Here is an 85989-nt window from a genome sequence, read left to right on the forward strand (position 1 = left end):
AAAAAAAGAGCAAAGAGGAACACAGCCGACGATCCCGACTGTGTTCCCGCTTTGCTCTCTAACTCAAAAGCGGTTTGACCAAATCAATTCAAATTATTATAGCACAGAGTCAGGCAGCAGCGCAAGTCCCTAATGAGAGTCTCTCGAAGAGTCAGACGGTGCGGCTGATCATGCCCCGAAAATAACAGAGATGATATTCTGACCATAATATGCGTCGGCGATGCCGGCGGAACTGACCAATGTCCACGACAACAACACTGCATTGATCGCTGCGCCAAGCCACACGCTGCGTGTCATTAGGTACATTTTGCGTGCGATGTAAACGGTGAGAGGCACGAACAGCAACATGGAGTAAGACAAGGTAAAGTCGCTGATGGCTGCTCCGGTCCAGTTGACAAACCACATCACATAACAGAACAGGCACAAGGCCCAGACACCCAGCGAGTTAACGATTACGGTAACAGCCATTTCTTTCTTGCCGTTAAACACATCGTTGGCACCATAATTGACTGCCACACCAAGAATAACATAGAGTGCCAAAAATACTACAAAGTAAGGCAGAGCGACCAGCCAGTGTTCGGCTTTCATTTCGGCAAACATAGTTTGCCAGAAGCGGAAGTCCTGATTGAACAGCTGTTCGATGGCGTTGAGCAGGGCATTGGCAAACACAAGATAGATCAGCGCCATCAAAATGGTTTTCAAGATAACAGAGAGTTTACCGGTGACATGAAGGACTTTCAAACCAAATTCGCCAGTAGCTTTTTTGTTCAGGAGAACTTTGATCGCCAGCAGCCCGGCGGCGCAGACGGCAAGCCATACTACAAACCAGAAAGCGATGGCGCTGGTGCTTACCAAAGTGAAAATTGCGGGAAGCTTAAGACCAAAGGGATTTGCCCAAGTGGGGCCGCCGCTGTTGGCCTGATAAAGCGAAATGATGGTGACGACCACCGTCGCAGCTGCAAATACCCAATACATTGCCTTGCTCTTTTGGGTGGTGACGGAAGATGGCGTTGCCTCAAACGTGCAGGGAGCAAAGAAACGGGTGCGAAGCAGCAGGCTGACCAGCGGGAACATAAGACCGAGCATGCAAAGCATGGCGACAAAGTTACACAGAGCCCGGAAGAACCACACGGCGTTATCGGCGGCAATGGGGTGAGTGGCGGGATCTTTGAGCTCGCCATTGTTGAAGAGGAAGGCTTCCTGCAGGATGCGCACAGCGTCTGCTGTGGACGCACTGGAGAAGTATTGCTTGGAATGCGACTCAGGATTGAAGCAAACCAAACGGGCTTCCCGGCTGGCAAAAGCGTCTGCAAGCCCCGGATTATCCATGGCGCTAATCTGCCCCAAAGTGCCCAGCTCGGCATACTCTGTGCCGTCACAGCTAACAGAATACCACGTTTCCATTTTCTTAAAGGGTTCGCCAAGAATGGAAGTGGTACCATCGGCGCTCCACATGGAGCCTGCGCCCAGCGAGTCGTACATGCCGGCGATGTATGTAATGTTGACTTGGCATTCACGCGGAACTTCATGCCCAGCCACACTCACGGTGGAAGGTGCAGGACCGGATGTTGCGCCGGTGAGGATCAACGTGTTCAGGCGGGTGTCGTACTCCTGCTGAATCTGATTGCGTAAAGTCTGGTAGTGGGCCAGTTGCTCTGCGGTCAGGCGCTCCTGGGCCAATTGATCCGCATTCTGCGCGATCTCTTCCGCAGTGAAGCTTTGCTGGAAAGTATCAGCCAGCATATTGATGAGCCGGTCATTCAGCGTGTAATAACCGCAATCCAGAACGGCTGCTGTGCTGCTGCGGCCGCTGCCGAAAGAGTGACCAAGCATGGCGATTCGGGTGGGATCTACATAATTCAGCGTTCGAACAAACTCTAGTGCATCGATCAGTCCGTGGGGACTGGTGCCAAAGGCAAAAATTTCCGCGCCAGCCCCGCCGTCGTCGCTTACCGGCTGCTCACTCAAGCCCATACCGTAAGCGTTCACATTCAGAACGATGAATCCGCGCCGAGACAACTCTTCTGCGAATCCGCGCATTACATTTTTGGTCGCGCCTCGACCATGGGCAAGAATTACGCAGGGAAGCTTGTCCGCGTCGGAAGTGCCGGCAGGAATATACTGATCAATATCAAGCTCAGCGCCACGGGAATCAATTTTGAGCTTGGATACTTTAACTTGACCAAAATCAGAAGAAATAACAGCGGCCAAGAAATTGAACAGGAAAACGCCGCAAAGAAGTAAAGCCAGAAGGCGCAGCGCACCTGTTGTTGTTTTTAAAGAAAACGGGTTTTCGCGCTTGGTTTGATTTGACATGTGATATCCTCCTCCTTTTTACCAATGAGCTTTACGTGCTTGAGCAATCGTTTTTCCGCGGATCAAAACCATTGCATATTTATGCTCTGAAAATGGAAAAAGCGTAAGGGCAAGAAATCTTGCTCTTACGCTCACTTCCAAAACTCTGGAGCATATCCGTTAGTTTTATGCTACCACACAAAAGTATATTGCGTCAATAAAAAACAAAAAATTCACAAAGAATTAAAAACGTTTATTCAAAACATAAAAAACGGCGGCGTGAGTTTGTCGAAAAAGACGGTTTTTAACCTTGGTACTTTACTTTTGGTGCGCATCCTGCCATAATAAATCATGTCCAATGAGTAACGAGCGGGGCGAACGGGGTTCGTCCCGCTTTCTTTGTAAGATGTTTATTTTTTATCAATCTTGAGGGGTAACAGGGGGAAGCAAGGAATGGAACTCGATAACACCCAGACGAAAAAACGCCGCATGCTGGACTGCCCGGTCATCGCCGCGGTGAAGGACGAAGCGGGCCTTGCCGCGGCGCTGGAAAGCGAGTGCGAGGTGGTGTTTCTGCTGTTCGGCTCGGTGGTGAACGTCGCCGAGCTGGTGGGCCGGGTGCGGGCGGCGGGCAAGCTGGCCATCGTGCACATCGACCTTCTGGACGGGTTGAGCCAGCGGGAGGTGGCGGTGGACGGCCTCACCCGCATGTGCGCGCCGGACGGTGTCATCTCCACCCGGCCGGCCCTGGTGCGCCGGGCGCGGCACCTGGGCCTCATCACGGTGCAGAGGGCCTTTATTCTGGACTCGCTGGCCCTGTCCAACCTGCCGGCGCAGCTTTCGGTGGGCAAGCCGGACTTCATCGAAATTTTGCCGGGCATCATGCCCCGGGTCATCACCGAGATCACCCAGTCCACCGCCACGCCGGTGATCGCCGGCGGCCTCATTAAATATAAGGACGAGGTCATCGCCGCCATGCGGGCAGGGGCGGCGGCGGTGTCCACCACCTGCCCGGCGGTTTGGGAAATGTGAGACGAAGCCCGGCGGGCGCGGGCCCGGCGGAGAGCAGATAAAAAGGAGGCGCCACGCCGTGAAAAAGTATGTGATCGCCCTGGACCAGGGCACCACCAGCAGCCGCTGCATCCTCTTCGACGACCACCAGAACATCGTGCAGCTGGCCCAGAAGGAATTCACCCAGCATTACCCCAAACCCGGCTGGGTGGAGCACGACCCCATGGAAATTTACTCCAGCCAGTACGGCGTGCTGATGGAGGTGCTGGCCCAGAGCGGGGTGGACGTGCGGGAAATCGCCGGCATCGGCATCACCAACCAGCGTGAGACCGCCATCGTCTGGGACAAGGACACCGGCCGCCCGGTCTACAACGCCATCGTGTGGCAGTGCCGGCGCACCGCCGCTTTGTGCGAAACGCTCAAGGAGGACGCAGAGTTCACCGCCTATGTGAAAGAGCACACCGGCCTTTTGGTGGACGCCTACTTCTCCGCCACGAAAATCCAGTGGATTTTGGAAAACGTGCCCGGCGCGCGGGAAAAGGCCGAGGCGGGCAAGCTGCTTTTCGGCACCGTGGACACCTGGCTCATCTGGAAGCTCACCGGCGGCAAGGTGCATGTGACCGACTACACCAACGCCAGCCGCACCATGCTCTATAACATCAAGGACCTGTGCTGGGACGAGGCCATCTGCAAGAGGCTGGGCATCCCCATGAATATGCTGCCCCAGGTGAAAAGCTGCAGCGAGGTCTACGGCCATGTGAACATCCAGGGGGTGGAGGTGCCCATCGCGGGCATCGCCGGCGACCAGCAGGCCGCCCTCTTCGGCCAGACCTGCTTTGAGCCGGGCGAGGCGAAAAACACCTACGGTACCGGCTGCTTCCTTTTGATGAACACCGGCGAGCGGATGTACCAGAGCAAGAACGGCCTGCTCACCACCATCGCCGTGGGCCGGGAGGGCAAGGTGCAGTACGCCCTGGAGGGCAGCGTGTTCGTGGGCGGCGCTGTCATCCAGTGGCTGCGGGATGAGCTTCACCTCATCACCGAGGCGTCGGACACCGAGTACTTCGCCAACAAGGTGAAGGATTCGGCCGGCGTTTATGTGGTGCCCGCCTTCACCGGGCTGGGCGCGCCCCACTGGGACATGTACGCCCGGGGCGCCATTCTGGGCCTGACCCGGGGCGCGGGGCGCAACCACATCATCCGGGCCAGCCTGGAGTCCATCGCCTACCAGACCGCCGACGTGCTGTGGGCCATGGAGCAGGACACCGGCATCCAGCTGCGGGAGCTGCGGGTGGACGGCGGCGCCTCCGCCAACAACTATCTGATGCAGTTCCAGGCGGACATTGTGTCCCGCACCATCCGCCGGCCCATGATCCGGGAGACCACCGCCCTGGGCGCGGCCTATCTGGCGGGCCTGGCCACCGGTGTGTGGTCCAGCCTGGACGACATCCGCCGCCAGTGGACGCTGGATAAGCTCTACGAGCCCGCCATGGACGAGGAAAAGCGGCAAAAGCTGGTGGCCGGCTGGCACAAAGCCGTGCGCCGCGCCAAGGACTGGATGGAGGACTGAACCCATACATACCTCACCGCCCCGGCGGCCCCTTTCGGGCTGCCGGGGATTTTTTTTGCATAGCGGGCGGTTTTTGGGGAACACTGACACCATACCGCGCAAAACGCGAAAAAAGGAGAGAAAACGCTATGCCTATGACCAAGAAGGAACAGAGCCTTTTGAAAGACCTGCAGAACGAGGAAAAGCTGTGCGCCGAGAAGTACGCCAAAGCCGCCGAGGCCGCCTGCGACCCGGCCCTCAAGACCATGCTGGGCCAGATCGCCAAGGCGGAACAGAACCACTACGACGCCGTGACCGACATGCTGGCGGGCAAGGTGCCCGCCCCGGCGTCGACCCAGCCCAAGGCGGCGAAGGAGCAGACGCCGCCCCGCTCCACCGCCACCCGCGCGGGCAAAAAGCAGGACGCCTACCTTCTGGCGGACCTGCTGGCCACCGAGAAGTACGTGGCAGCGGTGTACAACACCTCTGTGTTCGAGTTCTGCGACGAGAAGAGCCGCCAGGTGCTCAGCGGCATCCAGCAGCAGGAGCAGCACCACGGCAAGCAGATCGCGGATTATATGCAGGCCAACGGCATGTACCGCTGACCCTGAAAGAAAAAGGCTCCGCCGACCGCGGCGGAGCCTTTTTGCGCGCGTGCGGGGCCTATGCAAACGGCAGAACATCTGATATACTTATTATATTACAAAACGAAAGCGCCCGGCGTTGCGGCCTGCGGGCGCGAGGAGGAGAGAACATGGAACTGATGGCGGGCATGGCTCCGATGGCGACCCCGATCCCGGAAGGGGTGACGAACGCCGACCCGATGTTTTTCAGCACGCTCTATGAGCAGCTCCACGAGGGCCTGGTGACTCTGGTGAACCTGTCGGTGGTGCTGCTGGAGTTCATCGGCGTGGGCGTCATCGTTGTGGCGGCGCTGCAGGGCATTCTGAACTATATCCGCCGTGACCCCCTGACCCGCCTCAAGCTGGCCAAGGGCATGGCCATGGGCCTGGAATTCAAGCTGGGCAGCGAGATTTTGCGCACGGTTGTGGTGCGTGAGTTCACCGAGATCGGGCTGGTGGCCGCCATCATCGTGCTGCGGGCGGCGCTGACCTTCCTCATCCACTGGGAGATCAAGACCGAGGAATCCCAGATGGAGCAGGAGCTGGAGCGGCGGCAGGCGGAGATCCAGGACATCACCGAAGAGGCCGAGGAAAAACGGGCCCAGCAGGAAAAATAAAAAAATTCGTCCCTCTGCATTGACGCGGAGGGACGAATCTGTTATAATAGCGAAAGTGCCCTTCTGGGATACGGGCGCCAGCCTTTTCCCGAACATAGCGGGATGTAGCGCAGTTCGGTGGGCGAAGCCGAGCGCCGCCGGTGGCGGATGAAGCGAGGCGGAGCCCTTGACGCGCAACAGAGCGGGCCAGCCGCCCTTCGGTGCGGCGCAGCACGCGACAATTGCGCTAAGGGAGCTGCGGCCCTCTTTATCAGTGCTTTTGGGCCCGATGGGCCTTAAAGATAGACAAAAGACGGGATGTAGCGCAGTTCGGTAGCGCGCCTGCTTTGGGAGCAGGATGCCGCAGGTTCAAATCCTGTCATCCCGACCATGTGCGGCTTTAGCTCATCTGGTAGAGCGCCACCTTGCCAAGGTGGAGGTAGCGAGTTCGAGCCTCGTAAGCCGCTCCATTTTTTTGCCTCTGTAGCTCAGTTGGTAGAGCAGGGGACTGAAAATCCCCGTGTCATTGGTTCGATTCCGATCGGAGGCACCACCGCGTCGGAGCAAAGTTCGCTTTGCTCCGACGCTTTTTTGCAAAAAAGCGTCATCCGCCCGCTCCCTTGCTCCTCCTTCTCCCCGCGAAACTTTGCTTCGCAAATTTCCGCGGGGGCCCCGGCCGCCCCAGGGGGCGGCCACGAGCGGCATATCGCTTGCGGCGACTTTTTTTGCAAAAAGTCACCGGCGCGCTCACTCCGCTGCGGCTCCTTTTCCCCGCGAAATTTTGCTTCGCAAATTTTCGCGGGGGCTCCGGCTTAAATCGTCACAACGGGCGAAGGGTGTCGTTCCTTTTTTGCCCCGCATCCTCTATGATGGTATCAGCAGCTGCGAAACCACATCACAGAGGAGAAACCTAAAATGAATACCGACAAAATCTTTGCAGAAGCCATTGCCAACGAGTACGCGCCCAAAGACACCTCCAAAGTCGTCGCCCTGCGCAAGCTGGACCGCCGGGCCAAAGCCCCGGCCAACATCTTCGCCTACGGCTTCGGCCTTTTGATGACCCTGGTCCTGGGGGTGGGCATGTGCCTGTCCATGCAGGTGATCGGAAACGGCGGCGTTCTGATGACGGGGGCGGGCATCGTCCTGGGCGTTTCGGGCATCATGGGTGTGGGCCTCAACTATCCCATCTACAAAAAGCTCCTGCGCTCGGGCAAGGAAAAATATGCCTTTGAGATCATGCAGCTGGCCCGGGAGATCAGCGAAGCAGGGGAGTGACCGCGGGGAGGGCGGCAGGATGAACAAGTCCGAGAGCAAATATTTCAACACCGCCGTGCGGATGGACGAGGCGCTCATCGCGCTGTTGGAGGAGAAGGACCTGGAGTATATCACGGTGAAGGAGATATGCCGCCGGGCGGGAGTGAACCGCTCCACCTTCTATCTGCACTATGAGACCATCGCCGACCTGGTGAACGAGACCATGGAAACGATCAACCGGCGCTTTGAGTTCTACTTCCCCCGCCGGGGCGAAGAGGTCCTGGGCGATCTGGACCGCCGGAAACGGGAAGAACTGGTGCTGGTCACCCGGGAGTATCTTTTGCCCTACCTGCGCTTTATCCGCGACAACAAAAAGGTCTACCGGGCGGCCTTCCGCGCCCCCGCCAGCATGCAGGTGGACGCCCGCTACGGGGAACTGAAACAGCACATCCTCGGCCCCATCCTGGAGCGGTTCGAGATCCCGGCCGCCCACCGCCCCTATTACATAGTTTACTATGTGGAGGGCATCGCCGCCATCATCAAGGAGTGGCTGCGGCGGGACTGCGAAGACGATGTGGAAATGGTCGCCGGCATCATCGAAGCCTGCGTGCGGCCCAAAGACGGCGTCCATGAGAAGTGACGGCCGGGCCGCGCGCCTGCTGCGGGCCTGGTGGGAAGACTACGCCCTCCGCACCCTGCTCAGCGCCGGCGCATCCTCCGTGTGTACGGCGCTCTTCGCGGCGTACAACGGGTATCTGGGGATACGCTGCGGCTCGGTCTGGCACAAGAGCATCGCCGGATTCTATCTTCTGCTTACGGCGGTGCGGGGCAGCATCCTGCTGGCGGAACTGCGCACGGTCAATTTCATCGACGCGCTGGTGGCGGTGCTGACGCTGCAGAACACCCTCATCATGGTGGAGCGCACGGCGACGGACGGCAACGGGATGCTGCCGGTCTCCGCTGCCTCCAGCGGAGCGATCTGGGCCGCGATCGTGGCCATCACCCTGCGTATGCTGAGAAAGGGCCTTGAACAGACAAAGCCGTGACCCAAAAGAACGAATGTGCCGCCCTCCGGGCGGCCTTTTTTGTTCTGCGGGCAAACTCCCGCCCGAATTATCTTGACGAACGGCCCCGGCGGGCTTACACTGATAAAAGACCCAAATCATCACGCCGCAGCCAGCGGCGGAGAAAAGGAGTAAATGCGCAATGAACAATCGTGAAAAGAACTTCGACACCATCGTGGCTCTGTGCAAGAGCCGGGGCTTTGTGTTCGCCGGCAGCGAGATCTACGGCGGCCTTGCCAACAGCTGGGACTACGGCCCCCTGGGCGTGGAGTTCAAGAACAACGTGAAAAAGGCGTGGCTGAAGAAATTCGTGCAGGAGAGCCCCACCAATGTGGGCCTGGACGCCGCCATCATCATGAACCCCCAGACCTGGGTGACCACCGGCCATGTGGCGGGCTTCTCCGACCCCCTGCTGGACTGCAAGAGCTGCAAGGCCCGTCACCGTGCGGACAAGCTGGTGGAGGACGCTCACCCCGAGGTGAACGCCGACGCCATGAGCCAGGAAGAGCTGGACGCCTTCATCGCCGAGCATGAGGACGTGGTGTGCCCGGTGTGCGGCAAGCACGACTTCACCCCCATCCGCAAGTTCAACCTGATGTTCAAGACCGCCATCGGCGTGACCGAGGACTCCTCCTCCACCTGCTACCTGCGGCCCGAGACCGCCCAGGGCATCTTTGTGAACTTTGCCAACATCCAGCGCACCACCCGCCGCAAGCTGCCCTTCGGCGTGTGCCAGGTGGGCAAGGCCTTCCGCAACGAGATCACCCCGGGCAACTTCACCTTCCGCACCCGCGAGTTCGAGCAGATGGAGTGCGAGTTCTTCTGCAAGCCCGGCACCGACCTGGAGTGGTTCGCCTACTGGAAGGACTACTGCAAGAACTGGCTGCTGAGCCTGGGCATCAAGGAGGAGAACCTCCGCCTGCGTGACCATGACCCCGCTGAGCTGGCCTTCTACTCCCGCGCCACCACCGACATCGAGTACGCCTTCCCGTTCACCGAGTGGGGCGAACTGTGGGGCATTGCCGACCGCACCGACTACGACCTGGGCCGCCATCAGGAGGCCAGCGGCAAGAGCCTGGAGTACTTCGACCCCGAGACCAACGAGCACTACATCCCCTACGTCATCGAGCCCAGCCTGGGCGCCGACCGTGTGGCCCTGGCCTTCCTGTGCGAGGCCTATGACGAGGAGGTCGTGGACGAAGCCAAGAACGACAAGCGCGTTGTGCTGCGCCTGCATCCGGCGCTGGCGCCCTACAAGGCGGCGGTGCTGCCCCTGAGCAAGAAGCTGGGCGAGCAGGCCCGGCCCATCTGGCAGGAGCTGGCCAAGTACTTCATGGTGGACTACGACGAGACCGGCTCCATCGGCAAGCGCTACCGCCGCCAGGACGAGATCGGCACCCCGCTGTGCGTCACCGTGGACTTCGACACCTTCGGCGACGGCGAGAAGGCCGGCGACGGCTGCGTGACCATCCGCGACCGTGACACCATGGAGCAGGTGCGTCTGCCCATCGACCAGGTCAAGGCCTACATCGAGAAGAAGATCGAGTTTTAAGGCCCTTTAGCCCTGAGATCGGACGGGGCCCGCCGGTTGCGGCGGGCCCCGTTTTCGGTGAGACGAGGAGAGAGAATGAACGTTATCCGGCAAATACTCATTTTGTTTGGCATCTGCCTTGGGGCCACGGTGGTCAGCGGCCTTTTGCCCTTCACCCTGCCGGCCAGCGTGCTGGCCATCCTGCTGCTGGCGGGCCTTCTGGGCGTCGGCCTTGTGAAGGAGGGCTCGGTGGCCGGCCTGTGCGACTTTTTGCAGAAGAACCTCACCTTCCTGTTCCTGCCCGCGGGGGTGGGCCTGCTGGAACATCTCGACCTGCTGGCTTCCAGCGGTCTTGCCCTGGCGGCCGTGTGCATGGTCAGCGGCTTTTTCACCTTCGGCGCCGCCGCCCTCACCGTGCGGCTGGTGCAGCGCATCCAAAAAGGAGGCCGCAATGAAGGAACTGATCTGTAACAACGCCGTGTTCGGCATCGCCCTCTGCGCCCTCACCTGGCAGGCGGGCCTCTGGGTGGCGGCCAAAGCAAAGCATCCGCTGGTCCACCCGCTGGTGGTGGCCATCGCCCTGGCAGTGGCGGTGCTGTCCGCCTTTCAGATCCCGCTGGAGTGGTTCCGGGAAGGCGCAAACTACCTGGAGATGCTGCTGTTGCCCGCCACCGCGGCCCTGGGCCTTGCGGTCTGGCGGCAGCGGCAGGTGCTGAAAGAAAACTTCTGGCCGGTGGTGCTGGGCTGCGCCGCCGGCGCGCTGGCCAACGCCCTTGTGGCTGCGGGGCTGTGCCGCCTGCTGGCGCTGGACGCCTCCCTCACCGACAGCGTCCTGCCCCACAGCGTCACCACCCCCATCGCCATCGCCCTCAGCGAGGCGGGGGGCGGCGTGCCCGCCGTCACCACCCTCTGCGTGCTCTTCACCGGCATCGTGGGCGCGGCCTTCGCGCCGCTGCTGGTCAAGCTCTTCCGGCTGGAGGAGCACCCGGTGGCCGCGGGCGTGGCCATCGGCAGCGCCAGCCACGCCATCGGCACCGGCCGGGCCATGGAGATGGGCCAGGTGCAGGGCGCCATGAGCAGCGTTGCCATCGGTGTGGCGGGCATATTGACCACCCTGCTGTCGCTGGTGTGGTGAACCGCTTTTTCGCCCATACTGAACACATTGCCTCCCGCCAGCGGCGGGGGAAAGGAGATAGGATATGGACAAGAACCTGATGAAAAAGTACGCCGAATTCATCGTGAAGGTGGGGGTGAACGTGAACCCCGGCCAGACCCTCATCATCCAGAGCCCGGTGGAGGCGGCTTTCTTTGCCCGGGCCTGCGCTGAGGCCGCCTTTGCCGCCGGTGCGGCGGACGTGGTGGTGAAGTACTCCGACGAGCAGCTCACCCGCATCCGCATGGACAAGGCCAGCGAAAAGACCCTTTGCGACGTGAAGCCCCATGTGCTGCGCAGCTATCTGGACTATGTGGAGAGCGAGGGCGGCGCCTGCGTGCTGAACATCCACGCCGACGACCCCGAGGCGCTGGCGGGCCTGGACGCGGGCAAGCTGAACCGGGTCAGCCTGGCCCGGCGCGCCGCCCTGGAGCCCTGGCGCAACTACACCATGAACGACCTCATCCAGTGGTGCGTGGTGGCCATCCCCAGCCCCGCCTGGGCCACCGTGGTGTTCCCCGGCATGGAGGCAGAAGCCGCGGTGGAAAAACTGTGGCAGCTGATTTTTGAGGTCTGCCGCATCGACGCGGACTCCGACCCCGTGGCCGTCTGGAAGGAGCACACCGCCCGCATGACCGCCAACCGGGACAAGCTGAACGCTTTGAACCTGGAGAGCATCCACATGACCAGCGCGGGCGGCACCGACCTGGTGGTGGGCCTGGCCGACGACCACACCTGGGAGGGCGCGGCCAGCGTTGCGGCGAGCGGCATCCCCTTCATCCCCAACATCCCCACCGAAGAGGTGTTCACCGCGCCCCACCGCCTGCATGTGGACGGCGTTGTGAAGGGCACCAAGCCCTACGTTTACAACGGCCAGCTCATCGAGGGCTTCTCGGTGACCTTCAAGGACGGCAAGGTGGTGGCCCACTCTGCCGAAAAGAACGACGAGCTGCTGGCCCAGCTGCTGGAAAGCGACGAGGGCGCGGCCCGCATCGGCGAAATTGCCCTGGTGCCCGCCTCCAGCCCCATCAACCGCAGCGGCGTTCTGTTCTACAACACCCTCTTTGACGAGAACGCCGCCTGCCACATCGCCTTCGGCGCGGGCTACCCCGGCACCGTCAAGGGCGGCAACACCATGAGCAAGGAGGAGCTGCTGGCTTTGGGCGTGAACGACTCCGCCATCCACGAGGACGTGATGGTGGGCTCCGCCGACATGACCATCACCGGCCTGTGCAAGGACGGCCGCACCGTGACCATTTTTGAGAACGGCGAGTGGGCGCTGTGAGCCCAAAGGGCCCAAAACCCGCAAAAAGAGGGCAAAACCGCGCCGCCAAAGGCTTGCAAAAACCAAAACCGCGTGGTATAATGCCAAGGTAAGAATGTTTAACTGGAGAGTGAGCCGCAAGGCTCGCTCTCTTTGCATGTTTGGGAGGTTATGCCATGGCGAAAGGAAACGGCGGCAAAAACACGGTGCGCGCGGTGGAACAGCTGGTGCGTCCGGTGGTGGAGGGCATGGGCCTGCGCTTGTGGGACGTGCGCTTTGAAAAGGAGGGGCCGGACTGGTTCCTGCGCATCTTCATCGACCGGGACACCCCGCTGGACACCGACACCTGCGAAGCGGTGAGCCGGGCCATCGACCCGGTGATCGACGCCGCCGACCCCATCGACCAGAGCTACTATATGGAAGTGGGCAGCCCCGGCCTCGGCCGCCGGCTCACCCGGCCGGAGCACTTCGGGCCTTATGTGGGCCAGAAAATCGCCGCCCGGCTCATCCGCCCGAACGCGGACGGCGCGCGGGAGGTGGAGGGCACGCTGCTGGCCTTTGCCGACGGCCTCGTCACGCTGGAAGGCCCTGCCGGCCCCGTCACCTTCGCCCTCGCGGACGCAAGCTTTGTGAAGCTTTGCGACGACGAGGACCTGTTCTGATCCCGGCGCGTTTCGCGCCTTTCAAAATTCTACGGCCCAAAGCGCGGCCGGTCAAAATTGGAGGAAACAGAAAAAATGAACGCAGAGTTTTTTGAGGCCCTGAATATGCTTGGCAAGGAGCGGGGCCTCTCCCCCGAATACCTGATCGAGAAAATCAAGGCAGCCATCGTCATCGCCGTCAAGAAGGACTACGAGGTGGAGGACGAGAACGTTCTGGTGGAGATCGACCCGCTGAACGGCCGCTTCACCGTCAACCTGGTGCAGGACGTGGTGGAAGAGGTGGAGAACCCCCACACCCAGCTGAGCCTGGAGCAGGCCCACGCCATCCGCAAGACCTACCAGGTGGGCCAGCGCGTGGTGACCCCCCTCAAGACCAAGGAGTTCGGCCGCATCGCCGCCCAGACCGCCAAGCACGTCATCCGTCAGGGCATCCGCGAGGCCGAGCGCAGCCAGCTGTACAGCGAGATGCAGTCCAAGGCCCACGAGATCGTCACCGCCCAGGTGGTTCGCATCGACGGCGAAAAGGGCATCGTTGTGCTGGATATGGGCAAGGGCGAGGCGGTGCTGCCCCGCTCCGAGCAGGTGCCCGGCGAGGAGTTCTACGAGGGCCAGCATGTGCAGGTCTACGTCAAGGACGTGCTGGTCACCGAGCGCGGCCCCCGCATCATCATCAGCCGCACCAGCGAGCAGCTGGTCAAGCGGATGTTCGAGATGGAAGTGCCCGAAATTTTTGACGGCACCGTGGAAATTCGCGCCATCAGCCGCGAGGCCGGCGTGCGCACCAAGATGGCCGTCTGGTCCAAGGACGAGAACGTGGACCCGGTGGGCGCCTGCATCGGCGCCCACGGCGCCCGGGTCAACCAGATCGTGGAGCAGCTGCACGGCGAGAAGATCGACGTGGTGCGCTGGAGCGAGGACATCACCGAGTTCATCGGCGCGGCCCTCAGCCCCGCCAAGGTGCTGAAGGTCGAAATTCTGGAGGGCGAGCGCAAGGCCTGCCAGGTCACCGTGCCCGACCATCAGCTGAGCCTGGCCATCGGCAACAAGGGCCAGAACGCCCGCCTGTGCGCCCGGCTCACCGGCTACAACATCGACATCCGCCCCGAGAGCGGCTACTACGGCGAGGACACCGAGGACTGAACCCCTCTTTGCCGTTCATACTATAAAAGAAAGGAAGCTGCCCCGTGCAACAACGAAAGATCCCGCTGCGCCGCTGCACCGGCTGCAACGAGCAGAAGCCGAAAAAAGAGCTGGTGCGGGTGGTGCGCAGCCCCCAGGGCGAGATCGCCCTGGACCGTGTGGGCAAGATGCCCGGCCGGGGCGCCTACCTGTGCCCCAGCGCCCAGTGCCTGGCCAAGGCACGCAAGGCCAAGCGCCTGGAGCGGGCGCTTGAGGCCCAGATCCCGCCCGAGGTCTACGAGCGGATCGAACAGGAGATAGAAGGAGCCCAAAGTGGAAACGAATAATCAAAAACTGTTTTCTGCCCTGTCGCTGTGCAAAAAAGCGGGCAGGCTGGTGCTGGGCTTCGACGCCGTGATGGACAGCGTGTACCGGGGCAAAGCCCATCTGGTGCTGCTGGCCAGCGATGTGAGCGAAGGCACCGCCAAGCGGGTGCGCCGGAACTGCGAAGACCTGGCCCCCTGCCTGCAGATGCCCCTCGCCCAGGCGGACCTGTGCGCCGTCACCTGGAAAAAGGTGGGCGTTTACGCCGTGACCGACGAGCAGCTGGCCGTTTTGTGCCGCCGCAGCCTCGAGCAGAACAAGGAGGACAACGCATGATCATTAAATATAAAGTGAGCGAGGTCGCCAAAGACCTGAACAAACCCGCCAAGCAGATCATCGACACCCTGGCCGACCTGGGCGGCGAGCCCAAGAAGGTGGGCGCCAATCTGGACGAGGCGGAGCTGAACTACCTCTTCGAGCGCATGACCCAGGAGAACGCCGAGGCGGATCTGTCTGCCTATCTGGACAGCGCCCCGAAGCCCAAGCCCAAGGAGAGCGAGATTCTCAAGAAGGCCGATGGCACCGTGGTGGAGATGCCCCGGCCCAGGCACAAGGCGGAGAAAAAGCCCGAGACCGCGGCCCCCGCGCCCAAGCGGGAGGTAGTGACCAAGGTGGTGGACACCCGCACCGTGGACGTGAACCTGGACAAGTTCAACGAGAAGTACACCGAGCTGGCGGGCACCAAGAACGTGGAGAACCGCCGCAAGCCCACCCCCGCCGGCAACAAGCAGAAATTCACCAACAACAAGAACCGCGGCCGTCAGCCCTTCCAGAAGAAGCGGGAGACCGAGGCCGAGCGCCTGCAGCGCATCCAGCTGGAGAAGGCCCGCAAGGCCCAGCTGAAGGTGCAGATCCCCGACGAGATCACCGTGGGCGAGCTGGCCAGCCGTCTGAAGCAGACCGCCAGCAACGTCATCAAGAAGCTGATGGGTCTGGGCGTGATGGCCTCCGTCAGCGAAGTGGTGGACTTCGACACCGCCGCCATCGTGGCCGAGGAGTTCGGCGCCAAGGTGGAAAAAGAGGTGCATGTCACCATCGAGGAGCGCCTGTTCGAGGTGGAAGAGGACAACGCCGCCGATCTGGTGGAGCGTCCCCCCGTCGTGGTGGTCATGGGCCACGTTGACCACGGCAAGACCTCCATTCTGGACGCCATCCGCAAGACCCATGTGACCGCGGGCGAGGCCGGCGGCATCACCCAGCACATCGGCGCCTACCAGGTGGTGGCCGGCGGCAAGCCCATCACCTTCCTGGACACCCCGGGCCACGAGGCCTTCACCAGCATGCGTGCCCGCGGCGCCAACATGACCGACATCGCCGTTCTGGTGGTGGCTGCCGACGACGGCATCATGCCCCAGACCGTTGAGTCCATCAACCACGCCAAGGCCGCCCAGGTCTCGGTGATCGTTGCCATCAACAAGATGGATAAGCCCACCGCCAACCCCGACCGGGTCATGGAGCAGCTCACCCAGTACGAGCTGGTTCCCGAGCAGTGGGGCGGCGACGTCATCTGCGTGCCCGTCTCCGCCCTCACCGGCGCGGGCATCCCGGACCTTTTGGAGAACATCAACCTGGTGGCCGAAGTGCGCGAGCTGAAGGCCAATCCCAACCGCCGCGCCAAGGGCGCCGTGGTGGAGGCCCGGCTGGACAAGGGCCAGGGCCCCGTGGCCACCATTCTGGTGCAGAACGGCACCCTGCACAAGGGCGACTGCATCATCGCCGGCACCGCCGTGGGCCGTGTGCGCACCATGAAGAACGACAAGGGCCAGTTCATCGAGACCGCCGGCCCCTCCACCCCCGTGGAGATCACCGGCCTCACCGAAGTGCCCGCCGCGGGCGATCTGTTCGACGCGGTTGCGGACGAGAAGCTGGCCCGCGAGCTGGCCGACAAGCGCGCCGCCGAGGCCAAGGAGCGCCAGTTCAGCACCTACCAGAAGGTCACCCTGGATAACCTGTTCAGCCAGATCGCTGAGGGCGAGCGCAAGGAGCTGGACATCATCGTCAAGGCGGACGTGCAGGGCAGCGCCGAGGCCGTGAAGCAGAGCCTGGAGAAGATCAGCAACGACGAGGTGCGGGTGAAGGTCATCCACACCGGCGTGGGCGCTGTGAACAAGTCCGACGTGATGCTGGCCACCGCTTCCGGCGCCATCATCATCGGCTTCAACGTGCGCCCCGACCCCGTGGCCAAGGAAGAGGCCGCCCAGGCCGAGGTGGAGATGCGCATGTACCGCGTCATCTACGACGCCATCAACGACGTCACCGACGCCATGAAGGGCATGCTGGCCCCCAAGATCCGCGAGGTGGAGCAGGGCCGTCTGGAAGTGCGTCAGGTCTACAAGATCAGCAGCGTGGGCCAGGTGGCCGGCAGCTACGTGCTGGAGGGCAAGATCACCCGCTCCAGCAAGATCCGCGTTGTGCGCGACGGCATCGTCGTCACCGAGGACGAGATCGCCAGCCTGCGCCGCTTCAAGGACGACGTTAAGGAAGTGGCCCAGGGCTACGAGTGCGGCGTCACGCTGGAGAAGTTCTCCGACATCAAAGAGGGCGATATCTTCGAGGCGTTCATCCTGGAAGAGTATCGGGACTAATGAGGTGACACCATGCCCAATCCGAAGAATCAGGGCCGTCTGGCCCAGGATATGAAGCGGGAGCTGATCGGCATCGTGGGTCAGATGAAGGACCCCCGCCTTGCCGAGGGCCTGCTCACCATCACCCGGCTGGACGTCACCCAGGACCTGGACCAGGCCCGGGTGTTCGTCAGCGTGCTGGGCAACGAGGAGGCCGCGAAACAGGCCGTGACGGCGCTCAACCGCGCCGCCGGCCATGTGCGCACCGAGATTTCCCGCCGTATGCACATCCGCAAGGCGCCCCGCTTCGTGTTCCTGCGGGACGACGGCGCGGCCTATGCCGCCCACATCAACGAGCTGCTGGCCGGCCTTCACAAAGAGGAGGAAGGCTGAACGGCCCCGCCGTGCAGCGGCAAAACAAGGAGTAATCATGAGTGAGATTCTGGAATTGCTGAGCCTGATCAGCCGCCTGCTCCATGCGGAGAACGTGCTGATCCTGTGCCACAAAAATCCCGACGGAGACACGGTGGGTTCTTCCGCGGCGCTGTATCACGCTCTGAAGAGCCTGGGCAAAAACGCGGCGCTGCTGTGCTCCGACCCCATCCCCGCCCGCTATTCCTATATGCAGGCGGAGCAGTTCACCGGCCAGTTCGAGCCGGGCTACATCGTTGCGGTGGATGTTGCGGGCATCCAGCTGTTCGGCGACGGCGTGCGGCCCTACTCCGACCGGGTGGATCTTTGCATCGATCACCACGGTTCCAACAGCGGCTACGCCGACGCCATGTATCTGGACGCCTCCGCCGCCGCCACCGCCGAGATCATCTACCAGCTTCTGGAGGCCATGCAGGTGACCATCACCCCGGTCATCGCCGACTGCCTCTACACCGGCCTTTCCACCGACACCGGCTGCTTCCTCTTCGGCAACACCACCGCCCACACCCACAAGGTGGCGGCGGCGCTGATGGAAGCGGGCGCCCGGGTGGAGGAGCTGAACGCTCTCCTGTTCGAGAGCAAGTCCAAGGGGCGCATCGCCATCGAGCGCACCGCCCTGGAAAACCTGGAGTACTACTTCGACGAGCAGTGCGCCCTCATCTCCATGACGCGGGAGCAGATCGCGGCCTCCGGCGTCTCGGTGGAGGATCTGGAAGGCGTCACCGGCCTGCCCCGCAAGATCGAGGGCGTGCGGGTGGGCGTCACCCTGCGGCAGAACCCCTCCGGCAGCTATAAGGTGAGCATCCGCACCGTCAAGGGCGTGGACGCCTGCTCCATTGCGAAACGGCTGGGCGGCGGCGGCCACGAGCAGGCCGCCGGCTGCGAGCTGGAAGGCAACCTGGAGAACGCCAAGGCCGCCGTGCTGGCCGAGGTGGAAAAAGAGCTGGCCCGCTGCGCCGAGAGCGCCGGGGAGGACGAATGAGCCCCCTGTGCGGCATCCTGCCGGTGGACAAGCCCGCCGGCTGGACCAGCTTTGACGTCATCGCGAAACTCCGCGGCGTGCTGGCCACCCGCAAACTGGGCCATTCCGGCACCCTGGACCCCATGGCCACCGGCGTGCTGCCGGTGTTCGTGGGCATGGCCGCTAAGGCGGTGGACCTGCAGCCGAACCACGACAAGGCCTACCGGGCCGAGGTGCGCTTCGGCCTCGCCACCGACACCGGCGACGTCACCGGCACGCCGGTGGCAACGGGGGAGAACCTCCCCGACGCGGCGGCGGTGGAAAAAGCGCTGGCGGCTTTTGTGGGCCCCCAGATGCAGACCCCGCCTATGTATTCGGCGGTGAAGATCGGCGGCGTGCCCCTCTACAAGCTGGCCCGTCAGGGCAAAACGGTGGAGCGGGCGGCCCGGCCCGTCACCTTCTACCGGCTGGAGCTGGTGGAGCAGACCGCTGCCGACCGCTTTGTCATCGACATCGAGTGCAGCAAAGGCACCTATGTGCGCACCCTGGTGGAAGACCTGGGCGTGGCGCTGGGCTGCCCGGCGTGCCTCGCGGCGCTGCGGCGCACCCGTGCGGGCGTGTTCACCCTGGAGGGCTGCGTCACCCTGGAGACAATCCAGGCGGCGAAGGAAGCGGGCGAGCTGGAAAAGCTGCTGCTGGGGGTGGACACGGTGTTCACCCACCTGCCCGCCGCCCGGGTGAGCGAAAAGGAGACCGCCCGCCTGCTCAACGGCGCCCCGGTGCGCCGGGAAGACCTGGCCGAGGGCCGCTGGCGGCTCTACGCCGACGAGGCTTTCCTGGGCCTGGGCGAAACGAAGGACGGCACCCTGCGCGCCGAAAAACTGTTTGTGGAAAGGGCGTGAAACGCCTTGCAGATCTACCATCGGCTCACGGCCCTGCCGCCCGACGCCTTGGGGCGGGGCAGCGCGGTGGCCCTGGGCTTTTTTGACGGGGTGCACATCGGGCACCGGGCGGTCATCTCCGCCGCGGTGGACTGCGCCCGCGCCGAAGGGCTGGAGGCCGCGGTGTTCACCTTCAGCCTGCCCGCCGGTCACACCATGAAGGGCGGCCGGCTCATCACCGACGAGGAAAAGCACTTCCAGATCGGTCAGCTGGGGGCGGACCACTTCTTTGAGCCCCCCTTCGAAGAATTCTGTGACCTGTCGCCCGAGGCCTTCGTCACCGACGTGCTGGCCGGGCTTTACAACGCAAAGGCCGTCTTCTGCGGCGACAACTTCACCTTCGGCAAAAAGGCCGCCGGCAACGTGCAGGTGCTGCGCGCCCTCTGCGCCCCTCTGGGCATCCGGGTGGAAGTGGTGCCCATGGCCCTTTATAAAGGCGAGACGGTCAGCGCCACCCGCATCCGCGCCGCCCTGGCGGCGGGGGAGTTGGAGGAGGCCGCCGCCATGCTGGGCCGGCCCTACTCCATCGACTTTGAGGTGCGCCACGGCAAGGGCCTGGGCCATACCCTGGGCATGCCCACCATCAACCAGGTCTACCCGGCGGGCTTTCAGCTGCCGAAGCTGGGGGTCTATGTGAGCCGGGTACAGCTGGACGAACACTGGCTGCCCTCCGTCACGGGCCTGGGCAGCCGCCCCACCGTGAACGACGACGCCAGCAGCATCACCTGCGAGACCTTCATCCCGGATTTTGACGGCCAGCTCTACGGCCAAAAGGTCACGGTGGAACTGCTGGACTACATATCCGAAAGCCACCGCTTTGAAAACACCGATCAGCTTCGGGCCGCCGTGATGGCCTGGGCCGACGAGGCCCGGCGCTGGTTTGCCCAAAAGGACCGGCAGACGCCGCCGTATGCGGAGGAATGAGCAATGGAATGCAACCTGATTGACGATCTGGAGCGCACCGCCCGGCGGCTGGGGCAGAAAACGGCACTCACCGAAAACGGCGAAAACGCATGCACCTATGAGGCGCTGCGCCAGACCGCCCGCCGGGCGGGCACGGCGTTGGCGCGCGCCGGCGTAAGCGGACGCACGGTGCTGGTGGCGGCGGAGCGCAGCGTGCAGACGGTGCAGGCAATGTTTTCCGTGCTCTATGCGGGCGCGGCCTATGTGCCGCTGGACATCTCCGGCCCCACGGCCCGCCTTGCGGACATCTGCGCTGCGCTGGAGCAGCCGCCGGTGATCTGCACCCGCAGCCAGCTGGAGCGCTGCGACGCGCTGACCCGGCTGTGCAGCCGGGTGCTGATCTGGGAAGAGCTGACCGGGCAGCCGGAGGACGCTCTTCTTCTGGAAGAACTGCGGAAGAACACCGCCCCGGACCAGACGATGTGCGTGCTTTTCACCTCCGGCTCCACCGGTGTGCCCAAAGGGGTGGTCAAGACCCACCGGGCGATGGACCGGTTCGAGACGGCCTTCGTGGAGCAGTTCAGTCTGGGCGAAGATGATTGCTGGGGCAATCAGTCGCCTTTTTATTTTGATGCGTCCGCCAAGGAGCTGTATTCGGCCATCCGCACCGGTGCCACACTGCACATTCTGCCCACCGGCCTGTTCTCGCAGCCGCTGGCGCTGATGCGCAGGCTGGACGAGCTGGGGATCGACACCATCTCCTGGGTGCCGTCGGCGCTGTGCATCATCACCCGCATGGACACCTTTTCCGCCTATGTGCCCAAAGGCCTCAAGCGGGTGTTTTTTGTGGGCGAGGTCTTCCCGGTGGAGCATTTCCGCCAGTGGCAGGCCGCTCTGCCCGGCACCGTTTTCACCAATCTTTACGGCCCCACCGAAACGGCGGGCATCGCGTGCTGGTGCACGCTGCCGCCCGCGTTCGCAGGGGATACGCTGCCCATCGGCGGGCCGCTGAAGGGCGTGACAGTGGAGCTGCACGCCCCGGACGGCGGGCTGGTGGAACAGCCGGAGGCGCAGGGGGAGATATGGCTGGGCGGCCCGACGCTGGCCCGGGAATATCTGAACGACCCGGAGCGCACCGCGGCCGCGTTTGTGGAGCGGGAGGGCCGGCGCTTTTACCGCACCGGCGATTTTGCCCGCCGGGACGGCGAGGGCCGGCTGGTCTTCTGCAGCCGCGCCGACCATCAGATCAAACATATGGGCCACCGCATCGAGCTGGGTGAGATCGAGGCCCGGGCCGGCAGATGCGCCGGCGTGGACCGCTGCTGCTGTGTCTACGACGCGCCCCGCCAGCGGCTGGTGCTTTTCTATCAGGGAAGCGCCCCGATGAAGGAGCTGTATGTGGAGCTTCGGCGGGAACTGCCCCGCTATATGGTGCCGGCCCGGCTGGTGCCCTGCGACGCGCTGCCCTGCAACGCAAACGGAAAACTGGACCGCACCGCCATGCAGCGGCGGGCGGCAGACATGTGAAAGGAAGGAAAACAATGCTGAGAGACGAGATCAAGGAGATCCTGGAAGATCTGCGCCCCGATCTGGATGCGGAGACCGAAAAAGACCTGATCGATGCCGGCACGCTGGACTCGCTGGACATCATTTCTCTGGTCAGCGAGCTCAATGATTCCTTCGACATCCACATCTCGGTGGAGGATCTTGTGCCGGACAATCTGAACACGCTGGATGCAATGGTTCAGCTGGTGGAGCGCCACCAGCAGGACGACTGACCGGTGAGGGCCCAGAGTCATGCTGTTTACCTCCTTCCGGTTCGCCCTGTTCTTTGCGGCGGTGTTCGCGGGGTACTGCCTGCTCCCTGAGCGCCGCCGCTGGCAGTGGCTTCTGGCGGCCAACATCGTTTTTTATTGCATTGGAAGCTGGCGTCTCGCCGGCTGGCTGTGCATGAGCATCGTCACCGTGTGGGGCGGGGCTCTGGCGCTGCAAAAGCTGGAAACGGCCGCCGCGGCGCAGATGAACGGGCTGGACCGCGCTGCCAAAAAGGCGGTGCGCGCCGCCTCTGCGCGGCGCAAAAAAGCGGTGGTGGCCGCGGTGCTGGTGCTGAATTTCGGCGCGCTGGCAATGATGAAGTACGCGGCGTGGACGGCTTCCCTGCTGCGGGCGCTGAGCGGCGGCAGTTTCAGCTGGTCGCTGGCCATGCCGCTGGGCGTCAGCTTTTACACCTTCCAGGCGGCGGGGTATCTGATCGACGTCTACCGCTGCAAATACCCGCCGCAGAAAAGCCTGGCCCGCTTTGCCCTCTTCGTCAGCTTCTTCCCGCAGATGATCCAGGGCCCCATCAGCCGGTATGACCAGCTGGGCGAACAGCTCCTGGCCGGCCGCCGGCCCGAAGGGCGGGAAGTTCTGTTCGGGTTCCAGCGCATCCTGTGGGGCGTGTTCAAAAAGCTGGTGGTGGCCGACCGCCTCGCGCCGGTGGTGCAGCAGCTGCTGGCCGCGCAGGTCATCGACCGGGCGGGCAGCCTGTATCTGGCGGGACTGGTGATCTACGCGTTCCAGTTATACGCCGATTTCAGCGGCGGCATCGACGTCACCATCGGCTGCGCGCAGATGCTGGGCATCCAGGTGACAGAGAACTTCCGCCGCCCCTTCTTCTCCAAATCGGTGGACGAGTACTGGCGCCGGTGGCACATCTCCCTCGGCGCGTGGTTCCGCGATTATCTGTTCTACCCGCTGGCGCTTTCGGCGCCCATGGCGCGGCTGGGCCGCTTCTGCAAGGCGCACCTGGGCCCGGAACTGGGCAAAAAAGCGCCCGTCTGCCTGGCCACGCTGGGGGTCTGGGCGGTCACGGGCATGTGGCACGGTTCCTCGGCGCGCTATCTTTTGTGGGGCCTGTGCAACGGCGGCGTGATCGTGCTGAGCATGCTCCTTGAGCCTGCCTTCCGCCGCCTGCGGGAAAAACTTCACCTGCGGCCGGAAAACCCGGCCTGGCGCGCCTTCCAGGTGGCGCGCACCTTCGGGCTGCTGTGCCTGTTCCGCGTGTTCGACAACGCCTACACCACCGCCAACGCCTTTGCCATCCTCAAACGCATTTTCACCGCCTTTGAACCCGCTGCCCTGTTGGACGGGAGCCTGTTGGGGATGCAGGTCAGCGCCGCGGGCTTTTTCACCGCGGGGCTGGGCGTCTGCGTGATGTTCGCGGTGAGCCTTGCCCAGCGCAAGGGCAGCGTGAGGGAACAGCTGGCCCGCCGCGGCCCGCTGGCCCAGGGGGCGGTGTGCTTCCTGCTGGCGCTGGCCAGCCTGTTGTTCGGCGCCTACGGCGTCGGCTATGACGCCGCCCAGTTCATTTATTTCAGCTTCTGAGAAAGCGGGGGAAAATACGGATGAAAAAGGCGCTGCCCCATGTGGTGCTCTGGAGCGCATTGTTTCTGCTCTGCGCGGTGCTGCTGAGCCGGTTGACCGTCCGGCCGGAGGAATCCACCTCGCCGCTCCGCGAGTACTACCCGGTGGCCGACCGGATCGATGTAGTCTTTTTCGGGGCAAGCCAGGTCTTCTGCGGCATTTCGCCGGCGGAACTGTACCGGGAGTACGGCATCTCCGCCTATGATATGGCCAACGGCAACCAGTACATGAGCACCAACTACTTTCTGATCCGCGAAGTGCTGCGGGTGAGCGACCCGGAGCTGATCGTGGTGGACATCAGCACGGTGAACCGGGCGCCGGAAGACGGCGACTGGAGCCACCGGCAGTATCTTGCCACCATGGAAAGGAGCCCCCTCTGGTGGGAAGCCTACCGTCAGACCCGGGTGGAAGGGGAGAGCGCGCTGAGCTATCTCTTCCCGATCCTGCGTTACCACGACCGCTGGCCGGAGATGCGTTTGAGCAGCCTGCAGGGCGGCGCGGAAAACAGCGAGCGGCCCGCGGGGCAGATGCTGGTGGGTTCCGTTATCCCCCAGGCCGAGACCACCGAGTATCCCTTTGTGGACGACGGGCAGATGGCGGAGGTGGAAGAGCGCCACGCCTACTGGCTGGAGCAGATCATTGAGCTGTGCGCCCAGGAGGGCCAGCCCCTGCTGCTGACCAAGGTGCCCGGCCGGGCGGAAAACTGGAGCGCCCAAGTGGCCAACACCATGGCCCAGTTCACCGCCAAAAAGCAGGCGACCTTTGTGGACATGGACCGCTGCTTCGAGCAGACGGGGGTGGATATGAGCACCGACACCCTGGACGGCAGCACCCACCTGAACATGTACGGCGCGCGGGCGCTCAGCCATTGGCTGGGCGGCTATCTGCGGGAGAACTACGACCTGCCCGACCGGCGCGGCCAGGCGGAGTATGACGCTGTCTGGACGCCCATTCTGAAGGAGTACGACGAACTGTGGAAGCGGGAGACCGAAAACCCCACGGGCTGGTGACGGCCCGGCGGAAGAAAAGGGGAAAATCCCCTTGTAATCCGCTTTCCGCTGTGATATACTATTATGGCTACCGTGGCTCAGTCCGGGGTGTATGCTCTGAAGCAGAGCGCCTCGCTGCCCCGCGCCGGGTCATCGGCAAATAAAATGAAACGAGGTAACAACAATGGAAGACAAGAAGATCGTTATCGAGTCCGCCCGCGTGCATGAGACCGACACCGGTTCTCCCGAGGTGCAGGTGGCCCTGCTGACCGCCCGCATCAACCACCTGAACGAGCATCTGCAGGCCAACCCCCACGACCACCACAGCCGTCGTGGCCTGCTGAAGATGGTCGGCCGCCGCCGCAACCTGCTGGCTTACCTGCAGAAGAAGGACATCGAGCGCTACCGCGCCCTGATCGCCAAGCTGGGCCTGCGCAAGTAATCACAGTCACAAAAGGCAGGCGGCCGTTTGCACCGCCTGCCTTTTACCTGTTTTTCGGCTTTTGCCGAAAAGCAGCCCTTTGCCCCCCGCAACGGCGGAGTGTCGCGTGTTTTTAGCGGTAAATCGAGGGCTTTTCCTCCCCGGAAAAACCCCGGATTTATTGCTAAAGCCACCCTCCCTCCGCACCGAACAGACCCGCGGCCCCATGCCGCGAAAAACAACAGGAGGTATTTTCTATGGCTTTGGAATTTGCGTCCAAACACGAAACGTTCCCCAATTTCAAGACCTTTGAGATGGAACTGGCCGGCCGGCCCCTGGTGGTGGAGACCGGCAAGATGTGCGGCCTGTCCAACGGCAGCTGCCTGGTGCGCTACGGCGAGACCGCCGTTCTGTGCAACGTCACCATGAGCGAGAAGCCCCGTGACGGCATCGACTTCTTCCCCCTGAGCGTTGATTTCGAAGAAAAGCTCTACTCCGTGGGCCGCATCCCCGGCAGCTTCATGCGCCGTGAGGGCCGCCCCGGCGAGAAGGCCATCCTCACCAGCCGCGTGGTGGACCGGCCCATCCGTCCTCTGTTCCCCAAGACCATGCGCAACGACGTGTGCGTCACCATGACCGTCATGAGCGTGGATCAGGACTGCAGCCCTGAGATCACCGGCATGATCGGCACCTCCATCGCCCTGTCCATCTCCGACATCCCCTGGGCCGGCCCCATCGGCGGCGTGTTCATGGGCCTGGTGGACGGCGAGCTGGTGGTGAACCCCACCCAGGAGCAGCGTGACAAGAGCGACCTGCAGCTCACCGTGGCCGCCACCGAGAAGAAGATCGTCATGATCGAGGCCGGCGCCAACGAGGTGGACGAGGTCACCATGCTGAACGCCATCAAGGCCGCTCATGTGGAGATCAAGAAGGTCATCGAGTTCATCAACGGCATTGTGGCCCAGATCGGCAAGCCCAAGAAGGAGTTCCAGGACATGGAGCTGGATCACGACCTGTTCGAGGCCGTGAAGGCGGAGTACCTGGACGAGTTCAAGGCCGCCATGGACACCGACGACAAGAACGTGCGCGACGCCCGCCTTCTGCCCATCCGCGAGAAGCTGGAGGCCCAGTACGCCGAGCAGTGGGGCGCTTCTGTCATCGAGGAACTGATGTACAAGATGCAGAAGTTCGTGGTTCGCCGCTGGCTGCTGGACGACGGCAAGCGCGTGGACGGCCGCGGCATCAACGAGATCCGGCCCCTGGCCGCCGAAGTGGGCCTGCTGCCCCGCGTGCACGGCAGCGGTATGTTCACCCGTGGCCAGACCCAGGTGCTCACCGTTACCACTCTGGGCTCCACCAAGGACAGCCAGCTGATGGATGACCTGGGCACCGAGCCTTACAAGCGTTATCTGCATCACTACAACTTCCCGCCCTACTCCGTGGGCGAGGCCCGCGCTCCCCGCAGCCCCGGCCGCCGCGAGATCGGCCACGGCGCTCTGGCCGAGCGTGCCCTGGTGCCCGTGCTGCCCAGCGTGGAGGAGTTCCCCTACACCATCCGTCTGGTGAGTGAAGTGCTGTCCTCCAACGGCTCCACCAGCCAGGCCTCCATCTGCGGCTCCACCCTGAGCCTGATGGACGCCGGCGTGCCCATCAAGGCCCCCGTGGCCGGCATCAGCTGCGGCCTCATCACCGAGGGCGAGCGCTGGATGACCATGCTGGACATCCAGGGCGTGGAGGACTTCCACGGCGATATGGACTTCAAGGTCGGCGGCACCCACAAGGGCATCACCGCCATCCAGATGGACATCAAGATCGACGGCCTGACCTACGAGATCATCGAGGAAGCCTTTGAGAAGTGCCGCAAGGGCCGTCTCTACATCCTGGACGAGATCATGCTGCCGGTCATCCCCGCTCCCCGCGAGCAGCTGTCCAAGTACGCTCCCAAGATGCTGTCCATGGTCATCCCCGTGGACAAGATCAAGGACGTCATCGGCAAGGGCGGCAAGGTCATCCAGGAGATCTGCGCCAACTGCAACTGCAAGATCGACGTGGAGGAGGACGGCCACGTGTTCGTCTCCGCCATCGACGTGGACGACGCCAACCGTGCCATCCACACCATCAAGACCATCGTGGAGGACCCCGAGGTGGGCGCCATCTACAAGGGCCGCGTGACCCGTCTGATGAACTTCGGCGCCTTCGTGGAGATCGCCCCGGGCAAAGAGGGCCTGGTGCACATCTCCAAGCTGGACTCCAAGCGCGTTGAGCGCGTGGAGGACGTGGTCGCCGTGGGCGACGAGCTGATCGTCATGGTCACCGAGATCGACCAGCAGGGCCGCATCAACCTGAGCCGCAAGGACGCTCTGGCCGCCATCGAGGCCAAGCGCAAGCAGCAGGGCTGAGCATCATAAAACCATCAGAGCCGCCGCTCTCCGAAAGGAGGGCGGCGGCTTTTTTGTTTTTGCGGCAAAAATTATACGTATCCTTTTAACTTGCGCCCCGCCCCGCCCTATAAGAAGGGTGTAAGGCAAAATCAACGTGCAAAAGCACTTGAAAAACAGCAAGGAGGAAAATCTCATGTTCAATAAGAAAATCGCCGCAGTTCTCGCCGCGGTCACCGCGGCCTTCACCCTCGCCGCCTGCGGTGCGCAGGATGTTTCCGCGCCCGCGTCCGTCAGTGCCAGCCAGAGCGCGAGCAGCGCCAGCCAGACCACCGAAAGCAAAGGGAAGGAGAGCGCATCCGTCGCCCAGGATAAGAGCACCTCCGCCAATAGCGAAAAGACCGCCGCCTCGTCCGCCGGCAAGAGTGCGGCCTCCGGCAGCGCCAAGGCCGCCGATAATAAGACCGCCACCAGCAAGGCCACCGGCGGCGGGACCCCCGCCGGCACCCAGACTGCTACCAGCAAGACCGGAACCAATCAGACGGATACCGGCAAGACCGGCACTTCCACTGACAGCAAAACCCCTGCCGCCACCCCCGCGCCGGGCAGCAACGCCGGCACCGGCCACAACCCCAACGAGGGCGGCGCCATCGGCGGCGGCAACACCACTGTCCCCGGCGACGGCAGCTGGGCGGTGGACGGCGGCGATGCTACCCTGGACGATGAAGTCATTCCTCCGCCCCCGGTGACCAACTCGAACGATAACATCGGCACCGGCAACAACCCTAACGCAGGGGCTGCTGGTGGTCAGGGTGCTGACTATGTGATTCCCGGCGACGGCAGCTGGGCGGTGGATGGCGGCAACGCCATTCCCGGCGACCAGGTCATCCCTCCCGAACCCGCTGCCTGACCCCCATTGAATAATAGCGCCGCCCGCCGGAGCCCCGGCGGGCGGCGCTTTCTGTGTTCCTGCCTGCAAAAAAGAGCGCCCGGCCGCCCTGCCTCGTGTTGCCCCGGCGGCTCCTTTGTGGTATACTATACTCGACTATTTCTGTAATTTTGGAAGGGGGGGCGGCGCGTTGAAGATCAGCGCCTGCATCGTGTGCTACGGCGGGGCCGAAGAGGTCATCTGCGCCGCCGAGTCGGTGCTTCGGCACACCGCCGCGCCCCTCACCCTCTATCTTGTGGACAATGCCAGCCCCGACGGCGCGGGCGAAGTTCTGGCCGCTCATCCCTGGCCGGAGAACGTCTCCGTGCTGCGTCTGCCCGAAAATCTGGGCTTCGGCGCGGGCCACAATAAGGTGCTGCCCCTGCTGGACAGCGACTATCACTTCGTCCTCAATCCGGACATTTTCGTGGAGAGCGACGTGCTGGGCGGCCTTTGCGGCTGGCTGGAAGATCACCCGCAGGCGGTGATGGCCACCCCGCGCCTCACCTTCCCCGACGGGCGGGAGCAGGTGCTGCCCAAGCGCAAGCCCGGCGTGCTGGGCCTTGCCGCGCGGCAGGGCGTGCCGGGGCTCAAACGCTTCGGCGACCATTACGCCATGCTGGACGAGGACCTTTCCAAACCTACCCCCATCGAATTCTGCACCGGCAGCTTTTTCTGCATGCGCACCGCCGTGTTCAAAGACATCGGCGGCTTCGATGAAAAATACTTCATGTATGTGGAGGACGCGGACATCACCCAGAAGGCACGGTGCAAGGGCCTGGTCTACTACCTGCCCCAGTTCACCGCCTGCCACGCCTGGCACCGCGCTCCTCAAAAGAGTTTGAAGCCCTTTTTGCAGCAGCTCAAAAGCATGGGCCGCTATTTCTGCAAGTGGGGTTTCCGGCTGTAAAAGCCGCGGGGCCCGGACCCTTAAAATCGTAGACAGCGGAAGTGGCTCCGCTTTGTGGTAAGCCGCAAAAATGAAGGGCGCCCATGCGCCCAAAAAGGAGCGAATGATATGAAAGGCATCATTCTGGCCGGCGGCGCCGGCACCCGTCTGTACCCTCTGACCATGGTCACCTCCAAGCAGCTGCTTCCGGTGTACGACAAACCCATGATCTACTACCCCCTGTCCACCCTCATGCTGGCGGGCATCCAGGAGATCCTCATCATCTCCACCCCCGAGGACACCCCCCGCTTCGAGCATCTGCTGGGCGACGGCAGCCAGTATGGGCTGAAGCTCTCCTACAAGGTGCAGCCCAGCCCCGACGGCCTGGCTCAGGCGTTCCTGCTGGGCGAGGAATTCATCGGCGACGACTGCTGCGCCATGATCCTGGGCGATAACATCTTCTACGGCAACGGCTTCTCCCGCATCCTGAAGGCGGCGGTGACCAACGCCGAGGAGAAGGGCCGTGCCACCGTGTTCGGTTACTACGTCAACGACCCCGAGCGTTTCGGCATCGTGGAGTTCGACGAGGAGGGCAAGGTCATCAGCGTGGAGGAAAAACCCGCCCATCCCAAGAGCAACTACGCCATCACCGGCCTGTATTTCTACGACAACCGGGTGAGCGCCCAGGCCAAGAAGGTCAAGCCCAGCGCCCGGGGCGAGCTGGAAATTACCACCCTCAACGCCATGTATCTGGAAGAGGGCAAGCTGGACGTGCAGCTGCTGGGCCGGGGCTTTGCCTGGCTGGACACCGGCACCATGGACAGCCTGGTGGACGCTGCCGACTTTGTGCGCATGGTGGAAAAGCGCCAGGGCATCAAGATCAGCGCCCCCGAGGAAATTGCCTACAAGAACGGCTGGATCAGCAAGGAGAAGCTGCTGGAGAGCGCTGCCCGCTACGGCAAGAGCCCCTACGGCGAGCATTTGAAGCGGGTCGCCGACGCCAAAATCCGTTATTGAGAATAAGAAGGAAGGAACGCAGATGAAGATCCTCATCACCGGGGCCGGCGGTCAGCTGGGCACCGAATTGCAGCGGCAGCTGGCCGAAGGCGGCAGCAGCCTGGGCCCTCTGCCCGAGCGGCTGAAAAATGCCACCGTGCTCCCCACCGACGTGGCCGAGCTGGACATCACCGACCGTGCGGCCACCATCGCCTTTGTGCGCCGCCATCAGCCGGATACCATCATCAGCTGCGCCGCCTTCACCAACGTGGACGGCTGCGAGACCAACACCGACGCCGCGTTCAAGGTGAACGCCCTGGGCGCTTCCCATCTGGCCCAGGCTGCCGAGCGGGTGGGCGCGCGGCTCATCCACGTCTCCACCGACTATGTGTTCAGCGGCGAGGGCAGCACCCCCCTGGACGAGAGCTGCCCCATCGGCCCGGTGAGCGCCTACGGCCGCACCAAGGCTTTGGGCGAGGAATATGTGCGCAACTTCTGCCACCGCTACTTTATTGTGCGCACCGCCTGGCTCTACGGCTACAACGGCAAGAACTTTGTCAAGACTATGGTGAACGCCGGCAAGAAGTTCGGCAAGCTGGAAGTGGTGAACGACCAGCTGGGCAACCCCACCAACGCCGAGGATCTGGCCCACCACATCCTCAAGCTGGCGGTGAGCCACGACTACGGCGTCTACCACTGCACCGGCGAGGGCGTTTGCAGCTGGTATGACTTCGCCAGTGAGATCATCCGCCTGGCCGGAGTGGATGCCACCGTGTTCCCCTGCACCAGCGCCGAATACGCCGCCAAGCACCCCGCGGCGGCCAACCGCCCCGCATGGAGCGCGCTGGAAAACCGCATGCTGGCCTGCACCGTGGGCAACGAGATGCGCCCCTGGCAGGAAGCACTGAAATGCTATTTCGAACATTGGGACGGCGAGAACGGCCTCAAATAAGAAAGGAAAGGGAAACTCCCATGAAAAAGTATCTCATCACCGGCTGCGCCGGCTTCATCGGTTCCAACTTTGTTTACTATATGCTGAATAAATACAAGGATATACTCCTTGTAAATCTGGATAAGCTGACCTACGCCGGCAACCTGGAGAACCTGAAGGACGTGGAGGGCGACGAGCGCCATGTGTTCGTGCAGGGCGACATCTGCGACCGGGCGCTGGTGAGCAGCCTGTTCGAGAAATACGACTTTGACTATGTCATCAACTTCGCCGCCGAGAGCCACGTGGACCGCAGCATCACCAACCCCGAGATCTTCGTGGAGACCAACGTGCTGGGCACCGTGAACCTGCTGCAGTGCGCCAAGAACGCCTGGCTGAAGGACGGCAAGTGGGCCGAGGGCAAGAAGTACCTGCAGGTGTCCACCGACGAGGTCTACGGCAGCCTGGGCGAGGACGGCTACTTTATGGAGACCACCCCCCTGTGCCCCCACAGCCCCTACTCCAGCAGCAAGGCCAGCGCCGACATGTTCGTGATGGCCTTCCACGACACCTACGGCATGCCGGTGAACATCACCCGCTGCTCCAACAACTACGGCCCCTACCAGTTCCCCGAGAAGCTCATCCCGCTGATGATCAACAACGTCAAGCACCACAAGCAGCTGCCCGTCTACGGCGACGGCATGAACGTGCGCGACTGGCTGTATGTGGAGGACCACTGCAAGGCCATCGACATGGTGGCGAACGGCGGCCGTGACGGTGAGGTGTACAACGTGGGCGGCCACAACGAGCGGCCCAACATCTTCATCGTCAAGACCATCATCGCTCAGCTGCACGACCGCCTGCAGGACGACGGCATCGACGAGGGCCTCATCAAGTATGTGGCCGACCGTCTGGGCCACGACCGCCGCTACGGCATCGACCCCACCAAGATCAAGAATGAGCTTGGCTGGTATCCCGAGACCACCTTTGAGGTGGGCATCGTCAAGACCATCGACTGGTACCTGGCCCACGAAGAGTGGATGAACAACGTCACCAGCGGCAACTACCAGAAGTACTACGAAGAAATGTATAAAAATTGATAAAAATTACTGCTCGTATAATCCGCGGGCGTGATCGAAAGCAAAACCAAAGGCCCGCATGCACAGCATGCGGGCCTTTGCGCGCAAAAGAGGGAAAAAAGGCAAAACCCTTTGAATAAGGTGATTTTTTGCCCCTGGCGCACCGTTTTAATCACAGAGGACCAAACGGATGAAAAGGAGGGTCTCCCCATGAAAAAAGCCTTGTGTCTCGCCCTCGCCGCGGCCATGCTGACCCTTTCGGCCTGCGCCGCGCCCCCGGCGGAAAGCATGGAAAGCACATCCGCGCCCGCCGCCCAGACCGGCGAAACGGAAAAGGACCACGTCCTGCAGCTGCTGGACCAGTGCGGCGTGAAGCCGGAGATCACCCGCTTTGAAAACAGCTACGCGGTGGACAAATTCCTGGAGTGCACTGTTTATTCCTCGCTGGAACTGCCCAATGTGGCTGCTCTGTTGGTGGAAAAGCCGGACGGCAGCGCCTTTTACATCACCCTGCCGGACAACAGTTCTGTGAATGGGATGTATGTGGACCACGCGGGTCTGCTGAACGTCCTCACCAACGGCGTCATCCACGGAGGCGACGAGGTCATGCATAACGGCATGGGCGTGTTCAAGGTGGATCTTGACACCGGCGAATCGGTGAGCTATGAAAACAACGAATTCGTCTACCCGGAGGGTGTCTACGGCCGGGAGTGCTCCACCGTGGATGACCACTACACCTTCGGCCAGTGCACCGTCACCGAGGACGCGGTGACCTTCCGCTTTGAACCCACAGAAGAAAACAAAAGCTGGACGGGCACCGAATTCTACTTCCCACCTGTCTGGAGCAACGACGCGGACGGCGATTACCGGATGGCGGTGATTTTCAATAACACCACCGCCCCCGACCCGGCGCTGGCGGAACGGCTGGAAACGTTGCCCGGCGTGCTGGAGGCCACCTTCACCGCGGTGGACAACGACTATTACACCGGCACTCTGCTGGAAATGCACATGGACTCCCGGTGCGTGCTGAGCCATCGGTTCAACGAGGGCGTGCCCGGCCCGGCGCTGGAAAGCTATACCATCCGCTGTTATATGCCCGACCCGAACGACGGCGCGCCGGTGGGCGGCCCCTTCATCCCCGATGCCGATGCCGCCGCTGAAATAGCGGAAAAGGAGCGCAAGGCCATGGAAGAGCTGGGCATGCTGGACCCCACCCCCGCGCCGTGACACACCGTTGGGAGAAAGGAGCGCGCCATGAAGGAAAGAGCGCGGCCGTTTGCGGCCGCTCTGTGCCTGGCGGCCTGGCTTTGCGCCTGCGGCGCGGTCGAAGCCCTGCCGGGTTCCGCGGCGGCTCCGGACTCCCGGTCCGCATCGCCGGCGCAGGTGGAATATCTGGACTCCGCCTTTGACGGCCGGGAGCTATACGCCCTGCTCACCTATCTGGACGGCACGGGCAGTCTGGTGCGGTATGACTGCGCGGCCATGCGCTGCACCTATCTCGCAGGTGAGAGGGACCCCCGGGAGGAAAGCGCTCCCGGCTTTGTGCCCTCGGTGGTGGGGGACGCATGGGTGCTGGCGGACGGCCGCCATCTCTATGTGCTGAAACGCCCGGCGGATGCGGAGCTTTTGGACGAGAAGCAAAAAGACCTGGGGCCGGGCTATCTGATGCGGATGGAGCCGGACGGCACAGGGTGCAGGACCATCCCGCTGCCCGACGACGTCAGCCTTGTTTATGAGGCGTCCGCCGTCATGGAGGGGGACAAAATGCTGCTCGTTCTCTGCCAGGGCCGGGACGGGGAGGAAGAATGGTATCTGGCACAGGCGGACTTCGACGCCGGAACGCTTCAGCACCGGCTGGATTTTGAAGAGGGGACCACGGCGCATCTCTACGGAGCCTGCGCCCGGGGGCCCATCCTCGGCCTGCGTAAAGAAGGTGAGGGCCAGCGGTTCTGCCTCTATGACCTGGAGAAAAACGCCCTGGAAGCCATCCCCTCTGGCGGCGGCGGAACATGGTGCCTGAACGGCGGCGAGGGCGCCGTCTACTATCTTGAGGGCCAGGATGTTTACCGCTATGATGTGGCCACCGGGCAGAGCCGGGCCACCGGCAGCAGCCTGCCCGACGGCTGGGAACAGGCCCGGTTCGAGGAAGTGACGGACGGGTATCTTCTCCTTTCCCGGGGCAGGCAGGGCGAAGCGGACTATGACCGCGCCGCCCTCTGCCTTGCCACCGGCGAGATGTTCCGCCCCGCCCTCGAGGACGAAGGCCGGCGGGTGACCATCGCCGCCGTTACGCCCGGGGGCTATCTGGTCCGGCTGGCGGGCATCCCGGTCCGGTATCAGACCTGCGCCCCCGACGGCACGGCCGTTGAAAACGAGGCCCGCGTCAGCCATTACGCCATGATGGACAAAGCGGACTACTGGAACAACCGCCCCGGCTACCGGGAGTTCGAGAACCCCCGCCTATGAAGCCTATTCCTTCGGTGAATAAAAAAGCTGCCCGTCTGCATCATGCAGGCGGGCAGCTTTTCTTTGTGTTTTTTACACGCAGGCAGGGCAGTCCTTCAGCGCCTGCTCCGCCGCCAGCAGGAAGGCGGTGACCGCCGCTTCCTCGGTGGCCCAGCTGCACACCAGACGGATGCAGCTGCGGCCGCCCTCCAACTTCCCGTTCACTTCCCAGTGGAAAGAGCCCTCCAGCTTTTTCAGCACCGCGTCGGGCAGGATGGGGAAGATCTGGTTGGAGGGGCTTTCGAACATGAACTCCACCCCAAGGACCTTGAGCCCCTCCGCCAGCCGCTGCGCCAGACGGGTGGAGTGCTCGCCCAGCTGCTCGTAGAGGCCGCCGGTCATCAGCTGCTCAAACTGCACGCCCAGCAGCCAGCCCTTGGCCAGCATGCCGCCGTGCTGCTTGAGGATGTAGCGGAAATCGGGCTTTAAGGCCGGGTTCATGATGCACACCGCCTCGCCGAACAGCGCGCCGTTCTTGGTGCCGCCGATGTAGAACGCGTCGCACAGGGCTCCCAGGGCACGGAGGGAGGCCCCGCCACAGGCCAGGGCGCTGGCAAGGCGGGCGCCGTCCAGATAAAGCAGCAGGCCCAGCTCGTCGCACACCGCCCGCAGGGCTTCCAGCTCGGCGGTGGTGTAAACGCCGCCCACCTCGGTGGTGTTGCTCACATACACAAGGCGGGGCTTCACCATGTGCTCGTCCGGGTGGGCCGCCACCGCCTGGCGCACCAGCTCCGGGGTCAGCTTGCCGCCGGGGGCGGCGGGCATGGCGATGCACTTGTGGCCGGTGGCCTCCACCGCGCCGGTCTCGTGGACGCAGATGTGGCCGCTGTGGGCCGCGATGGCCGCCTCGTGGGGCCGCAGAAAGGCGCAGATGCAGGTGGCGTTGGTCTGGGTGCCGCCCACAAAGAAGTGAACGTCCGCGTCCGGCCGGGCGATCTTCTCCCGGATGAGGTCGGCAGCATAGGCGCAGTGGGGGTCGCGGCCGTAGCCGAAGTTGCCCTCCAGATTGGTCTCGGTCAGGGCGTTCAGAACGGAAGGGTGAGCCCCTTCGCTGTAATCGTTGGTGAATCGGTACATCGTTATTTCCCTCGCTTTCCCGCGGGCCGGCGGGCCGGCCCGGCGTTCTATGGCAAAATTATACCATTATTTCACAAAAAGTCCACGCTTCGACGTTTGTGTTGCGGGGCGGTTTATGCTATACTTTAATCTGTATCCGACTGTGAAAAGGAGGACCAGGCATGAAAGCTGTGGTCAAAGTAGGTACTTCCACCCTGGCGCACGCCACCGGGCGGCTGAACATCCGCCGCATCGAGGGGCTGTGCAAGGTGCTCAGCGATCTGAAAAACGCCGGGCATCAGATCATTCTGGTGTCCTCCGGCGCCATCGGCATGGGCGTGGGCAAGCTGGGCCTGCCCGGCCGTCCGGCGGACATGCCCACCAAGCAGGCTGCCGCCGCCGTGGGTCAGTGCGAACTGATGTATACCTACGACAAGCTCTTTTCCGAATACAGCCACACCGTGGCCCAGATCCTCATCACCAGCGAGGACCTGGCCGACCCGGAGCGCAGCGGCAACCTGCACAACACGCTGGACCGGCTGCTGGAGATGGACGCGCTGCCCATCGTGAACGAGAACGACACCGTCAGCACCGCCGAGATCGCGGTGGGCGACAACGACACCCTGGCCGCCCGGCTGTGCCGCAGCCTGGAGGCGGAGCTGCTGGTGATTTTGAGCGACATCGACGGCCTCTACACCGCCGACCCCCACACCCACCCCGACGCGCAGCTGCTGCGCCGGGTGGAGGCCATCACGCCGGAGGTCTGCGCCCTGGCCGGCGGCGCCGGCAGCAGCCTTGGCACCGGCGGCATGGCCACGAAACTCCGGGCGGGAAAGATCGTCACCGAGGCGGGTGCGGACATGGTCATCGCCAACGGCCGCGACCCTGCTGTGCTCTACACCGTCTTTGAAGGGGGCGAGGCGGGCACCCGCTTTCTCGCCCAAAAGGAGGCCGCCCAATGACCACCCGTGAACTTTTGCTGACCGCCCGCTCCGCTATGGGCGCGCTGGCCCTTGCCAGCGGCCGGGAGCGCAGCGCGGCGCTCCGGGCCATGGCGGCCCGCCTGCGCAGCGAGTGCGGCGCCATTCAGGCGGCCAACGCCGAGGATCTGGAGGCCGCGAAGGCCACCGTGGCCCCGGTGATGCTGGACCGCCTGCGGCTGGACGAGGCCAGGGTGGAAGCCATGGCCGCCGGCGTGGAAGCCGTGGCCGACCTGCCCGACCCGCTGGACCGGACTTTAAGCGAGACCACCCGCCCCAACGGCCTGGTCATCCGGCAGGTGAGCGTGCCCATGGGCCTCATCGCCATCATCTACGAGAGCCGGCCCAACGTCACCAGCGACGCGGCGGCCCTGGCCCTCAAGAGCGGCAGCGCCTGTGTGCTGCGGGGCGGCAAGGAGGCTTTCCGCTCCAACAATGCCATCGTGGAGGCTCTGAAACAGGGCCTTGAGGACGCGGGCCTGCCCGGCGGGCTGGTGGCTCTGGTGCAGGACACCAGCCGAGCCTCTGCCACCGAGCTGATGCGGGCCACCGGACTTGTGGACCTGCTCATCCCCCGGGGCGGCGCGGGGCTCATCCGCGCTTGCGTGGAAAACGCCGCCGTGCCCGTCATCCAGACCGGCACCGGCATCTGCCACATCTATGTGGACAAAGCCGCCGACCTTTCCATGGCGCTGGACATTGTGGACAACGCCAAGACCAGCCGCCCCTCGGTGTGCAACGCCGCCGAGGTGTGCCTGGTGCACAGGGACGCGGCCCCGGAGTTTCTGCCCCGCCTTTATGACCGGCTGGTCACCCGGCGGGCGGCCCAGGGCCTTGCGCCGGTGCAGCTGCGGCTGGACGAGGCCGCCGCGGCCCTCATTCCCGGTACGCCTGCCGGCCCCGATGACTTCGACACCGAATTTTTGGACTATGTCCTGGCGGTGGCGGTGGTGGACAGCCTCGAAGCTGCCACCGACCACATCGCCCGCCACTCCACCGGCCACAGCGAGGCCATCGTCACCGCCGACGAGGCGGCAGCCGCGGCCTTCACCCGGCGGGTGGACAGCGCAGCGGTGTATGTGAACGCATCCACCCGGTTCACCGACGGCGGCGAGTTCGGGCTGGGGTGCGAGATGGGCATCTCCACCCAGAAGCTCCACGCCCGGGGCCCCATGGGCCTGGAGCAGCTCACCAGCTACAAATACATCATTCTGGGCAGCGGCCAGATCCGCTGACCGCATCCCAAGCAAGGAGGGGACAGAACACCCATGGCAAACACCATTTCCCAACAGGAACACGAGCGCCACAAGCGCCGCCGCACCCGCCAGTGGCTGGGTCTGGGCATCTGCGTGCTGGTGCTCATCGGCGCGTTCACGGTCATCGCAACGGCGGTGAACGGCGTGGCGGTGCTTTTTGACGACACCGAGGAAAAACTGGAATACGAGCAGCGTCTGCAGGCGCTGGTCATGCTGGACCCGCTGCCCTTTGAGGGGCTGGACCAGGCCGACCCGGCCCTGTTCAAGGAGGCTTCCGTGTGGGCCGCTGTGTCCGCCGCCCAGAACAGCGCCACCGGGCTGGACGCCTACGAGCGCGACCCCAACACCGACAGCCTGCTGCTGCCCGCCGTGGAGGTGGACGCCGCGGCGGCCGCCCTTTTTGGGCCGGACTACAAGCTTACCCACGAGACCTTCAACAACGTGGGCGGCGACATGACCTTTGAGTACGACGCGGAGAAGCAGTGTTACCTCATCCCCGTCACCGGCCAGGTGGGTATGTACACTCCCAAGGTGGAAAAGCTGGATAAAAAGAGCGGCAAGCTCTACGTGACGGTGGGCTATGTGCCCGCTCCCGGCCTCAACGGCGACTTCAGCCTTTCCGCCCCCACCGAGCCCACCAAGTATATGGACTATGTGTTCCAGAAAGTGGACGGCGTCTACTACCTGTGCGCACTGGAAGTAAGCGAGATGAAGCCCAGCTCCAGCGCGGCGGCCAGCGCCCCCGAGACCGACATGGACTATGAGGATTACTTCGATCCCACCAGCGTCATCGCCGAGGGTGCGGGCAGCCTGCCCACCGACAGCGCGCCTGCTTCCGACAGCACCGCGGAGGGCGAACCCGCCTCCGAGCCTGCGTCGGACAGCGCGGCTGAATAACAAAAGAAGAAGCCCCGCGGCAAAAGCCGCGGGGCTTTTTTATATTGTTTACTCGGTGCGGATGGCGTTGGGATAGATGCGTTTCATCGTTTCGTCTGGGTAGTGCTCGTCCATCCAAACCTGCCAGGAAGCGGTGGCGGGCACACCCTCGGCCCGCTGGCTGTAGCGGCCCATGGCCAGGGCGCTCACGCTTATGTTGGCCGCCATGAACACCACCAGCACCGCGGTGAGGATGCGGCCCGGGGTGATGGGGATGGCTTCGATCCAGCGGGAGAAGTGGGGGTAGACCAGCCGGAACCAGGCCACGGCGGCAAAGCCCCAGAAGAAGCAGTAGAGCAGGTTGATGCGCCCGCCCAGGTTGAAGGGGATCTTGCTGTAGTCCCAGAAGACGGTGCCGAACACCAGTTCGGTGAACACACTGCACAGATATTCATAGGCGCCGCCCAGCACGGTGCCCGCCACGAAGAGAAAGCTGGCAGGCTTGTCCTTGTAGCGGTAGAGCAGCAGGGTGGCCAGCGCCAGCGCCAGGCCCCAGACCAGGCTGAACGGCCCCCACACCACGCTGCTGCGGCTCATCCAAACGCCGCCGGTGACGCGGCAGAAGATGGTCTCCACGATGTCGCCCAAAAACGCGCCGATGAAGAAGAGCAGAAACAGCTTGGAAAAACTGCACCCGGCGGCGAACACGGTGGCCTTTTCCCGCTTTTTGTGCACGAAGCTGGCCTCGGGGTAGGCTTTCTGGATACGCCGCTCAGTGCGGCTGAGGATCCAGCCGCCCATCCGGGCGCTGACGGCGTCCAGCCGGCGGCTGGTGTTCTCCAGCGCGGGCAGCTTGTGCACCACGCCTGCCAGCGTCAGCACGCTGGCCAGGCCGTCCACCGCCACCAGAGCGATCAGCGTCCACAGAACGATCTGACGGGCGGGGGCAGGGATGAGGTCATAGAGCCAGGTGAGCAGCGGGTTGCCCCACTTCACCATCACCGTGCCCAGCAGGCCCCAGAGCACCGAGGCGCTCAGGCAGATGTAGCCATCCAGGTTGAAGCGGCGGTTCGAGTAGTCCCACCAGCGGGTGTGGCTGACGTTTTCCAGCAGATGGCCTGCCAGCCATTCCACCACCGTGGCCAGCACGGCGCTGCCCAGGAAGAGGAACAGCAGGCCGGAGCGCAGTTCCGCAAGGCCCACCGTGATGAGGGTGCCGGAAATGCCGTAGATGATGCACCAGGGGCCGAACAGCACGCTGCGGTCCACATAGCGGCGGGTGCGGATGGCGGCCAGGGTGGTCTCCATCACCCAGCCCAGCAGGGAAAAGCAGAGGAACAGCCAGAGAATGTGTTCAAGATTCATAAAAAAGACCTCCGTCGGTCAGTGATAAAAAAACCGCCCGCGGGGAGCCGTGCGTCCTGATGATGCGACAGACGGCCCACGCGGGCGGAAAAGACAGGTAAAAACGGGCGGCTCAGCGCCGGGGCACGCCCTGATAAACGATGGCCATGGCGTCCGGGCCGGTGTTGCTGGCCACGGCCGCGCCCAGCTTGAACACCGCGTCCGGCCCGCGGCCGAACTCCTTGCGGCAGAGCTTTTCCAGCTCCTTCACATTGGGGATGTCGGTGCAGCCCAGCATGTAGTGGACGTCCCCGTCGGGATAGTCCATCCGTTTGCGCACCTGTTTGATCATGGCGGCGGGCACGGCCGCGTCACCGCGCACCTTGTCCTCCACCTTGGTCACCCCGTCGATGAGGCTGATGATGGGCCGCAAACCCAGCAGCTCGCCGGCAAAGGCCGCCGCCGCGCTGATGCGGCCGCTCTTCTTCATCTGCTTGAGACTGAAGGCGGAGAGCACGATCTCCTGCCGGGCAAAGGCGGCCTCCAGCTCGGCGCACACATAGCCCACCTCGGCCCCGTTGCGCAGGCGGCTGGCCGCCTGCACCACCGGCGCGCCGTACACGTAGGAATAGGTGTGGCTGTCGATGAGGTGGATGTTCAGTTTGTGGTCGGGGCGCTCCTCCCGCAGCATGTCCTGCGCCAGAATGGCCGCGTCGTGGGTGCCGCTGCCGGTGGAGTTGATGGTCACATGCACCACGTCGGTGTAGCCCTCGTCCACATATTTGCAGTACTGCTCACAGAACTGGATGGCGGTGACCTGGGCGGTGCTGGGCACGCCCTGGGCAGAGCGCAGCATCTGATAGAATTCGTCGAACCCGAAGTCCCGGCGCTCCACATAGCTCACGCCGTCCAGCGTGATGACGAAGGGCAGGATATCAATGCCATACTGCTTTTCCAGTTCGGGGGGGATGTCGCAGGCGGAATCGGTCAAAACGGCGATCTTTCGCATAGTTCCTCTCTCACTCCCATTGATAATCACGCAGCTGGCCCCGGGATTCAAGGTCTGCGAAGTCCCATTGACGCAGCACCTCATACACGCCCACCGCCACCGAATTGGACAGATTCAGGCAGCGCACGCCGCGGCGCATGGGCAGCCGCACGCAGAAGGGCTGGTTTTGATGCAGCAGTTCTTCCGGCAGCCCGGCGTCCTCCCGGCCAAAGACCAGATAGGCACCGTCGGGATAGGCCACGTCGGTGTGACGGCGGGGGCCCTTGCTGGTGAAATAGTAGAAGGGGCCTTCGTTGTGGGCAAAAAAGTCCTCGAGCCCCTCATAATATGTTATATCAAGCAGGTGCCAGTAGTCAAGCCCGGCCCGCTTCAGGTGGCGGTCGGTCACCTCAAAGCCCAGCGGCTTCACCAGATGCAGCCGCGCGCCGGTTACGGCGCAGGTGCGGGCGATGTTGCCGGTGTTCTCGGGGATCTGCGGCTCTACCAGCACGATGTTCACGGTGGGCATGGCGTTAGCCCTCCCGCACGGTCAGCCGGCCCAGCAGCGGCTCGAACCACACGCCCAGGGCGGTGGGAGCCTCCGGGTCGGTGGCGGCGATGGAATCGGCCACAAAGCCCGCGGCGGCGTCGGTGGCGGCGGACAGGGCGTTGCCCCGCAGCAGCGCGCCGGTGAGCACCGCGGCGAATAAATCGCCGGTGCCGGGGTAGCTGCGCTCCAGCTTCAGCCGACGCACCACAAAGCTGTTGCGCCCCGCCCCGGTGCAGACCAGATGCCGCCCCATGGGCACGCCGGTCACCACCGCCTGGGGGCACAGGGCGGTGAGCTCCTGCGCCAGCGAGAGGGCCTGCTCGTCGTTCAGCTCGCCGTCGGGCATCGGGCGGCCCAGCAGCAGGCAGGCCTCGGTGAGGTTGGGCAGGATCAGATCTGCCGAGCGGCACAGCGCCTGCATGCCGGGCAGCTTGTCCTCCATGCCGGCGTAAAAACGGCCGTGGTCGGCCATCACCGGGTCAACGATCTTGAGGGCGTCCGGCCACAGGTAAAAGGCCTTGGCGGCCAGATGCTGGTCCTCTTCGCTGGCTAAGTACCCGGTGTAGACGCAGTCGAACTCCACACCCAGCGAGCGGTAGTGCTCCAGCGCGGCTTCGCCGTAGCCGTGGCACAGCTGCACCGCCGGCTGGCCCAGACCGCCGGTGTGGGTGGAAAAAATGGCCGTGGGCAGCGCCACGGGCTGACAGCCCATGGCGGCCAGCACCGGCGCGATCACCGACAGGCTGCACCGCCCCAGGCCGGACAGATCGTGGATGCACAAAACCGTTTTAGGCGCTTGAAAACGCAAAAGGGTCACTCCTCCCGGCGCGGGTCATCCGCACCGTTCTATTAGAATCATTGAACTTTATTTTAGCACAAACAGGGGGTCAAAAAAAGACGTATGGCGGAACATTTTGCGGGAAATACTAACAGCAGGACCCGGGCAGCGCCCGGGCCGCGCAGACAAACAAAGGAGGGGCACAAGGGATGAACAAGAACACCACCCGCACCACCATGATGGTGGCCGGCGGGCTGGCCGCCACCGCCGCCATGACCGCGGCGGGCATGGCCGCCGCCAAGAACAGCCGCAAGGTGAAGAAGATGGCGAAGAAGGTGGGCCGGGGCGCCCAGCAGGCCGTACTGGACCTGGACAAGGCCATCGGCCGTTATTACCGCTGAACGGGCAGCCGTTTGTGCTGGGCCGCGCTGAATGCGCGGCCTTTTTCTTTTGCACCTTGCATTTTTCGCCGTCCGGTGGTATAACGGCGATGGTAGAACCCACCGGGACGCCTCGCCCCGGCGCAAAGTGAGGAGGATTTTTAAAGATGAAACAAGCTATGGCACTGGCCCTCGCTGCGGCGATGGCCCTTTCCCTCGCGGGCTGCGGCGAGCCCGCGTCCGCGTCCCAGTCCGTGTCTCAGCCGGCCAGCGTGTCCCAGCCGGAAAGCGCGTCTCAGCCGGCGTCCGTTTCCCAGCCGGAAAGCGCGCCCGTAAGCGTGCCCGCCCCGACGGGGGAGAGCTATTTTGACGCCAACGGCATCCCTGTGCTGGACGAGCCTTCGGATCTTGAGGTGCACGCGGTAGCCTACGACATGGAGGACAGCACCATCCAGCGCACAGTGCCGGCCCAGGTCAGCGCCCGCGTGGTGGTGGGCGACGCGGAGAAAGAGGGCTACAAAAAGGTCGCGCTGTATGTGACGGTGACCTGTTCCGACTTTGCCTACAACGAGGAGGGCGGGCTGGACGAGGACGTGGCCTACAACAGCGGCATTTACGACCTGTACACCGGCCGCGCGCTGCCCACCCGCAGCACCGCCGGTGATGCGGCGTACGATTATTCCGCCACAGTGGAGGTGGACGGCACTTCCTACGACATCTCCTACAGCAAGAACATTCAGTGGATGGTGCTGCCGCTGGACAGTGGAGAAGTGTACCGCCGGTGCAACCAAAACTGGGTGTTCGAGGTGCCCGAGGCCTACGACGGCCTGGTCTACTGCGCTGTTGACCCGCTGAGCTATGACCCCGCCTCTTACAGTGAGGAGATCGACGAGAGCGAGTATTACGCCATGGACCTTTTGAACGATGAAAGCGTCGCGGCGGACACCACCGTGTTCTTCCGCTTCGGCACCGACATCCCGGCCTGAGCCGCCCCTTCCGGGCCGCGCTTAAAGCGCGGCCCTTTTTTCGTCTCAAAAACTTTACAAATTGTTTTGTGACGCGGCGGCGCCGGGGGAGTATAATAGGAACAGGGACAGAAAGCGACCAAAAGGAGCGTGAAGGAAATGGAACAGAACACCACCCTCATTCTGGAAGGGGGCGCCATGCGGGGCCTGTTCACCTCGGGCGTGCTGGACGTGTTCATGGAAAACGACCTGTATTTTCCCCAGGTGGCGGGGGTCAGCGCCGGGGCGCTCAACGGCGTGAACTATGTGGCCCACCAGCCGGGACGCAGCCGGGCGGTGAATCTGGACTATGTGAACGACCCCCGGTACATGGGCGCGAGCCATCTCATCAAGGATTTCAGCTATTTCAACTTCGATTTCCTGCTGGGCGAGGTGAGCGAGACCCTCAACCCCCTGGACTTCGACACCCTCTATTCCTCGCCCCAGAAGCTGTGGGCGGTGGCCACCGACTGCCGCACCGGCGGGCCGGTGTATTTTGAGAAGAATCAGCCCGGCATCGATTTCATGGACGCGGTGCGCGCCTCCGCCAGCCTGCCCCTGATGGGCCGCATGGTCAAGGTGGGGCGGGAGGTCTGCCTGGACGGCGGCGTGGCCAATCCCGTGCCTCTGCCCGCCGAGCTGCCCTTCGCTTCGGGCAAGGCGGTGCTGGTGCTCACGCGGCAGGCGGGCTTTCGCAAAAGCGGCCAGCACCGGGTGGTGCGGCGGCTCTACCGCCGGCGCTACGGCGCCCACCCGGAGCTTCTGGAGGCCTGCCTCACCGGCCCCGAGCGCTACAACCAGCGGATGGACGAGATCGACCGGCTGGAAGAAGCGGGGGAGATCTTCGTCATCCGCCCCGACGGCCCGGTGACGGTGAGCCGTGCCGAGCGCAGTGTGGAAAAGCTGGACGCCCTCTACCGCCGGGGCCGCGCCGCCGCCGAGGCTGCCCTGCCCGCCATGAAGGAGTTTTTGGGCCTGGAATAAGAGAAAGACAGCGCGCCCCCGGACCGCAAGGCCCGGGGGCGCTTTTGCTTGCACTCTTGCACTATGGAGAGGAAGAAGTTATCTTACAGCACCCGCACCCGGATGACCGAGGGGATGGCGGCCAGCTGATCGGCCAGGGCGGCGTCCAGCCCGCCGGTGACGTCCAGCATGGTGTAGGCCATCTCTTTTTTGCTCTTGTTCACCATGTTTTCGATGTTCAGCTTGCCCTCGGTGATGACGGCGGTGATGGCGCTGATGAGGCCCGGCTCGTTTTTGTGGATGACGCACACCCGCTTGCCCGCGGCCCGGGGCTGCACCACTTCCGGCATGTTCACGCTGTTCACGATGTTGCCGTTCAGCAGGTAGTCCGCCAGCTGGGCCGCGGCCATCACGGCGCAGTTCTCCTCGCTCTCGGGGGTGGAGGCGCCCAGATGGGGGATGCAGGTGATGCCCGGCACCCCCAGCAGCTCGGCGGCGGGGAAGTCGGTGACGTAGGCGGCCAGCTGGCCCTCGGCCAGCGCCGCCAGCAGGTCGGCGTTGTTCACAAGCTCGCCCCGGGCGAAGTTCAACAGCCGCAGCCCCGGTTTGCAGGCCCGGAACACACCGGCGTTCATGAAGCCCTTGGTCTGGGCGTTGGCCGGCAGATGCAGGGTGATGTAGTCGCACTGGGCCACCAGCTCGGTGAGGCTCACGCTGTGGCGCACGCCCCGGCTCAGGTTCCAGGCCGCCTGCACCGAGATGTAGGGGTCATAGCCGTAGACCTCCATGCCCAGATGCACCGCCGCGTTGGCCACCTTCACGCCGATGGCGCCAAGGCCCACCACGCCCAGCTTTTTGCCCGCCAGCTCCGGGCCAACGAACTGGCTCTTGCCCTTTTCCACAAGGGCGGGCACCGCGTCGCCCTCGCCGGCAAGACCCTGAGCCCACTCCATGGCGGGCAGCAGGTTGCGGCTGGCCAGCACCAGGCCGCCGATGGTCAGCTCCGCAACGCCGCCGGCGTTGGCGCCGGGGGTGTTGAACACCACCACGCCCGCCTCGCTGCATTTTTCCACCGGGATGTTGTTCACGCCCGCGCCCGCACGGCCGATGGCCAGCAGGCTCTCGGGCAGCTCCATCTCGTGCATCTTGGCGCTGCGCACCAGAATGCCCTGAGGCGCGTCGGCCTCGTTGTCCACTTTGAACTGGGCGGGGCCCAGCTTCGCCAGCCCCGCGGGGGCGATGTTATTCAGAGTTTTGATGGTATACATAAGGCGCTGCACTCCTTTTTCAGCCGTACTGTTTTACAAAATCCTCCATGAACTGCACCAGTTTGGCCACGCCCTCGGCGGGCATGGCGTTGTAGATGGAAGCCCGCATGCCGCCCACCAGACGGTGGCCCTTCAGGTTCACAAAGCCCGCCTCGGCGGCCTTGGCGCAGAAGAGTTTGTCGGTGTCCGCGTCGGGGCTGGTGAAGGTGACGTTCATGATACTGCGGTCCGGCTTGTTCACCGGATTCTTGAAGAACTCCTGGCTGTCGAGATAATCGTAAAGCACCTTCGCCTTGGCGTTGTTGCGCTTTTCCATCTCCGCCAGCCCGCCGATCTCCTCCTCGATGTACTTGAGGGTGAGGCCGGTCATGTAGATGCACCAGCAGGGAGGCGTGTTGTACATGCTGTCCGCCTCGATGAGGGTCTGGTAGTTCAGCATGCTGGGCACGTTCTCCGCCGCCTTGCCCAGCAGGTCCTCCCGCACGATGGCGATGGCCATGCCCGCCGGGGCCACGTTCTTCTGCACGCCGAAGTAGATGAGGCCGTATTTGCTCACGTCGGTGGGGCGGCTCAAAATGCAGCTGCTCATGTCCGCCACCAGCGGTACGCCCTCCACCTGGGGCAGCTTTGTGAACCGGGTGCCGAAGATGGTGTTGTTCTCGCAGATGTGAACGTAGCTTGCGCCGGGGGTGTATTCGATGGCGTCCACATCAGGGATGGCGGTGTAATTGATGTCCTTGGTGTTGGCCACGATGTTCACCTTGCCGAACTTGGCCGCCTCCTTGGCGGCACGGTTCGAGAAGTTGCCGGTGACCAGATAGTCCGCCTGGCCGGTGGTCATCAGGTTCAGGGGCACCATGTCGAACTGGGTGGAGGCGCCGCCCTGGATGAAGCCCACTTTATAGTTGTCCGGGATGGACAGCACCCGGCGCAGCCGGGCCTCGGTGTCCTTGATAATGGCGTCGAAGGTACTGCTGCGATGACTCATCTCCATCACGGACTGCCCGCTGGAGCCGTATTCCATCAGCTCTGACTGGGCGGTCTTGAGCACCTGCTCAAACATCATGGACGGGCCTGCGCTGAAATTGTACACTCTTGCCATTTCGTTTCCCTCCAAAGAAAAGTTCCTGCGCCGCAAAGGATGCAGTAACTTTAGTATAGTACAAAAGCAAAGGGTACGCCAGCGCAAAGATTCACAAAAAAACGGGCAGTTTTGCGGGGTGGGCGCACATAAAATACAAATGTCTTTGAATGGAGGACAAGTTGCCGCAAAAAAAGCCCGGAGCGCAGGGCTCCGGGCCGCAGGTCACTGTTTCTGGTCGTCGGCGTGGCTGCACCGGGAGGCGCAGTGGGCGCAGTCGCCGCCGCAGCCCCCCGCGAAACCTCCGTTTTTGAAGATGAAGGCCAGCGCCCCCACCAGAGCCGCAGCCACCGCCGCGAGGATGAGGATGTCTCCAAGACCCATAAAACAAGTCTCCTTTGATAAAGTCAGTTAAAACCCAGCGCCAGACCGATGCAGCGCACCGCAAAGGCCACCACCCAGGCGATGGCGCACTGGCTGAGAGCCACCAGGGCAGCGGCTTTCGCGCCGCCCATCTCCCGCTTGACGGCGGCGATGGCCGCCACGCAAGGGGTGTAGAGCAGGGTGAAGGTGAGGAACACGAAGGCGGTGAAGGGGGTGAACATGGCGCTCAGCGCCGCCGGCAGGGTGGTCAGGCTGGAGCCGGTGAGCACCGCCAGGGTGCTGACCACCGCCTCCTTGGCGGAAAAGCCGGTGATGAGGGCGGTGGACACCCGCCAGTCCCCGAAGCCCAGCGGGGCGAACAGGGGCGCCAGCAGATCGCCCAGAGCGGCCAGCAGGCTGTTGGCGGAGTCGGTGACCACGTTGAGGCGGCTGTCGAAGGTCTGCAAAAACCAGATGAGCAGGCTGGCCACAAAGATGACGGTGAAGGCCCGCACAAGGAAGTCCTTGGCCTTTTCCCACATCAGCCGGGCCACGCTGCCCGCGCTGGGCAGGCGGTAGTTGGGCAGCTCCATCACAAAAGGCACCGGCTGGCCCTTGAACAGCACCCCTTTCAGCAGCAGGCCGTAGAGCACGCCGATGACCATGCCCATCACATACAGCCCGATCATCACCAGCGCCCGATACCGGGTGAAGAAGGCGGCGGTGAACATGGCGTAGATGGGCAGTTTGGCCGAGCAGCTCATGAAGGGGGTCAGCAGAATGGTCATCCGCCGGTCCCGGTCGCTGGAGAGGGTGCGGGTGGCCATGATGGCGGGCACGCTGCAGCCGAAGCCGATGAGCAGCGGCACGAAGCTGCGGCCGGACAGGCCGATCTTGCGCAAGAGCTTATCCATCACGAAGGCCACCCGGGCCATATAGCCCGAGTCCTCCAGAATGGAGAGGAAGAAGAACAGGGTGACGATGATGGGCAGGAAGGTGAGCACGCTGCCCACACCGGCAAAGATGCCGTCGATGACCAGGCTGTGCACCACCGGGTTGATGCCGTAGGCGGTGAGGCCCGCGTCCGCCAGGGCGGTGAGCTGGTCAAGGCCCAGGCTCAGCAGGTCGCTCAGGGTCTGGCCGATGAGCCCGAAGGTGAGCCAGAACACCAGCCCCATGATGGCCAGGAAGATGGGAATGGCCAGCACCCGGTGGGTGAGGATGCTGTCGATCTTCACGCTGCGGGAGTGCTCCTTGCTCTCGCCCCGGCGCACCACCGACTCGGCGCACACCTGGCCGATGAAGCAGTAGCGCATATCCGCCAGCGCCGCCTCCCGGTCGGTGCCCATCTCGCCCTCCATCTCGGTGATGGCGTGTTCCATCAGGTCCTTCTCATTGTCCGAGAGGTCCATCCGCTCCAGCATGGGCGCGTCGCCCTCCACCAGCTTGGTGGCGGCGAACCGCACCGGTACCCCCGCCCGCTGGGCGTGGTCCTCGATGAGGTGGCAGATGGCGTGGATGCACCGGTGCACCGCGCCGCTGCAGAAGTCCAGCCGCTGGGGCTTTTCCCGGTTCAGCGCCACCTGCATGGCGTGCTCGATCAGCTCGTCGATGCCCTCGTTCTTGGCCGCCGAGATGGGGATCACCGGGATGCCCAGGGCCTGCTCCAGATGGTTCACATGCACCGTGTTGCCGTTGGCCCGCATCTCGTCCATCATGTTCAGCGCCAGCACCATGGGAATGCCCAGCTCGATGAGCTGCAAGGTCAGGTAGAGGTTGCGCTCGATGTTGGTGGCGTCCACGATGTTGATGATGCCGTCCGGCTTGTTGTTCACCAGAAAATCCCGGGTCACGATCTCCTCGCTGGTGTAGGGCGAGAGGGAATAGATGCCCGGCAGGTCCACCACCGTGGCCTGGGGATGCTTGCGGATCTGGCCGTCCTTGCGGTCCACCGTCACGCCGGGGAAGTTGCCCACGTGCTGGTTGGAGCCGGTGAGCTGGTTGAACAGGGTGGTCTTGCCGCAGTTCTGGTTGCCCGCCAGCGCGAACACCAGCGGCGTGTCCGCCGCAAGGGCCGTGCGCTTTTTCTCGCCGTGGCCCGGGTGAGGAATGGGCGGGATGGCCGTTTTGGTCACGGCGGGCGCTTCGCCCGGTTCGCCCGGCTCGCCGATGGCGATGTTCTTCGCGTCCTCCAGCCGCAGGGTCAGCTCGTAGCCCCGCAGCTCCAGCTCGATGGGGTCTCCCATGGGAGCGGTCTTGCGCAGAGTCACCCGGGTGCCCGGGGTCAGGCCCATGTTCAGAAAGTGGCGGCGCAGCGCCCCTTCGCCTCCCACCGATTCAATGGTCGCCGCCTTTCCCAGCGGCAGCTTGTCCAGCGTCATTGCCAGCACCCCTTTATATATAGGAATTAGTATCTTCTAACGCGCACAACTATAGCATTCGCGCCCGCAAAAGTCAAGGCGGCGGCACGGCCGGCGGCGACAAAATGGCAAAATATGCATTTTTATGCATATGCATTCACCGGGAGAACAACTTTGGAGCCCCCTTTGCCCCCTCTTTTGGTCTGCTGCGGGCAAAACGAGGGAGATAGTGGGCAATGGGAACGAGAGAAATCTCCATAAAAGGCCGGGTTTTGTTTAAAACGACAAAAAGAAGGGAATTACATAAAAATTCATTGACATAGCATAAATATGCAGCTATACTAATGCCAAGGTTCCACACAGGACGGAGCCTTACCACAAAAAACACCCCCGCAGCGGGGGCGCACAGAGGAGCGTATACACATGAAAAAACTGATTTCGGCCGCTCTGGCCGGCGTTCTGGCCCTGAGCCTCGCCGCCTGCGGCAGCACCACCCCCGCCAGCGAGCCTGCCTCCGGCAGCACCGCCGCTTCCGGTTCTTCTGCGGCTTCCGCCAGCACCGAGAGCAAGCAGTACATCTTCAGCGTGGATGACCTGAACGGCAAGAGCATCGGCGTGCAGCTGGGCACCACCGGCGACATCTACGCCCAGGACATCCCCGACGCCACCGTTGAGCAGTTCAACAAGTTCAACGACGCGGTGCTGGCTCTGAAGCAGGGCAAGGTGGACGCGGTCATCATCGACAACGAGCCCGGCAAGAAGTTTGTGGAGCAGAACCCCGACATCACCATGCTGGACGAGGACTTCGCCGTTGAGGACTACGCCATCGCGCTGAACAAGGGCAGCGAGATGACCGAGCAGATCAACGAGGCCATTGCCGCCATCAAGGAGAACGGCACTCTGGACGCCATCCTGGACAAGTACATCAACGGCGTGGAGGGCGCCGAGGGCTATGTGACTCCGGAAGGCACCGAGTATCCCAACGGCACCCTGACCATGGCCACCGAAGCCTACTTCCCCCCCTACGAGTACTACGAGGGCGATGAGATCGTTGGCATCGACGCCGAGTTCGCCAAGGCCATCTGCGACTACCTGGGCTACGAACTGGTGATCGAGGACATGGCGTTTGACTCCATCATTCCCGCCATCACCAGCGGCAAGGCCGACTTCGGCGCCGCCGGCATGACCGTCACCGAGGACCGCCTGGTGAACGTGGACTTCACCGACAGCTACTGCACCGGCATCCAGTCTGTTCTGGTGCTGAAATAAGGTCTGGCAATCAGAGGGGTTTTAGTGTATAATTAAACGCACAAGTGTGCGGCAGAACAGGGGCCGGCTTTCCTGGCCCCTGTTCTTATACGGAGAGGAAGGACGCCCATGGGCCTGTTGCAGTCCATCACGGCCAGCGAGTTCTGGCAGAAACACATTTATTTGAATTTCATTGCAGAGGACCGCTGGAAGTATCTCACCGACGGCCTCCAGAACACCATCATCATCACCATAGGCGCCCTGGTCATCGGCATCGTGCTGGGCGCGCTGGTGTCGGTGGTGCGCGTCACCCACGACAAGGCGGGCCGGCCGGGCCTGGGCCTCAAGCTGCTGAACGTTATCTGCAAGGTCTATCTCACGGTCATCCGCGGCACTCCTGTGGTGGTGCAGCTGCTCATCATGTGGTTCGTGGTGTTTGCCTCGGCCAAATCGGATCAGAAGCTGATGGTGGCCATCATCGCCTTCGGCATCAACTCCGGCGCCTATGTGGCCGAGATCTTCCGCAGCGGTATCATGAGCGTTGACCCCGGCCAGATGGAGGCCGGGCGCAGCCTGGGCCTCTCCTACGGCCAGGTGATGCTGCGCATCATCATGCCCCAGGCGGTGAAGATCATCCTGCCCACCCTGATCAACGAGTTCATCGCCCTGGTCAAGGAGACCGCTGTGGCGGGCTACATCGCCCTGGGCGATCTGACCCGCGGCGGCGACCAGATCCGCAGCCAGACCTACGACGCCTTCCCGCCGCTGCTGGCGGTGGCGGCCATCTATCTGATCGTTGTCATGCTGCTGGAGAAGCTGGGCAGAACTGTGGAAAGGAGGCTGGCGCAGAGTGATCGAAGTTAAGGGCCTGAACAAAAAATTCGGCAAGGTGACTGTGCTGGACGGGCTGAACATCACCATCAACAAAGGCGACAAAATGGTGCTGGTGGGGCCTTCGGGCTGCGGCAAGTCCACCTTCCTGCGCTGCCTCAACCAGCTGGAAGAGCCTGACGGCGGTGAGATCTGGTTCGACGGCCAGCTGGTGAACAGCCCCAAGACCGACATCAACGCCGTGCGCCGCCGCATGGGCATGGTGTTCCAGCACTTCAACCTGTTCCCCCATCTGACGGTGAAGCAGAACATCACCCTCGCACCGGTGATGCAGAAGCTCAAGACCCAGGCGGAAGCGGACGAACAGGCCGTGCAGCTGCTGGAGCGCATCGGCCTGGCGGACAAGGCGAACGCCTATCCCAACACCCTTTCCGGCGGCCAGAAACAGCGCATCGCCATCGTGCGGGCGCTGGCCATGGATCCGGACGTGCTGCTCTTCGACGAGCCCACCAGCGCCCTGGACCCCGAGATGGTGGGCGAGGTGCTGCAGCTGATGAAAGAGCTGGCGGCCAGCGGCATGACCATGGTGGTGGTCACCCACGAGATGGGCTTTGCCCGCGAGGTGGCCAACCGGGTGGTGTTCATCAACGAGGGCATGGTGCAGGAGGATGAGCCTCCCGAGGAGTTCTTCTCGAACCCCAAGAACCCCCGCCTGCAGGAGTTTCTTTCCAAAGTTCTGTAAAAAAGCATCCATCTCAAAACCCCGGCGCGGGGCGGCTTTTGCCGCCTCGCGCCTTTGTGCAATTTGGGCAAAGAGATTTGGCAAATCTGCACACTTTGCATCGGGCCGAAGCAGAAAGTGCAAACACGACGGCTGACCCACACAAGACAAAGCCGAGGCAGGCGTGCTACAATGAAGCCAAAGAACGCCGCCCCGGCAAGCGCGGGGCCAAAATTCTGAAAGGAAGGAACGCGCAAATGAAGTTTCTGAACGTTGAGATCCCGGTGAAGAACCTGCCCGAGCTGGACCAGGGCTTTGTTCCTCTGGGCCTCTTTTTCAAGTATCACCAGATGGCCGCCACCAAGCCCCTGTGCATCGCGGTGGAGCGCAGCGGCGGGCAGATCGGCACCTGGGAGTGCAAGGTCTGCGGCACCCCCGAGATGGCCGAGGCGGATGCATACTATGTTGATAGAATGGTGAAGTTCCTGCTCTGGAGCTGGGGCGGCTTCAAGGTGTACATCTGCGGCGACGACGCCCTGGCCCGCCAGATCCAGAAGGCCTACACCGCCACCGGCACCCGCGCTTTCGACAAGGACTTCATGGAGAACGTCTACGAGCGGGAGTTCCAGGTGGTCAGCCTGCCCTACGAGAGCCGTCCCGCGCCGTTCCAGAAGTCGGAGAGCGTGGGCCGCCACACCAACGGCGCCCGCATCGGCTTTGACGCCGGCGGCTCCGACCGCAAGGTGAGCGCCGTCATCGACGGCGAGACCATCTACAGCGAAGAGGTGGTCTGGTATCCCAAGGTGAACCCGAACCCCGACTACCACTATCTGGGCATCCTGGCCGCCTGCGCCACCGCTGCCGCCAAGATCATGGAAAAGGGCCGCAAGGTGGACGGCATCGGCGTTTCTTCCGCCGGCGTCTACATCGACAACAAGTGCATGGTGGCCAGCCTGTTCATCAAGGTGGGCAAGGCCGACTTTGAAAAGAAGGTCAAGAACATCTACACCCGCGTGGCCGAGGATCTCTCCCGTATGCTGGGCTATGAGATCCCGGTGGTGGTGGCCAACGACGGCGACGTGTCCGCGCTGGCGGGCGCCATGGGCCTGGGCGAGAACGGCATCATGGGCATCGCCATGGGCACCAGCGAGGCCGTGGGCTATGTGGACGGCGAGGGCAACATCTGCGGCTGGCTGAACGAGCTGGCGTTCGCCCCCGTGGACGGCCAGCCCGACGCCATGGAGGACGAGTGGAGCGGCGACATCGGCTGCGGCGTGAAGTACTTCAGCCAGGACGGCGTGAACAAGCTGGCTCCCCGCGCGGGCATCGAGCTGGACGAGAGCGAGCCCCCCGCAAAGCGCCTGAAGGTGGTGCAGGAACTGATGGCGGCGGACGACGACCGTGCCGCCGCGGTCTACCGCAGCATCGGCGTGTATCTGGGCCACACCATGGGCCTCTACGCCCAGTTCTACGACATCCATCATGTGCAGATGATGGGCCGCGTGATGAGCGGCAAGGGCGGCGACATTATCCTGGCCGAGGCGGCCCGGGTGATGGACGAGGAATACCCCGACGTGGCCTTCCGGCCCGAAGCCCCCGACGAGATGACCCGCCGCGTGGGCCAGAGCTCCGCGGCCGCCAGCCTGCCGGAGGTCAAATAAGCGGCCTGCAAACAGCACAAGCAAAAGCCCCGGACCGCAAGGTCCGGGGCTTTTTTTATCATTTAAATTCAAAACGTATAGAATAAAATTATTTGTTCTTTCTGTAGAAATTGATGAGCGCCTGGGTGCCCTCGTTCTCGCCGCCGGCGGCGGAAAATTCTTCGTACACCTTCAGAACGCTCTCCACCATGGGCAGGCTCTCGCCCCGGGCGGCGGCCTCGTCGCAGATGATCTTCATGTCCTTGATGAAGTGCTTCACAAAGAAGCCGGGGGCGAAGTCGCCGGAGAGGGCACGGGGAGCCATGTTGGCGATCTGCCAGCTGCCCGCCGCGCCGCCGCCGATGGCCGCCAGCATCTTCTTGGGGTCAAGGCCGGCCTTCTCGGCGTAGTGGATGGCCTCGGTGTAGGCGGCGGTGGCGCCGGCCACCGCGATCTGGTTGGCCGCCTTGGTGTGCTGGCCGAAGCCCGCGGGGCCCATCAGCAGAACGCTCTTGCCCATGACGTTGAACAGGGGCAGGGCCTTGTTGAAGGCTTCCTCGTCGCCGCCCACCATGATGGACAGGGTCGCCTCCCGCGCGCCCTTGTCGCCGCCGGAGACCGGGGCGTCCAGCACGGGAATGCCCTTCTCTTTGCCCAGGGCGTAGAGCTTCTGGGCCAGGGTGGGGCTGGAGGTGGTCATGTCCACCACCACAGTGCCGGGCCGGGCCGAGGCCAGAATGCCGCCCTCGGTGCAGAAGACCTCTTCCACGTCGGCGGGGTAGCCCACCATCACGAACACGAAGTCCGCGTCCGCCACCGCCTCGGCGATGGTGCGGCAGGGGGTGAAGCCGAAGTCGGGGGCCTTGGCGGCTACCTTTTCATAGTGATGGCCGTAGGCTTTCACAGCCCAGCCGTCCTTGACCAGATGCCCGGCCTGGGAAGCACCCATCACGCCCACGCCGATCCAGGCGACGTTTCCTTTTTTCATACCCAACACTCCTTTATGCTTCCGGCCAAAGGGCCGGCAAAATACGAAACGGTCACGCCTCGGGGGCGGCGTCGGGCCGGGTGACCACCCGCACCCAGCGTCCGCTGCACAGGCGGATGAAGCCCAGCACGCTCTTGACGATGTTGTCGCACCGCAGGCAGAAGAACACCACCGGCGCGGACCAGTGGAACACAAAACCGCCCAGCAGGCCCAGGGGGATAGCCAGCACCCAGAGCAGGCCGCTGTCCAGAATGAGGTTGGTGCGCACATCGCCGCCGCCCCGCAGCACGCCCACCACCATCACGGTGCCCACCGCCTGGAAGGGCTGCATGGCCGCCAGAATGGTCATCAGGGTGAGGGCTGTGTCGTGGGCCAGCTGGCTCACGTTGTAAAGGCTCATCACCGGCCGCTGGCCCACCAGCAGCAGTGCCGTGGCGATGAGGCTGAGCACAACGCTCACCGCCACCGTGCTGTTGGCGGCCCGGCGTGCGTCCTCCAGGCGACCCTCACCGATGGTCTTGCCCACCACCACGGCGGTGGCGTTGGCCGTGCCGAAGATGAACACGCTCACCAGGTTGTTGATGACGTTCACAATGCTCACCGCGCTGGTGAAGCTGGGGCCCATGTGGCCAATGGTCAGGTTCATCACCGCCACGCCCAGCGCCCACAACAGCTCGTTGCTCACCACCGGCACGCTGTTGCGCACATAGTCGGCGAACAGCCCGCTGCGCAGGCGCAGCAGGCACCCCGGGGTGAAGCGCACCGTGCGCTCGATGCGGTACATATACACCAGCACCGCGGCGCACTCGAACAGGCGGGCCATGATGGTGCCCAGGGCCGCGCCCCGCACGCCCATCTCCGGCGCGCCCAGCTTGCCGAAGATGAAGCAGTAGTTGAAGAACACGTTGACGAAGAAGCTGCTGGAATAGACCGCGATGCTCACCTTTACCTGCTCCACCGCCCGCAGGCACATGATGTAGCAGTTGGAGAAGCTGTAGAAGATGAAGCTTACCGAAAGCCATTCCAGATAGGCCGCACCCTCCCGGATGACGTCGGCGTCGGTGGCGAAGATGTGCATGATCTCCACCGGGAACAGCCGCCCCAGCACCGTGAACAGCGCCGACACGCCCAGCGCAAAGCGCAGGCTGAGGGCGAAGATCTGCCGGATGCGCAGCATATCCCGCTTGCCCCAGTACTGGGCGATGAGCACCGCCGCGCCGCTGGCCAGGCCGAAGCCGGTGACGTTCAGGATGATGAACAGCTGGCCGCCCAGGTTTGCTGCGGCGATGGCCGTGTCGCCCAGCTGGCCCAGCATGATGATGTCCATCATGTTCACGCCCAGGTTGATGACATTCTGGATGGCGATGGGCAGGGTGATGGCCAGCACCCGCCGGTAGAAGTCCCAGTCGGTGTAGAACCGGTTTTGCAGTGTATGCAGCATAAAATCTCCTCACAATATGTTGCTGATTCCCAGTATAACACGGCCCGCGCCGGTTGAACAGCCCCGGGCAGAGGTATATTTTTTCAGAAAAAGTTTGCACAATCGGCCCGAATGCGGTATACTAATGGCAGAATCCGCAATTTTCGCCCCAAAGGGCAATAAGGAGGCAGGGCATGGGATACACGCCGCTGGAACTGGAGCGACCCCTGGCCATCGACCGCATCTATTCGGTGCACTATTTTGAGTATGGGCCGGACTACGCCTTTGTGGGCGAGAGCCACGACTTCTGGGAGCTGGTCTACGCCGACAAGGGCGAGGTGTACGTCACCGCCGGCGACCAGGAGAAGCTGCTGAAAAAGGGCCAGATGATCTTCCACGAGCCGGGCGAGTTCCACAACGTGCGGGCCACCGGCACCGGTGCGCCCAACATCGTCATCATCTCCTTTGCCTGCGACGGGCCTGCCATGGACTTTTTCCGCCACCGGGTGGTGAACGTGAGCGACAACGAGCGGGTGCTGCTGGCGCGCATCGTGGAGATGGCCGGCGCGGCCTTTTCCACCCCGCTGGACGACCCCCTCACCTCCCATCTGACCCGGCGGGAGGACGCGCCCTTCGGCTGCGAGCAGATCATCGGCGTGTCGCTGGAGTATATGCTGCTGGGCCTGGTGCGCCGGGGCGACGAGAACCCCGTCAGCCGCCCCACCAGCCTCATCCGTGAGCGCAGCCAGAACGAGTTTTTGGCCCGGGTGCAGCAGTATCTGGAGGCCAACATCCAGCGCCGGCTGACCTTGAGCGACATCTGCCGCGACAACCTGGTGGGCCGCAGCTACCTGCAGAAGGTCTTCCGGGAAAAGACCGGCGGCGGCGCCATGGAGTACTTCGGCAATCTGAAGATCCAGAAGGCCAAGGAGATGATCCGCCAGGGCAGCCACAACTTCACCGAGATCGCCGCCCTGCTGGGCTACAACTCCATCCACTACTTCTCCCGCCACTTCAAAAAGGTCACAGGCATGACCCCCTCGGAGTATGCCAGCAGCGTCAAGGTGCTGGCCCGCCGGGGCAGAGGCGAGGAATAAAACAAACACAGAAAGCGGCCCGCCGGGACTCCCGGCGGGCCGCCTTTTGCTGTTTTTGAAAATCAGAGCGCCTCGGCCTCGGCCACCGCCGCGGTGTCCTCCACCACCACGGTGAAGCCGAAGGGGTCCACCTCCGTCACTTTACCAAGGGCCCGGGTGGCCATCAGCCGCGGGGTGCGGTTGATGATGATCTCGGCGGTCTCGGTGGGGCCGGTGCGGCGGTACTGCAACAGGCCGCCGTCCGCCCGCGTCACCCGGAACTCTCCCTCCCAGAAGGCGTCGCACTCCTTGCGCAGCTGCGCCAGCTGGCGCAGCAGGGGCTTGAGACGGTTCTCGGTGGAGCCCCAGTCGTAGTAGGCCCGGTTGAAGGGGTCCCGGTAGCCCTGCATGCCTACCTCGTCGCCGTAATAGATGCAGGGCACGCCCGGCAGGGTGAAGAGCATGGCGTAGGCCAGCCGCACCAGCCGGATGCCGTGATCGTACCTGGCCTTGGGCAGCCGCCGGCCGCTCTGCCAGTAGCGGTCCCGCCCGAGGGCCGGTTCGTCCTCCAGCGCGGTGAGCACACGCTCGGTGTCGTGGGTGCTCAGGTGGTTCATCAGCGCGTGCAGCGCCGGGGCGGGGTAGTGCTCGCAGATGGAGGTGAGCTGCTCGGCGCAGGAAAGGGTGCTGTCGCCCCGCAGAAAGCCCAGGATGGCGTTTCGGAAGGGATAGTTCATCACCCCGTCCAGCCCTTTGCCCAACAGATAGGTGCGGCGCACGCCGTAGGCCTCCTTGGTGGTGGCGTCCTCCCACACCTCGCCCAGCAGGTAGCAGTCCGGCCCGTGGGCCTTCACCGCCTTGCGAATTTCCTCGATGAAATCGTCGGGCAGTTCGTCCGCCACGTCCAGCCGGAAACCGCTGGCCCCGCGGGACAGCCAGGTGTCGATGACGCCGCCCTTGCCGCAGATGAAATTGCGGTAGGCCGGGTCGTTCTCGTTCACTTCGGGCAGGGTCTCAAAGCCCCACCAGCTGCGGTAGCCGCAGGGGTATTTCCGGTCGAAGTCGTACCAGCTGCGGTAGGGGCTGTTCGGGTCATGGTAGGCCCCGCCCTGGCCGTAGCGGCCCTCCCGGTTGAAGTAGAGGCTGTCCGAGCCGGTGTGGCTGAACACGCCGTCCAGAATGATGCGGATGCCTTTCTCTTTCGCCTCCCGGCAGAGCACGGTGAACTCTTCGTTGGTGCCCAGCAGGGGGTCGGCGTTCAGATAGTCGGCGGTGTTGTAGCGGTGGTTGGCGTGAGCCTCAAAGATGGGGTTCAGGTAGATCCAGGTGACGCCCAGCTCCTGCAGATAGCCAAGCTTTTGGCGGATGCCCTCAAAGTCGCCGCCGAAGTAGTCCAGGTTCAGCTGGCCGCCCTGCTCGTTGGGCCAGAAGTAGGGCTCGCCCTGCTTGTTGGCCCGGTACACCCGGTCGGCAAAGGGCATCACCGTGTGGGGGTGGCCCTCGAAAAAGCGGTCGGGGAAAATCTGATACATCACCCCGCCCCGCAGGGCCTTCGGGGTGGCGAAGTCCGCCTCGTAGACGGTGAGCTGCCAGCAGGCGCCCGCCGTCCAGCTGAGCACCGCCTCGCCCAGCTCGCCCCGGTAGAGCTTGCGGAAATCGGAATAGAGGTCGAAGTAGTAGAAGTACAGGCCCGCCTCGTCCAGCGTCAGCGTCAGGTGGAAACGGTTCACGCCCTCCACACAGCCCTCAAACTCCATGCGGTATTCCACCGGGCTGCCGCCGTCCTTGGTGAGCACCAGCCGCGGCTCCACAAAGCCGTAGTGCTCGGGAATGGTCAGCGCCAGCCGCAAAGGCTCGCCCGCCCGCAGCGCGCCGCGGGGGGTCTTGTAGGCGCTGTCAAGACTGTTGAATAAATGGTCCAACGGGATCGCTCCTCTGGCAAGAGAATCTGCCGAAAGTTTTAAAAATGCCCCCGGACGGGTCTCGCCGGGGGCAGAAAGATCATTTCACAGGGTGTGCGCCCCAGATGTTATTGGCGTAATCGGTGACCGAACGGTCGGCGCTGAACACGCCGCTTCCGGCGATGTTGGCCAGGCTCATCTGGTTCCAGCGGGTGCGGTCGGCGTAGAGCTTCGCAAGGTCGGTATGGGCGCGGCGGTAGTCGGCGAAGTCCGCCAGCACCATGTAGGTGTCCACATTGCGCAGGTTGTTCACGATCTCGTGGAAGTCCTCGCCGTTCCAGCCCTTCTCCAGGAAGTTCAGCACTTCCAGGGTGACCTCGTCCCGGTTGGCGAACATGCTGGGATGGTAGCCCATGGCCTTCAGGGCGTTCACTTCCTCGGTGCGCATGCCGAAGATGACCTCGTTGTCCATGCCGGCGGCGTCGGCGATCTCCACGTTGGCGCCGTCCAGGGTGCCCAGGGTGATGGCGCCGTTCAGCATGAACTTCATGTTGCCGGTGCCGGAGGCCTCGGTGCCCGCAAGGCTGATCTGCTCGCTCACCTCGCTGGCGGGCATCAGCCGCTCGCTGGTGGTGACGTTGTAGTCCTCAAGATAGACCACCTTCAGGATGTCCCGCACGGCGGGGTCGGCGTCGATGTATTCGCCCAGCTTGCAGATCAGGCGGATCATCTGTTTGGCCATGTAGTAGCCGGGGGCCGCCTTGGCGCCGAAGATGTAGGTCTTGGGGGTCACGTCGGCGTTGGGGTTCGCCTTCAGATACAGGTACTGGGCGGCGATGTTCAGCGCGTTCAGATGCTGGCGCTTGTACTCGTGCATCCGCTTGACCTGGCAGTCGAAGATGGAGCCCGGGTCGATGACCTGGCCGGTGGTCTTTTTCAGATGGGCGGCAAACTCCGCCTTGTTGGCCTTCTTCACGGCGTCCAGCGCGTCCAGCACCTTCTTGTCGTCCTTGAAGGCAGCCAGGCGGCTCAGCTGGGAGGCATCATGCTTGAAGCCGGGGCCGATGACGTCGCTCAACAACTTGGTCAGCGCCGGGTTGCCCGCCAGCAGCCAGCGGCGGTAGGCGATGCCGTTGGTGACGTTCTTGAAGGCCTGGGGCTTGTAGAGGTAGTAGTCGTGGAAGACGCTGTCCTTGATGATCTCGCTGTGCAGCTTGGACACGCCGTTGATGGAGTGGCACACATAGCAGCAGATGTTGGCCATGCGCACCTGGCCGTCGCCCAGGATGGCCATGTAGTCGATCTTGCCCTGGTCGCCGGGGAAGGCGCGCTCAAAGTCGGCGCGGCAGCGGCGGTCCAGCTCCTGCACGATGGAGTAGATGCGGGGCAGGGTGGTGCGGAAGATGTCGATGTTCCACTTTTCCAGCGCCTCGCTCATCACGGTGTGGTTGGTGTAGGCGAAGGTGCGCCGGCAGATGTCGAAGGCTTTGTCCCAGCCGTAGCCGCACTCGTCCAGCAGGATGCGCATCAGTTCGGGGATGGCCAGGGTGGGATGGGTGTCGTTCAGCTGGATGGCCGCCTTCTCGGGCAGGGTGTCCAGGCTGCCGAACTGGGCCAGATGGTTCTGGCAGATGTCGCCGATGGAAGCGGCGGACAGGAAGTACTGCTGGCGCAGACGCAGGATCTTGCCCTCCATGTGGTTGTCGTTGGGGTAGAGGATCTTGCTGATGAGCTCCGCCGAAGCGTTCTTGGTGATGGCGCTACCGTATTCGCCGGCGTTGAAGCTCTTCATGTCGAAGTCGGGGGCTTTGGCCTGCCACAGGCGCAGCTTGGCCACGCCCTGCCCGTCGTAGCCCTGGACGTACATGTCGCTGGGCACGGCGATGACGCTGGAATAGTTCTTGTGGGTCACATGGTGGAAGCTGCCCTGCCAGCTCTCCTCGACCTCGCCGTCAAACTTGATCTCGATGCTCTGGTCGGGGTGGCTCTTCAGCCACACCTGGCCGCCGGGCAGCCAGTTGTCGGCCTTCTCCTGCTGCCAGCCGTCTACGATCTTCTGCTTGAAGATGCCGTACTCGTAGAGGATGGAGTAGCCGGTGCCGGCGATGCCGGTGGTGGCCATGCCGTCCAGGTAGCAGGCGGCAAGACGGCCCAGACCGCCGTTGCCCAGGCCCGCGTCCGGCTCTTCGTCGTAGATGTTCTCCAGCTTGATGTCGGCGTCCGCCAGAACGGCCTCGGCCACGTCGGCCAGACCCAGACTGAACAGGCTGTTCTTCAGGCTGCGGCCCATCAGAAACTCCATGCACAGGTAGTACACCTGCTTTGCGCCGGTGCCGTAGGCGCGGCTGATGAACTTCTTGTGGCCGTCGCTCATCATGTGCCGGGCGATGAGCGCCAGCACACGGTAGATCTGCTGGTTGCTGGCCACGTCCAGCGTGACGCCGTACTCGCTGGTCAGCTTGTCTTTCAGCAGCTTCTCAAATTCCCGTTTCGTATACTTTGCCAAATGTATCTCCCCTTGTCTTGTGAGTTGGATAAAAGGCTCGGCCGCCGGGAAAGGGCGGTGCGGCCTGTAAAAAAAGCGGTTCACACGCTCCTTTATTTTAGCAAGTTTTGGCGGCTGTTTCAAGAAAAAATCCGTTTCCGGAAACCGAAAACGCGCCCCGGGGGAACAAAATGGGCCGGAATTTCGAAAAATGGGCTTTCCTGTGCCCATGAAATATATTATAATAGCGTATAAAAGAGAACCCACGGCGCTTTGCCGCGCGGCTTAGAATATGAATCATGCGATTGCGAGGGAAAACCATGCCTGCGAACAAAGTAAAACTGACGGTGTGCGGGTCCAATTATGTGATCTCCACCACCGATTCCGAAGAGTATGTGCAGTCTCTGGCCGAACGGCTGGACAAGGACATGAACGAGCTGATGAACCAGAGCCCGTCGGCCAGCGTGGCGGCCAGCGCCGTGGTGGTGGCCCTGGGCTACCTGGACGAGCTGCAGAAGAACGCCTCCAGCGCAGACAATATGCGCAGCCAGATCAAGGACTATCTGGAGGACGCCGCCAAGGCGAAGCTGGCCGCCGAGCAGGCCCGCCGCGAGGTGGAGCGTCTGCAGAAGGAAGTGCAGCGCCTGCGGGAGAGCCGCGCATGACCGGGCATCCGGACCCCATCCAGGCCGCGGGCCTGGCGAAAAAATACGGCCTTCGCCGTTCGGTGGAGGTGCTGGCCCCGGCGGGGGACGGCGAGGCCCTGCGGGCCGCCGTCTTTGCCGGGGCAAACGCGGTGTATCTGGGGCTCAAGCAGTTCAGCGCCCGGCGCACCGCGGGCAATTTTGACGAACAGCAGCTGAAAGAGGCGGTGGCCTTTTGCCACGCGCGGGACGTGCGCGTCCACGCCGCGGTGAATACCACCGCCTTTTCCGGCGAACTGGGCCTGCTGGCGGGCACCATCGCCTCCGCCGCCGCGGCGGGGGTGGACGCCCTCATCGTACAGGACCTGGCCACCGCCGCCCTGGCCCGGCAGATGGCCCCCGGCCTTGCCCTTCACGGCTCCACCCAGCTCACCGTCCACACCCTTTCCGGGGTACGGCAGCTGGCGGAAATGGGCTTTGAGCGGGCCATTCTGGCCCGGGAACTGAGCCTTGCCGAGATCGCCGCCATCACCAAAGAAAGCCCCATCGAGATCGAGGTGTTCGTCCACGGCGCGCTGTGTATGTCGGTGTCCGGCCAGTGCTACATGAGCGCCTTTCTGGGCGGGCGCAGCGGCAACCGGGGCGAGTGCGCCGGGCCCTGCCGTCTGCCCTTCGCGGCGGACGGCTCAGGCGCGGCCCATCTGTCGCTGAAAGACCTGTGCGCCGTGGGCAGCCTGGCCGCCCTGGCCGAGGCCGGGGTGGCCAGCGTCAAGATCGAGGGCCGGCTGCGGGGGCCGGAATATGTGGCCGCCGCCGTCAACGCCTGCCGCAAGAGCCTTGCGGGGGAGGCGTTCGACAAACAGCAGCTGCAGGATGTGTTCTCCCGCTCCGGCTTTACCAACGGCTACATCGAGGGCAAGATCAGCGGCGCCATGTTCGGCGTTCGCACCGCCGAGGACACCGCCGCCAGCAAGGCGGCCATGCCCGCCATCCGGGAGCTTTACCGCCGGGAAGCCCAGCGGGTGCCGGTGGCCTTCACGGTCACTGTGACCGAACGCGGCTGCACCCTGGCCGCCGCCGACGGGGCGGGCCGCCGGGCCGAAGTGCCGGTGGCCGGGGCGATGGAGCCTGCCCGGGCGGACCAGCGCCCCGCCGTGGAAAAGGCCCTGGCCAAGACCGGCGGCACGCCCTTCTATTCCGAACGCGTGGACTTTGAGGGCGAGCCGGGCTATCTGCCCGCCTCGGCCTGGAACGACGCCCGCCGCGCCGTGCTGGAGCAGCTTCTGGCCCTGCGCAGCGCGCCGAAAGCCTGGAGCTGCGCCCCGGCCCGCCTGCCCGCGCCCCGGCGGCACGCCCTGGGCGCAAAGCAGCTCTGGGCCCGCTTTGAAGGGCCGGAGCAGCTGCCCGAGCCTCTGTCCGGGGGCCTTGAGGGCATCGTCCTGCCCCTGCTGCGCTGGCGGGAAGTGCCGGAAGCCTTGCGGGCCAAAACGGTGCTGGAAGCGCCCCGGGTGGTGTTCGGCGGCATGGAAGCCGCCACCGCCAAGGCCCTGGCCGAGGCGAAGGACGCGGGCTTTGCCGGCGCGATGATCCACAACATCGGCCATCTGCCGCTGGCCAAAGGCTGGAAACTCTACGGCGGCTTCGGCCTCAACGTGGCCAACCCCTTGTCCGCCTTATGCTGGAAGGACCTGGGCCTGACCGCCCTCACCGTCTCCCCCGAGACGCCCTTTGCCGAGATGGAGGCCATCGACCCCGGCGTGCCCACCTGGGCCATCGTGTACGGCCATCTGCCGCTGATGATCACCCGGGCCTGCCCGCTGCAGAACGTCACCGACTGCGCCCACTGCGACAAGGAGGGCCTGCTCACCGACCGCAAGCGCCGGCAGTTCCCGGTGCGCTGCGGCGGGGGAGTGCGGCAAATTTACAATCCCGTGCCCCTTTATATGGGGGACAAGCTGCAAAAACTCCCGGCGGACGCCGGCCTTGCCTGGTTCACGCTGGAAAGCCCCGCCGAGGCCGCCCGGGTGCTGAGCGCCCTGCAAAAGGGCGCGGCCTGGCCGGAGGAATTCACCCGCGGGCTGTATTTCAAGACCCCCGGGGCCGGAAAGGACGAAACGAGATGAACGTGAAATACACCCTGACGCTGCCGGGGGCGAAGACCCCGGAATACGCAACGGCGGGCGCGGCGGCGGCGGACCTCTTCGCCGTGCTGGACGCGCCTCTCACCGTGCCTCCCATGGGCCGGGTGCTGGTGCCCACCGGTGTGGCCATCCAACTGCCGGGGCCGGAGTATGTGGCGCTGGTGTGCGCCCGCAGCGGCCTGGCCGTCAAGCGGGGACTGACCCTCTCCAACGGGGTGGGGGTCATCGACTCGGATTATCGCGGTGCCATCCAGGTGGGGCTGGTGAACCTCTCGGATGAGCCCTGCACTCTGGAACCCGGCGAGCGGGTGGCTCAGCTGATGGTCATGCCTGTGGCCCGCTGCGCCTTCACCTTCGCGGAAAAACTGGACGAGACCCAGCGGGGCGAGGGGGGCTTCGGCTCCACCGGCCGCCTGTGACCAACGAAAGGACGGTATTGCTTTGAAACGCACACTGCTTCTCTGCTTTTTCATTCTCTCCGGCATTTTGCTGGGCGCCATGATCGCCAGCCTCGCCGCCGGCACCCCCGGCCTTTCCTGGCTGGCCTTCTCCCAGAGCATCGGTTTCCACCCGGTGCTGGACCTGTCCGTCGTCAAGCTGGACCTGAACTTCACCATGGGCATCAGCGTGGCCCAGATCATCACCATCAGTCTGGCCATTTTCGCCTACACCCGCACCCGTATCTGAAATAAACCGAAGGAGCGTTTCGTTATGTCATTGATCCTTGCTTCCGCCAGTCCCCGCCGCAAAGAGCTTTTGAGCCTCATCACCACCGAGTTCAAGGTGGTGAACAGCGATTTTGATGAGAGCGCCCTCACCGCCGCCGACCCCCGCCAGACCGCCGAGAACCTGGCCTTCGGCAAGTGCATGACGGTGGCCCGGGAATACCCCGAGGACACGATCATCGGCTGCGACACGGTGGTGGACTGCGGCGGCAAAGTGTTCGGCAAGCCCAAGGATAAGGAGGACGCCCGGCGGATGCTGAAAGCCCTCTCCGGGTCGGACCACTATGTCCACACCGGCGTGTGCGTGTGGCACGGCGGCGAGAGCCACACCTTCACCGCCACCACCCGGGTGCGCTTTTTCCCGCTTTCCGACGAGCAGATCGAGGCCTACATCTCCACCGACGAGCCCTACGACAAGGCCGGCGGCTACGGCATCCAGGGGGCCGCGGCCCTCTTCTGCGAGGAGATCGAGGGCTGTTACTACAACATCATGGGGCTACCTGTCTCCCGGCTGGCCCGTCTTTTGCAAAAATTTTGAACAAAATGCGAAACTTCGCCCGTTTGCTTGAGAAACAGAGGGCTTGCGGTTATAATATAGAAGTAAAAATTTGCGTTATCGCATCATATACGTTCATAGAGTGTGGAAAAGGAGAAATTCAACATGTTCAGCAAAGACATCGGCATCGACCTCGGTACCGCCAATACCCTGGTGTATCTGCGGGGCAAGGGCATCATCATGCGCGAGCCCAGCGTGGTGGCCGTGGATACCAAAAATGACGAGGTGCGCAGCGTCGGCCACGAGGCCAAGGCGGTCATCGGTCGTACCCCCGGCAGCATCGTGGCGGTGCGTCCTTTGAAGGACGGCGTCATCGCCGACTTCGACATCACCGCCAACATGCTCAGCCGCTTCATCAAGAAGGTGTGCGGCAACAGCATGTTCTTCCGTCCCCGCGTTGTCATCTGCATCCCCTCCGGCGTGACCGAGGTGGAGCGCCGCGCCGTGAAGGAGGCCAGCCTGAAGGCCGGCGCCCGTCAGGTTCGGGTCATTGAGGAGCCCATGGCCGCGGCCATCGGCGCGGGCCTGCCCATCAGCGAGCCCACCGGCAGCATGATCGTGGACATCGGCGGCGGCACCGCTGAGATCGCAGTCATCTCTCTGGGCGGCATCGTGGCCTCCCGCAGCGTCCGGATGGCCGGTGATATGTTCGATCAGGCCATCATCGCTTTCATCAAGCGCAAGTATAACCTGCTCATCGGTGAGCGCACCGCCGAGCAGATCAAGATCGAGATCGGCTCTGCCTACCCCATGGACCCTGAGATGACCATGGAGATCAAGGGCCGCAACCTGGTGGACGGCCTGCCCAAGAACATCGTCGTCCACTCTGAGGATGTGCGCGAGGCCCTGCTGGAGTGCCTGGTCAAGATCACCAGCGCCATCAAGGAGACCCTGGAGCGCACCCCGCCTGAGCTGAGCGCCGATATCATCGACCACGGCATCACCCTGACCGGCGGCGGTGCCCTGCTGCGGGGCCTGGATCAGCTGATCCAGAGCGAGACCGGCATTGATGTCCATGTTGCGGAGGACCCGCTGGATTGCGTGGCCAAGGGTGCCGGTGCGGTGCTGGATCATGTGGATGTTCTGCACGACGTGCTGGACACCGATGGAGCTCACATGTAACGATGTAACAGAGGGTGCGGACGGCTCTGGGCTGTCCGCGCCCTTTTGCAATCGGAGGAAAACCCCTTGAAAGATTTTTTCGATACCTGGAAATTCAAGATCCTGGTGGGCATCGCGGTGTTTCTGGTGGGCATCATGGCCTACGCCGGTGCCAACGGCCGCCTGACTGCCGCTCCGCAGGAGCTGCTGAGCGTGGCGGCTGCTCCATTCCAGAAAGTGGCTGCTGTGGTCAGCGGCGGCGTGGCCTCCCTGTGGGAAAAATACACCAGCATCGACGACGTGATGGCCGAAAATGAGACGCTCAAGGCCGAAAACGCCGAGCTGCGTCAGCAGATGGTAGATTACGACCGCGTCAAGGCCGAGAACCAGGCCTATAAGGCACTGGAAAGCATCCAGAGCCAGCGGCCAGAGATGAGCTATCTTTCCAGCTTTGTCATTGGCCGTGACCCGCTGGATTCTTTCTATGGCTTCACGCTGGACCGCGGCACGCTGGATGGCGTGGCCGTCAACGATGCCGTGGTCAGTGATCAGGGCTACCTGCTGGGCATGGTGGTGGAGGCTGAGCCCACCAGCTGCAAGGTGATGACCATTCTTCACCCCAACTTCAACGCGGCGGGCGTGGTATCCCGCACCCGTGACAACGGCATCGTCACCGGCAGCTCCGAATATGCTGCCGATGGCCTGTGCGTGCTGACCAACCTTGCGCGCAACACCCTGACGGAGGAAAGCGACCAGGTGGTCACCACCGGGCTGGGCGGGGTGTTCCCGGCTGACCTGCTGGTGGGTGTGGTACAGGAACTGGTGCCCGAGGTCAGCGGCAAATCGACCATTGCCGTCATCAAGCCCGGCACCGACCCCCGCACGGTGCGCCATGCGTTCATCATTACCAGCTTCTGAGGAGGGACCCTGATGGAATCACGTCGGAAACGCAGCCGGGGCCAGATCGTCAAATGGATCTGCTATGCGCTGCTGGGCCTTCTTTGCGCTGTTTTGCAGACCACGCCCGGGCTGTTCCAGTTCGGGGCGGTAAAGCCGCTCTGGCTGCTGCCGCTGGCGCTGGCGGTCGCCGTGTTTGAGGGCGAGTTCGCCGGGGCTGTCTTTGGGGCGGTCTGCGGCCTGATGTGGGACTGGCTGGCCGGGCGCACCGTGGGCATGCTGGCGCTGGAGCTGCTGCTGCTCTGCTTTGCCGTTTCGGCGGTGATGCAGCTCTACTTCAAGAATTCGGCCGCCAACTTTGCACTCATTGCGTCTGCTGCCGCCCTGCTGGTGCTCACGCTGGACTGGCTGTTTTTCTACTACATGCCCGGTTACAGCGGCGCGGCCAGCCGCTGGCTGTGGTTCGTGCTGCCCACGGCGGCGCTCTCGGTGCCCGTCTGCTTCCCTCTGTTCGGGGTCGTGCGCCGCATCCACGAAGAATTTAAGATCGACAACGGCGTGGTGTAACGCATCCCGCGCCGGAAGGAGAATCCATGAACCAAGAAGAACGGAAAACCGCCATCCGGCGGATGCGTGTTCTGGTTGCCGCTGCCTGCGTCCTCATGCTGCTGTATGGGCTGCGGCTCATCTTTTTGCAGCTGGTCAACGGGGACGATTTCAAATCCCAGGCCACCAACACCACCGACTACAAGTTTACGGTCACGGCGGCACGCGGTGACATTGTGGACAGCCGGGGGGAGCGCATTGCCACCAGCGTCACGGGCTACAACGTGGTGCTCAACAAGCTGCTGATGGGAGACGAAGATCTGGACGGGATGCTCCAGAAGATCGTCGAGCTGCTGCGTGCCAACGGTGAGAGCTGGAACGATACTCTGCTCATCAGCCAGCCGGATGCAGCGGGCAATTATACCTTTACCGCCGAAGATGGCAGCACCAAGGATCAGAAAGCCCTTGCCGCCATGAAGGACAATCTTGGTTTACAGCAGTATGCAACGGCCAATGATGTGATGGAGAAGCTGGTGGAGGACTACGACCTTGCCAGCTATCCGCTGAGCTGGCAGCGCACGCTGGGCGGCATCCATTATGAGATGCAGCTGCAGGCGTTTTCCAATGTGAACAACTTTATCATGGCGGAAAACGTCAGCGAGGTCACCGTGGCGACCATCAAGGAGCACAGCCTTTCGCTGCCGGGTGTGGAGATCGTGGAAACGAGTACCCGCAGCTATGAGCAATCCACGGTGCTGCCCCATGTGCTGGGCCGGGTGGGCAAGATCACCGCTGAAAAGTGGAAGGTGACCGATGAAAACGGCCAGACCACCTACCCCCTGCGCGAAAAAGGCTACAACATGAACGACATCATCGGCATCTCGGGCCTGGAATCGGCCTATGAGGACGAACTGCGGGGCAAGGATGGCGTGGAGACCATCACCCGCAACTCCGATGGTGTGATTGTGGATACGGCCCTGACCACTGTGCCCGAGCCGGGCCACACCGTCCAGCTGACCATCGACAGCCGGTTCCAGAAGGCGGTGGACAAGGCACTGGCCGAGAATATCGACATGATCAACCGGGTCTACAACACCGGCAGCATGAAAGCCGCCGCCGGTGCCGCTGTGGTGCTGGATGTGAAGGACGGCAGCGTGCTGGCCGCATCCAATTACCCCAGCTTTGACCAGAACCTGTATGCCACCCAGTACAGCGAGTACAGCGCGGACGAGAGCCTGCCCCTGTTCAACCGGGCGCTGCAGGGCCTGTACACCCCCGGCTCCACCTTCAAGCCTGCCGTGGCAGTGGCTGCGCTGGATTCCGGGCTCATCAACCAGTACTCCACGGTGTTCTGCAACGGCGTGTACACCTTTTATAAAGGGTACAGCCCCCGCTGCACCCGCCATGGCCACAGCGGCAACATTGATGTGGTCACGGCCATCAAGTGGAGCTGCAACGTTTTCTTCTATGATGTGGGCCGCCGCCTGACCAGTGATGTTTACGATGCCTACGCCTATAAGCTGGGCCTGGGTCAGCACACCGGTGTGGAGGTCAGCGAGGCTGTGGGCCACCTGACCTCCAAGAACGACTCCAACTATATGGAGTCACTGGACGTTCAGGCAGCCATCGGTCAGGGTAATACGGTGGTCACGCCCATCCAGCTGGCCACCTATGCTGCAACGCTGGCCAATAACGGAACCCGCTACCGCACTCATTTTGTCAAGGCGATCCTGGATTCCAACACCGGCGAGGTGATCAGCGAGACTCAGCCCGAGGTGATGGATATCATCGAGGGCACCGGCAACACCTTTGAGCTGGTGCGGCAGGGGATGCGGCAGGTGCCCAGCACCATTACCAACAGCAAGATCAGCAGCTACCCCATTGCCATTGCCTGTAAGACCGGCACCCCTCAGCGCAGTGAGACCTACGCCCCGGGCAAGCACTACCTGAACGCTATGATGGTGGCCTATCTGCCCGCCGATGACCCGCAGATCGCCATTGGCATCACCATTGAGTACGGCGGCTACGGTGCCCGAACCGGCGATCTGGTGGTGGACATTGCCAATGCCTACTTTGCCATGCAGGATGGTACCCTGAATGAGGATGGCACCATCGGCAAGCAGGAAACCGCCGCAGACAGCACCCCCGCTGACCAGACTGCCCCCGCCCAGACCGAAACCGGCACGGATACGGCAGCGGATACGGCCACAGACCCCGCCGCAGGCACCACGGATGCTGCTCAGGAGACCGCACCTGCCGGGCAGGACGCTTTAGACAATTGAAGAAGGATAAAACGCTGAAACACTGCTTTTGGTGAATTCTGGCGCTTTTTTTCGAAAAAAGTATGAAGTTTGTCTAAAAAACGGTTGTAAAAGAACGGAAACTGTGATACTATGATATATGCAAGAAAATGCCCACTGGCAAAACAAAGGAGAGGTTGACCGATGACGATTGCACTGATTGCGCATGACTCCAAAAAAGAGCTGATGGTTCAGTTCTGTACGGCGTATTGCCGGATTTTGAGCCAGCATAAATTGGTGGCTACGGGTACCACCGGCAAGCTGATCTCCGAGGCAACGGGTCTGCAGATCCAGCGCTTTCTGGCAGGTGTTCAGGGCGGTGATCAGCAGATCGCATCCCGCATTGCCTGCAATGAGGTCGATCTGCTCCTGTTCTTCCGCGATCCGATCAACGCAAAGCCCAGCGAACCCAACGAGATGACCCTGCTGCGCCTGTGTGATGTGCATAACATCCCGCTGGCCACCAACATCGCCACCGCGGAGGTGCTCATCCACGGTCTGGAGCGTGGAGATCTGGATTGGCGGGATATCGTCCACCCGCAGAACTGAAAACCGGAATAAAACACAAGCCCCCGCATGTTGGCCGGAAAACCAACGTGCGGGGGCTTTTTTGCATTCCTGTGATGTTACAGGAACGTGACGGTTTCAGACAGAGGCTTGCGGGAGCTGTGGTTGGGCAGGGGGCCTGCACCTTCAGCAGCGTGGCCCAGGTCAAGAAGCATCACGATCTCCTCGTTTTCGGGCAGACCCAGCGCTTTTGCCAGCTTGTCCGGATCAAAAAAGTTGACCCAGCAGCTGTCTACGCCTGCATTGGCAGCGCCCAGCAGCAGGTGGGTGGCCACGATGGTGGCATCCTCCACGCCGGAGTTCATCCGCTCGCCGGGGTAAGTAAAGGTGTGGTTCTTGTCATAGGCGACCACCAGACAGACGGGTGCACCGTAGCGGCAGGGAGTGGCAGCATCGATCTTTGCCAGCCCTTCTTCGGACTGAACGACGTAGATGCGCTGTTCCTGGGTGTTCTTGGCGGTGGGTGCCAGCCGACCGGCTTCCAGAATGGTGTGGAGTGCTGCAGCGTCTACCTTGCCTGCACCAAAATTTTTGCAGGAATACCGCTGTGCAATAAGCTGAGTGAATTCCATAACGATCTCCTCCTGACTTGGATTGGACGGAACAGAGCGCCGCATGCGGGAGCTCTGTTATGCTGATTATACCACACTGCGCCGGTGGTGCAACCCTCAAAAGAGATCCAGCATGTTGTCCAGATAGATCGCCTCCCGGACGTGGATCTGATACTCCGGCCGGGTCAGATAATAGAGCAGAAACTCCAGCACCAGCGCGCTGCCCAGCCCGCGCCCTTCCAGCTTGAAATTGGAAAAGCCCAACGGCAGATAGCGCTCCCGGATGTCCGCAGTGCCGATGAACCCGGGGTTTTCCATCGCCTTGGAAAAGCGGTAGCCCTTCTGCGCGCCGGGGGCGGTGCACCGATGTTCGCAGACCTCTCCCAGATTTTTGCGGCTGACGGCTTCGTAGCAGCGCCTGCGCTCGGTGCAGCCGAACCAGCAGCACTCGTTGCAGAGAAACTCTACCTTGTCCTTTTCGGGCTGGGAGAGCGTATCCAGGGCATCCAGGGCCTTGTTCAGCCGGAAGTCCGGCACGACATACCGGAACTCTGGCCGCCGGACCTCTGCCTGAAACGCCTGAAAATCTGTCAGGACCTTGGTGGTGGAGGATACCAGGTAAAGCTCCGGGTAATGCTGCTGCAGGTAGTTCAAAAGCAGCTCGGAGTGGACGATGACCCCATTCTGCACAGTGCCCCGCTGGGCAAACTGCTGGCACACGGCGTTGCATTTCCGGTCTGAGAGGTGATCCGGGCGGAGCAGGGAATTGCTGAATGTGAGCCGGGCAGAGATGCCATATTCCTGGGTCAGGGCCAGAACCTCGGCGGGGGAGTGTTCCCCAGCCTCCACGCGGCCCCCGCCCCAGATGCAATCCGGCGGCGCGCCGTAGATGGAGCCGATCTCGCACCAGTCATAAAAATATTCCCGGTGCTCCCAGAACAGGGGCAGGAACAGGCGGTAGAGCTCGTAGAACTCGAACAGTCCGGGCAGGTGATAGCAGGCGGTATGTTTCATTCTCAGATTTCCTCGGTGTCAGAAGGTGCGGCGGTGATATCCCGGTAAAAGATCGCCCAGGTCGCTTCTTCGTAGGGGTGCAGAAAGAAGAAGCCGGCGCTCAGCGGGATGGACAGCAGGATCAGCAGAACGAGGACCGTATCCGCCGAGTGGGTGAAGGCAAAGACGAGAGAGAAACCGATCAGCATGGGCAGGGTGCAGAGCAGTTCCCAGCCCAGAAAGCTGAGATCGAGGCAGAACAGCCGCCACTTGTTGCCGTCCATGATGCGCCGGGATTCAGTGATGGCTTCGTTGGCCGTCAGGCCGGGGTGCTCGGCCATGATATAGGGGGTCATAGCGTAGCTGTAGGCTTTTAACACGCCGGGAATGAACAGCAGCAGTGACCAGAGCGCCACATAAAGCCCCTGCAGGAAATTCATGCAGAAGCCATCCCACAGGCGGTGCTTCTGGGAAGCGAGGTCGGAAAGGGCAGCGTCCCTGCCGTCTGCAAGGTTCAGGTTGAACCGGGCGTAGCCCAGCCGCGCCGCACCGCTCACGATAAAGGTGAACACTGCCCAGGCAAGGATGCAGACCACAAGAACCGCCAGCACACCGCCGCTGCCGGTGGAAAACAGCCCGGCAAAACCCGGGGTGTCGCCGTTGGTGTTCCGGCTCATGTTGGAGATGATCCTGTCTGAGCTGCTCACGATGTTGGCACCCAGCACACTGGCGATCAGTCCGGCCAGAACAGCTGTCTTCCATCTGCCACGCAGGGCATCCAGCGCAAGGGCACGATAATCAGCAGAAAGTTTCATAGAGCTTCCCTCCTGTCAGCAATGGAGATCGTTCGTTGAAAAACGGCAGCTGCCGTTTTATATAAAATACGTTTCAGCCTGCACAAAAATTGCAGCCGGGACTTCTTTTGCAAAGGCTCATCCCCGGGCATCCTGCCGGGTGGTGCTGAAATATTCCTTGGGGGTCATACCGTACTCCTTTTTGAAGGCGCGAAAAAAGTGGTTATAGCCCCCAAAGCCGCTGGTCTTGTACACCTCGGTGATGGGCAGGCCCTGCTCAATGAGGGCGCAGCAGCGGTCCAGCCGCGCCTTTACGATGTAGCGGTGCACGGTCTGGCCGGTCTGGCGCTTGAACTCCCGGGCAATGTGCTCCCGGGAAACGAAAAACTCCTTTTCCAGACGCTCCAGCGTCAGTTCCTCGGTGAGGTGCGCCTGAATAAAGAGGAATACCTCATCCAGCATCAGGTGGTGGCGGCTGACCGAAGCAGTGTGGAATTCGGCATGGATGCAGGCACGCAGCGCCAATACCACGAACATCTGCAGGATGCCGTGCTCGAACGCGGCCGCGCCGAACTGACTGCACTCCTGGGGGAGCACCAGCAGCTTCCGGGCAAGATTTTTCAGCAGCATATAGATCTGGCTGTCCGGCCGGACGGCCACCTGCCGGAAGGGCACCACGTTGAAGCTCTTTTCAAAGTCGGTGTCCTCATCCGACAACTGCGCCAGCATCTGGGGGGACAGCTGCACCCGGATGATCTCCAGCGGGCCGTAGGCTCCGGCATATTCCAGCCTGCCGCCCTGCCCGGGCTTGAGGATGATCAGGTTCTGCTGCTGGGCGGGCAGCACCACCTCGCTGCACCGGAACACACCGCTGCCCCGCATGACCAGAAACAGGTCATAATACGCGCCCGAAAAAAATTCCCGAACAGTGCTTTGTTTGAAAAGATAACGTTTGGCTGTATAATTCACCAAAATTCCCTCCGTGGAACTGTCAGATGCGACAGTTTGTTGTACACAACTGAAAAGTACAACTGTCATAATTGCATAATACATCAATTTGCGATAGTTTTCAATCATTTTTTGGATATGCTTTGACGCAAAATTAACGTATAATGCAATCGAAGAGAAGAGGCTTGTGTGAAAAGCCTCGTGGTTTCATCTGTTTTTTAAGGAGGATAAAACGCAATGGACCAGAAAAAGACCGTTCGGCCCTTCTCCATGAAGGACAAGATCGGCTATACACTGGGCGATCTGGGCTGCTGCTTCACGGAGCAGTACCGCGCCATGTATCTGTCGATCTTCTACACCTTGATCCTGCAGGTCAACCCCTTCCATGTGGGTATTCTGCTGCTGATCACCAAGATCTGGGATGCCGTCAACGACCCCATCATCGGCGCTATCGTGGACTCCCGCAAGGCCACCAAGGGCGGCAAGTTCATCCCGTGGATCCGCGCCTTCTCGTTCCCCATGGCAGTGCTGTGCGTGCTGGGCTTTGTCAATGTGGGCAACATCAACTACGGCCTGCGTCTGGCTTACATGTTCATCACCTATGTGCTGTATGAGGCACTGTACACCTGCGTCAACGTGCCCTTCGGCACCCTGTCCAGCGTGATGACCGATGATGTGAGCCAGCGCACCGCCCTGTCCCGTTACCGCAGCCTGGGCGGCACCATCTTTATGACCGTCATGGTCATGGTCGGCCCCCTGTTCCTGTATGTGGACAACCAGCCTGTGGCTGGCCGCTTCCTGATGCTGGCCTGCATCTGCGCCATGCTGGGTCTGCTGTGCCTGCAGATCACCTGCGTGTGGTGCAAGGAGCGTGTGGAAGTGCCCGAGCGTCCGCAGGGCGAAAAGCTGAACTACCTGCACGTGCTCAAGGAGATCTCCCACAACAAAGCCCTGCTGGGCGTGATGTTCTTCAGCCTGACCGGCATGATCGGCGCATCCGTGGTCAACGGCCTGAACACCTACCTGTACAAGGACTTCTTCGGCAACGTCAAGATCCAGGCCGTTTCCGGTATGCTCAGCGTGCTGTATGCGGTGCTGTCCTTTGCCATCACCCAGCCTCTGGCCAACAAGTTTGGCAAGAAGGAGTGGTGCTGCATGGGCGCAGGCTTTGCCGCCGTCGTGTTCGGCATCCTGTTCTTCTTCCCTGTCCACAACCCTGTGGCCTTCATCGTCATCAACGGTATCTGCTATCTGGGCGCTTCCGGTATGCAGGTGCTGATCTGGGCCATGGTCAACGATGCCATCGACTACCATGAGCTGCAGACCGGCGAGCGCAATGAGGGCATCGTCTACTCCACCTACTCCTTCTTCCGCAAGCTCGCAAGCGCCATCTCCGGCAGCCTGTCCAGCTTTGTGCTGGGTGCCATCGGCTACAACGTCACTGTAGGCGCTGTGCAGACCGCAGGTGTTGTGAACGCCATCTGGAAGAGCTACACCGGCATCTACTTCCTGGGCTACGGCATTGCAGTGGCCATCCTGTTCTTCGTCTACCCCCTGACCAAGCAGAAGACGGCCGAGATGCTGGCAGAGCTGAAGAGCCGCCGTGCCGCAAAGGAGAGCAAGTAAATGAAGATCTTACAGGTCCAGTTTCAAAACCGCAATGGCCACACCCTGCGCGGTATCGTGACCCTGCCCGATACCGAGGGTAAGGTACCCTTTGTGGTGCACCTGCACGGCTTTGCCGGCAGCTGCAGCGGCTACAAATCCATGTATACCCACCTGTCCCGCGCTCTGGCAGCGCAGGGCATCGGCAGCGCCCGGTTTGATTTCTACGGCAACGGCGAGAGCGACGGCGAGTTCGAGGATATGAGCTTCGACGGCCTGCACACCGATGCACAGGATATCTTTGCATGGGCAGCCCAGCAGCCCTATGTGGACAGCGAAAAGATGTTCCTCTCCGGCCAGAGCATGGGCGGCTACATTGCTGCCTCCTGCGCTCCGGTGATCCAGCCCCACGGCCTGATCCTGCTGTGCCCGGGCGCAGGGATGTGGTTCGGCTGCGCCCAGCGCGCCGACGGTGTGACCCAGACCGGCAAGGACTACGCCGACATGGAGGGTCTGTGCTACAAGATGGCCTTCAACTATGAGATGGCCAAGCACCCCGATCCCTTTACCGAGGCCAAGGGCTACAACGGCCCGGTGCTTCTGCTGCGGGCCGACGATGACCGTCTGGTGGACGAGGGCACCTGCAGCCGCTATGCCGAGGGGTACACCGCACCTGAGGTGGACACCATTGCAGGCGGCGGACACAACTTTGCCACGCTGACCGCCCGTGCCGCCGTGGAGGAAAAGACCGCCGCATTCATCAAAGCACATCTGTAAGGAGGCATTTGTATGGAAAACATGATCCTGCAGCCCATTGTTGTGGGCGGACAGACCTTTAAGAACCGCATCATGTTCCCCCCGCTGACCACCGGCTACGAGAAGAACGGCATGATCAGCGAGCAGGACATGGGCTTTTACACCCGCCTGGCCAAGGGCGGCGTGGGTTACATCGTTCTGGGCGATGTGGCACCCATCAACAGCTTTTCTCCTACCCCCAAGCTGTTTGACGACAGCCAGATCCCGGCCTTCAAGGAGCTGGCCGACAGCGTCCACGCTTATGGTGCCAAGCTGGGTGTCCAGATCTTCCACCCGGAGTACGACGTGGATGCCATCAACAGCCTGTTCATGCAGAAGAAGTTTGACGAGATGCGTCAGCGCCTGCATCACGACATGATGTTCTTTACCGATGAGGCCAGCGAGGAGATGCTGATGTCCATCATCGATAAGATGTGCGCCTGCGCGGTGCGTGCCCAGAAGGCCGGTGTGGACGTGATCCAGATCCACGGCGACCGCCTGAACGGCTGCCTGTGCTCCACCCGGATGAACCACCGCACCGACAAGTTCGGCGGCAGTCTGGAGAACCGGGTCCGCTTTGCCCGGATGCTGACCCGGGCCATCCGCAAGGCTGTGCCGGGGATGATCATCGACTACAAGCTGTCCATCGTCACCCCGCAGCGGGGCAAGGGCGGCATCGACGAGGCCGATGCGGTACAGTTTGCCCAGTGGCTGGTGGAGGACGGCGTGGATATGTTCCATGTTGCCCAGGCCAACCACACCGGCAACATGGCCGATACCATTCCTCCCATGGGTGTGCAGCCCTACGGCTTCTTTGTCAGGATCGCCGGGGACATCAAAAAGGCTGTCAACGTGCCGGTCAGCGCCGTGGGCCGTATCGTGGATGCCGAGATGGCAGAGCGTGTCATCGAGAGCGGCATGGCTGATATGGTGGCTGTTGGCCGTCCGCTGCTGGCAGACCCTGATTGGGGCGCAAAGATCGCTGCCGGTAAGGCCTGCGATATTCGCCGCTGCATCAGCTGCAACAAGGGCTGCACCGATGCCATCCAGAACCGCCAGTTCCTGTCCTGCGTGCTCAATGCCGAAAATGGCTATGAGAACAGCCGCAGCATCCAGCCTGCCGCACAGAAAAAGAAGGTGGCTGTTCTGGGCGGCGGCCCTGCCGGTCTGGAAGCTGCCCGTGTGGCAGCCCTGCGCGGTCACGATGTGACCCTGTTTGAAAAGTCCACCTCTCTGGGCGGTCAGCTGAACATCGCCTGCGTGCCTCCCCGCAAGGAGGAGATGCGCCGCGCCGCACAGGATCTGATCCGCGCGGTCTGCAATGCCGGGGTGCACCTGTGCATGGGACAGACCCGCACGGCAGAGCAGCTGAAGGAAGCCGGTTTTGAGGCTGTTATCAACGCTGTGGGTGCCCACAGCGCAGCGCCCCGCATCCCCGGCATTGACGGCGTGAACGTGGCCGATGCCTGGAAGGTGCTGGCCGGTGAGCAGCAGGTGTACGGCACGGTGGCTGTCATTGGCGGCGGCATGGTGGGCTGCGAGACCGCAGAGTATCTGGCTGCCCGGGGCTGCAAGGTGTCTGTCATCGAGATGATGGACAAGATCGCAGCAGGCGAGAGCACCACCATTCTGCCTACCCTGCTGGAAAACTACAAGACCTACGGTGTGGAGCAGTACCCCAGCCACAAGGTCAAGGAGTTCCGCATGGATGCCGTTGTCTGTGAGAACAAGGACGGCGCAGAGGTGACCATCCCCTGCGATTACATCGTGCTGGCCATGGGCGCACGCTCCAATGAGTTTGACGCTGCTGCGCTGGAAAATGCCAATATCCCGGTGTATGCCATCGGCGATGCCGCAGGCAAGGCTGCGGATATCTCCAACGCCATCCGTACCGGCTACGATACTGCCTGCCAGCTGTAAAGTAGTCTGAGATGCGCACAGCGCATCGCCAAAAGTGCAAGCCCGGAAGGTCTGTGTGCCTTCCGGGCTTGCCTTTTTCGGGAAAAGGACGTGATCATTGGCCGCCCTCTGCGATATTTTTCCGCCGGTTAAGCCTGGATATAGAAATCCGACAAGAGTTGTGTTAGAATAAGGCATCCGGGAGCGCCATGCGGCGGGTGCTCCGCTTCAACATGAAAAATGGAGGCTTTTTATGAAAAAGACCTATCGCTCGTTCTTTTGTCTGCTTGCAGTGCTGCTGCTCAGTGTCAGCGCGCTGCCCGCTGCCTCGGCATTGTTTTCGGAGCGGCTCTACTACTATGGTACGGTAGAAGAGATCAGCCGCGCTGCGGACGGTACAGTGGAGTCTGTACTGGTGACTGCAGAGGGGCAGGAGACCTATGAAATGGTGATCACTGAGCGCACCCAGTGGCAGGACCATGACGAAAAGACCACCTCTGACCCTGCTACCCTCGCAGTAGGGGAGCAGATCTGTGTGGTGCACGACCCTGCCGTGATGATGTCGCTGCCGCCGCAGTCGGTGGCTTATACCGTCATCCGCAATTTCTCCGCAGGCACGGATCTGGAGCAGGAAGCCCGCGACGCTGCCTGCCCGGTGAAGCAGTTCTTCGCCCGGACCCGCAAGGCCATTGAGGACTGGTTCTACCAGACCATGCCCATTGCGGAGTGAATCTGACTGTATCGTAAAAAGAAAAACATCTGCTGTCCCGCGCCGGAGACTGTTACGTCCGGCAAAGGGGCAGCAGATGTTTTTTATAATGGTTCCTCCGTTTTACCAACAAAATTCGGTTCCTTATTTTTAATACGAGCAAGCCCGCAGAGAAATTGCAGAATGCCATCCCTACGCTCCGGATTCCGGAGGAATACTTTGTGATCTTCCAACAGCATACAGTAGCACCAGGGGGTGCTGTGTATGCTATTAACGCTGCTGCAATTTTTCGCTACAAAATTTCTGGTGCTGGCGCTGCATCTGGAAGCGGGGAGTTTCCCAAAGCCGCTCAGCGCGCGGGAGGAGATCGAAACCTTTGCGGCCCTGCGGGCGGGGGACAGGAGTGCGCGGGAAAAGATCATCCGGCATAACCTGCGGCTGGTGGCCCATGTGGCAAAAAAATACTACGCCCAGCCCGGCGACCAGGAGGACCTGATCTCAATTGGAACCATTGGGCTGATGAAGGCCGTGGATACCTTTGACACCACCCGCAAGGCGCGGTTTGCGACCTATGCCAGCAGATGCATTGAGAATGAGCTGCGGATGCATTTTCGCAGGGAGCGCAGAAATGGCGTGGTCGTTTCGCTGCAGGAAACACTGGAGGCGGGGAAGGAAGACAGCGCGCTGACCCTTTCTGATGTGCTGCAGGACGGTTTCTGCATGGAGGATGCCTGTGAGCGGCAGGATGAGGCCCGGCGGCTGCACAGGCTGATCGAGGGCCTGCCTGCCCGGGAGCGCAAGTTGATCCTGCTGCGGTACGGGCTGGCGGGTCAGCCGCCCCTGACCCAGCTGGAAACGGCACAGCTGCTCCAGATAAGCAGGAGTTATGTCTCAAGGCTCGAGACCCACGCACTGGAACAGCTGCGCAAAGGCTGGCTTCAGGAATCATCGGTGGAATAGAGCGTGCCGCCTGCGGGCGGCGTTACAGATCCTCTTTTACAATGAAAATCCAGACCCGATAAACAAATATCGCCGAGGAGCTTTCCCAGTTGGGAGGCATCCTCGGCGGATTTTTTGGTTTATATAGCAGTTTTGCAGAGCAATGCGCCTGTTACCCGTATATTTTCCCCACGATCTTTCCGCGTGCTGCAGCGGGCAGGAGCTTGCACAAAAGGCTCAGGAATTTATACTGTGCACCGGCAACATAAACGATGGCCGGGTTCTTTTTCTCCGCAATACTGGCGATGTACCGTCCGATGTCTGCCGGGTCCATGCCGTTTTGCTCGTCGTGCTCCATCTGACTGACGCTCCGGGAGATGCGCCCGCCATATTCATCATCGCCGAGAATACTTTTCTGACGTGCTTTTGTAAACCCGGTGCAGATATCGCCCAATTCTACGACGGTAACATGGATGCCGTAGGGCTTGACTTCGTTTGCCAGTGCATAGGAGTAAGAAGAAACAGCGGCTTTGCTTGCAGAGTAGAAGGTCTGGAACGGAATGTGTGCTACGGCAGCAACAGAGCTGATGTTCACAATATGCCCCTTCCCCTGACGGCGCATGAAGGGAAGAACCGCTTTATTTACATTGACCGTTCCGAAGAAATTCACATCAAACTGTGCTTTGGCTTGCTCCATGGACGTAAACTCCACCGCACCGGAGATCCCAAAACCTGCACAGTTGATCACTGCATCGATTTTGGTCTCCTCTTGGATGACCTGCTGCACAGCGGCGGTGACAGTGTCTTCATCGGTCACATCGACAGACAGATGGGTGATGCCCTCCATGGGGATACTCCTGCGGCTGAACTCATAGACGATACAGCCATTCTCTTTCAGAGCAGATGCCGTGCACCGTCCGATGCCGGAGCTTCCTCCGGTAACAATGACGACCTTGTTGTTTTCTCCTGCCATGATTTTCCTCCTGAAAATGTTGATCTGGTTCGAGTATACCGCATCGCAGGGCGACTGTCTATATTGATTCTCGCTATCTGGGCAAGCAGGAACATCACGTTTCGAGGGATCTTATATTAAACAAGGCAGCAGCTTTTGCAGAAAAGTGGCTCAAGTATATATTAGCATTCACAGCAGTCCCTGAAAAAGTGACAGTGTTTACTTTGAAATACTGCCACTCTTTTTTGTTGTCTGGATTACATACAAAATAGCCAGACTATCTTGAAAACAGTGCAAGAATTGATTATAATAAGATAAATAGTTGTATCTCGTGCAAAGGAGGGCTGAAGTATGGCAGCGCAGCGCACCTATCTGGCAATCGACCTGAAAAGCTTCTATGCCTCGGTGGAGTGCGTAGACCGCCATCTCGACCCTCTGACCACCAATCTGGTGGTGGCAGACGCATCCCGCACCGAAAAGACCATTTGCCTTGCGGTGTCGCCCTCCTTAAAGGCATATAAGATACCCGGCAGAGCGCGGCTGTTTGAAGCCGTCCAGCGGGTCCGGGAAGTCAACGCCCATCGGCTGCAGACTGCCATCCGGCAGAAAAAGGCGGCCCGGGGAGAGGACGGCAAATACCACTTTGCCAGAACCTCTTTTGATGCCAACGCCCTGAACGCAGACCCGGCGCTGGGGTTGAGCTACATCGTTGCGCCGCCCCGAATGCAGCGGTATCTGGACGTTTCCACCCGGATCTACAAGACCTACTTAAAGTATGTGTCCCCGGCAGACATCTACCCCTACTCCATCGACGAAGTTTTTATTGATGTGACAGGCTATCTGCCCTACTACCACATGAGCGCCCACGAGCTTGCCATGACTATGGTGCGGGAGGTGCTGTATAACACCGGCATCACCGCAACGGCAGGCATCGGCACCAACCTCTACCTTGCAAAGCTGGCCATGGACATTGTGGCAAAGCACATCCCGGCAGACAAAGATGGTGTCCGCATCGCAGAGCTGGACGAGCAGTCCTACCGGTATCTGCTGTGGAACCACCGCCCTCTGACGGATTTCTGGATGACAGGCCCCGGCACGGTGAAAAAACTGGAAGCTCACGGCATTTATACGATGGGAGACTTGGCGCGGTTTTCCATCCACGGGGAAGATCGTCTGTATGAGATTTTTGGTGTGGATGCGGAAATTCTCATCGACCACGCATGGGGCTATGAGCCCTGCGGTATGGCTGAGATCAAAAGTTACAAGCCCAGCACCAACAGCATCAGCGAGGGGCAGGTGCTGACCTGCCCCTACCCCAACGACAAGGCCAAGCTCATTGTCCGGGAAATGGCAGAGATTCTGATGTTCCGGCTCACGGAAAAGAAGCTGGTGACGGAATCCATCACCTTGGAGATAGGCTACGACCGGGAGAACGTGGACAACGGCGGCTACCGTGGCTTGACCCAGACCGACCGCTACGGCAGAATCATCCCCAAGGCGGCACATGGCACCGTCCGGTTCGATGCCCCCACCAATCTGGGCAGCACCCTCATCAACGAAAGCGCAAAGCTGTTTGAGCGCATCACCGACCCGGCACTGACGGTGCGGCGCATCACCATCAACGCCAACAAGGTCACGCCGGACGAGGGCATCTATCAGGTGGACTTTTTCACCGACACCAAGAAGCTGGAGAAGGAGAAAAAACTTCAGCAAGCCATGCTGGGCATCAAGAATAAGTACGGCAAAAACGCCGTGCTGAAAGCCAGCAGCTACGAGGACGGTGCCACCATGCGCCAGCGCAATGCGCAGATCGGCGGGCACAGCGCAGGAGGTTCGGATGGAAAACTACAAAAATAGCAAAATCGGGCTGGAGACCGTCCGGAAATACGGGGACATCATAGAGATAGAACGCCCCCAGACGGAAGAATCTCTCCGCAAGCACCCCCGCATGACCTTGCAGAACCGTGCCAAAATCTTTTCGCCCTTCTCTCCGCTGCGGGGGTATGACGAGCAGCTTGCCGCGGAAAAGCAGCGCACCGAGCGTGTGCCCAAGCGCATTCTGACCGAGGAAGAAATGTCTGCTCTGTCTGATCGGCTGATGCAGGTCACCAAGGGCATGACCATCACGGTACGGTATTTCAAGGAGGACACTACCCACCCGGAGGTTCCTGCGGTGGGCAATTACATCACCCTGACCGGAAAAGCAGACCGCATCGATCCGGTGTTCCGCACCCTGCAGATAGGCGACACCGTGGTGCCCTTTGAAGATCTGGTGGAGGTCAGCGGGGAAGGCATCATGGACATCGATGCGTATCTGGGAATCGGGAAAGAATGAGATGACAAGAAAATCTGAAAGAGAGTTTTATGGGACATCACCTTTGGTAAAATGACCTCAGAAGAAGCAAAACACACTTCAGACGGAGGAAAACACAATGGCAAACGGTGATTACGGCTATTTCGGCAAGGGCTCCACGGGCTATGCCCAGTACATGACGGCCTTCAACCGCAACTTCGGCGGCTCGTCCGGCGGCGGTGGCGGCGGCGGAAACCACAACAATGGCGGCGGTGGCGGGGGAGACGGCAGCGGCTGCGGCTGCCTCATCGCCATCGCGGTGGTGGTCGTGCTGGTGCTCCTCGCCATGGGAAGCTGAATCAATCCCCGCAGGTGAAACACAGGTTTTGCCTGTATGGATTTTTTGAATCTGCTTGTAGAAAACGGTGGTCTGTGGTAGGATGGAACCAAAGAAAAACAGGAGGGCTACTATATGGTTTTACTGGTCGTGGATACACAGAAAGGTATCGTGGACGAACGCCTGTATGCGTTTGAAAAGTTTGTCAGCAACATCAAGGAGCTGATACGTACTGCCCGCGAACAGGGAATTGAGGTCATCTATGTTCAGCATGATGATGGGCCCGGTACTGGTTTCTCCATCGGGGATGATGAGTTTGATATCTATTCTGAGTTTGCACCACTGCAGACCGAAAAACGGTTCGTCAAGACTGTATGCAACGCTTTCAAAAAAGAGAGCGGATTGCTGGAATATCTGACCGCAAAGGGCGAAAAAGATGTGATGGTCTGCGGCATCATGACCGACTTCTGCATCAATGCAACGATAGAAGCAGGCTTTGAGCACGATTTTCATATGATCGTCCCTGCCTATGCAAATTCCACGCAGGACAACGAGTACATGACAGGAGAGCAGAGCTACCGCTATTATAATGAATTCCTCTGGCCGGAGTGCTATGCCGAATGCGTGCCCATGGATAAGGCGCTGGAGCTGCTCAAAAAGTGAGGAATAACGCAATGTCATCGCTGAAGAATCCCTTTGGAGAAAAGGAAGGAAAACTTATACTGATTTCAGATATTTCCCCAGAGGAAAATGGAAAAAAATGCGGTTGTATCTGCCCACTTTGCAAAGGTGATTTTCAGGCAAAAAACAAGGGGACGATTCGACAACCACATTTTGCACATCTTGGAAAACCATGCAATGAAACGATTGCCTTTATGACAGCTCTTTATAAGTTTTTTAGGCAGAGCATTGAGTCGAGTGGAACATTTTGCCCACCATCTGTTTATGCAAATTTTAGTGGACTTGCAGCAAACCAACGAGCTTGGCTAAGTACAATTCGGACATATACTACTTTTTCGACGATTCAATTAGACGAAGCAGAAGCTGTATTAGAATCTCGCCCATTTGAAGTGGAAAAATGTGAGGTTATCTATAAAAAAGAACTACCCGAAACACTTCTATTGACCGCAAGAGGAAAACAGAGAAAACTTGCGGTTATCGTTGTTCCGCCGGCAACAATTTGTAAAGAACAACAGGTTCCTCAGCCATATAACCAGTTACCAACACTTGCAATCTATATCGACAAAAATGTAAATTTCTATGAGCTACACAGCGAACAACTCATAAAGAAGATTGAAAAACTCGATTTCCGGACG

Annotated in this window: 83 protein-coding genes and 3 tRNA genes; 67 read left to right on the top strand and 19 right to left on the bottom strand. The window is 62.1% G+C overall.

The annotated features are described in order from the left end of the window. Nucleotides 1-168 precede the first annotated feature (168 nt). Nucleotides 169-2316: an alpha/beta hydrolase gene (locus ACMNAY_RS10425; protein WP_418719333.1), complete on the bottom strand. Its 2148-nt coding sequence runs from the start codon at nt 2314-2316 to the stop codon at nt 169-171. Between the two features lie 432 nt (nt 2317-2748). On the opposite strand from ACMNAY_RS10425, the gene ACMNAY_RS10430 reads away from it, so the two are divergent. The 36 genes from ACMNAY_RS10430 to ACMNAY_RS10605 all read left to right on the top strand — a co-directional run bounded on the left by ACMNAY_RS10430 (nt 2749) and on the right by ACMNAY_RS10605 (nt 34785). Continuing rightward, entirely contained in the window at nt 2749-3327 is a 579-nt protein-coding gene (locus ACMNAY_RS10430; protein ID WP_418719334.1) for a glycerol-3-phosphate responsive antiterminator, read from the top strand. Nucleotides 3328-3385: 58 nt separating this feature from the next. Further along, nucleotides 3386-4876 (top strand): glycerol kinase GlpK, encoded by a 1491-nt coding sequence (gene glpK, locus ACMNAY_RS10435; protein ID WP_418719335.1) that lies wholly within the window; start codon nt 3386-3388, stop codon nt 4874-4876. Nucleotides 4877-5004: 128 nt separating this feature from the next. Continuing rightward, on the top strand, nt 5005-5460 hold the full coding sequence (locus tag ACMNAY_RS10440; protein ID WP_418719336.1) for a spore coat protein: 456 nt from the start codon (nt 5005-5007) through the stop codon (nt 5458-5460). Nucleotides 5461-5609: 149 nt separating this feature from the next. Continuing rightward, on the top strand, nt 5610-6095 hold the full coding sequence (locus ACMNAY_RS10445; RefSeq protein ID WP_394968529.1) for a DUF1622 domain-containing protein: 486 nt from the start codon (nt 5610-5612) through the stop codon (nt 6093-6095). 293 nt (nt 6096-6388) lie between these two features. Continuing rightward, nucleotides 6389-6465 (top strand) — tRNA-Pro (locus ACMNAY_RS10450). A gap of 3 nt (nt 6466-6468) precedes the next feature. Next, nucleotides 6469-6544 (top strand) — tRNA-Gly (locus tag ACMNAY_RS10455). Between the two features lie 7 nt (nt 6545-6551). Further along, nucleotides 6552-6627, top strand: a tRNA-Phe gene (locus ACMNAY_RS10460). A gap of 362 nt (nt 6628-6989) precedes the next feature. Then, complete coding sequence (locus tag ACMNAY_RS10465; RefSeq protein WP_418719337.1) at nt 6990-7349, top strand: dihydropteridine reductase; 360 nt, start codon at nt 6990-6992, stop codon at nt 7347-7349. A 19-nt stretch (nt 7350-7368) separates the two neighbouring features. Further along, on the top strand, nt 7369-7968 hold the full coding sequence (locus tag ACMNAY_RS10470) for a TetR/AcrR family transcriptional regulator (protein ID WP_418719338.1): 600 nt from the start codon (nt 7369-7371) through the stop codon (nt 7966-7968). Further along, nucleotides 7958-8374, top strand: a complete 417-nt coding sequence (locus ACMNAY_RS10475) for a hypothetical protein (RefSeq protein WP_418719339.1) — start codon at nt 7958-7960, stop codon at nt 8372-8374. Before ACMNAY_RS10470 ends, ACMNAY_RS10475 begins: the two co-directional genes overlap by 11 nt. A gap of 160 nt (nt 8375-8534) precedes the next feature. Then, nucleotides 8535-9944 carry a glycine--tRNA ligase gene (locus ACMNAY_RS10480; RefSeq protein ID WP_418719340.1) on the top strand — a complete coding sequence of 470 codons (1410 nt, stop codon included), beginning with the start codon at nt 8535-8537 and terminating at the stop codon, nt 9942-9944. Between the two features lie 75 nt (nt 9945-10019). Beyond that, on the top strand, nt 10020-10394 hold the full coding sequence (locus tag ACMNAY_RS10485) for a CidA/LrgA family protein (protein WP_394968524.1): 375 nt from the start codon (nt 10020-10022) through the stop codon (nt 10392-10394). Next, nucleotides 10375-11058, top strand: coding sequence for an LrgB family protein (locus ACMNAY_RS10490; RefSeq protein ID WP_418719341.1), 684 nt, complete (start codon nt 10375-10377; stop codon nt 11056-11058). The genes ACMNAY_RS10485 and ACMNAY_RS10490 overlap by 20 nt, the downstream gene beginning before the upstream one ends. Nucleotides 11059-11122: 64 nt before the next feature. Continuing rightward, complete coding sequence (locus tag ACMNAY_RS10495; protein WP_418719342.1) at nt 11123-12361, top strand: aminopeptidase; 1239 nt, start codon at nt 11123-11125, stop codon at nt 12359-12361. A 155-nt stretch (nt 12362-12516) separates the two neighbouring features. After that, nucleotides 12517-13002 carry a ribosome maturation factor RimP gene (gene rimP, locus ACMNAY_RS10500; protein ID WP_418719343.1) on the top strand — a complete coding sequence of 162 codons (486 nt, stop codon included), beginning with the start codon at nt 12517-12519 and terminating at the stop codon, nt 13000-13002. 75 nt (nt 13003-13077) lie between these two features. Then, a complete protein-coding gene (gene nusA / locus ACMNAY_RS10505; protein ID WP_418719344.1) occupies nt 13078-14142 on the top strand; it encodes a transcription termination factor NusA in 1065 nt (354 codons plus the stop codon). Nucleotides 14143-14186: 44 nt separating this feature from the next. Next, entirely contained in the window at nt 14187-14468 is a 282-nt protein-coding gene (gene rnpM, locus ACMNAY_RS10510; protein WP_394977615.1) for an RNase P modulator RnpM, read from the top strand. Beyond that, entirely contained in the window at nt 14455-14781 is a 327-nt protein-coding gene (locus tag ACMNAY_RS10515) for a L7Ae/L30e/S12e/Gadd45 family ribosomal protein (RefSeq protein ID WP_418719345.1), read from the top strand. Before rnpM ends, ACMNAY_RS10515 begins: the two co-directional genes overlap by 14 nt. Then, a complete protein-coding gene (gene infB / locus ACMNAY_RS10520; protein WP_418719346.1) occupies nt 14778-17090 on the top strand; it encodes a translation initiation factor IF-2 in 2313 nt (770 codons plus the stop codon). Before ACMNAY_RS10515 ends, infB begins: the two co-directional genes overlap by 4 nt. A gap of 12 nt (nt 17091-17102) precedes the next feature. Then, nucleotides 17103-17462 carry a 30S ribosome-binding factor RbfA gene (rbfA, locus tag ACMNAY_RS10525; RefSeq protein ID WP_394966924.1) on the top strand — a complete coding sequence of 120 codons (360 nt, stop codon included), beginning with the start codon at nt 17103-17105 and terminating at the stop codon, nt 17460-17462. A gap of 37 nt (nt 17463-17499) precedes the next feature. Next, nucleotides 17500-18483 carry a DHH family phosphoesterase gene (locus ACMNAY_RS10530; protein WP_418719347.1) on the top strand — a complete coding sequence of 328 codons (984 nt, stop codon included), beginning with the start codon at nt 17500-17502 and terminating at the stop codon, nt 18481-18483. Then, entirely contained in the window at nt 18480-19364 is an 885-nt protein-coding gene (gene truB / locus ACMNAY_RS10535; RefSeq protein WP_418719348.1) for a tRNA pseudouridine(55) synthase TruB, read from the top strand. The genes ACMNAY_RS10530 and truB overlap by 4 nt, the downstream gene beginning before the upstream one ends. Before the next feature lie 6 nt (nt 19365-19370). After that, nucleotides 19371-20327, top strand: a complete 957-nt coding sequence (ribF, locus tag ACMNAY_RS10540; protein ID WP_418719349.1) for a riboflavin biosynthesis protein RibF — start codon at nt 19371-19373, stop codon at nt 20325-20327. A gap of 3 nt (nt 20328-20330) precedes the next feature. Next, complete coding sequence (locus ACMNAY_RS10545) at nt 20331-21833, top strand: amino acid adenylation domain-containing protein (RefSeq protein WP_418719350.1); 1503 nt, start codon at nt 20331-20333, stop codon at nt 21831-21833. 14 nt (nt 21834-21847) lie between these two features. Continuing rightward, nucleotides 21848-22084 (top strand): acyl carrier protein, encoded by a 237-nt coding sequence (locus tag ACMNAY_RS10550; protein ID WP_418719351.1) that lies wholly within the window; start codon nt 21848-21850, stop codon nt 22082-22084. A gap of 19 nt (nt 22085-22103) precedes the next feature. Beyond that, nucleotides 22104-23672 (top strand): MBOAT family O-acyltransferase, encoded by a 1569-nt coding sequence (locus ACMNAY_RS10555; RefSeq protein ID WP_418719352.1) that lies wholly within the window; start codon nt 22104-22106, stop codon nt 23670-23672. 20 nt (nt 23673-23692) lie between these two features. Next, entirely contained in the window at nt 23693-24721 is a 1029-nt protein-coding gene (locus ACMNAY_RS10560) for a hypothetical protein (RefSeq protein WP_418719353.1), read from the top strand. Between the two features lie 163 nt (nt 24722-24884). Continuing rightward, nucleotides 24885-25142, top strand: coding sequence for a 30S ribosomal protein S15 (gene rpsO / locus ACMNAY_RS10565; RefSeq protein ID WP_394966915.1), 258 nt, complete (start codon nt 24885-24887; stop codon nt 25140-25142). 236 nt (nt 25143-25378) lie between these two features. Next, the gene (locus ACMNAY_RS10570) at nt 25379-27520 is read left to right on the top strand and encodes a polyribonucleotide nucleotidyltransferase (RefSeq protein ID WP_418719354.1); all 2142 of its coding nucleotides are present in this window, start codon (nt 25379-25381) and stop codon (nt 27518-27520) included. Between the two features lie 175 nt (nt 27521-27695). Continuing rightward, entirely contained in the window at nt 27696-28409 is a 714-nt protein-coding gene (locus tag ACMNAY_RS10575; RefSeq protein ID WP_418719355.1) for a hypothetical protein, read from the top strand. 169 nt (nt 28410-28578) lie between these two features. After that, nucleotides 28579-29337 (top strand): glycosyltransferase family 2 protein, encoded by a 759-nt coding sequence (locus ACMNAY_RS10580; RefSeq protein WP_418719356.1) that lies wholly within the window; start codon nt 28579-28581, stop codon nt 29335-29337. A 108-nt stretch (nt 29338-29445) separates the two neighbouring features. Then, nucleotides 29446-30333, top strand: coding sequence for a glucose-1-phosphate thymidylyltransferase RfbA (gene rfbA / locus ACMNAY_RS10585; RefSeq protein ID WP_394977595.1), 888 nt, complete (start codon nt 29446-29448; stop codon nt 30331-30333). Nucleotides 30334-30355: 22 nt separating this feature from the next. After that, on the top strand, nt 30356-31264 hold the full coding sequence (gene rfbD / locus ACMNAY_RS10590; protein WP_418719357.1) for a dTDP-4-dehydrorhamnose reductase: 909 nt from the start codon (nt 30356-30358) through the stop codon (nt 31262-31264). A 20-nt stretch (nt 31265-31284) separates the two neighbouring features. Then, the gene (gene rfbB / locus ACMNAY_RS10595; protein ID WP_418719358.1) at nt 31285-32340 is read left to right on the top strand and encodes a dTDP-glucose 4,6-dehydratase; all 1056 of its coding nucleotides are present in this window, start codon (nt 31285-31287) and stop codon (nt 32338-32340) included. Nucleotides 32341-32529: 189 nt separating this feature from the next. Beyond that, nucleotides 32530-33546: a hypothetical protein gene (locus ACMNAY_RS10600; protein ID WP_418719359.1), complete on the top strand. Its 1017-nt coding sequence runs from the start codon at nt 32530-32532 to the stop codon at nt 33544-33546. Nucleotides 33547-33573: 27 nt separating this feature from the next. Then, the gene (locus ACMNAY_RS10605; protein ID WP_418719360.1) at nt 33574-34785 is read left to right on the top strand and encodes a hypothetical protein; all 1212 of its coding nucleotides are present in this window, start codon (nt 33574-33576) and stop codon (nt 34783-34785) included. Nucleotides 34786-34857: 72 nt separating this feature from the next. Here the strand turns inward: ACMNAY_RS10605 and ACMNAY_RS10610 are convergent, their stop codons facing one another. Then, nucleotides 34858-35901 carry a threonine aldolase family protein gene (locus ACMNAY_RS10610; protein ID WP_418719361.1) on the bottom strand — a complete coding sequence of 348 codons (1044 nt, stop codon included), beginning with the start codon at nt 35899-35901 and terminating at the stop codon, nt 34858-34860. Between the two features lie 161 nt (nt 35902-36062). Here ACMNAY_RS10610 and proB point away from each other — a divergent pair, with 161 nt between their 5' ends. The 3 genes from proB to ACMNAY_RS10625 are packed head-to-tail and all read left to right on the top strand — an operon-like array spanning nt 36063 to nt 39013. Continuing rightward, a complete protein-coding gene (proB, locus tag ACMNAY_RS10615; RefSeq protein ID WP_418719362.1) occupies nt 36063-36842 on the top strand; it encodes a glutamate 5-kinase in 780 nt (259 codons plus the stop codon). Further along, the gene (locus ACMNAY_RS10620; RefSeq protein ID WP_418719363.1) at nt 36839-38095 is read left to right on the top strand and encodes a glutamate-5-semialdehyde dehydrogenase; all 1257 of its coding nucleotides are present in this window, start codon (nt 36839-36841) and stop codon (nt 38093-38095) included. Before proB ends, ACMNAY_RS10620 begins: the two co-directional genes overlap by 4 nt. A 33-nt stretch (nt 38096-38128) precedes the next feature. Beyond that, a complete protein-coding gene (locus ACMNAY_RS10625) occupies nt 38129-39013 on the top strand; it encodes an Ice-structuring protein (RefSeq protein WP_418719364.1) in 885 nt (294 codons plus the stop codon). A 48-nt stretch (nt 39014-39061) separates the two neighbouring features. On the opposite strand, the gene ACMNAY_RS10630 is transcribed toward ACMNAY_RS10625, so the two are convergent. The 4 genes from ACMNAY_RS10630 to ACMNAY_RS10645 form a co-directional block, all read right to left on the bottom strand. Beyond that, nucleotides 39062-40357 carry a putative ABC transporter permease gene (locus ACMNAY_RS10630; RefSeq protein WP_418719365.1) on the bottom strand — a complete coding sequence of 432 codons (1296 nt, stop codon included), beginning with the start codon at nt 40355-40357 and terminating at the stop codon, nt 39062-39064. A 112-nt stretch (nt 40358-40469) separates the two neighbouring features. Continuing rightward, nucleotides 40470-41345, bottom strand: a complete 876-nt coding sequence (locus tag ACMNAY_RS10635) for a DegV family protein (RefSeq protein ID WP_418719366.1) — start codon at nt 41343-41345, stop codon at nt 40470-40472. Nucleotides 41346-41355: 10 nt separating this feature from the next. Next, nucleotides 41356-41853 carry a tRNA (cytidine(34)-2'-O)-methyltransferase gene (locus ACMNAY_RS10640; protein WP_418719367.1) on the bottom strand — a complete coding sequence of 166 codons (498 nt, stop codon included), beginning with the start codon at nt 41851-41853 and terminating at the stop codon, nt 41356-41358. A gap of 4 nt (nt 41854-41857) precedes the next feature. Beyond that, on the bottom strand, nt 41858-42682 hold the full coding sequence (locus ACMNAY_RS10645; protein ID WP_418719368.1) for a bifunctional hydroxymethylpyrimidine kinase/phosphomethylpyrimidine kinase: 825 nt from the start codon (nt 42680-42682) through the stop codon (nt 41858-41860). A gap of 179 nt (nt 42683-42861) precedes the next feature. Between ACMNAY_RS10645 and ACMNAY_RS10650 the strand changes: the two genes are divergently transcribed. The 3 genes from ACMNAY_RS10650 (at nt 42862) to ACMNAY_RS10660 (ending at nt 45020) form a co-directional block, all read left to right on the top strand. Beyond that, complete coding sequence (locus ACMNAY_RS10650; RefSeq protein WP_394966878.1) at nt 42862-43053, top strand: hypothetical protein; 192 nt, start codon at nt 42862-42864, stop codon at nt 43051-43053. A 146-nt stretch (nt 43054-43199) separates the two neighbouring features. Further along, on the top strand, nt 43200-44018 hold the full coding sequence (locus tag ACMNAY_RS10655) for a hypothetical protein (RefSeq protein WP_394976852.1): 819 nt from the start codon (nt 43200-43202) through the stop codon (nt 44016-44018). A 138-nt stretch (nt 44019-44156) separates the two neighbouring features. Then, nucleotides 44157-45020 carry a patatin-like phospholipase family protein gene (locus ACMNAY_RS10660; RefSeq protein WP_418719369.1) on the top strand — a complete coding sequence of 288 codons (864 nt, stop codon included), beginning with the start codon at nt 44157-44159 and terminating at the stop codon, nt 45018-45020. Nucleotides 45021-45103: 83 nt separating this feature from the next. Here the strand turns inward: ACMNAY_RS10660 and ACMNAY_RS10665 are convergent, their stop codons facing one another. The 4 genes from ACMNAY_RS10665 to feoB all read right to left on the bottom strand — a co-directional run bounded on the left by ACMNAY_RS10665 (nt 45104) and on the right by feoB (nt 50092). Beyond that, the gene (locus ACMNAY_RS10665) at nt 45104-46267 is read right to left on the bottom strand and encodes a 3-phosphoglycerate dehydrogenase family protein (RefSeq protein WP_394966872.1); all 1164 of its coding nucleotides are present in this window, start codon (nt 46265-46267) and stop codon (nt 45104-45106) included. Nucleotides 46268-46286: 19 nt separating this feature from the next. Beyond that, entirely contained in the window at nt 46287-47369 is a 1083-nt protein-coding gene (gene serC, locus ACMNAY_RS10670; protein ID WP_418719370.1) for a 3-phosphoserine/phosphohydroxythreonine transaminase, read from the bottom strand. Nucleotides 47370-47573: 204 nt separating this feature from the next. Further along, nucleotides 47574-47732 (bottom strand): FeoB-associated Cys-rich membrane protein, encoded by a 159-nt coding sequence (locus ACMNAY_RS10675; protein ID WP_394976845.1) that lies wholly within the window; start codon nt 47730-47732, stop codon nt 47574-47576. A gap of 23 nt (nt 47733-47755) precedes the next feature. Continuing rightward, nucleotides 47756-50092 (bottom strand): ferrous iron transport protein B, encoded by a 2337-nt coding sequence (feoB, locus tag ACMNAY_RS10680; RefSeq protein ID WP_418719371.1) that lies wholly within the window; start codon nt 50090-50092, stop codon nt 47756-47758. 402 nt (nt 50093-50494) lie between these two features. Here feoB and ACMNAY_RS10685 point away from each other — a divergent pair, with 402 nt between their 5' ends. From ACMNAY_RS10685 to ACMNAY_RS10700, 4 genes are all read left to right on the top strand, one after another. Further along, complete coding sequence (locus ACMNAY_RS10685) at nt 50495-51340, top strand: transporter substrate-binding domain-containing protein (RefSeq protein WP_418719372.1); 846 nt, start codon at nt 50495-50497, stop codon at nt 51338-51340. Nucleotides 51341-51448: 108 nt separating this feature from the next. Further along, complete coding sequence (locus tag ACMNAY_RS10690) at nt 51449-52183, top strand: amino acid ABC transporter permease (protein WP_418719373.1); 735 nt, start codon at nt 51449-51451, stop codon at nt 52181-52183. Further along, a complete protein-coding gene (locus tag ACMNAY_RS10695) occupies nt 52170-52892 on the top strand; it encodes an amino acid ABC transporter ATP-binding protein (RefSeq protein ID WP_394976837.1) in 723 nt (240 codons plus the stop codon). The genes ACMNAY_RS10690 and ACMNAY_RS10695 overlap by 14 nt, the downstream gene beginning before the upstream one ends. A gap of 236 nt (nt 52893-53128) precedes the next feature. Further along, a complete protein-coding gene (locus tag ACMNAY_RS10700; protein ID WP_394976835.1) occupies nt 53129-54532 on the top strand; it encodes an ROK family protein in 1404 nt (467 codons plus the stop codon). 88 nt (nt 54533-54620) lie between these two features. Here the strand turns inward: ACMNAY_RS10700 and ACMNAY_RS10705 are convergent, their stop codons facing one another. Together ACMNAY_RS10705 and ACMNAY_RS10710 are read right to left on the bottom strand one after the other, a co-directional pair. After that, nucleotides 54621-55499 carry an NAD(P)-dependent oxidoreductase gene (locus ACMNAY_RS10705; RefSeq protein ID WP_418719374.1) on the bottom strand — a complete coding sequence of 293 codons (879 nt, stop codon included), beginning with the start codon at nt 55497-55499 and terminating at the stop codon, nt 54621-54623. Between the two features lie 52 nt (nt 55500-55551). Then, nucleotides 55552-56940 (bottom strand): MATE family efflux transporter, encoded by a 1389-nt coding sequence (locus tag ACMNAY_RS10710; RefSeq protein ID WP_418719375.1) that lies wholly within the window; start codon nt 56938-56940, stop codon nt 55552-55554. 173 nt (nt 56941-57113) lie between these two features. Between ACMNAY_RS10710 and ACMNAY_RS10715 the strand changes: the two genes are divergently transcribed. Beyond that, entirely contained in the window at nt 57114-58016 is a 903-nt protein-coding gene (locus ACMNAY_RS10715; protein ID WP_394966853.1) for an AraC family transcriptional regulator, read from the top strand. A gap of 62 nt (nt 58017-58078) precedes the next feature. Here the strand turns inward: ACMNAY_RS10715 and ACMNAY_RS10720 are convergent, their stop codons facing one another. Together ACMNAY_RS10720 and ACMNAY_RS10725 are read right to left on the bottom strand one after the other, a co-directional pair. Continuing rightward, on the bottom strand, nt 58079-59917 hold the full coding sequence (locus ACMNAY_RS10720) for a glycoside hydrolase family 13 protein (protein ID WP_394976829.1): 1839 nt from the start codon (nt 59915-59917) through the stop codon (nt 58079-58081). A 79-nt stretch (nt 59918-59996) separates the two neighbouring features. Next, nucleotides 59997-62402, bottom strand: coding sequence for a glycogen/starch/alpha-glucan phosphorylase (locus ACMNAY_RS10725; protein ID WP_418719376.1), 2406 nt, complete (start codon nt 62400-62402; stop codon nt 59997-59999). Between the two features lie 299 nt (nt 62403-62701). On the opposite strand from ACMNAY_RS10725, the gene ACMNAY_RS10730 reads away from it, so the two are divergent. The 10 genes from ACMNAY_RS10730 to mgsA all read left to right on the top strand — a co-directional run bounded on the left by ACMNAY_RS10730 (nt 62702) and on the right by mgsA (nt 71840). Continuing rightward, nucleotides 62702-63046: a cell division protein ZapA gene (locus ACMNAY_RS10730; RefSeq protein ID WP_177521881.1), complete on the top strand. Its 345-nt coding sequence runs from the start codon at nt 62702-62704 to the stop codon at nt 63044-63046. After that, a complete protein-coding gene (locus tag ACMNAY_RS10735) occupies nt 63043-65148 on the top strand; it encodes a DUF3656 domain-containing U32 family peptidase (protein WP_418719377.1) in 2106 nt (701 codons plus the stop codon). The genes ACMNAY_RS10730 and ACMNAY_RS10735 overlap by 4 nt, the downstream gene beginning before the upstream one ends. After that, nucleotides 65145-65585 carry a dUTP diphosphatase gene (gene dut / locus ACMNAY_RS10740; RefSeq protein ID WP_418719378.1) on the top strand — a complete coding sequence of 147 codons (441 nt, stop codon included), beginning with the start codon at nt 65145-65147 and terminating at the stop codon, nt 65583-65585. The genes ACMNAY_RS10735 and dut overlap by 4 nt, the downstream gene beginning before the upstream one ends. Nucleotides 65586-65607: 22 nt before the next feature. Beyond that, a complete protein-coding gene (locus ACMNAY_RS10745; protein WP_394963547.1) occupies nt 65608-65853 on the top strand; it encodes a DUF4321 domain-containing protein in 246 nt (81 codons plus the stop codon). Nucleotides 65854-65877: 24 nt separating this feature from the next. Then, entirely contained in the window at nt 65878-66429 is a 552-nt protein-coding gene (locus tag ACMNAY_RS10750; RefSeq protein ID WP_418719379.1) for a Maf family protein, read from the top strand. A gap of 123 nt (nt 66430-66552) precedes the next feature. Continuing rightward, the gene (locus ACMNAY_RS10755) at nt 66553-67569 is read left to right on the top strand and encodes a rod shape-determining protein (RefSeq protein WP_418719380.1); all 1017 of its coding nucleotides are present in this window, start codon (nt 66553-66555) and stop codon (nt 67567-67569) included. Nucleotides 67570-67635: 66 nt separating this feature from the next. Beyond that, complete coding sequence (gene mreC, locus ACMNAY_RS10760; protein WP_243137799.1) at nt 67636-68466, top strand: rod shape-determining protein MreC; 831 nt, start codon at nt 67636-67638, stop codon at nt 68464-68466. 12 nt (nt 68467-68478) lie between these two features. Then, entirely contained in the window at nt 68479-69012 is a 534-nt protein-coding gene (mreD, locus tag ACMNAY_RS10765; protein WP_418719381.1) for a rod shape-determining protein MreD, read from the top strand. Nucleotides 69013-69038: 26 nt separating this feature from the next. Then, nucleotides 69039-71273 carry a peptidoglycan D,D-transpeptidase FtsI family protein gene (locus ACMNAY_RS10770; RefSeq protein WP_418719382.1) on the top strand — a complete coding sequence of 745 codons (2235 nt, stop codon included), beginning with the start codon at nt 69039-69041 and terminating at the stop codon, nt 71271-71273. Nucleotides 71274-71435: 162 nt separating this feature from the next. Beyond that, a complete protein-coding gene (gene mgsA, locus ACMNAY_RS10775) occupies nt 71436-71840 on the top strand; it encodes a methylglyoxal synthase (protein ID WP_097770635.1) in 405 nt (134 codons plus the stop codon). Between the two features lie 77 nt (nt 71841-71917). Here mgsA and ACMNAY_RS10780 read toward each other — a convergent pair whose 3' ends face one another. The 4 genes from ACMNAY_RS10780 to ACMNAY_RS10795 all read right to left on the bottom strand — a co-directional run bounded on the left by ACMNAY_RS10780 (nt 71918) and on the right by ACMNAY_RS10795 (nt 75165). Then, nucleotides 71918-72430: a nitroreductase family protein gene (locus tag ACMNAY_RS10780; RefSeq protein WP_418719383.1), complete on the bottom strand. Its 513-nt coding sequence runs from the start codon at nt 72428-72430 to the stop codon at nt 71918-71920. Nucleotides 72431-72526: 96 nt separating this feature from the next. Next, complete coding sequence (locus ACMNAY_RS10785; RefSeq protein ID WP_418719384.1) at nt 72527-73423, bottom strand: hypothetical protein; 897 nt, start codon at nt 73421-73423, stop codon at nt 72527-72529. A gap of 2 nt (nt 73424-73425) precedes the next feature. After that, nucleotides 73426-74217 carry a DUF975 family protein gene (locus ACMNAY_RS10790; protein WP_418719385.1) on the bottom strand — a complete coding sequence of 264 codons (792 nt, stop codon included), beginning with the start codon at nt 74215-74217 and terminating at the stop codon, nt 73426-73428. A gap of 117 nt (nt 74218-74334) precedes the next feature. Further along, nucleotides 74335-75165: a helix-turn-helix domain-containing protein gene (locus tag ACMNAY_RS10795; RefSeq protein ID WP_418719386.1), complete on the bottom strand. Its 831-nt coding sequence runs from the start codon at nt 75163-75165 to the stop codon at nt 74335-74337. A gap of 216 nt (nt 75166-75381) precedes the next feature. Here ACMNAY_RS10795 and ACMNAY_RS10800 point away from each other — a divergent pair, with 216 nt between their 5' ends. From ACMNAY_RS10800 to ACMNAY_RS10820, 5 genes are all read left to right on the top strand, one after another. Further along, the gene (locus tag ACMNAY_RS10800; protein WP_418719387.1) at nt 75382-76770 is read left to right on the top strand and encodes an MFS transporter; all 1389 of its coding nucleotides are present in this window, start codon (nt 75382-75384) and stop codon (nt 76768-76770) included. Then, nucleotides 76771-77526, top strand: a complete 756-nt coding sequence (locus ACMNAY_RS10805) for an alpha/beta hydrolase family protein (protein ID WP_097770641.1) — start codon at nt 76771-76773, stop codon at nt 77524-77526. It begins immediately after the preceding gene. 12 nt (nt 77527-77538) lie between these two features. Continuing rightward, complete coding sequence (gene bilR, locus ACMNAY_RS10810) at nt 77539-79464, top strand: bilirubin reductase, long form (protein ID WP_418719388.1); 1926 nt, start codon at nt 77539-77541, stop codon at nt 79462-79464. A gap of 232 nt (nt 79465-79696) precedes the next feature. Then, nucleotides 79697-80173 (top strand): hypothetical protein, encoded by a 477-nt coding sequence (locus tag ACMNAY_RS10815; RefSeq protein WP_418719389.1) that lies wholly within the window; start codon nt 79697-79699, stop codon nt 80171-80173. Between the two features lie 243 nt (nt 80174-80416). Further along, nucleotides 80417-81112 carry a sigma-70 family RNA polymerase sigma factor gene (locus ACMNAY_RS10820; RefSeq protein ID WP_418719390.1) on the top strand — a complete coding sequence of 232 codons (696 nt, stop codon included), beginning with the start codon at nt 80417-80419 and terminating at the stop codon, nt 81110-81112. A gap of 151 nt (nt 81113-81263) precedes the next feature. On the opposite strand, the gene ACMNAY_RS10825 is transcribed toward ACMNAY_RS10820, so the two are convergent. Further along, nucleotides 81264-82064, bottom strand: a complete 801-nt coding sequence (locus ACMNAY_RS10825) for an SDR family oxidoreductase (protein WP_418719391.1) — start codon at nt 82062-82064, stop codon at nt 81264-81266. 330 nt (nt 82065-82394) lie between these two features. On the opposite strand from ACMNAY_RS10825, the gene ACMNAY_RS10830 reads away from it, so the two are divergent. From ACMNAY_RS10830 to ACMNAY_RS10850, 5 genes are all read left to right on the top strand, one after another. After that, nucleotides 82395-83900, top strand: a complete 1506-nt coding sequence (locus tag ACMNAY_RS10830) for a DNA methylase (RefSeq protein ID WP_418719392.1) — start codon at nt 82395-82397, stop codon at nt 83898-83900. Beyond that, nucleotides 83881-84378, top strand: coding sequence for a hypothetical protein (locus tag ACMNAY_RS10835; RefSeq protein WP_418719393.1), 498 nt, complete (start codon nt 83881-83883; stop codon nt 84376-84378). Before ACMNAY_RS10830 ends, ACMNAY_RS10835 begins: the two co-directional genes overlap by 20 nt. 97 nt (nt 84379-84475) lie before the next feature. Beyond that, nucleotides 84476-84694 carry an HFLK protein gene (locus ACMNAY_RS10840; protein WP_418719394.1) on the top strand — a complete coding sequence of 73 codons (219 nt, stop codon included), beginning with the start codon at nt 84476-84478 and terminating at the stop codon, nt 84692-84694. 114 nt (nt 84695-84808) lie between these two features. Continuing rightward, complete coding sequence (locus tag ACMNAY_RS10845; protein WP_418719395.1) at nt 84809-85336, top strand: cysteine hydrolase family protein; 528 nt, start codon at nt 84809-84811, stop codon at nt 85334-85336. 11 nt (nt 85337-85347) lie between these two features. After that, nucleotides 85348-85989, top strand: a 642-nt coding sequence (locus ACMNAY_RS10850) for a hypothetical protein (RefSeq protein ID WP_418719396.1), incomplete at its 3' end; no start/stop codon positions are given.

Origin of the sequence: Candidatus Allofournierella merdipullorum, from assembly GCF_048426865.1 — a bacterium.
In the GTDB taxonomy this organism is placed as follows: Bacteria; Bacillota; Clostridia; order Oscillospirales; family Ruminococcaceae; genus Allofournierella_A; species Allofournierella_A merdipullorum.

Excerpts from the sequence above, each read along its gene's own strand:
- ACMNAY_RS10425 (WP_418719333.1), bottom strand. The coding sequence starts at position 2,316 with ATGTCAAATCAAACCAAGCGCGAAAACCCGTTTTCTTTAAAAACAACA.
- ACMNAY_RS10430 (WP_418719334.1), top strand. The coding sequence starts at position 2,749 with ATGGAACTCGATAACACCCAGACGAAAAAACGCCGCATGCTGGACTGC.
- ACMNAY_RS10440 (WP_418719336.1), top strand. The coding sequence starts at position 5,005 with ATGCCTATGACCAAGAAGGAACAGAGCCTTTTGAAAGACCTGCAGAAC.
- ACMNAY_RS10445 (WP_394968529.1), top strand. The coding sequence starts at position 5,610 with ATGGAACTGATGGCGGGCATGGCTCCGATGGCGACCCCGATCCCGGAA.
- ACMNAY_RS10465 (WP_418719337.1), top strand. The coding sequence starts at position 6,990 with ATGAATACCGACAAAATCTTTGCAGAAGCCATTGCCAACGAGTACGCG.
- ACMNAY_RS10470 (WP_418719338.1), top strand. The coding sequence starts at position 7,369 with ATGAACAAGTCCGAGAGCAAATATTTCAACACCGCCGTGCGGATGGAC.
- ACMNAY_RS10475 (WP_418719339.1), top strand. The coding sequence starts at position 7,958 with ATGAGAAGTGACGGCCGGGCCGCGCGCCTGCTGCGGGCCTGGTGGGAA.
- ACMNAY_RS10480 (WP_418719340.1), top strand. The coding sequence starts at position 8,535 with ATGAACAATCGTGAAAAGAACTTCGACACCATCGTGGCTCTGTGCAAG.
- ACMNAY_RS10485 (WP_394968524.1), top strand. The coding sequence starts at position 10,020 with ATGAACGTTATCCGGCAAATACTCATTTTGTTTGGCATCTGCCTTGGG.
- ACMNAY_RS10490 (WP_418719341.1), top strand. The coding sequence starts at position 10,375 with ATGAAGGAACTGATCTGTAACAACGCCGTGTTCGGCATCGCCCTCTGC.
- ACMNAY_RS10495 (WP_418719342.1), top strand. The coding sequence starts at position 11,123 with ATGGACAAGAACCTGATGAAAAAGTACGCCGAATTCATCGTGAAGGTG.
- rimP (WP_418719343.1), top strand. The coding sequence starts at position 12,517 with ATGGCGAAAGGAAACGGCGGCAAAAACACGGTGCGCGCGGTGGAACAG.
- nusA (WP_418719344.1), top strand. The coding sequence starts at position 13,078 with ATGAACGCAGAGTTTTTTGAGGCCCTGAATATGCTTGGCAAGGAGCGG.
- infB (WP_418719346.1), top strand. The coding sequence starts at position 14,778 with ATGATCATTAAATATAAAGTGAGCGAGGTCGCCAAAGACCTGAACAAA.
- rbfA (WP_394966924.1), top strand. The coding sequence starts at position 17,103 with ATGCCCAATCCGAAGAATCAGGGCCGTCTGGCCCAGGATATGAAGCGG.
- ACMNAY_RS10530 (WP_418719347.1), top strand. The coding sequence starts at position 17,500 with ATGAGTGAGATTCTGGAATTGCTGAGCCTGATCAGCCGCCTGCTCCAT.
- truB (WP_418719348.1), top strand. The coding sequence starts at position 18,480 with ATGAGCCCCCTGTGCGGCATCCTGCCGGTGGACAAGCCCGCCGGCTGG.
- ACMNAY_RS10545 (WP_418719350.1), top strand. The coding sequence starts at position 20,331 with ATGGAATGCAACCTGATTGACGATCTGGAGCGCACCGCCCGGCGGCTG.
- ACMNAY_RS10550 (WP_418719351.1), top strand. The coding sequence starts at position 21,848 with ATGCTGAGAGACGAGATCAAGGAGATCCTGGAAGATCTGCGCCCCGAT.
- ACMNAY_RS10555 (WP_418719352.1), top strand. The coding sequence starts at position 22,104 with ATGCTGTTTACCTCCTTCCGGTTCGCCCTGTTCTTTGCGGCGGTGTTC.
- ACMNAY_RS10560 (WP_418719353.1), top strand. The coding sequence starts at position 23,693 with ATGAAAAAGGCGCTGCCCCATGTGGTGCTCTGGAGCGCATTGTTTCTG.
- rpsO (WP_394966915.1), top strand. The coding sequence starts at position 24,885 with ATGGAAGACAAGAAGATCGTTATCGAGTCCGCCCGCGTGCATGAGACC.
- ACMNAY_RS10570 (WP_418719354.1), top strand. The coding sequence starts at position 25,379 with ATGGCTTTGGAATTTGCGTCCAAACACGAAACGTTCCCCAATTTCAAG.
- ACMNAY_RS10575 (WP_418719355.1), top strand. The coding sequence starts at position 27,696 with ATGTTCAATAAGAAAATCGCCGCAGTTCTCGCCGCGGTCACCGCGGCC.
- rfbA (WP_394977595.1), top strand. The coding sequence starts at position 29,446 with ATGAAAGGCATCATTCTGGCCGGCGGCGCCGGCACCCGTCTGTACCCT.
- rfbD (WP_418719357.1), top strand. The coding sequence starts at position 30,356 with ATGAAGATCCTCATCACCGGGGCCGGCGGTCAGCTGGGCACCGAATTG.
- rfbB (WP_418719358.1), top strand. The coding sequence starts at position 31,285 with ATGAAAAAGTATCTCATCACCGGCTGCGCCGGCTTCATCGGTTCCAAC.
- ACMNAY_RS10600 (WP_418719359.1), top strand. The coding sequence starts at position 32,530 with ATGAAAAAAGCCTTGTGTCTCGCCCTCGCCGCGGCCATGCTGACCCTT.
- ACMNAY_RS10605 (WP_418719360.1), top strand. The coding sequence starts at position 33,574 with ATGAAGGAAAGAGCGCGGCCGTTTGCGGCCGCTCTGTGCCTGGCGGCC.
- ACMNAY_RS10610 (WP_418719361.1), bottom strand. The coding sequence starts at position 35,901 with ATGTACCGATTCACCAACGATTACAGCGAAGGGGCTCACCCTTCCGTT.
- proB (WP_418719362.1), top strand. The coding sequence starts at position 36,063 with ATGAAAGCTGTGGTCAAAGTAGGTACTTCCACCCTGGCGCACGCCACC.
- ACMNAY_RS10620 (WP_418719363.1), top strand. The coding sequence starts at position 36,839 with ATGACCACCCGTGAACTTTTGCTGACCGCCCGCTCCGCTATGGGCGCG.
- ACMNAY_RS10625 (WP_418719364.1), top strand. The coding sequence starts at position 38,129 with ATGGCAAACACCATTTCCCAACAGGAACACGAGCGCCACAAGCGCCGC.
- ACMNAY_RS10630 (WP_418719365.1), bottom strand. The coding sequence starts at position 40,357 with ATGAATCTTGAACACATTCTCTGGCTGTTCCTCTGCTTTTCCCTGCTG.
- ACMNAY_RS10635 (WP_418719366.1), bottom strand. The coding sequence starts at position 41,345 with ATGCGAAAGATCGCCGTTTTGACCGATTCCGCCTGCGACATCCCCCCC.
- ACMNAY_RS10640 (WP_418719367.1), bottom strand. The coding sequence starts at position 41,853 with ATGCCCACCGTGAACATCGTGCTGGTAGAGCCGCAGATCCCCGAGAAC.
- ACMNAY_RS10650 (WP_394966878.1), top strand. The coding sequence starts at position 42,862 with ATGAACAAGAACACCACCCGCACCACCATGATGGTGGCCGGCGGGCTG.
- ACMNAY_RS10655 (WP_394976852.1), top strand. The coding sequence starts at position 43,200 with ATGAAACAAGCTATGGCACTGGCCCTCGCTGCGGCGATGGCCCTTTCC.
- ACMNAY_RS10660 (WP_418719369.1), top strand. The coding sequence starts at position 44,157 with ATGGAACAGAACACCACCCTCATTCTGGAAGGGGGCGCCATGCGGGGC.
- ACMNAY_RS10665 (WP_394966872.1), bottom strand. The coding sequence starts at position 46,267 with ATGTATACCATCAAAACTCTGAATAACATCGCCCCCGCGGGGCTGGCG.
- serC (WP_418719370.1), bottom strand. The coding sequence starts at position 47,369 with ATGGCAAGAGTGTACAATTTCAGCGCAGGCCCGTCCATGATGTTTGAG.
- ACMNAY_RS10675 (WP_394976845.1), bottom strand. The coding sequence starts at position 47,732 with ATGGGTCTTGGAGACATCCTCATCCTCGCGGCGGTGGCTGCGGCTCTG.
- feoB (WP_418719371.1), bottom strand. The coding sequence starts at position 50,092 with ATGACGCTGGACAAGCTGCCGCTGGGAAAGGCGGCGACCATTGAATCG.
- ACMNAY_RS10685 (WP_418719372.1), top strand. The coding sequence starts at position 50,495 with ATGAAAAAACTGATTTCGGCCGCTCTGGCCGGCGTTCTGGCCCTGAGC.
- ACMNAY_RS10690 (WP_418719373.1), top strand. The coding sequence starts at position 51,449 with ATGGGCCTGTTGCAGTCCATCACGGCCAGCGAGTTCTGGCAGAAACAC.
- ACMNAY_RS10700 (WP_394976835.1), top strand. The coding sequence starts at position 53,129 with ATGAAGTTTCTGAACGTTGAGATCCCGGTGAAGAACCTGCCCGAGCTG.
- ACMNAY_RS10705 (WP_418719374.1), bottom strand. The coding sequence starts at position 55,499 with ATGAAAAAAGGAAACGTCGCCTGGATCGGCGTGGGCGTGATGGGTGCT.
- ACMNAY_RS10710 (WP_418719375.1), bottom strand. The coding sequence starts at position 56,940 with ATGCTGCATACACTGCAAAACCGGTTCTACACCGACTGGGACTTCTAC.
- ACMNAY_RS10715 (WP_394966853.1), top strand. The coding sequence starts at position 57,114 with ATGGGATACACGCCGCTGGAACTGGAGCGACCCCTGGCCATCGACCGC.
- ACMNAY_RS10730 (WP_177521881.1), top strand. The coding sequence starts at position 62,702 with ATGCCTGCGAACAAAGTAAAACTGACGGTGTGCGGGTCCAATTATGTG.
- ACMNAY_RS10735 (WP_418719377.1), top strand. The coding sequence starts at position 63,043 with ATGACCGGGCATCCGGACCCCATCCAGGCCGCGGGCCTGGCGAAAAAA.
- dut (WP_418719378.1), top strand. The coding sequence starts at position 65,145 with ATGAACGTGAAATACACCCTGACGCTGCCGGGGGCGAAGACCCCGGAA.
- ACMNAY_RS10750 (WP_418719379.1), top strand. The coding sequence starts at position 65,878 with ATGTCATTGATCCTTGCTTCCGCCAGTCCCCGCCGCAAAGAGCTTTTG.
- ACMNAY_RS10755 (WP_418719380.1), top strand. The coding sequence starts at position 66,553 with ATGTTCAGCAAAGACATCGGCATCGACCTCGGTACCGCCAATACCCTG.
- mreD (WP_418719381.1), top strand. The coding sequence starts at position 68,479 with ATGGAATCACGTCGGAAACGCAGCCGGGGCCAGATCGTCAAATGGATC.
- ACMNAY_RS10770 (WP_418719382.1), top strand. The coding sequence starts at position 69,039 with ATGAACCAAGAAGAACGGAAAACCGCCATCCGGCGGATGCGTGTTCTG.
- mgsA (WP_097770635.1), top strand. The coding sequence starts at position 71,436 with ATGACGATTGCACTGATTGCGCATGACTCCAAAAAAGAGCTGATGGTT.
- ACMNAY_RS10780 (WP_418719383.1), bottom strand. The coding sequence starts at position 72,430 with ATGGAATTCACTCAGCTTATTGCACAGCGGTATTCCTGCAAAAATTTT.
- ACMNAY_RS10785 (WP_418719384.1), bottom strand. The coding sequence starts at position 73,423 with ATGAAACATACCGCCTGCTATCACCTGCCCGGACTGTTCGAGTTCTAC.
- ACMNAY_RS10790 (WP_418719385.1), bottom strand. The coding sequence starts at position 74,217 with ATGAAACTTTCTGCTGATTATCGTGCCCTTGCGCTGGATGCCCTGCGT.
- ACMNAY_RS10800 (WP_418719387.1), top strand. The coding sequence starts at position 75,382 with ATGGACCAGAAAAAGACCGTTCGGCCCTTCTCCATGAAGGACAAGATC.
- ACMNAY_RS10805 (WP_097770641.1), top strand. The coding sequence starts at position 76,771 with ATGAAGATCTTACAGGTCCAGTTTCAAAACCGCAATGGCCACACCCTG.
- bilR (WP_418719388.1), top strand. The coding sequence starts at position 77,539 with ATGGAAAACATGATCCTGCAGCCCATTGTTGTGGGCGGACAGACCTTT.
- ACMNAY_RS10815 (WP_418719389.1), top strand. The coding sequence starts at position 79,697 with ATGAAAAAGACCTATCGCTCGTTCTTTTGTCTGCTTGCAGTGCTGCTG.
- ACMNAY_RS10820 (WP_418719390.1), top strand. The coding sequence starts at position 80,417 with ATGCTATTAACGCTGCTGCAATTTTTCGCTACAAAATTTCTGGTGCTG.
- ACMNAY_RS10825 (WP_418719391.1), bottom strand. The coding sequence starts at position 82,064 with ATGGCAGGAGAAAACAACAAGGTCGTCATTGTTACCGGAGGAAGCTCC.
- ACMNAY_RS10830 (WP_418719392.1), top strand. The coding sequence starts at position 82,395 with ATGGCAGCGCAGCGCACCTATCTGGCAATCGACCTGAAAAGCTTCTAT.
- ACMNAY_RS10835 (WP_418719393.1), top strand. The coding sequence starts at position 83,881 with ATGGAAAACTACAAAAATAGCAAAATCGGGCTGGAGACCGTCCGGAAA.
- ACMNAY_RS10840 (WP_418719394.1), top strand. The coding sequence starts at position 84,476 with ATGGCAAACGGTGATTACGGCTATTTCGGCAAGGGCTCCACGGGCTAT.
- ACMNAY_RS10845 (WP_418719395.1), top strand. The coding sequence starts at position 84,809 with ATGGTTTTACTGGTCGTGGATACACAGAAAGGTATCGTGGACGAACGC.